A 114,342-nucleotide genomic window follows, 5' to 3' on the forward strand; every position below is an offset into this window, starting at 1 on the left:
ATCACCGCCCAGGCCTTGTCCGTCAGCTCACCACGACCCACCACAATCCATCATCTGCACACGATCATGGAAAAGATCCGCAGGACACGCCCTAGTCGTCCTTGTCGTCGAGGTGGTGTTCTGGTGCCGGGCTCGGTGAGTTCCACTCCTCCTGCTCGGACGCGAACGTCCGGAGAAGCCCAGCCACCGTCGCCAGATGGTCGGCGAGGGCGCGTTGCTCCCGGACGGACAGGCGGTTGGCGAGCAGCGCAGTCACAGCCGGTGGAATGGTCGTGGCACAGGCGGTCAGCTCCCGCACCAATTCCGCAGTCTTACGATTCATGATCACCTCACAGGATCTGCTTCCCAGGCTGGTCCACCTGTGGATGCAGGTATGTCACAGAGACGAAGTGGCGTCGCTTGCTTGATGCAAGCGCAACAAGTGCGAAGAAACCATGGCCAGCCGGGTCGTCACGGCGACCGAGTTCACTGTGGACATGCAACAGGTGGGTGGGTATCCGCGCAGTGGATATCACCGTGTATTCATAGCCGCTGTTGCATGCTCATCAGGGTTGTGCTCAGAGTCGTCTGCACGGCCAGGAAGTCAATCAGGACCTCGTTGCCTCTGGCGAACAGGGCGAAGACCTGGTCCACGCCGGCCAGGTTGTTGTATCCGGCGACCGATGCCGCGAAGAACGCTTGCGCTTCCTCCCAACGGTATTCGATCGCCTTCTGGGAGGCGTCGATGTTGTCGGTGATGGTCTGTCGTACGTTTTCAAGGTCGCGGCGGGTGTCGGCGCTGCTCACGATGCTTACTTTCGTTCTGGGAGAAGGGAGGAGCGGCCTGCCAGGGCAGGCCTTGGCGGACGATATCGGCGGGTGTCACGGTCGCCGATGAGCGCAGGGAGCCGGACGATCGGGCGGGTGGTCCTCCTGGGCGGTGTGGTGCAGGAGGTCGAGTTGCAGCCACAGCATCCGGTCCGCGGTCGTCTCGTTCCGGCTGCCGCAGCGGATCGCGTCCCGGTGGTCGGTGACGGCCCGCACGAGTGTCTGCAACGCAGTTCTCAGGTCGCCGATGACATGGGTTTCGTTGAGCAGGCGGACGCGGCGTGTGAGGCTGCTGCGGCGTTCACGCGCGAGGTTCAGGAAATGGATCGTGCGTGATTTCCATTCCTCGTACTCGACTGTCGCTCGCTGGCGGTCCTTGTACGTGCCCTCGACAGCGCACAGGTCGGCTTTGCGTTGCAGGAAGGAGACTTCGACTTGTTTGATCAGCAGTCCGAGCGCGCGGTGGGTCTGCCGGAGTCGCTCGTCGTCGGTGGTCATCGCCTGCCAGCGCGCCGGGTCCGGCCGGTTGATCTCGTGGCCGACCGCGGTGACGGCTGCACGGTCGTCGTCGACTGCGTAGGGGAGTTTCATGTCCCGGACCTCGCTGCAGCGTCTCGGTGGCCGGGGATGCGTGTCTGGTCAGGTTCCAGGCGATGATCGAGGTCCGCCAGTGTTCGGACGAGCCACTCCGTGGTGTACCAATGGCTGAGGGACAGCTCCGCCAGGCGCGTCAGCTGTGTGTCGTAGTAGGCGAGGTCGTGTGGTTGTTCGAGGAAGATGCTGAACGTGGGATGCTGAAGGTGGAGAACGGGCGGGTGTTCGTCGTGTTGGTACACGGTGAACGCGGTGGAGATGCCGGCCACGGGCGCGTCGGCGGGAATGAGGTGGATGCGGCAGCGGGGTGCTGAGGATAGGACGGCGAGATGTGCCAGTTGGTCGCGTGTGACCTCTGGGCTCCCAAGGTCGGTGAGAAGGGCCGCTTCGGGCACGTAGAACGTGAACGGGCCTCGTTGAAGGCTGGAGTGAGGCTGCCACCGGAGGCGGTCCTGGACGGCGGCGTCGAACTCTGACCCGTCCTGGTGCCCGTGGCGGCGAAGGACGAGGCGGATGTGTGCTTCGGTTTGGAGCTGCCGGGGAATGCCGCAGGGGTCGTAGGTGGTGCAGGACATGCTTTCGGTGTCGAGCAGGGAGACGGCAAGAAGGCCATCAGGAACCTCCTGCGGATGTGGCCGCACCTGATAGCCGTCGTCGGTGGCGCGGTCCAGCGCCAGCAGGCGGTCGAACTCCGCGGTCGTGGCCTTCGCTCGCGCGAGGTAGAGCGCGATCTTGCCGTCAGGTGCCTTCCACCTGCCGTGCTCCAAACGCGACACCGCCGAGTTGGGCCACTCCAGCATGCGGCCCATATCGTTTCCGAGGTACCCAGCACGCTCTCGGATGCGCCGCAACTCGGCGCCGATCTCCCTCCGCTTCACGCTGGAAAAGTATTCACCTTTGGACGTTTTCATCGAGTTCCTCGTTATCGCGCTGCGGACGCGGTGTTGAACCGGGCCAGTGCCGCGTGCTGCAGGTCAAGTCACTGTGGCGGCGACGTACTCACCTCGCCCACCTGTCGTTGGAAGACGGGAGGAGTACTGCGCGAAGTCTGGATCGGTGAGTTCGGAAGTGGGCATCAGCGGCCACGATCGTTCTCCCACAGCAGAGTGTGAAGTCGGGTAGATAGGTGCCATCGGCGCGCGAGCACCGGCTCGGCCAGCATCCGCGTCCGCGCCAGGACAGTGGAGCTGTCCTGGCCCTCCGGCATGATCCAGACTGGATGAAGGTCGTAGGTTCCAACCAGCTCCTGGACCTCGTCCAAGTCATCGATCTCTTGGACGACGAACTTCCAAACGGCCTTCCCCGTGCCAGCGAGGTCGCGCAACACCGCGGGACGGATGCGTTGACGGCGACGCAGCCTCGAATGCATGAGCTTCGGCGAGACGTTGAACCGTGTCACCGCCGAAGTGAGTAAGTTCGTAGGCGCGACGGTGCCGGAGGTCTCGATCTCGATATCGGCAGCGAGCGCACGCTCTCGGATCGGGCACAGCAGCCGCTCCAGAACACGCGCCTGCAGCAGCGGTTCGCCGCCCGTGACAACCAGGAGGTCGGCTGGATCGGCGGCAAGCCAGGACAGGATGTCCTCGATCGAGAGCATCCGCTGCTCGGCGGCGAGGTCGAAGCGGGTCGCGTCATGGGTTTGCGGGGTATCGCACCAGGTACACGACAGGTGACAGCCGAACAGGCGGATGAAGTGCGCGTAACGACCGGTGCTTGGCCCCTCACCTTGAAAGGTCGGGCCGAATGTTTCGTTGACCACGAGGTCGCGGTCGGCATCGGACGAAACGGGTAGTTTCACGGCACGTCCGCGGGGCCGAAGGTCGCGGTGTTGAGGTGCGTTTCACGTACGAACACCCTGCCGACGCTGGCTGCGGGAGCGCAAGGCAGCGCGACGAGCACGGACTGGCTCACTCGTCGCAGCAACACCGCGACCGCTTCGACAGTCGGCCAAGGCAAATCAGTGGCGAGCAGTTCCGTATCGTCGACCGTGTCGCAGCTATTTGCGCCGAAGCGGAAGACTTTGGACCCCATAGTGTCGAGGTACACAGCGAATGGGTCCCGGGCGCCGAGCATGGTGCCATGATCGAGGTGGGTGTCGATCCACTGCCGGATTCCGGTTTTGAGGACGCCAAACTCCACGACGGTGCCGTCGGTACTCAACGTTGGAGCGAACACGGACACCGTGACACGCCAGGAATGTCCATGCAGGCTGGTGCACTTGCCTCCCAAGTGCGGCAGTCGGTGCGCGGTTTCGAAGGTGTGCTCGATGCTGATCTGGTGAGCTGTCGGCGCGGCAGCTGCCATTGTGGGCTTCGCCTGGCCGACGATAGTCGGCCCGATTGCCTCCGTGTCGTACATCGTGAGTGCCGGATCCTTTCACCGCGAGTGCGCACAGCGCGCTCGTCTCGCCAAGCTGGGTGTGGTCTGCGGCGGAAGGTCGAGGGGCGGGAGGGCGCCTTCCGCCGTACACCACGGCTCAGTCAACGCCGGGTGGTTTGCGCTATCCAGAGCGCCAATGAGGCGTCGATGAGGCGTCGACACCGCGTCGATCACCTTGACCAGGGAAACCGTGCGACGCCAATGGGCCCAATTCGCCGGCACGTGTTCACCAGGGCGGGTTCTTGCGATGGCAACGTTCACAGGTCAGAACCGTCTGTCACGGACTTCGACGGTTGCCTCGCTCGTTCATGGATGTCGGCCTCCGCCTGATCGGAGCCACGGGCGGGCACGTTCGCCACCGGAATTCGCCCATCGACGGCTTCGCAGCCTCTACAGCAACGAGCATGATGATGTGACTGAGCGCCTCAGTTGGCCAGTTGGGTGCTGTAGTTGGCTGTAGAAGGGTCTGGATCAGGTGGGTGGGTTCGCCAGGTCATTTTGGCCTGGCGACTTAGGAGGATCCAGGTCATCTGGGTGGTTGGAGTTGTGGCTCAGGAGTGGCGGCTGGACGTTCTGCATGGTGTCCGGTGTTGTCACCGGCGGGCCGGTGAGAGCGGCAGCAGCCGTGCTGTCCGTGATCGGGCGCAGCGCGGTGAGGATGTCTTGAGGGGAGGTGAGTAACTGTGGATGATGGTCGAGGAGCAGTTGCTGCACGGCGGTGAGCTGGTGCACCGCGACAGTCCCCTCGACTTTCACGATGAGCAGCGCGCCGACTCGTATCACCGCGTTCTTGGTCGTCTCCAGTGATGCCAGGACTGGACCGAGGTTCTGCATCATCATCGCGGTGACGCTGGCGTCTTGGGCGAGAACCAGCCGCGCGTCCAGCGCGTGCGCTGCTGTGGCGGCGGCTTCTCGCGCGAGACCGGACGTGGCCGCAGCTCGTGTTCTAGCTCGCATCCGCCGGAACCATGAACCCAGCTGGGGATCGTCCCGATCGACGATCTCAGCATCAGCAGCGAAGATTAGTTCTTCCACCGCCGCCTGGACATGCCGGTGGGCGGACTCGTCATCCAGGTAGATCGTTACTGGGAACGTCACCGCGGTATCGACATGGCCCCGTCTATCCGGCACGGGAAGGACGCTGCGCTGGGCAGGTAGTTCACCGGTCAGGTTCTCCGAAATCGTCGCGGCCCCCGTTGCCCGGTCGTTCACCAGCTGGTAGCCAAATCCCCGCACCGTCTGTACCAGCATGGGCCGGCCCAGCTTCCGGCGCAGCCGAGCGACCACCACGTCTAACGCGTTGTCCTGGAGGGTGGCCAGCTCGTCCCAGGCGTGGGACACCAACTCTGTTCTTGACACCGGTTGCCCCGGCTGGGCGGCCAGCCGCTCGAGGACGCCGAACTCCGTTCTGGTCATCTTGAGCAGCACACCGCTCCGGCGTACCTCGCGACGTTCTTGGTTGATTTCGAGGTCTCCGACGCGCAAGACCGATGGCGTACTGCTCGCCGATCGCAGACGGAGTCCGCGCACCCTCGCGATCAGCTCTTCCATGGAGAAGGGCTTGATCAGGAAGTCGTCGACATCTTGCGATAGGTTCACGAACCGGTCTGCGTTTGCGTCCCTGCTGGTCAGGACCATCACCGGCACGGTCCACCCGTTCGAGCGTCGGGCTCGCACATAGTCGAGGACGTCGCCGCTGGGTAACGACTGCTCGAAGACGACGCTGTCGTATGTAGTTGCGGCGAGAGCGAGATCGGCACCCAAAAGGTCGGCCACGGTATCCACTGAGATGCCCGCGTCCCGCAGCGAACCACCAATCGCCAACCGAAGGTTTTCATCGTCCTCGACGACCAGCACATGCACTGACTGTCCTCCTTATCCAGGCGAACCAGTATGTCAGTTCGGGCCGCCGGTCACTCCGAAGGCGATGGCCGGCACGGGAGTCGATCCTAGGCGAGTTTTGCGCGTCTGGACTCTATTGCCCTTACGATAAATATCGAGGGCTCGCTGCACGGTGTGGTTCAGCTGATCACAAATTGGGGGCGGCGGGGAGGCGTCCGAGTACGGGCAGCGGCACGAAGTTCTCCGCATGGTTCACGCCGATGCGGCCTCCCCATAGACGTGCGAGTGTCTCGGCCATCGGCCCGAAGTGGTCGGTGATCGGCTGGGAGGCGTGCGCCGCGAGGGCGCGCTGTTTTTGTTCGTAGGTATCGGTGATGTCGATGATCGTGTGCGCGGGAACAGGGCCGTCGAGGGTGAGACTGTTGTAGGAATCGGCGGTGTAGACCCGGCGTGGATGCCCGGTGGCGATGACGACGTCGGGCAGGGCTGCGACGAGTGTGTCGGCGACCGCGCGGTGGTCGGGGTGGGCGTCGCGGAGCGGGTGGGTGATGACGACTTCGGGCCGGACGGCGAGCAGTAGTTTGCGCAGTGTCGTCGCAGTGGGCTGGTCGTACTGGTACAGCGTGGCACCCAGGATCCCCGCGCCTGCCGCGGCTTCGGTGTCCCGTCCTGGTTCGTTGTGGTGCGGGACTGCGATGGTGACGGTGGTCCCGGAGGCGGAGCAGCGTGCGAGGGTTCCGCCGGCCCAGAGTTCGGCATCGTCGGGGTGGGCCATCACGGTCAGCACGGACGCCGGCGGGGTGAACGGCACGCGGCTCACCAGAGTCCGAGTTTCTCGATGACGTCGGCGGGCTTGGGCAGTTCTCGGGTGGGATCGCCGGTTGGGTGGTGTGGGAGCGTGAGGTCGGTGCGCATCCGGATGAGCTCGCGCCAGGCGAGTACTTGGTCCCAGGTCTCCGCGACCTTGGCTTTCCTCGCGCCGGTCAGTCGTCCGGAGTCGGTGAGCTGGTCGAGGTGCAGCCCGCCTGCCAGGAGCGTGGCCGCGGTGCCTGCGCCGATCCCTTTCACGCCAGGGATGTTGTCGGCGGGGTCGCCTTTGAGGGCGCAGAAGTCGGGCCACTGCGCCGGGGTGACGTTGTAGCGTTCGGTGACCTCGGCGGGGCCGATGTGCCGTCGGCCGCGTTTCATCACGGTGTTGAGAGCGCGGACGCGTTCGTCGACGAGTTGGTAGAAGTCGCGGTCGCCGGACATGATCCAGACCCGGCGTCCGGGTTCGCGTTCGCGGGTGGTGGCGACGAGGGTGGCGATGACGTCGTCGGCTTCGGCGGTGTCGATCTCGATCCAGTGGATGCCGTAGCCGGTCAGGGCCTGCTGGACGTGTGGGATCGCGCGCAAGGGTTTGAGGGCGGCCTCGTCGAGGACACGGTTGGCCTTGTAGTCGGCGTCGCTGTCCTTGCGGTCGGCGGCGCCGTGCTCGCCGTCGAACACAACAAGGACCTCCGGTGGTTCCGCCATCTCCTCGCGGATCGCGACGCGGAGCAGGGCGAAGAACCCGAACTCGGCTGTGAGATCGCGGGTCTTGTCGCGGGAGAGGATCGCGGCGGGGAACCCGAACGCCGCGCGCCAGAGCAGGTTGTGACCGTCTACGAGGAGCAAAGGGACGCCAGCAGGCATCACCGCACCGCCTTTACGAATGTCTCGGCGACTGTGGTGGGCAGATAGTCCCGCGAGCGGTAGTACGCAGCCCTGGATAGGTGTGCGTAGCGTACTGGATCTGCGAGTAGCTGTTCAGCGGCGCGCCAGAGGCCGTGTTCGCCCCACGATCGGGGGACGATCACTCCGCCCGCGTCGCCACCGGTGCCGACCAGGGCGGGCAGGTTGCCCACGTCGAAGGCGACGACAGGGGTCCCGACACCCATGGCCTCGAGCGCGACCAGCCCGAAGGTCTCTCGCAGCGAGGGCACGATCACCACCGCGGCCTGCGCGAGCCAGGATGGCACCCGGCCCCAGTCGAGGCCACCGCCGTGGACGGTACCGAGGGTGAGGTGGGCCGCCGAATAGCGGCACCGGTCCAGTTCGGCCGCCTGGCCGCCGCCACTGGCCTCGAACCCGGCCTCGCCGACGATCACCTCGACCGTGCGGCCGACCAGCCGTCCGGCGTCCAGCAAAGCCCGGACGTTCTTTTCCGGCCCGAGCCGGGCCAGGATCCGGATCGGGCCATGCCGTCGCAGTGCCTCCCGTCGCGACTCGGGTGGCGGTGCCGGGTCGTGCAGCAGTGCGTTGGGCACGACCTGCCAACCGCCGGTGTCGTAGCCGCGACCGTGTGCCTGATCGAGAACCGTCCGAGACGGTGCGATGACCAGGTCGGCACGGTCCAGGGCGGGCTCGAGGTCCTTGTCGTGACCGACGACGTGCATGGCCAGGACCGTGCGCGCCCGGCTGATCGGTGCGGCTCTGCCGAAGCCCCATAAGCAGTCGGTGTAGACGGCGACATCGACCCGGTGCTCGCGGTACACCTCGCAGAGTTCGGCGGCGAGCAGCGCGTCCTGCCCGTGGGCGCTGATCGCGTCACGCAGCTCGTCGTCGTCGCAGGGGAAGGTGACGCCCACCGAGCCCACCCGCAGCACAGTGTCATCCCGGGTAGTGAGGGGGGCGGCGGTCAGGATGAGGCTGCGGTGGCCGAGCTGGCGCAGGCCGTGTGCGAGGGCGGCGGTGGCGCGTTCGATCCCGGCCGGCGCGTTCGGGGTGTAGGAGGCTAGGACGAACGCGACGGTCAGCGGGGGCGCGCTAGACATGGCGGGCGACCTCCTCCGGCGTCGGCAGTGTTGTGGTGGTGTGGTCGGCGGGTGGCTGTTCCCAGGGAAAGACGACCCAGTCGGAGACGGTCCAGATCGAGTAGTCCGGCAGCGTGGTCGCCCCGGTGTTGAGGCATAGGACCGTGGTCAGGATTTGGGCGTCCGGGCCGAGCAAGGGGGCGAGGTCGTCGCGGACGCGGCGAAGGGTGGCGCCGCTGCCACAGATGTCGTCCACCACCAGCACGCGGCCCTTGAGCTGTTGACCGTTGAGGCCGCGGAGCAGCGGGGCGAGATCGAGGGACACGTTGCCGGTGGCCTGCTGGTAGGCGTCGTCGCTGGTGTTGTGGCGGGCGCGGACGATGCGGGCGTTCAGCCTCAGCGTGGAGGCGATGAGGTGGGCGAGCGAGACACCACCGTTGGCGATGCCGATGACGCGCTCGACCGACGAGTGATCACGCAGGACCGCGTCAGTCAGAAGGGTGGCGGCGTCGTGGAGAACCTCCGGTGTCATGCGCCAGATCCGGTGGTGATCGAAGTCGCGCTGTGGTGTGGTCATTCGCGGGTCTATTCCTTACAGGGCAGGGGATATCGCGTCGGCGAGCCGAATGGGGTCGTGGGGGATACGGAGCTCTTGCAGGGCCTTTACGAGGTCGTACTCGGTGATTGCGGCGATGTCGGCCATCGCGGACAGCGCGGTGGCGTCGAGCTCTTCGACCAGGGCCCGTTCTGCCGGGGATTGCTGGGTCCGGACCTGCGCCCAGCGCCGGAGAGGCCGCAACCTGGGATCGGTGGTGTGCGCGAGGCCAAGGAGATCGACCGTGATGCGAGTGCCGTAGTGACCGCTGAACGCGAGGGTGGTCGCGCGGCGAAGTAGCTCGTCTGGCTGTTTTTTCAGCACGGCGCATACTTCGATCAACCGCTCGACGGATAGCCGGCGCGTCCCGAGTTCATAGCTGGCGAGCGTTTGCAGGGAAAGCTCATCGTCGCCTACGCACATCGCGGCACGCATCTGTTTGCGGGTCCAGCCGCGTTCTCTCCGCGCGGAACGCAGCAGTTCGCCCAAGGCGTGCGCGAACTGGTCGAGCTGATCGCTCGTTGGCGTGTTCATGTTCTGTCCTCCGTAACGTGGCGCGTGCTTGCGAGCTGGGCAGTTTTTCGACGTCCGTCCGCGGAGCTGTTCACGCTGAGCCGTCCCGGGCGGTCAAGGCGAGATCGCTGGCCATGTGCAGGGGGCGGAGGGAGCTGATGGCGTGTGCGCCCGGCTGGTTGCGCCAGATCTGGCCGTCGGCGCGGATCACCGTGAAGCCTCCGGCCGCCTCGCGAGTACGCAGACGTATGGGCACGGCCGCGGTGGTGCTCAGTTCGGCGAGGAGAGCGAGAGCTTCGTCATCGGTCAGCTGCTCGGTGACGGCCAGGGCGGCGCCTTCTCCGATGGGAAGCATCTGCAGGAAGGTCACCCCGCTCACCCCCAGCGCGGCGGCCAGGTCGACCATCGCTCGGATGCCAGCCCACGCCGTGGAGCGCAGGAGCACGGCCTGAATCTGTGTGGGGATGCCCTGGGCGACCGCCGAGTGGATTCCGGCGATGGCGTGATCGAAACTGCCCGCACCGCGCCACCGGTCGTGGCGTTCGGCGTCCGGGCCGTCCAGGCTCACCCGTATGGCGTCCACGCGGGCGGCCAGGGCTTCGGCGCGGCGGGCCAGGTGTGTTCCGTTGGTCGTCACGCTGACCGCGCAGCCGCCCGCGACGAGTACGTCGATCAACTCGGGCAAGTCGCGCAACAGCAGCGGTTCGCCACCGGAGATGTCCACACCCAGGACCGCGGACTCGGCGAGCAGGTTCGCGACGCGGAACCGATCGGGCCGGGCCAGTTCAGGCACGGATTTGTCGTCCAGGCAGTGAGGGCAGGCGAGGTTGCAGCGAACCAGGGGCGACCAGCAGACGCTAATCGGCACGTCCGCGTGCAGGGCCGCCGGGTGGACTTCCGGCCAGGAAGCGACGTCGGTATCGGACAACCGGACACGCCCGGAGCCGAGTGCGGTGCCAGCGCGGTGGGTCAGGCCGGTGAGCGGATCATGGACGACGCTCTCGGCGCCGTCTGTTCGCGCCGCGAAGGTGCGTGTCGTGGTGGTGCGTGGTGCCGTCATGCCGTGTCCTGCGGGGGCAGCATCGGCGAGACGAAGAGTTCCTCGAACGGCTTCGGGCCGACATACTGGCGGCAGGTACAAGCAACCCACTGGTTGCCGATGTAGATGCCACTTGTACTGCGCGCGTCCCTGTGCAGGATCTCGCCGCGGCACTCTTTGGACTCGGGGTCGTGGTGTTCAAGCCCGTGAGAACACCCGCAGACCGGTTTCGTTGTCGCGTCTGCGGGGGCGCGGCGGCGGGTCAGCCTGCCGACCAGCAGCCCGGCGCCGAAGAGGCAGTAGCCAAGCGTCAGTGAGATCGGGCCATTCATCGCAATACCTCGCAGAGGTGCAGGAGTTTGGTCATTCCGGCCTTGAATGAATGAGAGCGGCCAGTCGGGGCGGGACGCCGCATGAGGTCCCAGTAGCGGGCGAGGGTGCCGTGCCAGCTGGCGAGTTTGCGTTGCCACTGCTGCTCGGCGTCCGGTGGATCGAGGTGGAACCCGACGGCCTGCCGGAGCGGGATGACCAGCAGCCCGGACGCGATCAGGCACGCGCCGAGGTAGGTGTCTTCCATGCCCCAGCCGATCCGCCCGAACTCGGGGTCGAACCCTCCGACGTCGAGGACGGCGGCGCGGGGAACGGCGACAAGGGCGGTGACGACCATGCGGGGCAGGTCCCAGTCGACATAGCGCCGGCCGTAGCCGAGGTCAAGGAAATCGTGGGTGTGATCCAGTGGACGGCCGTCGAGGCGCTTGTCCAGCGTGATGCCGGTGTAGAGCAAGGGGCGGCCGACCGGCGGCCGCCAGACGACTCGGTGGTCCGCCGCGAGGTCCGGGTGATCGGCCAGCACTCTCCGTCCGCCCTGATGCAGGTCGTAGGGAAGGTTGTGGCGGAACCCGACGAGCACCGTGGTGTCGGTCGCGCGGGCGGCGATGTCGGTGATCACGTGCGGAGGCAGCACCATGTCGCCGTCGAGATAGAGGATGGTTTGCCCGCGGGCGAGCACGGTGCCGAGGTTGCGCGCGGTCGCCGCGCCCGCGCGTTCAGGGATCCGCAAGACGGTGGTGACGATCGGATGCACGGCTGCGATGGCGGCAGTGGTGTCGGTACTGGCGTCGTCGACGACGATAACCTCGAACCTGTACCGGTGGTGCTGCCCTTCCAAAGCGTTAAGCACGGCCGAAAGGCAGTAGCCGACGTTGTGGGCCGGGATGACGACCGAGAGGGTACGCACGGCGGCCAGTGGAAGGCCTGACGGCGTGGGCTCGTGCCAGCCGATCCCGGACACGGCTTCCCAGCTTCGGGTGCTGCTGGTGTGGAAGTTGTTGCGGTGCAGTAATTCCTGGTGCAATGTGGTCACGCCCACCCCCAGTCCCGGAGGTGGGGCACTGCGGCGCGCCATGCCCTCGGATCCGGGATGATTGTGATCTGCCGGAATTGGGCGGGATGGTCGAACACGCGTTGTAGAGCGTGCAGGTACAGCGGCTCGACCAGGATCAGCACGTGCCGCAGCGACGGTGCGTCGGCGAGTTCGGTGTCCAGTTGCGCGGCGACCGTCCGCTCGTGCAGACGCGTGGCTTCGGCCCGAGTCGTGAGCCGGTGGTCGTAGGTGCTCAGCAGCGCCTCAGGGCGCAGGAGGCCATGGGCGCCGGACAGGATGCGAATCCGAGCTCGGCGAGCGGCGTCCGCGGCGAAATGTTCTCGCGCGCTCGGGACGCACCCACCCTGGTAGAGGTCGAGCGCCGCGACCGGCGCGGCGGTGACGATCTTGCGCCGCGAGCAGTTGAGGATGATCAACCCGTGGTCGGGTGCGATGACGCGCGTGGGGGACGGCTGGAGGGTCATGGTTCGCGCACCACCCGCATGCCGATGCCGCGCGAGCGTAGTTCAGCGGGGGCGGCGTTGAGGAACGTGCATTGCGCGTACAACGGTGGCGAGGCGTAGGAACCACCCCGGATGACGACTCCGTCGCTCATCGCGGTGCTGGCGGTCCACTCCCACACATTGCCCGCGACATCGAGCATGCCCTCGGGTGTGGCTCCGGCGAGATGCGTGTCGACCGGGGTGACCGTGTCGTACAGGGAATCACGCAGGTTCGCGAACGCCGGTTGCCAAGGCACGTCACCCCACGGCCAGCGGCGGCGGCCGGATCCGGCCGCCATCCATTCCCATTCCACCGAGCGCGGCAGTCGACCGCCCAAGCGCTCGGCGATCCGGGTCGCGTCGGCGTGGTTGATCTCGGTGACGGGGTACCGTGGCCCGAGACCAGGCTGTTCGCTCGGCAGGTGCCCGCAGGTAAGCGGGGTGCGTGTCCACAACAGGGTGGGGACCGTGACGGGACGCCCGGCGTCCCCGTATGCGCAGACTCCGCCGGTGACTTCGAGCCACTCCAGGCTCATGCCTCAGCCGCCAATCAGGAACAGGTCTTCGACGTTGGCGTCTTCGCGGATGCGACTCTTGCGCTCGTTGGGCCGTAACCGAAGCTGCAAGAGTGCGTCGCTGATGGCGTAGAACGCCTCCTGTGCGTCGTCGCGAGTTCGGGCGAAGGCGACATAGTTGTCGGCGAAGCGGACGACTCGAAGGCCTGTCACTCTCTTGTCCACTTGGGACAGCCGGAGATTGATCAGCATGGGTGCCAGGCCGGAGCCCGCCGCGATCGGGCTCGGCATCGCAGCGAGTGCGCGACGTAAGCGGGTCAGGAAGGTGCCGTCGTGGATATGCTCGGCGTGCCAGTCGATGACCTCGTCGACCGTCGCGCCTTCGGAGACCGAAGCGACGTCGAGATCGGCGGCCCATCGCAAGCCTGCCTGATAATGCACGGAGGCTTGGCGCAAGGCGGTGATGCGATTGCGGCGCGGGCGGAATCCCGAGACCCAGCTGCGGAAGGCGCTAGCTTCCAGCACCGGCTCCAGCGCGTTGCGCAGCGCACGGTGCACCAGGCGATCCCGCACGGTGGGGATGAAGGTGTACATCTGTTTGCCGGTGTAGGTGGGCAGCTGTACCTCTCGGACCGGTCCGGGCCGCCAGGTGCCCTCGGCGAGTTCGAAGGCCAGTTGTGGCAGCAGCACGTGGGACTCGCTGCGAAGGCGTCCCCAGGTCATGCCGTCGGCGCCAGGGGCGGAGGCTCGCCGGCCGCACTGGCGCAACGCGCGGCGCAGACGCGGCTCGGACAGCAGGGGCATCAGCGAGTGCGATTGCGGTCCAGCGGTCGAGGGTGCTGGCGCGGTCGTGTCCGGGTGCGCTACCGTGCTGGGTGCTTGGGCGGCAGGAACGATCCCCTCGCCACGCTGTACCGGCTCGCTACCCGACACGCGCGAGCCGTGGTGCCGGGAACGACGGCCCCGCCCAGGCCCAACCGGTGAACTGGGCTCCGCCTCCGTCATTGTCGTCACCTCCTCACGCGCTGCCGTAGTTGGTGGGGTCGGGGATGTCGTTGCGCTGGAACGCTTCCTTGCGTTCGGTGCAGGTCCCACACGTCCCGCAGTGCGTCGTCCCGCCCCGGTAGCACGACCACGTTTTCTCGAACGGCACGCCGAACGCCGCACCGACGCGGACGATGTCGGTCTTGCTCTGGGTAAGAAACGGGGCAAGAAGTTCGAAATCGCCGACCAGAAGTCCCTCGTTGGCGGTGCGGGCAGACCGGGTGAACCGCTCAACGAACTCCGGTCGGCAGTCCGGATAGACGGCGTGATCACCCGCGTGCGCGCCGAACGCGACCACGTCGGCCTTACGGACAACGGCAAGCGAGACAGCGATGTCGAGCATGATCGCGTTGCGGTTCGGGACGATCGTCGCCCGCATCGACTCGTCGGTGTAATGCCCGTCGGGCACCGGCACATCAATGTCGGTCAGGGCAGAACCGGCCAGCAGACTGCCGAGCATCGCCAGGTCGACGATCTCATGTGGACAGTCCAGCAACCGAGCGATCTCAGCCGCATACTCCAGTTCGACCCGGTGCCGTTGACCGTAATCGAAAGACAATAGCGTCAGCTCGGCCCCGCGCGCGGCCAGCCAGTACGCCAGCACAGTGGAGTCCAGCCCGCCGGAGGCGACCACAATGGCGTGCCGCGGGTGCCGGTGAGCAGGCGAGTCGATCGGCACGCTCACCACGTCCCGCACGGCGAGGACATCGAGCGGGCCGCGCCGACCACTGCGGTCCACGGCGGAAGAGCCACGTGGGGTCGTGGCCGTTCAAGCCACCGCACGCCCTCGTCCATGTTGTCCAAAGCGGGAAGCACGATGGTGTCGCCGCGCCGTTTCCAACCGATCCGGAGGCGCACCAGCTCGTCCCAGGACGACCTCCGCATCGTCGTGCGTGGCTGGGTTAGAAAGATCCAGTTGCCGGGGTCGCCGGGGACCACGATGATGGGCGCGCGCAACATGTGCCGCGCAAGAGAATCGTTGACCTCCCCGGCGAACCCGGCGCGCATGATGAGCGCGTCGACGATGGTGCCGAGCTGGAGGCAGACGTCGCCGGAGACGCTGTCGATAGTGGTTGGCCACGCGAATAAGTCGCGGTAGTTCCGCACACGTTGGCCGGATTGCGGCTCAGCCTGGGCGGGTGGGGCGTCGATGATGATGGCGGTCATGATTCGGTCCTCCTTGAGTGAGTTGGGCGTTGGGCGCGGCCGAACGGGAGGCGTCGTGTAACCGCTCCCGCCCGGCCGCAGTCGGTGTCGCGGACGTGCTCAGCCGATAAGGCGCCACGGGAAAGCCAGCCTGACCCTGCGAGGTCTGGCTAGACGGCCCCCGCTCGGTGCGACGGTTGATCCGCGAGCAGGACGTCGCGCAGTGCCGCACGGAGCTGCCCGGCCTCGACGTTGGTCAACCGGGCGAGTCGCCCGCCGGGCAGCTCGATCTCGACGTCCGCGGAAGTCCGCCGCCGTAGGTGCAGCGCGGACCGCTGGCCGTCGCCGTCGCGGCAGTCGACCCTGCGGTGCTGCCAGCCCAGTCGACGAAGCAAGGCGGCGGCTGGCACGGTGGGACATGGCCGCCTCATGGGCCTTCGGCCTTCCTGACCAAGCCGAGACCGTGTGTCCCGGCGGTCGCGATCGCGTACCGCAGGACTCGGTTGGGCGGCTGACGCGGCGCGCGGCGGTGCGAACCTGCATAGGCGGACTCGGCTTGCTGTCGTCGCCGCCACGCCATCCGCAACAGGCAACAGACAAACGCCAACGCGGCGCTCGCCGTGATGCTCAAGGGGATCATGTGCCCTCACCCCTGGTGGCGGGGATCGCGGCGGGACCAGGTACCGGGGCCGTGGTCCCGCCGCGACATGACGACAGAGCAGGGCGCCCCTCGACGGTTGGGGGAAGACCGCCAAGGTTCTGCTCCGCCGTGCTCGCCGTGTCCGTTGTCGTGACGGCGCCAGCTATGGCTGGCGCGGGTGTGGCCGCCACCTCAGTGGCTTTCATGACGGCAGAGCGGAACTTCGCGGCGGCCCCACAGTCGAGGATTGCGCTCTCTCCTGGGGGAGCCACGACCACGACTTCCGAGTCGCGCACGGCAACACACAGCGTCCGTTCACGGCCGGTCACGTCACGGCACGCGATGGACCAAGATCTGGTGTTTGTCATGCGGCACCACCTCGTGCGGTGTCCCTACTCCATTCCCGTCGACACACCGGCTGCACGAACAAACACGGCACAGCGAGCTGAGTCTTTGGGTATCGTGACGCGCGTGGCGCCACGAATCGCTGGAAGAGCATAATTACTCCAATAGTCAGCGAGTCCCTAATTTATTTGTTGCGTCGGATTGCCATCCGCGCAGGTTGTCAAAGCGTTCTCGTGAGCCTCACGGTGTCCAGCTGGTAGGCGCTGATTAACTAAACGTCTGTAACAGGTCACGGTCCAGAGCGGCTATGCGGCGGCGATGGGGCGTTCATAGATCGTTGCCCGCGCTGACCTGCCCAGATTTCGAACCGCTGCTGTGTTAGGCGGGCAGAAAACCAGCACCGGTGCGCTTGTCGACCCGGTCAATGCGACCCCTGTAGGAGCCGCGGTTTATCAAAGCGCTGATAATAGATTTCGAGATAGAGACGTTCGTCGGACTCGATGTACAGCCGACCTTGCTGGTCAAGCTCAAGGCTCCAAATCGCCACGTCAGCTTGGGCCGGCGCGGCGAACCACGCGGCAGCGGCGGCGAACACGTCGGCATAGTCGACGCCGCTGACGGTGTGAAGCTGAGCCGTAGAGACGGCATCGTGCGGGTGGGGCATGGAACGACTCCTCCGTGCAGGCGGGTGGACGCCAGCGCTATACGCACGCCTGCGACCGATTCCGGGTCGTCAGACACAAGTTGCTGTGGGTGCGCCGCTGTTGAGTTGCCAAGCGAAACGCCCACATCCGCAGACGTCGCGCGTCCACCCCGTGCGGCTCGGGCTCCTCCGGATTGCAGGGAAGCTAGTGAACGCTCGATGATCAAGCAGCGGCCAGAGCGGCAAGGAGGCGGCTATAAGGCGGCAATGAGGCGCCACTAGGCTCTACCTGCGCAAACACCTCAATGCGGGTTCGTAGTCCGAACGGGTGCAGCTCATCGAGCGGGTGATCAGACTTGATGGATAGCTGGCTATCGTGACGGTGACCGACGGGTGAGGTGATGTTCATGGGGGACCGGCGAGATGCCTTCGCTCACCGGCGCGAGCAGATGGGCTACACCCAAGAAAGCTTCGGAAGAGCAGTCGGGGTGGAGTTCTCCACCGCAGGGCGTTGGGAACGAGGCGACTTGACCCCGCATCCGTACCGGCGGCCGCGCATTGCCCAGGTGCTCAAAGTGAGCCTGGACGAGTTGGAGGTCTTGCTCTCGCCGTCCCGGCAGGCTCCGTCATTAGAGCTGACGACGTCGCCCCGCTACGCCCAGTCGCTTGATGATGCGTTGAGTACCTTGGAAGCAGTAGCTCTCGTTGACAACGGGGCGGACACGAAGCCTGGTATGCGTGTCTTTGAGGGGCGGTTGCCCGCCCAGGCGGTCCGCGCTTGGCGTTTCGGTGCGGAGGATTTCGACGTGCCGACGACCGGAGCCTCGGCAAGCGTGCGCGACATCGACGAGATTAAAGCGACGACCACTGCGCTTGATCGGCTCGACCGCCAGTTTGGCGGCGACTACTGTCGCGGGCTGGCTGTGAAGTATCTGACGAGTCGTGTGTTGCCGACACTTCGGAGGCCTGCATCTGATTCGGTGCGGCGTGAACTATTCCAGGCTTCGGCAGTATTGGCCGAGGTTATCGGATACATGGCTTATGACGCTCAGCTTCACCGTCTTGCGCAGCACTATTTTATCCACTCCCTCCGGCTTGCCAAAGAAGCAGGCAACCCTGCGTACGGATCGTTCGTTTTCGCCACCATGAGCCATCAGGCGTTGTACCTTGATCGACCTGACCAGGCGTTGACACTTGCTCGGGCTGCACAGGAGACTGCTCCGTCCGGCTCCGTCGCGGCAGTGAAGACCGAAGCTGCCATGCTCGAAGCAACTGCATCCGCAGCCCTTGGTGATCACAGGGGTAGCACTGAGGCCTTACGTCGAGGTGAGAAGTCGTACGACCATCACGGTTCGGCAGATGAGACGCCCTACTGGATGGCGCACTGGGATGACGCGGTCCTTGCGAGCTTCGCCAGCTCGGCATGGCTCGATCTTGGAGACGTTCGCGCGGCGGAACCGTACCTGCAGGTCCTTGCGGACAAGACCCAGGGGCAGGTACGTCGCGAGGTTTTCGCGGCTGGGCAACGCGCCAAGGCTGCCCTGCTCGAACGGGATGTCGAGCGATGTGCTCACTATGGCACGATGGCGGCCGAAGCCGCTGCGGCCGCCAACTCGAAACGCTCGCATCACATCGTCCGCGACCTGCTCAGCCAGCTTGAAGGGCATCGGCAGCTGCGGCCTGTACGCGAGTTGACGGAGACGGTGGCCACGCTCCTACCAAGTGAGGCACCTTGACGCATGAGCAGCCCAACCACTGCGGTGATCGCACAGTCTTCCAGCACGATTTGAAGGACGAGGGCGATCCAGAGCCCGAGTTCAACCTGGGAATCGCCGAGCGGCTGCCGCGGAAGAACGTTGCAGCAGGCGTGCTCATCCGTGACGATTCGGGTCGTATCCTCTTCATATCGCCGACCTACAAGCCGTTTCTGGACATACCGGGAGGCTTGACCGAGGATGAAGAGTCGCCGTTAGCCGCTTGCTACCGCGAGGTTCGGGAGGAACTTGGGGTCGACTTGCAGATTGGCAGGCTGTTACTCGTTGACTGGATGCCGACTCATGGCGTGTGGCGTGACAGCGTCCAGTTCATCTTTGACGGCGGCGTCCTCAGTGTCGAGCAGATCGAGGCGATTCGACCGGCGGCCAACGAGGTCGGTCGTCTTGAGTTCCTCCACGTTGACGCTGCCAAACAACACCTTCGCCCGTCAATGGCTCGGCGGGTTAGCCTGGCGCATCGAGCACTTCTTGACGGTTCGACGTATTACGCCGAGTTCGGTCGAATCCCGTAGGCGTCGTCTGCCACTGTTGTGAGGCCACCACATCCCTAGTCGTGGGACCACCGGCAGGTGGAACAGGTTATCGTGCTGGCGATTGGTAAACGCCGCGTTCCTGAACGACCGGTAAGCGGCACGAGCGGATGTTGGAGGTGTAGTCAGTTCGGTGTGGTTTGTAGCGGTCTGCTCTGTTCGGTCGATACTGGTAGCTGAGGGTCCCGGGTCCAGGTGAGGGGTTTGGTGTGATCGAGTCGGTGGAGTTGGTGGTGGCGGCGCTGGCGGCTGGTGCTGCGGCGGGTGCGGGTGAGACGGCGTCCGCGGCAGTCAAGGACGCCTATACCGGGGTGAAGACGCTGGCTGCGCGTGCGCTGCGCCGGGCGAAGGCGGTGCCGGCGGAGGTTGTGGAGCTGGTGGAAGCCGACGCGGTCACGCTGACCGAGGACGGAGGCGACGGCGTGGGGCGGCGGGAGCTCACCGCTGCGCTGGCCGCGGCAAGTGCTGGGGAGGACGAGGAGCTGGTGGCGGCGGCGCTGAAGGTGCTGGAGCTGACCGATCCTGACAGGGCCCAGGCGGGTAAGTACCGGGTCTTGTTGCATGGCAACAAGGGTGTGCAGGTGGGTGACCACAACACCCAGACCAACACGTTCCACTGACCCGGCCCTCGATGCCCACCAACCAGTCGTCCCCGCGCCCGGAATCTCCTGATCCCGGGGCTTGGTGTCGCCCGTGCACGCGGTGAACAACAGCCGGGGCGTGCAGGCTGGCGACAACAACATCCAGCACAACTACACCACCGTCACGCAGGCTCCGTTGCCCGCGATCGAATCGGTGCCTGCGGTGCCGGGCTTGTCGTGGATTCCTCTCGACACGGCATTGTTCGTGGGCCGTTCCGAGGAGCTGGATCGGCTCGACGTGGTGCTGGGCGAGTCTGGGCGGGCGACGGTGGTCGCGGTGCACGGTTTGGGCGGGGTGGGCAAGAGCACGCTGGCGGCCCGGTTCGCGCATCTGCATGCTGGCCGTTTCGGCTTCCGGTGGTGGATTACCGCGGATTCTCCGGCCGCGATCGACACCGGTCTGGCTGAACTCGCCGAAACTCTCCAGCCCGCTACTAGTGCGCTGCCGGTGGAGCAGCGCAGTGCGTTGGGGGTGCGGTGGCTGGCGACGCATGAGGACTGGTTGCTGGTGCTGGACAACGTGACCAGTCCGCAGGATGTGGCGGGGTTGCTGGGGCGGGTGCGGACGGGCACGGTGGTGATCACCAGTCGTCAGCGCTCGGGGTGGCGGGCGGTGGAGACGGTGCCGCTGGACGTGCTCACCGAGGACGAGGCGGTGCGGTTGCTGACCCGGATCGTGCGGTCGGAGTGGCCGGACGCGGACCTGGCCGACGCCGGCCGGTTGTGTGGTGAGCTGGGGTGGTTGCCGCTGGCGGTCGAGCAGGCAGGCGCCTATCTAGTGCAGACCCGGACCAGCCCGGCCGCCTATCTTGAGTTGCTGGCACGGTTTCCGGTCCAGATGTTCACCGCGACGGCGGAGGGCGGTGACGCGCAGCGGACGATGGCGAGGGTCTGGCACGTCACCCTCGACCACCTGTCCGACACCCCAGCCGCGGGGCAGGTGCTGCGGCAGCTGGCCTGGTACGCCCCGGACGGCATCCCCCGGAACCTGCTGGCCGGTGCGGTGGCGGAACCGGAGCTGTCCGAGGCGCTGGGCCGGCTGGCCGCCTACAGCATGATCACCCTCACCGAGGACACTGTCGCCGTGCACCGCCTGGTTCAAGCGGTCACCCGCACACCCGACCCCACCGACCCACACCGCCAGCCCACCGACATCGCCACCGCCCGCGACAACACCACGACCCTTCTGTCGGACGCCCTCACCGAGCTGGATCCACACACTCCCGCAGACTGGCCTGCCTATCGGACGGTCCTGCCCCACGCACGGGCACTGCTGCAACACACCACACCCGACACCGACACCACACAGACCAGCCGCCTGCTCAACAATCTGGGCCGCTACCTCGCAGGGCAGGGCGGCGTCGGCACCGCCATCGGCTACCACAGCCGCGCCTACGACAGCTACCAACGCCTCAACGGCCCCGACCACCCCGACACACTGATCTCGCGCAACAACCTGGCGGGCGCCTACGAGTCGGCGGGTGATCTGGACCGGGCCGTTCCTCTGTACGAGGCCACCCTCGCCGACCGGGAGCGGGTGCTGGGTCCCGACCACCCCGGCACACTGCGCTCGCGCAACAACCTGGCCTACGCCTACCAGTCGGCGGGTGATCTGGACCGGGCGATCCCGCTGTACGAGGCCACTCTCGTCGACTGCGAGCGGGTGCTGGGCCCCGACCACCCCAACAGACTGACCTCCCGCAACAACCTGGCGGGCGCCTACAAGTCGGCGGGTGATCTGGACCGGGCGATCCCGCTGTACGAGGCCACTCTCGTCGACTGCGAGCGGGTGCTGGGCCCCGACCACCCCAACACACTGACCTCGCGCAACAACCTGGCGGGCGCCTACGAGTCGGCGGGTGATCTGGACCGGGCGATCCCGCTGTACGAGGCCACTCTCGTCGACTGCGAGCGGGTGCTGGGTCCCGACCACCCCGGCACACTGCGCTCGCGCAACAACCTGGCCTACGCCTACAAGTCGGCGGGTGATCTGGACCGGGCGATCCCGCTGTGCGAGGCCACTCTCGTCGACTGCGAGCGGGTGCTGGGCCCCGACCACCCCAACACACTGACCTCCCGCAACAACCTGGCGGGCGCCTACCAGTCGGCGGGTGATCTGGACCGGGCGATCCCGCTGCATGAGGCCACCCTCGCCGACCGGGAGCGGGTGCTGGGTCCCGACCACCCCGACACACTGAGCTCCCGCAACAACCTGGCCTACGCCTACCAGGCGGCGGGTGATCTGGACCGGGCGATCCCGCTGCATGAGGCCACCCTCATCGACAGCGAGCGGGTACTGGGCCCCGACCACCCCATAACCAGGACCATCCGCTCGAACCTCGACAGGGCGAAATCCACCTGAATCCGTTACCGTGCGGGTCGTTACGGACCCAAACGAACGGTGGCGTCCGCCATCCGCTCATCGGCATGACCGGACGTTCGATCGCCGTCGCCATGATCGGTCCGCACAGTGGGGCAGGAACATGTTCTCTCGTCGGATCGCCTGCTGTCGGCGGTCACACGACTGGCGACGTGGTCCCACAAACGGTGGCAAAGGACACCGCAGGGTCACAGCAGCAATTGAGCAGATAGTGGTGCCTGAGGCTGCTTAGTCCCAAACGATTTGGTGCTCGTGTAACCACGCTGGTGGGTCCATGGCGCCGCTTTGAGCTGCTTGGGCGATTCTGCGATCGCGGCTTCGCTGTTCGATCCACCGCGGCGTGCCGCGTCGGTGTGTCGTGCGGCTGCGGCGGCTTGCCCCAGCTCGAATGACTCTTTCGCGTCGCATGGCTTCGAAGGCTTCGAGTGCCGCCGCTGCCACTTGGTGACTGCCAAGTTGTTGGGCTAGAACAACTGCGTCTTCGAGGGCTAGCGCGGCGCCTTGCTCTGTAGCTGGTGGCACGGCGTGGGCTGCATCGCCGATAAGGATGACCTGGTCTGTGCGCCATGTCGGCATGGTGTCGAGGGTGCGTGTGTTGGAGGGCAGGATGACGGTCGCGGCTCGGATGATGTCCACGGCTGGCGTGCGGTCGCGCCGAAAGAGCTTCACGAGGCGTCTGCGCCAGGTTTCGATGTCGCGCGGTTCGTCCGCGGGGAGTGGTTCTGGTGAGGCGATGTTGGCGTACCAGTAGATGTCGCCGGCAGCGGTTGTGTAGCCGAATGTCGCTTTCTTTCCCCAGAAGATGTGAAAGGCGTCCGGCGACGGAGGAGCGGCGGTGCTTGCGGGGGCGTAGCCGTAGACGAGGTGAGTTCCGGCGTAGTGGGGTTCTGGCGTGGAGGGAAAGGCCAGCCGGCGGGTTGTGGAGTTGAGTCCGTCTGCGCCGATGAGCACGGTGCCGTCGGCGGTGGATCCGTCGTCGAATGTTGCTATGACGCTGCCGGAGCGGCTAGTTGTGGCTATCAGGCGCTTGTTCATGGTGACGAACGCTCCGCGGTCGGCGGCTGCGGTGCGCAAGACGCGGGCGAGGCGAGCGCGGGGCATGGTGCGGGGGACATCGTTGTGTCCGTTGCCGGTGAAGGAGACCGTGCCGAGGTGGCGGCCGGTGCCTGAGCTGAGTTCGGTGTTGGCGACGGGGTAGGAGATGTCGGTGACGATGTCGAGCGCGTCGATGGCGCGCAAAGCGTTGAGACCGTTGCGTGGGAGGCGTAGTGCGGCTCCGCTGTAGTCACCTCCGTCGTGCCGAGCTTCATAGACTTCGGCTGTGATGTTGGCTTTGCGCAGAGCTATGGCGGTTGCGGATCCCGCGATGCCGCCGCCGACGATGATCGCGTGATGGGTCACGCGGCCCTCCCTGAGATGGCTAGGTGTCTGGCAGCAAAGGCATGTGAAAGCGCTACGAGTTCGTCGACCTCGTCATGCGCTGAGTTGGTGTCCGGGACTGCGAGAGGGATGGCCCGCTGTTGCTCACCGTGGTCGTCAGGGGAGCCCTGGAGCGCTTCGGCGATAAGGTCTGACAGCGGTGTGTCGGCTGGGTGGTCTTCGCGGAGTTTCGCCACGCGTGGGCTGATTCGGACAAGCCCGTCTCGGCATTCGATCATCCGGCGGTAGTAGCGCCGATGTACGTCCCAGACGCGGAGCGAGTCCCACGGGGTGGTGGAGGCGCGGAGAAATTCGTCTTCAGGGAACGCGTGGTGTAGAGCCATCCACAACGGCCCGAGTGCGTGGTAAGCGCGACGTTGACGCCACCAGATACGTATGGCGGTCAGTCGCATGCGGGCCGCCGGATAAAGGAGGCCAACGACGATCGCGACGATGCCGGTGAACGACAGCGTCCCGTTCACGCCGATGATGTTCATGAACAGGGTTCCGGTGAGCCAGTACTCGACGTCTATCGCAGCGAATATTCCACTGGTCACCGCGACTAGGACGAAGCCGACGGCTGCGACGCGAAGTCCCATACTTAGCCGCCGTTCGGCCTGGCGGGCGTAGCGCAGTGCCGAGACCGCGCACGCCGCGAGCGCGCAGCCCATGAAGAGGTTGGCGGCGAAGTAGATGACCGACATGTGTGGAACTGACCGTGGCGCCGGTGCCGACGCGGCAGCACCGATCATGACGAGTTCGGCGGTGACGAGCACCATCAGGTTGCGGCGAGTGCGGCGTTTGGCTACCTGTCGCGGCAGCGTCGCAGCATCGAAGAAGAACAGTAGGGAGAGAACAGCGGCCGACGTGGGGGCGTGCCAGGCGACTGCGGACCACACCGGGCCCCCGCGCACCAGCGACGCGTCTCCGACGACGTCACGCAGGATGCGCCCGATGAGCGCGAAGGCAAGGAAGCTGACGATGCCTTGTAAGGGGAGGTTCCAGGGTTGCCGGCTGAGCTGATAGCCCTTCCAGACCAGGCCGCCGAGGAGGCAGCTGATCAGTGCGGCACTGATGAGCCAGCTCATAGCCAGCCGATCCGGGCGCCGAGAGCGGTGTCCATGCCGCGCGCGGCGCCGTCAGAGGGCCGAGGGGCCGCGATGTTCAGGATGGACGCCCACTCGAGGATGATCGTCGCGACTGCTTCGGCTTCCCGTTCGTGGTCGGTGTCGTAGGCAGTTCTCCGGAGCGCTCGTTTCACCGCGTCGTCGCCGATATCCGGGTACTGCTCGCTCAGGGATCGTGTGCCTGGCGTGCTGAGCCCGTCGGGAAGGATGTCGCTGTCGAGGGCGCCCTGGTGACCGCCGAGGATATGGCCGAGTTCGTGCAGGACGATGTGGTCCTGGTGCAGTTTGGACGTTTCCTTCTGGAAGAGGATGTAGTCCGTTTCAGGGGTGGAGATCCACATGCCGAAGGGACCCGGGACAGGGATGGGGTAGGCGATCAGCCGGATCGGTTTGCCGCGAATCTCGCCCATCTGACGGCATAGCTCGGTGACGTCCAGGGGTGGGCGAATGTCGAGCTTGCTCAGCATCTCACGGCATTGTCGGCGTATGCGCCGTTCTGACACCCGTACCCTCCCTTCGCGGCAGCGGCTTCGGGCAGCATCGCAGAGATCGTTATGGCCGGGCCGCTCTAAGCGTCCGTAAGCCCTCCATCGGGTGGCGTAGGCGTTTCAGCTCGTTCTTGTTGATAGACGAGTTCGAGCATGTCCTTCACCAGCTTTAGGCGTTCGGGCGACAGCTGACTTGCGCGCATCGCCAGCAGCTGAATCTCCTCGTCACCCGAAAGGCTGGCCATCCTTTGGCGCTCCGCTTTCAGCGCGTCCAGCTGCTGGTCGACTTGCTGCACCAGCTCGTCGTCGTCATCGAAGAAGTACGCGACCGGGACCTCGAAGAAGGAAGCCAACCCCTGCAGATAGCCCTTCGTCGGGTTGTCTTTCGTGCCGTTGCGGAGTCCCCAGATGTAGCTCTGAGATGCCGTCTTGACGTATCGGCCAGCGATAATGGCTGCGGCGACCTGCTCGTTGCTGTACTCCTTGCCGTCCGGTCGCTTTTTCGTCGCGAAGAGGTCGTTCAGCTTCGCGGCGAGCGTTCGCGTCGCTTGCCCTGCCACCCCAGGCCTCCAAGACAGCCGCTGTGTCTTCACTAGTGAGACACCCAATCGGGTGATCACTTTCTCGTCAGTTGAAATGAACTTTCTCCTGAGAATAGTCTCAAGCCTACGATGCCTCAACTGAGGAGAAAGTTCGCCACCCGGGTGGGCTAGCGGGCTTCGAGCCTCAAGGTCGGAGGAAGTTGATGGTGACCGCAATGGCGCCAGTGCAGGTGGCAGGTCCGGGCTCGCCCCGGCGCAGCGGGGCAAGAGCGGCTCGCGTCTAGCGCGGTCGATTGCTCTGCGGATGGGGAGACGCAGATGCGACAAATCAACAGCTTTGCCGAGGCGGTGCACCGGCTGCGCCGTGAGCGGGGAATGAGCTTGGGTGATGTGGCCGCGAAAGCCCGCTACAGCCCGAGCTACTTATCCAAGCTGCTCCACGGCCAGCGGCGCCTTCTGCCGGAGGTCGTGCGCCAGATCGACACGGTCCTCGACGCGAAGGGGCAACTCGAACGCCTCGCCGAACAACAACGCTCCGAAGGCTCGGCGGGCGGGGACAAGCCGATGCAACTGCCTGCCGACGTCCCAGGCTTCGTCGGACGCGCAGACGTCCTGCGGACGATGGACGACGCACTCGCGAGCCAGGCAAACGGTGGCGCCCACACGATCGTGATCGAAGGAGGCTTCTGGGTCGGGAAAACGGCCCTTGCCGTGCACTGGGTCACCCGAAACCTGGATCGGTTTCCCGGCGGCTGCCTCTTCGCCGATATGCGCGGTCTCGGCCCCGGTACACCCAGGACGCCGGAGGAGGTACTCGATGGCTTCTTGCGGGCATTGGGCGCCGGTCAGGCGGACCTGAACGGCGCACTCGAGGTCCGGGTCGCAAGGTTCCGATCGATCCTCGCCGAACGCCCCGCCGTAGTGGTCCTCGACAACATCGCAGACTACAGCCAGGTACGGCATCTGCTGCCCGGTGGCGGCAGCGTCGTCGTCGCTACCAGCCGCGAGCACCAAAGTAGCCTGCTGCTGCGGACCGGTGGCGTGTCGATCGACTTGCCCGCCTTGCCGCTCGACGACGCGCTGACCTTGCTCGCTAGCCGCGCCGGCCGTCATCGGCTAGCCGCTGACCCCACTGTCGCGGAAGCAGTCGTACGGCGCTGCGGCCGGCTGCCCATGGCGGTCCTGATCGTCGCGGAACACCTCCAACAGCGGCCTGACAGCACCCTGGGTAAGACCGCCGCCCAGCTGGCGACCGACCGCCACCGGCTGGACCTCTTCACCTCGCCGGACCCCACGGTCAACATCCATGGCGTGATCGACCTGTCCTACCTCGCCCTGCCACCGGCTGCGGCACGGCTGTTCCGTCTGCTGGGGATCAGCCCCGCGTACACCGTCAGCGCGGACTCCGCTGCCGTGCTCGCCGACATCGAACCCGACCTAGCGGAGTCACTTCTAACGGTCCTTCGGCAGGCCCACCTGGTAACGCCCATGCCGGACGGCCGCTACTGCATCGACTACCTCCTCCGGGCATACGCACACCAGCGCGCGCTGGTCGAGGAGCACCTCCGCGACGTCGAGAAGGCCCAAGACCGGGTTCTCAGGTGGTACACGGCACGAGCGCTTTCCGCCAACAACTCGCTCATCCCGAACTGGCGGGACTCGACGATCGACAGCCTGCTCGCGGACTTCGGCCAAGGCAGCCCTGGCTTCGATGAGGCGATGTCCTGGTGCCAGGCCGAGGTCGCGACCGCCCTGCAAATCGCGAAGAACACCCGCAGCCACCTCGCAAAGGACCTCCTATGGGTCCTGCCGACCGCGTTCCTCCCCTTCTTCGCCATCACTCGAAGCTGGACGGACTGGCTCGTGGCCGCCAACGACGGGCTCGACGCCGCGACCACAACGGAAAGCGCTCCAGGCACTGCTCGAAGCCTGCAAGTCCTCGGCTGGGCCGAGCGTGACCTCGGCCGGACATCTGAAGCCATCTCGCATCTCACACAAGCCCTCGAGCTCTACGCCGAACTCGGCGACGAGCTTCCCGCGGCATGGACCGCACACGGCTTGGCGCTCGCCCTCACCGATAGCCAGCGGCACGATGACGCGATCGCCCACTTCCAGGCGGCGGACGACCGGTTCCAGGCACTTGACCACGGCATCGGCGTCGTCATGAACCAGGCAGCATTCGCCCTAGCCATCCACGAGGCCGGTGATCGCGAGCGAGCCATCGACACCGCGCGCGAGGCACTGAGCCTCGCTCAGAAGCACGACTCCGACGGCATCCAAAGCCTCGCGCACCACAGCTTCGGCATCCTCCTGCAACGCCGAGGCGACCATAGAGCGGCCCTTACACACTTTGATGCCGCGGCCTCCCTTCGGCAGCGCCCGTGGCAACGATGGAACCTCGCCGACACACTGATCGCCCGAGCGGACTCCCTGCTCGCCCTGGGGTTTCGGCCGCAGGCCACAACCGCCTACGAAAAAGCTGCCGACATACTGGAAAGCCTCCGCGATTCGCGAGCGCACGAAATTCGTGCACGCGCCGCGTTGCGCGGAACACCTCAGTGGGCGGCCAAGGGCGCTCCCGCCGATCCAGTCCTGCGCTTGCCTGCGGGCACGGTAAAGCATTCACGACAATGCTGAACGCAACCGCGCGTTGCACGGGCTGCCCAGCCGATGGTCGAGAGGCGAACGAAGCGTTCCCGCCACCTTCCGCGACGATGAAGGTTATGACCGATACCCCGCGGCTCCCAGCCGCCACCAGCAGTCCACCCCGCCCGACGACGTCGGTGCGGCGTCTGCCGGAGCTGACCCGGTCGGCGATGTGGATCACCGCGCTGGTGATCGCGGTGCTGACCGCCGCGGCGGTGGTGGCGTTGTGGTGGCCGGCAACGGCTGGACTTATCGGCGCCGACCTGGTCAAAGCCCGGCTCGACGCGCTGAAGATCGGATTGAGCATCGGTGTCGGCAGCGGCGGCGTGGTCGCCCTGTACCTCGCGTGGCGACGGCAGCACTCCACCGAAGCTGCTCTCTCCCAGCAGGAGCGGACCGCCGACGACGCCCGCGCGGATGCCGTGGAGCGGCGGATCACCGAGCTCTACCTCAAAGCCGCAGAGCTGCTCGGCTCGGACAAGGCTCCGGTCCGCCTCAGCGGCCTCTATGCACTCGAACGCCTCGCCCACGACAACGAGTCCCAGCGGCAGACCATCGTCAATGTCCTCTGTGCCTACCTCCGCATGCCCTACGAAGCCTCCGAATCGCTACCAGACGACGCCGACGCCGAGCAGCGTGAACAGCACCGTGCCCTCATCCAGGAACGTGAAGTCCGGCTTACCGCACAACGCCTCCTCAGTGACCATCTCAAACCCGGCCGCGACATCGCCTACTGGGGCCGCCTTGACCTTGACCTCGCCGGTGCACACCTCATCAACTTCAACCTCGACGACGCGCTCATCGGAACCGGCATCTTCAGAAACGCGACCTTCGTCGGTCGCACCGACTTCACCAGGGCGGTCTTCGGCGGTCATACAGACCTCATGGGTGCCCGCTTCACCGGGAAAGCTCTCTTCGTCAGAACCACGTTCACCAAAGGAGCCTGGCTCAACAACGCAATTTTCAACGGTGCGGCCACGTTCGCCTCGGCCGCTTTCAAAGAACGCGCGGACTTTCGCGAGGCAACTTTCAGTCAATCCGCAAAATTCACCGAAATAGTCTTCGCTCAGATCGCTGCGTTCGGCAAAGCAACCTTCGGCGGCGAAACGTACTTCCACAGCACAACCTTTGCTCAGGACACAGCCTTCACCGGCGCGATCTTCGCCAACTCGACCTTCTTTGTCGAAACGGCCTTCAATGGACGCGCAGACTTCGGCAACACGCATTTCCGCAGTGATGCCTTCTTTACTCGCGCTGCCTTCGCCCGTGATGCGCTGTTCGGCGAGGCGACTTTCATCCGCGAGGCCAACTTCGCCAATGCGACCTTCCTCAGAGAGGCCAGCTTCATCAAAGCCGCCTTCATTAAAGACCCCATCGCCCTCGGCGCGAACTTCGCCCGACAGCCCGTCTTTACCGATGCAACACTCGTCGGAAAACCATACGCAGACGCAGAAAACACCTCCACCTAGAGTCCGCACCTCAGCCCGCTAGACTGAGAACGACGACCAAGCTGGCGCAGCTTGGGATTGGTCGTACCGCAGGGCATGTACGCACCTGGCAGGTAAGCTGATCGACGCCAGACGCTCCGTCGACGCCGGGTGAGTCCACGGCCACCAAGGTCAACTCTCGTTCCCGCCTCCGACGCGAACGTGGGCACAGTCGTGGGCGCAAGGCCCCTCTCGGCGGTCAGCTGGTACGACAGCGGTTACCAAATTCGCTGGTCATCAGCGCATCGCAGTAAACCTCACCAAGCGCAGATGTGCGCCCCTTGCACGGGTAAACGCCGAATGCTGACGCATCTTCGCCAAGTTCAAAGCTGTCGCACGCGGCTTTCATGACGGTGGATTCGGTGGCGTTCCCGCAGATGACCATGTCCTTCGACGCTGCTTGCGTCGTTGACTCCTCGGGCCTGGGCGTAGCCATGACTAATGAAAACCGCTTCCGTCTTGACAGGGTCAGGACAAGATCAACACAGAATCGGCACAACGCTGTGCTCGCCTGACGGGTTCCCGTCCGACTTGCGACGGTGGATAGTGAATGGCAGAACAGGGCAACCGTCGCAGATGGATTTCATCGATCTTATGGATCGCCAGATGCTTGTTGTCCGGCTATTCACTTCCATTACTCTTGAGGGTTGAGGACATGATTGAAATTTCGCGGACTCGTGCGGTTCGATTCGGTCTGGCTGGAGTGGTCGCAGCGCTCGCGGTCGCGGGGTCGAGTGTGACGGCAAACGCTGCCACGGCAAGGGAAACAGTGGATCGCGGTCCCGTTACCGTCAGCGAGGGATGTGGCTATCTCGGCTGGGGAAAGTACCGGCACTGCGATGGCGGTACCGGGTCCACTGTGATGCTGGACGTCGAGGATATCTTGGGCGGCCTCTTCCTCTACTGCGTCGGGCCCGGGACGACCAATCTCCAACCGGTTATCAGATGGCGGGTGACTGGCGCCTGGTGGAACGGAGGCATTCGCTGCATTCCGGGCTATTACGGCCACGCGTGATCGAGACTCGCCAGAGCCGTGATCGCCGACCCGGGACTTGCTGATCGGGCGGTTGCTCTGGCGCTCCGGGGAGGTCAGCGCCCCGGACGCGGCGTGGCGGGAATCCAAGCTCTCCGCCCCAGTTTGGCCCGTCACGCCGTTCCCCAACTAGCTGCCAAGCAGCAAACGCTCCGTCGGTTTCGTCGGGGGATCGACGGAAGCCGCCGGGGTGGCGCCCCCTCCCCTCAAGCGCCACCCCGGCAACCCCGCTGGCAGACCAAGTCAGCCGGTAGGACGTCACCCGCAACTCGCGTTGTCAAAGAGTAGGGACGAACGATGACGAGCCAGACAGCCACGGAGTCGCATCACACGGCGACAGGCGTTCTATCCGTTTGCCAGCACCATGGAGAGTGCGCCTGCCAGAAGGCATGGCCCGAACGGCACCACCATGGCACCGCCGTCATCGCGGCGTCGGACGCCGGGAACAGCGGCCATGACCAACGCGAGCAGCGAGGCGGTCAGCAGCGCTCCGGCGACCTGGGCCCAGCCGATCCAACCGGTCACCAGGCCGACCACCGCGGCGGCGCTGACGTCGCCGGCACCGACACCACCGCCGGTGGTCACGGCGAGGATCAGGAACAGCCCACCCGCCGCGACGAGCCCGGCAAGCGCTCGAACACCCGAGCCGGGGTCGTGACGGACCAAACACAGCACCGCGAAACCCGCAATAGCGCCTGCAAGCAGTGGCCACAGCAATGCCCGGGGCAGCCGGTGTTCGCACCAGTCGATTACCCCCAAGGGAACCGCCAGCACAGCCACGAACCCGTAGACGGCGAGTTCGCCGCGTGCTCCCACACACCAGCCCAGCAACCCCAGGACGGCCGCCGTGAGCACCGCGCCGAACCACCACGTCGTGGCCAGCGTCCGCTCATGTCGCAGGAACCGGCGCGTGAGCCCGCTCGCCGCCGCGCCGAGCACCACGCCGGTGGCCGCGCTGCCAACCCACCACCAGTTGCTCGCCGTCAGCTGCACGATCCCTCCCCTCACGGAATCACCTTGTACGCCATCCTGCCCGCCCGTTCTTCCGACCGACCGGCTCTCAAACCAACGGGTGAACTTCACGCGAGAGCTGCTGCCAAGAGCGCCATCACCACGAAAGTCGCTCTTGAGGTGAACCCGCTGCGGTGGAGCGTCACGGCGGTGTGGCTCGCCCACGCTGATCTGCGATCGTCGATGAAACGGGGGACCGTAATGACCCACTACCGCAGCACCCGCCTCGCCCTGGCCGTCCTCGCCGCCGCGGCCGGACTTGGCTTGAGTGCCTGCAGCTCGGGCAACAGCGCAACCCCCACTTCCACGACGCCGGCTCCGCCACCCGCTCCCAGCACCACAGCCACCTCGCCCGCCGACATCGCCAAACAGAAGGCCACTGCCGCCTACCTGGGCATGTGGAGCGACATGGCCGAGGCCGCGACGACCTCGGACTGGCAATCGCCGAAATTGGTCCAGAACGCGACAGCTGAAGCGCTGTCGAAGATCTCTCGTGGCTTGTATGCCGATCACTACAACGGACTCGTCACCAAGGGGAAACCGGAGAACGCCCCCACGGTCGAATCCGTTGAACCCGCCGACAATCCGACCATGGTGAACATTGTGGACTGCGGCGATGACAGCCGCTGGATCAAGTACCGCGCGGACAACGGCCAGCCGGCCAACGACAGCCCGGGAGGGCGTAGGCACATCAACGCTATGGCGAAGAAAGCGGTCGATGGCTCCTGGAAGATCACCGACTTCGCGATTCAGGACGTAGGAACATGTTAAGGAGAACGGGTACAACCACCGGCCTCGTTTTCGCATTGTTCCTGTGCGCGACAACACCGGCACTAGCCGGCGGCTGGGGCAGTGTCGACTGCAGTAGCGATCCCTCGCCTTACTGTGACCTCAACGCAGGGCGCGGCGGGCACCCCGCCCCGCGACCGGGCCCAGCCCCGAAACCTGTTGCGCCGAAATCGCAGGCTGGGGACCAGGGCACGGCCCCGCCACCGCCAGGCGATCGAATCGTCGGCGGCAACAGCAACCAAGCCGATTGCTCGTACGTACGCAGTAACTACCAGCCGCCAGCGAACGGTGTGCAGACGGTCCGCTTCCACCGACGCCTCTCGGATTCCGGTGGGGTGCAGTTCGTGTCGTTGGTTCGTCCGCGGCCCCAAGAAGTGGTGCTGGCGCAAGGTTCAGGGCCGGGCGGCGCGTGGTACGTCTATCGGTGTTCCGGTCAGGGGCAGCGGGACGCGCTCTACCGGGCGCCGGTGTGGATCCCCGATGGTCAGGCACCGGGTGCCGCGCCGCCGCCCTCGCCAGAAGAGTTGGCCGAGCAGGCGCGGTCGCAGCTGCGGTTGCCGAGTCCGGTGATTGGCTCAAGCCCGGCCGGAACCCAGCTGGTGCAGCTGCCGACGTGGCTCTGGCTGGATCGCGCGATGTGGTGGCCGCAGTCGGCGACAGCTTCGGTGCCCGGGGTGTCGGTCACCGCGACCGCGACCCCGACCACGGTGTCCTGGGCGATGGGTGACGGCAGCACCGTGTCCTGCGCGGGACCGGGCACTCCTTTTGCTGCTCAGGGGGATCCGCGGTCGGCGTCGCCCGATTGCGGCCACACCTACCAGCGTTCGTCGGCCGGTGCGCCGGGCGAGCGGTTTCCTGCCATGGCGACGGTGTCGTGGCGGATCACGTGGTCGGGGGCCGGGGCGTCGGGCACGTTCCCGGATATGACCACCAGCGGAGCGGCGTCCTTCCGGGTCGCCGAAGCTCAAGCCTTGGGCATCGGCTAACCCGGACACCTTTTCTAACTAAATCATCAGTTTTGCTTCCTTTCGTTTCCTGACCGTGTATTCACGGCGGCATTTGCTGGCCGGGTGAATACGTGGTGCGGGCGAGCTATGCCTGGAGGGGTTTCTCGTGACCAGTACTGACAGTCCCGCGCGCGGCCACAACGCGACCGGTGAAGCCCGGCCAGCGTCGTGGCTGGACTCCTCGGGTTCGCCGTCGAGGACGGCTGCGCGCCGAGGTCGGCGGCGCCGGTTGCCGCATCTGGTGGCCGGGGTGTTGCTGGTGGTGCTGTGTGTCGGTGGCGCGGTGTGGTGGACGACCAGCACCCAGGACCGGGTTCCGGTGCTGGCGCTGGCGAAGCCGGTCCCGCTCGGGCATGTGCTGACGCCCGCGGACCTGCGCAGCATTGACGTGTCCGCCGCGCCGGGCGTGGCGCTGATTCCGGCGGATCGGGCGGAGAGCGTGCTGGGGCAGCCGATGGCGACCGGCCTCGGCGCGGGAGCGCTGCTGACGCCGGACGCGGTGGGCGCCGCCGCGATCCCGGCGGTGGGCCGGGCGGTGGTCGCGGTCGTCGTGAAGCCGGGGCAGGCCCCGCCCGAGCTGGCCGCCGGAGCCCCGGTGACCGTCGTCGTCACCACCACGGCAGGAAGCTCGACCGGGCAATCGCCGGGGACGTCCTGGCGTGCCACGGTCGTCAGGGTCGCCCCTGTGGGCACGGATCAGACGACCGTGGTGTCGCTGGAGCTCGACACCGCCGGGGCGTCGCGGCTGGCGCAGGTCCCGGCCGGTCAGCTGGCGCTGGTGATGCAACCGGCGGGCGGTGAGCGGTGATGCTGATCGCCTTGTGCTCGCTGAAAGGCTCGCCGGGCGTGACCACTCTGGCCGTCGCGCTGGCCATGACGTGGCCGCAGGCTGCGAGCACTCGCCGTCTGGTCGCCGAGGTCGATCCGGCCGGGGGTGATCTGGCGATGCGGTTCGGACTGCCGGCCACCCCGGGGCTGGTGAGCCTTGCCGCCGCGGCGCGCCGCACCCGTGATCCCGCGGTGGTGTGGGACCACACCCAGGCCCTTCCCGGCGGCGCCCGCGCGCTGGTGGCTCCGCCGGGTGGCACGCACGCGCGCGCCGCGCTGTCGACCCTGGCCACGGCCCCGAACGGATCGCTGTTGCCCGTCGTGGCCCGCGACGCGGGAGTGGTGGTGATCGCCGATTGCGGGCGGGCGGATCCCGGATCACCTGCCGAGGCGATCGCGCGCCGCGCCGACGCTCTGGTGTTGGTGACTGGTACTCAGGGCGACGACCTCGCCCACGCCGCGGTGCGGCTGGGGGAACTGGCGCGCTGGACGCCACGTCCCGGCTTGCTGCTGACCGGAGATGGTCATCCGACCGTGGACGTCGAGCGTGAGCTAGGGGTACCCGCGATTGGGCGTCTCCCACACGACCCGATCGCTGCCGCCACGCTGACCGGTCACCGGCCACCGGCCCGCCGTCGCGGCAACAACGGTGGTCTTGCCCGCCACGCCGCCGCTCTCGCCCGCACCCTGGCCGAACCCGCCAGTCCCACCGCCTCCCCACCGGCGACCACGCCGGCCGGTGTCCCGGGTGTACCTGCCCAGCAGGTGCGCCGACCCGGTGGCGTGCTCATCACCCCGCCCGGCCTCGGGTCACACCCGGCGTCCTCGCCGCCGCGGGTGATTGATCCGCGGCACAACGGTCATCAGCCCAGCACCGCCGGAAAGGAGCCACTCGCATGACTCAGACCCATCACCCAGCTGCACCGTCCGCCGCGCCGGGCAACGGAGGCGATGCCGAGCAGCGGCTGCGCGCTCGGCTCCGGCAGGCGCTGACCACGGACCTGCCCGGCCGGGTCGAGAACGCGTCCCGCGCGAGCGGTGGTGCGTTGAGCGTGGCCCAGCGCCGCGAGATCGGCCGAGAGGTCCTCGACACAGCGGTCGCCGCACACAGCGAGGCCGAACTCCTCGCCGGACGCGCCCTGGTGGATTCAGCGACGGAGCAGCGGGTCGTCGACCAGGTTTTGGACGAGGTGTTCGGCTTGGGCGGTCTGCAGCCACTGCTGGCGGATCCGTCGGTAGAGACGATCGTGGTCAATCGCTTCGATCGCGTGTTCGTCCAGTACAACGACGGCCGCCGAGCTCAGGTAGCGCCGGTCGCGGCCTCGAACGAGGAACTCACCGACCTGATCCGCGCCCTCGCCGCCCGGGCGTCATCGGAGGAACGCCGGTTTGATCGCGGCAGCCCGGCGCTGAACCTCCAGCTCCCCGGCGGCGAGCGGCTCTTCGCGGTCCTCGGCCTCACGGCGGGTGGGGTAACGGCGTGCACGATCCGCCGGCACGGCTACCTCACCGCCACCCTCGCCCAGCTGCGCCGCCAAGGGACCCTTGACGTCGGCTTGGAGAGGTTCCTGCGCGCGGCGGTCCGGGCACGCAAGAACCTCCTGGTCACCGGGGGCACCGGAGCCGGGAAGACCACGCTGCTCCGGGGCTTGGCCGCGGAGATGGACCCGCTGGAGCGGATCGTCACCGTCGAGGACGCCTTCGAGCTCGGTCTCGACCGGGATCCCCAGCTGCACGCCGACGTCACCGCCCTGCAATCCCGCGAACCCAATATCGAAGGCGAGGGCGCCATCGACCAGGCGGAGCTGGTCCGCTGGGGGCTGCGGATGTCCCCGGACCGGGTCATCGTCGGCGAGATCCGCGGGTCTGAGGTCATTCCGATGTGCAACGCCATGAGCCAGGGCAACGACGGCTCCATGGCCACACTCCACGCCAGTAGTTCGAAGATCGCGTTCACCCGCCTCGCCTCCTACGCCGCCCAGGGACCGGAACGGCTCCCGTTGGAAGCCACCGCGCTGCTCGTTGCGAGCGCGGTGCATTTCGTGGTCCACCTCGACCGCGCCACCGACCGGACGACACGAGTGATCGCCTCGATCCGGGAGGTGATCGACGCCGAGGACGGGGCGGTGATCTCCAACGAGATCTACCGCCGCGGCCCGGACCGCCGCGCCGTCCCGGTGGCCGGTGCCTTGCGTGCCGACACCCTCGACGACCTCGTCGCCGCTGGCTTCGACCCCGACCTGCTGGCCCGCCCGGAGGGGTGGTGGACGCCATGAACATCGACACCACCACCATGACCGCCGCCGCGCTCGGCTTGGGTACCGCCGTCGGCCTGCTGCTGATCGCGGCCGCCTGGCGCCGGCCCTCGGCGATGCCGCCAACCTCGCGTCCTGGTGCGCTGCTGCGCGCCGTACGGGACCGTGCCGGAGACCGGAGGGTGTTGCTGCGCCTGGCCGTGGCGGTCGGCGTGGGCGCACTGACAGGCGCCACGACCGGGTGGGTGGTCGGTGCGGTGCTGGCAGCCGCCGGAACGTGGTTCCTGCCCCGACTGGTCGGCCCGGACCGCGCCCACACCCGACGGGTCGCCCGGATCGAGGCGATCGCGTCGTGGACGGAGATGCTGCGCGACGTCCTGTCCGCCGCGGCGGGGCTCGAGCAAGCCATCCTCGCCACCGCCGGCCTCGCGCCCGCGGCCATCCGCGGCGAGGTCGCCACCCTCACCGCGAGGCTGGAAAGCGGGCAGCGCCTGGCGCCGGCCCTGCGTGCTCTCGCACGCGAGCTGGACGACCCGACCGCGGACCTTGTCCTAGCCGCCCTCGTCCTCGCTGCCGAGCACCAGGCCCGCCAGCTCGGCGACCTGCTCGGCTCCCTGGCCACCACCGCCCGCGAGCAGGCCGCGATGCGCATGCGCGTGGAGACCGGCCGGGCCCGGACCCGGACGTCGGTGCGGGTCATCGTCGCCACCACCCTCGCCTTCGCCATCGGGGTCGTGGTGTTCAACCGCGCCTACCTCGACGTCTACAACACCGCCACCGGCCAGATCATCCTGCTGTTCATCGGGGCCTTGTTCGCCGCCGGGTTCACCTGGCTCGCCCGGTTCGCGACTGGCGGACCGCAGCAGCGCGTGCTCGCCCTGGACATCCCAGAGGCCGCCGACGCGCGACACAGCGGAACGACTGTCGGCGGAGGTGAGCGCTCATGATCCCGTCACTCGCCTTCGGCGCCGGTGCTGGCGCCGGGTTCTGGCTGCTCCTGGCCTGGGCCTTGCCGCCGCGCCCGGCGCTGAGTGACCAGCTCGCCAAGGTCAGCGCCGGGCGGCCGGCTACGCCGATCGTCCTCGCCGCCGAGGCCGCGTGGGTGCGCGGCTGGGGCCGTGTTTTCGTTCCTGGCCTGCGGATGCTCGGGCTTCCGGGCGCAAAGATCGAGGTCGATCTGCGAGTCACCGGCCGGGGCGTCGACACCCACCTGGCGTCGAAAGCCGTGCTCGCCGTGGCCGGTCTGCTGGCGCCGTGGCTGCTGCAGGCGCTGCTGGTTCTCGGCGGGCTGTCGCTGGGGGGCGAGGTGCCCCTGCTGGCCGGGCTCGGGCTCGCCGCGCTCGGGTTCGTGACTCCGGATCTCGAGGTGCGGGCCAAGGCGACCCGGCTGCGCCGCGAGTTCCGTGACGCGCTCTCGGCTTTCCTCGACCTCGTGTGGATCACGCTCGCCGGGGGAGCAGGGGTGGAGGCCGCGCTCGGTGACGCCGCGGCCGTCGGCACAGGGCCAGCGTTCGACAAGATCCGCCGCGCTCTGCACGCCGCCCAGCTGACCCGTACTACCCCGTGGAACACGCTGCGTCAGCTCGGCGAGGAACTCGACATCACCGAACTGGCCGAACTCGCCGCGTCGATCTCCTTAGCCGGCACTGAAGGCGCCCGCGTTCGTGCCTCATTGGCCGCCAAAGCCCAAGCGCTGCGCACCCATCAGGTCACCGACGCCGAGACCGACGCCCAGGCCGCCACGGAACGTATGGCGCTGCCCGTGACGGCGCTATTTCTCGGCTTTTTGGCCTTCATCGCCTACCCCGCTGTCATCCAGGTCCTCAACGGGCTTTAGGCCGCGTCATCGCTGAGGGAAAACCTCGCACGGAAACGAAAGAAGGAGCCATGAAGCAATACGTTCGTCCTGTATGGACAGTGATTGCGGCGAGGATCGCCGTGCTGCGAGCCGAACCCGAACGTGGCGAGATCACCACGACTGTCATCGTCACCGCGCTGATGGCCATCGCCGCGATCGCGATCATCGCGATCATCGTGGCGAAACTGACCGAGAAGGCCAACTCGATCAACCTCGGGATCGGCTGACCATGTCGCCCCGACACGCATCACCGCGGCGGACGCTGGCTCGCCGTGTCCGGCGCGCCCTGTCCGGGGATCGGGGCGAGGTCACCGTCGAGCTGGTCATCGCGACACCGTTGCTGCTGCTGGCGTTGCTGGCGATCATCCAGTTCGCCGTGTGGTCCCACGCGACCCACGTCGCCCAGACCGCCGCCTCGCAAGCCCTTGCCGCGGCCCGTGTCCAGCACGGCACCGCCGGCACCGGACACGCCGCGGGGCAGCGGCTGCTCGACGACCTCGCCGCCGGCCCACTACGCGACCCCCAGCTCACCGTGACCCGTGACACGACCTCGGTGGCGGTGAGTATCCGTGGCGAGGCCGCCACGGTCCTGCCCGGTGTGCAGCTGCACGTGCACGCCGAAACCGTCGGCGAGGTCGAACGCTTCGTGCCCGATACGGACACAACACCCTGACTTTTCCTTATCCAGAGCCAGCTTCTGATGTTAGTCGACAGGAGTTACCTGATGGGCAACCTCGGCCGTTCAGGCTTGGTGTCGCCGGTGCTCGATGGCGTGTTCCCGGACGGGCACGACACCGTGCTGCTGAATCCCGCTGTCACCGCGCGCCAGTGGCGGCGCTGGCAGATCCTCGCCACGGTGCGACCCGAAACCGTCCTGAAAGGACTCGTCAGCGCGATCGTCGTAGGACTCGCCCTGGTGGCAGGAAACGGATTCGCCGGGAAGTTCATCCTCGCCGCCGTGGTCTTGATCGTCGTGCTCGCCGGATGGCGTGCCGCGTGCACTGTCCGCGAATACCGAGGGCTGCACGAGGAAACTCCCCGGACCCGATTGCGCAGCGGCGAGGGTCGGCGCAGCAGGGATTTCGCCGACCTCGGGCCCGAGACCGCGAGGCTGGTGCGGGAACTGCTGGCCGGAGTCGACGAACTGCACCGCACACCGGCCCGCGCCTGGATCGACCCCGCACTGCCGGGTGAGGCGCACCGGGTGGTGTGGCAGGCCCTGTGCTGTCTTGACCGCAGCCGCGACGCGCGCGCACTCGCCGAGGAACTCGCTACCGATCCCGATGCCGGCGAGGATTTGGTGGCCGCGGCACGCGAGGCGGTCACCACGATCGACCACGGCCTGCGCGAGGTCGCCTGGCACCTGCACGGCTGCCTGCTGCTCACCCGAGCGTGGGAGGCGAAGCTGCGGCACACCGACCTGACTCACCGCACTGGCCATGTTCTGGCCGCTCTGCCCGGTCACGATCACCTTCGCCGACTGGCCCATGCCGCGGAAGCGTTGCCGCAGAACGTGTTCGCTCACGTCACCGCGGCCCGCGACCTTACCCAGGCCGGGGAATTCCCCTGGGAAAGGCCATCCGCGGAGTGGCCTCGGCTCACGCTCGTCCCACCTCACCGTGCGATCGCACCGCCCGGTGCCGGCGGCCCGGCAGGGGAGGGCTTGTCGTGACGCGGCAAAGGAGCTGGCAGGTGGGAGGGGCACGGGCATGGTGGCGTGCCGAGCGCGGCTCGGTGACCGCCGAGACCGTGCTGGTGACGCCGGTGTTGGTCATGCTGCTGGTGTTGCTGGCCGTGGTGGTGCACCGCGGTGTCGACGCGCGGCTGCGTCTCGACGACGCCGCCCATCAGGCCGCCCGAGCTGCCACCCTGCACCGCACCACCACGGCCGCCGCCATCGCCGCTCGCGACACCGCCGGCGCCGCGCTGGCCCAGGCGGGTGTGGTGTGCCGCGAGGTGACCACCACGCTGTCGGGCACGCTGGTTCCCGCCGGCGCGGTGACGGTGCACGTACGGTGCACCGTCGACTTTGGACAAGCCGCCCTGCTTGGCGTCCCCGGCGGGAAAACCCTGGAATCGTCCGCCAGCGAAGTCGTTGACACCTACCGGTCCCATGCCCGCCCCGGCGGTGCCTGATGGGGGCGTCAGTGCACGAGCGGGAGCCCCAGCGCGAGAGCGCGAAGCTGGGTGCCAGTCAGCGTCCGATGCTCGAGCAGCGTCTTGGCGATACGGCTGATGTCCGCCCAGTGCCGGTCGACGATGTCCTGCGCGATCTCGGCCCACAGATCGGGCTGATCGACGGCGAGTCCGTAGGCCTGGCGGGCTTGGGCGATCAGGGCGAGGTCGTCGTGCCCGCCGTGCAGGTAGGAGCCGAGGCGGACGTCGTCGTCGGTCACACCCTCGTGGCGCCGTTCGGCCGCGCTCGTCGCATCGAGGACATGGCGAGCCTGGGCGAGCGGGCCGGCGTGAGCGACGACCGCTTGCGCTCCCAGGTCGACAGGGCGGGGCCGGACCGCGGTGAAGCCCACGTGTCCGGCGCCATGGGGCCGCAGCGTCACGTAGCGCAGCGACCCGCCCTGCAACAGGTAGACGACCGCATGCCCGGCCTCGTGCCAGGCCGTCATCCGATCCTCGTCCACGACAGGCGATTCCGTCTTGGGCGCGGTCACACTGCTCATTCTGCTCACCCCTCTGCCTCGCCGCGCACACGCCTGCCCGGCCCGCCCGCACACCTGCGGTGGTGGCGGGCGGAGGAAGGCCGGGTGACCGCGTTCGTGCTCGCCCTTCTGCTTGGGCTGCTCGCGCTGACCGGGCTGAGCCTCGACGGCGGCCTCGCCCTGGCGAGCAAGGTCCGCGCCGGCGGTCAGGCCGAGTCCGCCGCCCGTGCCGGCGCCCAGGCGCTCGACCTCGCGGCGTATCGCGCCAACGGGGTTGTCCGCATCGATCCGGCACGGGCACGTGACCTCGCGCAGCAGTATCTGGCCAGCGTCGGCGCTACCGGCACCGTCGCGGTCACCGGGGACACGGTGACCGTCGAAGTCACCGCCGTCTACCGGACCCAGCTGCTGTCGCTGGCCGGGATCGACGACATCCACACCCACGGGCGGGGCGCCGCCCATCCGCAGCGCGGGGTCACCGGCATCGAGCCCTGAACCAGGCCCGCACGTACTGGAGGGAGAACACCGGCATGGTCACCAGCGAGGACGAGATCACTCGCCGCCTCGAGGAGCGGGATTCCGCGCGCAGCGCACGCCGTGCCCAGGCAGCCGCCACCGTGGGCGAGCTGGCCCGACGGCACGCCGAGTTGGCCGAGCGGCTCGCTGGCCTTGAACGCGAGCTCGGCGAGGTCCTCACCGCAGTCGGCGATGCCATCGACGTGCCCGAGCTCGCCGAGGTCACCGACATCCCCGCCGCCGACCTCACCCGCTGGCGAGACCAGGCAGCCAAGCCCGCCCGCGGCGGTAAACGCAAACGCCCTGGCACCACAAAGAGCAACGGCATCCCTGGCAAGGACACTCCTGCGGCCACCGCACCGCGCGCCGCCCGACCCACGGCACCGGAGTCCGCCGTCCACGGCGGAGTACCGGACGGCGCGGCGAGCAGCTGATGCTCGGCCGTGCATCGCTCCTCCGCGCCACACGGCTGCTGGGCCGGGTGACGCGAGGGCTGCTCGCCGCCGTCTTGCTGGCCGCGCTGGTGGCGGGCCTGCCGTGGGCGCTGGTCCATGGCGTGGGCTGGCCATTGCCGGATCACCTGCCGAGCCTGGACGAGATCGGCACAGCGCTGATGACACCCATGTCGGCACAGTTCCTGCTCGACGCCCTCGCCTGCCTGGCCTGGCTGCTGTGGCTGGTGTTCGTCCTCGACCTCGCCGCGTGCGCGGCCGACGTCGCCCGCGGCGGGCTACCGGACCTGAAACGGCAGACAGGCCCGGTGCGGCGCGTCGCGGCCGTGCTCGTGGGCGCCCTGCTCGTGGCTGTGCTGGGTCGCACCGCCACCGCGGCACCCCTCACGCCGGCCGACGACGCACGCCTCACCAGCCATGCCCTGGTAGCCGTGACCGGCCCCGCGTCGGCCACCCCTGGCACCCACCAGCATTCTCAACCGCCTGCCGGAGCGGGGACCGAGCGCGTCCGGCCACCGCAGAACGGCGTTCACGACTCATTGTGGCGGATCGCGCAGCGCTGCCTGGGCGACGGTGATCGCTGGCCGGAGATCTGGGCACTCAACCAGGGCAGCGCTCAGCCCGGCGGGCGGCTGCTGACCAACCCGAACCTGATCCACCCGGGCGATACCCTCCGCGTTCCCACGACCAGCCCGCCGCCTGCCCCACCCACACCGCCGGAGTCAGCAGCCCCGGCTCCCGCTCCCGAAATAGTGTCCCCAGCGCCGACCGCGGAGGCACCAGCTCCTTCCGGAGCCCCGGCCGCGACACCCGCCGCCGCCTCGGCGGGGGACCGGCCTGCCGGAGGTGCGGTGACCTGGGGTAGCGGTGAGGTGTTCGTCAGCCTGGGCCTGGCCGCCGCGGTCAGCGCCCTGCTCGTGCTCGCGCGACGGCGGCATCACGCCCGATACCGGCCCGGCAGCGGACGGCGCGACGACGACCTGCCGGTCGCCCCAGTGGTGTACCAGCTCCGCGTGGCCCACCTGCGTGCCCAGCACCACGACGAAGACCTCGACCTGAACGCTGAGACCGACGACCCGGCCACGCGCGAGCAACGTCATGAACCCGGTGGCGAGCCGGTTCCGCGAGCGGCCCGCGCATCTCGTGTCCGCGTGATCGGCACCGGTGACGGACCAGCGAAGCCGCCGTCCGTAGTCGAGGTCGCGTTCAAGGCCAGCGCGCGAGCCGCGCCCGACGAAGCCGCCATCCCAGGTGAGGGACCCCGGATTGCCCTGGATCTGGCCCGCGCGCACGGCCTCGGTGTGGTCGGACCCGGTAGCTACGCCGCCGCCCGCGCACTGCTGCTCACCCTCCTCACCACTATCCCCGAGAACGCACCGACGCCGACGGTGTACGTGCCCGCTGCAGACCTGGCCCGTCTGCTCGGCGTGCCGGGAGCGTCCGCCGACCTGCCCGCGGCGATCACGGTCGTGGCCGACCTGGACACCGCCTTGAACGCCCTCGAAGCTCCGGCGCACCCGCCCGCCGTCCTCGTCACGGCCCCTCCCAGCGAGCACGAACAGCACGCGCGGCTGCAGCACCTGCTCGACAACCACGGCCAGTACGGGCTTACCGCGCTGGTACTGGGGCAGTGGCGTGCCGGGGTGACTGCCTACGTCACCGCCGACGGGACCATCTCGGCCACCGACCCCGGCCTCGGCGAACCGCTACGCGGCACCCGCGCCTTCACCCTGCCCGAAACCGCGACCCGCGACCTGCTGGCCTTCCTGCGCACCGCCGCCCCGCACGACAGCACCGACAGCGGGACCGCCGCCTCCGACCCGCGCCGCGTCCCGCCTCGCCCGGTGGCAGCGCCACCGGACACGATTTCCCCGGCCCCGCAACAAACCTCCGGAGGCGACCTGCAACGCCTGGAAATCACCGCAGGAACACCTGCGCCGGAACCGCTCTCCATCCACGGCGACGAACCGCGCCTGCGAGCCGCGAACAGGGACCAGCAGACGCCTGCGCCTCTTGCGCTGACGGTCTTCGGGACCCCCGCCCTGCACTGGCGCACAGACCCTGCACGAGCCGTTACCGAGCAGCGTGACCTGTCCAGCGCGGTGAGCAGCCGCCCGCTAGAACTGCTGGTCTTCCTCGCGGTGCATCCCCGCGGGGTGTCCCGGGACGCGATCGTCGACGCCCTCTGGCCGAACGAACCGCCCCGCAACCCCGCCAGCGTGCTGCGCACCGTCCGCTCCCGAATCCGCCGCGCCCTCGACACCGCAACCCGTGGCACCGTCGGCGACCTGGTCCTGGTCGAGCACGGTCAGTACCGGCTCGACCCGGCCGTGGTGGAGGTGGACTACTGGTCCTTCGCCGACGCGGTGACCCGCCGCCGCACCGCCGGCACGACCGAGCGCCGTACTGACGCCTACGAGGCGATCGTGACGCACTACGGCGGAGCCCTGGCCGACGGCCTGGATTCCGACTGGCTCATCGCCGCCCGGGAAACGACCCGGCGCGACGCGCTCGACGCCGTGGCCGCACTCGCCCGCGCCCGCGTCGAGGCCGACCCCGACTACACCTTGGATCTGCTGGAAACCGCGCGGGCATTCGATCCGCACAACGAACTGATCTACCGCGACATCATGCGCCTGCAGCACACACTCGGCCGGCACGACGCCATCTCCCGCACCCTGGACCTCCTGCGAATCCGCCTCGCCGAAATCGACACCACGCCCACCGCGGACACCATCGACCTCGCCCAGCGGTTACGTGACCACGACACCGGGATATCAGTCGAGGACTTCTCCCGATCCACGGCGCCATGAATGAACACTCCACCGGTCCGCGAACACACCTTGCCCATTCGGGGATCGAGGCACGTTCCCCACAAAGGTATTTGTGCAGAACAGCGAAAAGCCTCGATTTCCCGCCATGATTCCGCCCGTGCCGATGCTAGCGTCGGCTGTGGCAGCACAACCATCGAGGCCAAGAAAAAGAACTTCGTGGGCACACATTCGCATTCCCCGCCACCGCTGGCATTGCCTCTCGCCGCGCGTTGTCGGCGACTCCCGCGCGCTACAAAGACACTCCGGCGGCACCGTGGCGACCCGCATATCCGGCGCGCGGACACCGCCTCGAATACCAGGCTCGAGCCGTCGGCCCGGTCACTCGATGCCGCCCCCGTCGCCTCCGGTCATGCGGAGCGTGGCTGCCAACCGTGGGCCCACCGACCCGGCCTATCGGCCTGGTCCTCCGGTATCCACCTAAGCCGGATCCCCTCGTGTCAGCCGTTCTCGCAGGTCACGCCCCCTCAAGGGGGATCCACCGGTATCCCAGACTCGCTTGACACCAAGCAGGTGAACACATCAGGCCCGGCGGCGATGTCACGCGGCTTCCTTAGTGTTTCGCCAGTGCTCACCATTGCACTTCACTTACCTTCATTCGCTCTTCCTTTCTCTTTCTGTTTATTGGAAAAGATTACATTTGTCCGCGGTTTCACCTGTGGCCGGCCTGCCCTTTCCTGGTTGACCCGAAGCCGTCTGACCTGCGCAAACATTTCCGTGAAATCGCGGTCATTCACGCGAAAATATAGGCAAAATTCCCCGAAATTGACCCCGGAAAACTATTGCGCGGGCGGGTGGGGTCGAGTTACGTTTGTTGTGTCACCGGGAAAACCGGAAACCGCGACAAAATACCGCACCGGGCACGAATTGCCCCGGAAAGCGGGAAACCCGGCAAACACGTGATTGGGGATTGCTATGTGCTACGCCGACACCACCGAAAACCCCAGCGAAGGGCACGCTGTGCTCGCGCTCACCACCATGGTGCGCCGCGCGTAATCACCCCCGCCACCCGTCCTCGGTCCCCGCCCCGCCCAGCACCGACAAACCCCTTTGCTGTGAAAGGAAACCAGCACGATGACCACGAACGCCACGACTCCGGCCACGGGTACCGCGCCCGCCGCCCCGGGCGCGGCACACCGGTTGCGCAACGGTGAACTCCGCCGCATGGTGGCCGAACTGCTTACCCAGCAACCCGCCAACGCCGGACTGACGGCGGGCGGCGCCGCCCGTCTGCTGAACCGATCATCCGGTGCGGTGGGCAACGCCCTGGAAACGCTGGTAGCGCGCGGCGAAGCGCACTACATGGGGCACCCGTCCCGCGCCTATCGCGCCAACGCCAACACCCCCGCCGCCGCCGCGACCGCCGTGATCAGCACGCGCACCACCGAACCCGCGACAAGCGACGCCGTCACGCCGCCCGCGCCCGTCACACCGAAACGCGCCCCCGGGCCGAAAAAGGCGGCCGCGCCCGCGCTGGTGACCGCACCGGTACGGCGCCCGAACGGGCAGCTCTACCACCCGCGCAAGCTTGCGGGCAGCTCGGATGTGACGGTGTTGCGGCAGTTGCGGCAGAACAAGATTCCCTCGCTGTTGTACGGGCCCCCGGGGACGGGCAAGACGTCGCTGGTCGAGGCCGCGTTCGGTGACGCGGTGACCCTTCCGGGGGACAGTGACACCACGGTGGACGACATTGTGGGCGGGTACGTGCCCGCACCGGGCGGGAGTTACGCGTTCGCGCACGGGCCGCTGGTGACCGCGATGCGTGAGGGGCGCGCGTTCTTCATCGACGACTTCACCCTCATCCCGGCGCCCGTCCTCGCGGTGGTGTACCCCGTCATGGACGGGCGCGGGCACATCACCATCAAGACCAACAACTGGGAACGTGTCGACGCCGCACCCGGGTTCTACGTCGTGGGCGGGCACAACCCCGGGGTACACGGCGCGGTACTCAGTCCCGCGTTGGCGTCGAGGTTCCGGATCAAAATCGAGGTGACCACCGACTACGACCTCGCCGCCCGCATCGGGGTCGACCCGAAAGTGGTGCGGGTCGCGAAAAACCTCGCCGGACGGCAGAAGAAGGGCGAGATCGGGTGGGCGCCCCAGATGCGCGAACTCCTCGCGGCCAAAGACACCGCCGCCGCGCTGGACCCCATGACCGCCGCCGGAAACCTGATCGCCGCCGCGCCGGAAGAAGACCAGGACATCGTCGCCGACGTGGTCCGCAACGTCTTCGGCGCCCACGTCGCCCCGCTCGCCGTCGGCGAACAGTTCTAGCCCCCGCCCCACCGGTTTCCGCCGCCCGCGACCATCCGGAAAGGACATAACGATGACCGCGCACATCGCCGCACCCGCCGCCGCACCGACCGCCGTGTTCCCCGCCAAACCGGGATGGCTGACCCTGTCGGCCCGGTTCGGGGACGAGGTCCCCGCCATCGCCGACCGCGACGACCTCGTGGTCACCGTCGCCCCCGGGGCGGGACACGACGCCCCCGCCTGTTTCTTCCCCGACCTCGCCGCCATCGAAGTCGACGGAACCCACCTCCCCAGCGGGGTCGACCCCGCCACCGTCGAACCGCACCGGGTCGGGGACCGCAAGCGCTACCGCACCCTGTGGGGACTGCTGACCCACGAATCCGCCCACGCGAAACACTCGGTGTGGCGCGAGCCTCCCGGGGCGCCACCGGGCGCGGCGGCCGCCGCGATCCTGCTGGAAGAGTCCCGCATCGAAGCCGCGCACCTGCGGCGCCGCCCGCAGGACCGGTTCTGGCTGCGTGGCAGCGCGACGAAGCTCATCCTCGCCGACACCCGGGCCAACGACCCCGCCGTCGCACCGACCATGACTAAACAGGATGCCGCGCAGTCCGCCGCGCTGTTGCTGGCACGCGTGGACGGCGGTGTCCTCAACGGTCGCGAAGTCGCCCGGGTCGAGCGCGTGGTGCGCGGCATTCTCGGCGACGACACGCTCGCCGACCTGCGCGCCATCTGGCGTACGGCGCACCGTGTCGCCGACGACGACGCCACCGCCATGATCGAACTCGGGCGCCGCTGGTGCGAAGCACTCGGCGACGACCCCGACCAGCCGCCGCCCGAGCGCGGCACCGACCCGGGCACACAGCCCGGTAGCGGGAACGGGACACCGTCGCCGTTGGCGCAAGCGATTACCGCCGCCGCCATCGCCATCGTCAACGCGGCTGCCGCCGACCCCGCGCCCACCGACCCCGTCACCGACGCCATGGAGGCACGTGCCGCCGCCGACGCCGCCCGCGCCCGCGCGGTCAGCGCGGCCACCAAAACCTTCGGCGGCGGGACCAACCCGTACGCCACCCACATCACGGGCACCCGCCCGCCGACCACAGCCGAACGCACCGCCACACGTCAACTGGCCCGCGCGCTGACCACCGCCGGAGTGCGCGACCGCACCACCACCACGACCACCTCGGCCATCCCACCCGGACGGCTGCGGGTGCGCGGGGCGATGACCGCCGCCGCACAACGCGCGGCGGGCGCCATCCCCACCGCCGAACCGTTCACCCTCACCACCAGAAAGACCGTGCCCGCACCACCACTACGGCTCGGCATCGCCTGTGACGTCACCGAATCCATGAAGCCGTACCTCGTACCGGTCGCCTCGGCCGCGTGGATTCTCGCCCACGCCGCACACCACACCGACGTGCCCGCCACCACCGCGACCGTGACCTTCGGCGCGGGCCTGGTCACCCCGATCACACACCCCGGCGCCACCCCCGCCCGGATCACCAGATTCGGTGCAAGCTCCGGCGGCCACGTCATCGGCAACGCCATCGAAGCCCTCGACGGCGCCCTCGACCTGTCCCGCCCGAACGCCGCCCGTCTCCTGGTCATCATCTCCGACGGAATCTTCGAAAAAGCGACCCGCAAACCCGGCCAGGGACTCCTCGATCGCTTACGTGCCACCGGATGCGCGGTCCTGTGGCTGCTACCCGACGACCACCCCTCCAACAGGCCGATGGACGGCGTCACGCTGCACACCCTCACCGACCCCGCCGCCACCGCCCGCGCCATCGGACACGCCGCCACCGCCGCGCTACGCGCCACCCGCTAACCACCCCACAGACCCCGGGCGGGGCGGAACCCATCCTCCTCCATTTCCCGCCCCGCCCGGGCCCACACACCACCAGGAGATGACCACTGATGACCGACTCCACCATCGCCACCGTGGGCGAGCTGATCGCCGCCCTCGGCCACTACGACCCGGCCGCCCCGGTACGAATCGCCACACCACCGCCCTGCGAGGAGCCGATCTTCGACTCGCTGGAGTACCCGCTCGCGCAGGTCCTGTTCGCTCAGGGCGACACCAGTCAGCCCGTGGCGTGGCTCTGCGTAGGCGGCGGGCACGTTCAGTACCTTCCCGATCCCGTCGTCGACGCGTTGGGGTGGCCGCGATGATCACTGACGCGACACACAGCGACGCACCCGCCTCGCTGAGCGACCGCGTGATCACTGTCGCCCGCCTTCACCGCGCCATCGCGCCGCGCGCGTTCGCCGATCGCCACGGTGCCCGGTCGTCGTGGAATCGCCGCGCGATCACCACAAGCCATATCGCGGCCGCGCTCGGCGTCGGTGTCGATACCGTGCTCGTGCGGGACGACCCGGACCGCCACTACGGCACCGGCGCCACCGGTCGGCGAGGCCGGCGACTCGCGCGGTGGGGACCCGCGGTGCCTCGCAGTCCGGGGCACGGGCCGAGCAGCAGCCAGGACCACATCACGAACCCGGACAGGTCGGGAATGAAATACCAGCGGCGGCCGTCGCTGGTGACCTCGATCAAATCCCCCGGGGTGAGGCTCGGCGCCCACCTCGACGTCGGGGCCAAGCACCGCTTCCACTACACCGCACCTTTCGAATTCCACGGCGACCCCGCCCACCACCCGCACTGTCTCTACTCCGCACACGCGTCGGAACTCCGCGCGGGACAACGAAAGGGGCCCTGTCATGACAACGATTGCAGTCGCGACGGCTGACAAACCCGTACGCATCAGCAAAGAAGACCGGGTGGCCCTCGCCGCGATCGACGTCGCGACCGCGCTACCGGGCAAGTGGACGGTCGGCCGTGGCCGAGACCGAGACCAGGTCGCCGACGTCGTGTGCTTGGCCACCGGGGTCAGTGTCGGCTTCAAGCCGGTACCAGGACCGGGCGCGTGGCGCTACCGGCTCGTTCCCGGGGATCTCCCGCGAGAGCTTGACGACGCCTGGCTCTGGTACCGCCGAGACCCGTTCCCCGTTGCCACGTTCGCCGTCGGTGCTCCGGCCACCGAGGTCGCGGCCCACATCCACCAGCGGCTGATCCCGGCCTTCCATCAGTGGCTCGACCGCGCCCAGACCGCCCTACGCGAACGCCTCCAAGCCCAAACGCGCCAGTGCAAAGCTCAGCGCGAGATCGCCGACCAGTTGGAAAGCGCGTTCCCGCAGGCACCTCAGCCCGCCCGCATCTACTTCATGAGCGGCGACCTCGTGAGCATCACGCTGACCATGGCGGTCGACGACGCGCTGACTCGCATTCCCGCACTCGCACAGGCACTGCGTGCCGAGGACGCCACCACCGCCGCACCGTCCACATCGACGGAAACCCAGGAGACGACATGACCACGATCAATGCCAACCTCACACGCCTGCGCCCACGCGATCCGCGCAAAGCTTCCCGCGTTGAGGTCTTCCTCGGCACGGGCCCAGGCACCCAGTACGTCGGCTACCTTGAATCCGCATACCCGGACAGGACACCCGACCCCGCGACCATCGCCCTGCTACCCGTCGGACAGCAATTCCTGACCGCTACCACCGAGACCGACTTCTATACCGCACTGGACACCCTGGCCGAAGCGTGGTCGATGTGCGGCTTCGGGCCAGCGGTGTCGGGCTGCGACCACGACCTCGCGACATGGAGAACGTGGCGGCCCACGAACCTCCACGTGGGAGGTGCGTACACCTTTGACGGCGGGCGTGTGCTGTACCTGCCCGAAGGCGTCTTCAGCATCGACGACACCGAGAATGACTGGCACAGCATCACTCTTGACCACGAGCAGCCTCCGGCTCGCGGAGATACCACGCTTGCCGGGCGCGCTCGCGAGGCCTTCGACCAGGCCCGACGGCAAAACCCGGGCCTTGACTTCGGCCGCGATCCCGCCTACCTCCAGCGCGCCGCCCTCCGCCGCACGCTGGGCCGTGACGTGGCCGAGGAGTTCGGTGTGGCGAGGACGGCGGTGACGGTCACCGACGATCGCGACCGTCAGCACGGCGGGTGGAACTGGTTTCGGGTGACCATCACCGACGGCGGCACCGAGTACCGGTTGACCTGTTTCCACGGCACGGTGGACGACCTGCGTGCCCTCGGGCTGTGCCCGGAGTGCGGCGGCGAGGTACCGCTACTCGCGGCCAACGACCCTGCCGCGCTGGGCCACTACCTCGACGCACGGGCCACGGGCACTCCCGTGCCGTGCCCGCCCGGACTGACCTCCGGCGTCGGCCACACACCCGGCTGCCCCGTCCGCGAGGACCTCTGACCCAGCCCACCAGCCCCAGAAGGGACTTCGTGATGGTCACGCGCACCGACTTCTACCTCGGCACCGGACCGACCGCGCAATGGCAGGGTTCCCTGCAGTTCGCCTGCCACCCCGACAACCTCCTCAAAGTGCCCTACGGCCGGGCCGCATTGGCGGCGGTCGAGCCCGTTGCCTACCAGCACGCCGTGACAGCCCTGCTGGTGAGCTGGGCGTGGAAAGGACTCGGTGTCGCGCACAGACCCCACAACGGATGGCCATGGGAGTGGGAATCCAGCCACCACAACGACTGGATCATCACCTACCTCGACGGCGCCGCGCACATGACCGGTGGCGGCGGCGACCGCTGGCACCGCCTCGACCCCGACGACCCGCGCCCACCGTTGCGGTGTGGACCGCCGGACTTCGCGACGTGGCTGCGCGACCCCCGTGCGGCACCAGCGGTCCCGCTCCCGGTGTACCGCCTGCCCGATACACCTGCCGCCGATGAACGCCCGTCCTCCGACGCAACCCCACGATCCCAGAGTCCAGAAAGGACAGAGCGGAAATGACCACCTTCCTGCCTATTCCCCATGACCTCTACCGTCACGCCGAGCCCGAGGTGGGCGAGATTCTGCCCGCCCTGACCGGACGGGATAAACGGTACCGCCCGGTCGAGCGATTCGATCCGGACTGGGGTTACATCCTGACCGGTCGCGCGTCGACTGTCGCGGTGGTGTCCGCGCTGTACTGCGGCGAGCTCGACGTGCCCGAGCGCGCGTGGCCCGAGGTACTGCGCCTGTACTGCCCGGCCGCGTGGCGGATGCTCACCGAGGCGGGGATCTCGTTCGAAGAGTGGAACAGCGGCCGCTGCGAGGCGGGGTTGTGCAGCCGTGTCGGGGTTACCGCCAACACCGAACTTGGGGGCTACGCCGTGTTCGCGGTGATGGACGTTCCCGCCGCAGTGGCCGATGTCGTCGGCACGCTGGGTGTGATTCCCACCTTCAGCTGACCAAACCATTTTCCCTTGCACTACAGAAAGGGCGACACATCATGCTCGACAGGAAGAAGCGACTCATGTGGACAGTGCTGGCCGTGATGCTACCCGGGCCGTGGACCCCGGTGATCGTGCTGGCTTACCGCCTCGGCAGCGGCACCGAATCCGATCAGGGCGCCACCCACTACGGCGACTCTCCGCCGTATCCGCCGCCCGATCCGTATGCCTGTGTCCCGGCACCCGCCGACCGGGCTCCCTATGCGCAGTCACGATAAGGAGGACCTGGCGATGTCGAGCAACACCGACTTCTACCTCGGACGCGGCGAGGACGCCGAGTGGATCGGCTCCCTGCAAGGGGAGTGCTACCCCGAGAACTTCCTCGCCGTCCCGCTCGTGAGGCTGGCGATCACTGCGACCAACGAGGCCGCCTTCCGCACGGCCGTGGCCGACGCTTTCGACGTGTGGGAGGAGGAACGTCTCGGTCGTGCGTATCGGCGCGAGGGCGGCTGGCCGTGGCCGTGGTACTCCAGCCACAACAGCAGCTGGATCATCACCTTCGACTCCGGCGACGGCGCGGTATTCGCCACCGTGGGCGGCGGTGTCCGCTGGCACCGCCTCGACCCGCTCAACCCCTGGTTTCCGGAAGAGGACGACTCGCTCGGCCCGCCCGATTTGTACGCGTGGCTGCGTGATCCGGCCGCGCCACCGTCGGTGCCGATGCCGTTGATGCGGGAGAAACCCGCCGACCTGCCCATCATTGGCGGTGGCACCCAATGAGTAGCACAACGCACGACTTCTACCTCGGACGTGGTCCGGATGCCGACTGGCTCGGATCCGTTCGCCTCGGTACCCGGAGTGGCCGCTGGCTCGACGAGATCCGGCGAGCCCGGTCCGCGGGCGGGTACATCACCCTTGTCGCGCTCTTCCTGCGCACCGCCGAGATCCACGAGGCCGGCGAGGTGACGCTCGGAAACGGTGAGTGGCCGTGGCCTTGGCCCACCAGCCACGGCACCGACTACGTGTACGCCTTCGACACTGACGCGGTGTGGACCGCGAGACGGGGTGACCGGTGGTCGCTGCGCGCCGACGAGTACATCCCACCCGGACCCGACGAGACACCATTGGAATTCCCGTACATGCGCGATATCTGTGGCTACACCGGGATCGACGTCGCCGACACCACCGCCCGCCGCTACGGCCCGCTGTTGGGCGACACCTACCGTCACGACCTGCCCCAGCTCGGACAGCGGATCCTGACCGATCTCACCGGACCACCCGGCCCGGGTGAACCCACCGCCCTCACCGAACTGCGGGCTCAGCTGCCGCCGCACCTGCGCTACGCCGTCACCGCCGACGAGACGGCGGTGGAGCTGGGGTTCGAGGTCTTCGGCTACCGCGACGGCGACCCCGCCGCCGCAGCCACCGCACAGGCGCTCACTCAGCTACCGGCCCTCTACGGCTGGACCGATCCCTCTGGCGGGCCGCCCCGCTTCAGCGTGCGCGTGCTCGTCGCCGACGACGACCGCCACGCCACGCACCCGGTGCTGACCGACCCCCGCGCCCGCGCCGTGTTCACCGCCAACTGATCACCGACAACCTTGAAACGAGGACACACCATGTCGTCACAGACCACGCCCGCCGACCCGGCCGCCGCGCCAGAGGCGGGTAAGCCACGCAGCGCCGCCGAGCATTACGCCGCCGCCGAGGCCCTGTTCGCGCGCGCCCGCGCGATGCATCCGAAACTCAGCTGGTATCCGGCTGACCAGAACGAGTACAAGCGCTGCTTCGACTGGGCACGCATGCACCTGCGCCTCGCCGAGGCCGTCACCGCAGGAGCTGGACTGGTCCTCGCGTACCGCCATCTTCTCGCGAACCCCGGTGCCCGTCTGCACGACACGCACGTCGGTGCCGAGGCGCGGTCGTGGGACGAGTACCTCGAAGGCCAGCATGACCCGACTGGGAGGCCCGCATGACCGCCCCGCTGTGGTTGCGGCCTCGTGGGCCGTTACAGCCGTCCTGCCCGCGTTGCCACGTCAAGATCGGCCACGTCCATCACGAGTGGTGTTCTGTGGCGCGCTGCCTGGCCACCGGAGGACAGCGCACGGGCCACGACGAAGCGTGCCCATGCACGGAGGACATCTGGTCCGGGCGATGGCCCGGAGCGGCCGAATGCTTCGAGTTCGGCTGGACCTACGGGGACGACGGGCTCCCCGACCTCAACCGCCTGATGGCCACCGCCACCTGGGATCCCGTCGCGCACCGCTGGATCCAGCCCCTCCATCAGAACACGACTGTCGAAGAAGAGTCACGATGACCGCACCCACCAACGCGCCGGTCCGGGCGGAGGAGTACCGAGCCAGCTTTCCCGCCGTGATCGAACCCGCCCGCCATCACGGGCTGTGGGTGCGTCCCCGGCTGCGCCGGGACGTCGCCGAAGCGGTGTGTCTTCCAGGCCGTCTCGGAGAAATCCGAGGGTGAGGTACAGGGCCCGTCCCGGTTTCAGCGGCGAGCGGGCCGCCACAAGCAGCGAGCGCTTGGAGGCGGCGGTTGCGCGACCTGGTGCCGCTCGCCCCAAGCGCACCTCCAGGCACGAACAAAGCCGGAGCCTTGAGACCCTGGCACCCGTACGTCCCGCAGCGAGGAGGACCGTAACCGTCATGTCGAACGCCGGAACACCCTCGCGCTCCGCGGCGCCCACTCTGTTCGACCTCGCGGCTCGCTCGCTCACCCATGCCGACGTGTTCGCCCCTTCAGACGATCAGCGCGCCGTCCTAGGCCAGGTGCGACAGCTCCTCGCCGACGAGGACAGACGGACGGCCGTGGTGATGGTCGCCGGAGCCGCAGGCACGGGCAAGAGCGCCCTCGCGCTGACTCTGCTCGGCGAGGCGGTGCGTGCCGGCTACCGGGTTCGGCACGCCACTGGCTCGCAGGCGTTCACCACCGCACTGCGGAAGACCGTCGGACATGGCTCCCGCGCCACCCAAAAGCTCTTCCAGTACTTCGGCACCGCCACCGACATCGAATCCGACGGGTTGGATGTGCTGGTGTGCGATGACGCGCACCAGCTGCGGGCTACCTCGAACACCCGCTACACGCCCGCCTCGCGTCGCAGCGATCGCACCCAAGCCGCGCAGCTGCTCGAGACCGCTCGCGTCGTGGTGTTCCTTCTCGACGAGGACCAGGCGATTCGCCCTGGCCAGATCGGCACCCGCGACTATCTCGTGACGGCCGCCCAGGCCAGCGGTGCCACCGTGCACTGCGCTGAGCTGACGAGCCAGCACCGCCACCGCAGCGCACACTACGACAGTTGGGTCCGTCGCCTGCTCGGTCTCGACGCCCCACCCCGGAAGCCGACCCCATGGAACCGGGAACAGCCCGTGCCGCGGTTCGAGCTGCGGGTGGTCGACAGCCCCGGCGAGCTGGAGCAGCTGCTGCGGGCGAAGAGCGAGCTCGGGGCGAGCGCCCGGATCACGGCAGGGTTGTGCTGGCCGTGGAGCGACGCGAGGCCTGGAAATCCGCTGGTCGAGGACATTGTGATCGGCGATTGGCAGCGCCCGTGGTGTGTGAAGGGCCAGCGCGTGGTCAACGGCCTTCCACCCTCGCCGCTGTGGGCGATCGATCCCGCGGGTGCCGGCCAGGTCGGCTGCGTCTATAGCGCGCAAGGCTTCGAGTACGACTATGGCGGCGTCATCCTCGGCCCCGATCTCGTGTGGCGCGAAGACCGGTGGGTTACCGATCTCGCCGCCATCCGCGACGACGCCCTCGACGGCGCGGCAGCGGCCGACGTCGACTTGTGGGTGCGTCGCACCTACCGCGTGCTGCTCACCCGCGCCACGGCGGGGACCGTGCTCTATTCCACCGACGCCGAAACCCGCGCCCTGCTGCACGACCTGATCGCCGCATAATCGGCACGGCCCGCCGCCATCAGGGCAGGGGACTGAACGACGTATCGTGCCCCAGCCTCCGCTGCCATGGCGGGCGGGGCACGATGGCTGCGCGAGGCAGGCAGGCTTGGGTCGGCGCGCCATTCCATGCTGAACGGTGCGGGTCCATCGCCAGCTCCAGCCGTGGCATCGGTGATCTACCCGCTAGCTGGCCCAGCGCACCCCGATTGGTTTAGGCGAAAAGCCGCGCGCGGGACCGATGATCCCAAGGGAATGGGGTGACGGTCCTGCGCGCGGCCCAGGCGGGCGGAGGTCAGGCTTTCAATGCGGGCTCGGTGGTGTCGCTGGTTGCCGAGACGTCGGTCTTGTCCGGGTTGATGGCGAATTGCTTCGGTGCTTCGCAGGTTTTGATCGCGTACTTGTCGGTGACGAGCTTCTCCAGGGCGTTATTGACCGCCCCGCCCGAACGCCCGAGGTCCTTGCCGATTTTGGCGGGCCCGAAGCTCTCGCCCGGGTGGTCGGTCAGGTATTCCTCGACCAGGGCCCGCAGACCGCCCTTGGGTAGACGGCCCCCGCCTATGGCGGCAGTGTTGGTGCCCGCAGGCGGTTCTGCTGCAGATGGCTCGGTTCCGGTTGCGCTGTCAGCCGGATCCTCCGATGTGGTGTCGGGCAACGGACTGGTGCCGTTCTCGACATCGGGGGCAGTGGTCGACTCTGCCTCGTCGTTGGTGGTGTCTGTGCGGGCGGACTCCGGGGCATCAGTGGCCGAATCGTTGGTGGTCACCTGCCCCGCCGTGGTATTCGCGGTGGTCGCGCCGTCGGCGCCGGAGTCGGACTCGTGTGTTGTCTCGGTGTCATCGGCGGTGTCGCTCGCCGTGGTGTCCGGTCGCATGTGCTCGGTGCCGGGTGCGTCGGTGTCACGGACCGACGGGGCGAGCGTCCACGTGTCGGGATTGCGCGGGCCGTCTCCGGCGGTGCGGATCGCGGTGCCGTCGTGGCCCCAACGGGCCAGGATCTTCGCGGCGGTCGAACGGCCGACTCCGGCGGCCATCGCCAGTGCGGCGGTCGTGGCCCCAGGGTTGGCGGCCAATGCGTCCCGCACCTTGTCTTCCGTGGTGGGCGCGTTCTGTGGACCGGGGGCGTCGGCCACGGCATGCTGGCGGTCGCCGTCGATGGCGATGGCGGTGTCGCGGGTCGGGGTGGTGCCGGGGTTGCGGTTCTTACGGGACATGACGAACTCCCTGCGTTGGTATGGAATGGGATGGTCATGCCCCAGCCGGGGCGTTGGGCCCGCCGGTGCGCATCCGGTGGTTCGGGCTACATGTCTATGGACGCTTCGTCACCACGCCATTGTCAAGCGATCCGTCAAACAAGACATGCGTCTCATGTGGACACGTCGTGTGTTTAGTGTTTGCGCCATACAACGGGCCACGTGTGGCCGTAGCCGGCAATCCACTGCGGGGCACGGCTCGTGCTTGCCGCGCCCCGCAGTGGGGTGTTGTCTCTCAGGGGCCTTACACGTGGTGGAGAGGTGCTTCCGCGGGTTCGGGCTGGGACAGCGTGCCCCAGAGTCCGATGGCGCCGACGCCTTCAGCGTAGACGGTACCGCTCTTGTGGACGGCCTGGATGACCACGAGGTACCGCAGCTGGTAGGGGTCGCTGGTGAACCGGTTGTAGTGGCTCGCGAGTGCGAACGCCGACTGGAAGACGTTCCGCGTCACGTCCATGGTCGGGACGTCGGCGGTGCCGTGATCGCTGTGGGGCAGCCCGGTGATCGTGATGCGGATCTGGCTTTGCGGACCGGATTCGTCCACCGTGACCGTGAACTCCGCGTCGGCGTGGATCATGTCGTCGTCCTGGACGGCGACGAGGTCCTCGCGAATGCGGGCGGCGATGTCCTGAAGCGGCAGCTCGGCGGTCCTGTCGTGGAGGTTGCCGATGATCGTCACGGGCGTGGGAGCTGGATCGGTCGCCGAGGTGCCGATGCTTTCAGTGGTGGTCATGTTGATGGTTCCCTTTCCCTTTGTTGGTAAGCGCCTGCGGTGCAGAGCGTCTGGTGTGGACAGTCGCGGAAGCTCCCCGCCACAGCGGCTGCGAAGGGGCGTTGGCGGTGTCCCGGGTCAGCGGCGTAGGACATTGACGCGGTCGCCGCCGATGAGGGGTTTGTCTTCCGGTCCGGCGAGGTGGTCGGCGATCCAGATGGGGCAGTGGTCGCCCCGGCTGGGGTAGTACTGGTTGCGCCAGTGGCCGCGCACGATCCAGCTGTGGCGGTATTCGCGGGTGCTCTTGCCGGAGGTGTCGCCGCTGTGGTCTGTGGGCGCGGTGCGGGCGCGCCGGAGGTCGACGAGCCGAACGTCCTGATTGAGGGTGGGGTCGTAGCGTTCGATGCGGCGGCGGGCGGCGCGGGGCGCGGTGGTGCGTTCGGACTGCACGAGGGTCTGGCCCATCAGCAGCCAGGTGGCGAGGATGGTGCGCTGCAGGGCGATCTGGGCGTCGATATCGGCGGCGGAAGTACCTTCGGTCAGGGCGCTGGGCCAGCCCTTCATATCGGTGAACGTCATGGGCGTGAGGCCGCACCATTCGTAGCCGTGCGAAGGGGAGAAACTCGGCGGAATCGGTGCGCGTTCGGCATTGCGCAGAAACGTGGCCAGGATGTGCTTGGCGCCGAGGTCGACGGCATCGTCGTGGCTGGCGGGCTTGTTGCCCGGTGCGGGTAGTGGCAGGTTCAGCGCGGCGGCTTTCCGCATCTGGGACAGGGCGTAGTCGCGGGGCAGGTGGGCGAGCCTGCGTCCGACGTCGACCGCAAGCGGTTCGGGGTCGGGGACGGTTCCCCAGCTCTGCACCCACACACCGCCGCGCCCTGGACCCCACGAGACCAGCGATACGGCGTCGTGCCGCGCTGAGGCGGTTCCCTCGACGGGCGGGTGCTCGTACACCATCAGCCCCACGGGGGCGGGCAGGTCTTCGGGGTGAAGGCGGTAGTCGGCCAGGGTGGTCGCGGCGTGGCTCGCGAGGTCGGTCAGGTTGGCGGAGACGTAGAACAGCTCGGCGGCGGGGATCTGGGCGCTGAGCGTGTCCGCGATCGTGGCGCCGACGTCGTCCAGAGGCGGGAACGCGGGTTCGCCCGCCGTGTCCTCGGGCCGAGGGCCGACGAAGAACCGGAACCAGTTGCCCGCGCCGTCCGAACCGGGATCCCGTGCCCATTCGGTCATCCGTGCCCGGATCTCGGGCACGTCGCGCGCCGTGACGGCCGCCACGGAGGTCACCGACCCAGCTCGACGGCGAGCTTCGCCAGCGCGGTCTCGACGTTCCGCCACATCCACGACGACGCGCCGGGATGATCGGTCATGTACGCCAGCATGTGCGGCACAGGGGCCGGGGTGTCGTCGCGTGTCAGCGCGGCAAGCGCGTCAGGATGGCGCTGACACAGGGCGCCGACCGCCTCCGGGGCCACGGGATACCACAGATCCCGGATCTCGTAGCGGCCATCGTCCCCAGGCTGGATCACACGCGGCTGGGGTTCCTCCGAGTCGCCCCATGGGTCATCGTGGACTTCCAGCATGTCCCCGTGCCAGGTGAAGCGGTATTGGGCGGTGCCGTAGAACGCTTCCAGATGGATCCCGATCCAGCGCGCGACAGCGGGGCGACACCGCAACCCGACCTCGACGTCGTTGTCCGGGTTGTGCAGGACGGGGAACCGGGTCTGGTCCTCGATGAGACCGGGTGGTGTCTCGTCAGCGGGGATAATGCCGGGGAATGCCGGTTTGTACGGCATCGCCACCCACACCTCGCCCTCCGGCAACACCGGAAGTACTGCGGTACAGCCGGAAACGGCAGCGCGTATTCCGTCCATAAGAGACACATCCCTTCGGCGACATGGTGCGCGGTCCGCGCTATGGCACGTCCAGGGACGCTCCGTCGCGTCGGGATGTCAAGCCGGATATAGGTTTTGACTCGATCCACGGCGCGATGCCACCGGATCGTTTGGTTCCCCTTGGCAGAGGACGCGCCTCGGCCAAAGTCGTACGGAGCCGGCCGGTGCCCGTGAACGGATTTCTCGTCCGCGCGATGTGGCACTGCCCGCCGCGGGCGACGATTTGGTCCCTGCTTTCCTGGCAGTGGAGCCTGCCCGATGCTGGCGAGGCGGCGAAGGGGAAGTGCGCGCTGCCCACGTGCTCGACGACGGACAAGCTGCAATTCGCCGATGGGACTGCCATCGCACCCTAGCTGCGGCCGTCGCTGCGGCGACCAAGGGCAAACTGGCAGACGGCTGGACGACGTGGAAGCGTATGGACGACAATCGCGCGCTATCTGAGTTGCGTGACGAACGCCACGCTTGTGCAGGTGGTACGTCCTGAATACGGGGCGCCGCTGTACGTTCCGCTCCTTATTTGAGGAGGTGTGCTGCGCTAGGTCCTGTTAGGCCAGATGGCGGATTTGTACTCCGCTGGAGCTTCCCCGAGTCGGCTCGTGAAGCCGTCGCTAGTTGATCATTCACCCAGTTGGCCCCTGTTGAGTATCTAACGTGTTGTGTTGAATTCACATGGAGTGCAACCACTCACCAGGGGAGGGTGAAGGTGGCGGTAATTTTCCGCGTCGGGGTAAGTCTGCCTTCGGTAAGTCGTCCTACTTCTGGTCGTCCGAGATGTAGTGACTAAGGAGTCCAACTGCTGTGCGCTTGTCAGATTGGAAGTTAGTTGCAGCCGTAGCGGTAACCACCTTGCTTAGCGTTCCGCAAGTCGCAACAGCGGATGCGAGTTCGAGCTCGGATTGGAAGCCGGGCGAGACTATCTCGGCTTCGCAGTCTCAGAAAATGATCGCTGAATTCGTAAACGGTATCGCTGATAGGCATGGTATTCAGATAAACCCTGCCGACTATGAAGTCTTCTCCCAGAAGGGAGAGGTCTCGATTCGTGCAAAGAAGCAATCTGAAGTCGCGGCGGCATACCGTTCCGGCGGGCCTGTTCCCGAAGCGGCATCAATGATCGCTGGCGACGGTGCGAGATCTGAAGCTGCCATGCTTGGCTTTAACGTTGCTCCGCCGTCGTCTGCCGAGGTTTCAAAGGCGAGAGATCGGGTTTCTCTGGGAATTCAGGCCGAGCCGAACTGGTTTCCAGTCGAGTGTTTCCGGCGCGTTGTTTGGGTGGAGCCGGATCCGGATGGAGTGGTAGGCGATACTGTAGTTGGTTGGCAGGACGCCTGCACGCAGTTGGGATGGTTGCCGCCGACGGCGGGCCGGGGAAACTGGATCTTCCGTATGTGGCAAACGTGCGCCACTCAGCAGAATCGTAAGATATTCACCCTGACAGGATGCGGGGTGCAGAACCTTATTACCTCGCCAGATGCCAGGTGGGTCGACTGGAGCCCGCGCTCCGAGTTGCCCGTCGGGTAGTGTAAGACAATTTCCTACGGAGTTGCGGTCGGGCCGATTACTGGCTCGTGGAGTTATCCGGCGTGCGATACGATCAAGGTTGATAAATGGAACCCACAGGTCTACTTGAAGGCGTGGTGGTCTGGTCGGGCGTGGGGCAAAACCCGAGCATCGGAATTGGTCTTCTCGTTCACGGCGCCAGAGGGTACAGGCGTGTCAGGCGATCCTCGTATCACAATGGGGTGGGCTCCTTGTACGCATACCGGTCTCGGGGATAAGTGTAACGATACCCAGTAGTATTTGGGTATTTCCTGCTTGCTAAGATGGAGTACTCGGCAAGTGAGGTGGTTGAGGTGAAGGAAGTAAGATCAGCTTTTTTCGGCTGGATGCTAGTCGGCCTTGTGGCGATTGGGACTGCCTCGTGTGCGTCCCATGGCGCCCCGCTTCCTTCACGGTCGCCTATCTCGCGAGCGGAGGCTGAAAATCTGCTTAATCAGGCCATCGACCTGGCACAAGGAAAAAACTATGACCGCTTGTGCCAGGTCGTAGCCGCAGCTGAGCAGAATTGCCGCGCTCAGCTTGAGAGCGCGGCTCGGTCGAACCAGCAGCCTGGCCTCGAGCGCCCGAAGGTGGTTGCATTCTGGCACTTTGACGAGGCGAGTGGCCCCACTGCAGTTTTGCGGCTAGAAGGCCGCCGCGCGGACGACGCAGCTTACGCAAGTGACTTCGCCGTTATCCGCACGGAAGGGGTGAAACTCGGCAGTCTGACTGCGCCGTACTGGATCGGAAGCAAATACGTCGGAAGTGGTCAGCCGGCCCCCGTGACCTCGACATCAAATTCAAGTGGCTGACCGAGTTCCACCTGGCTTTGATTAGCGCGCGGGTCGTGTGGCGCCCGCATAGTCGTCGCCGGGGTGGCGGTAGTTATCGATTTGCACTGGCTGGCCGAAGGTCGGGGCGTTCAGCATTTTCCCGTTCCCGATGTAGAGCCCTACGTGCCGAATTTTTGAGGGTGGGCCGTAGAAGACGAGGTCGCCCGGCAGCAGAGACCCGTCGGGCACTCGTGGTCCGGCGTGGTACTGGGTGTGCGCGGTGCGCGGGAGTGAGATCCCGGCGGCGTCGTAGGCGGCTTTGGTCAGGCCTGAGCAGTCGAATCCCGCGTCGCCGTTCTGTGGGCCATCGCCACCCCAGACGTACGGCAGCCCTCGTTGCCCGCACGCGTAGTTGATCGCGGTCATCGCGGTAGCGTTTGGTGCCTTGATGTTGTTGCAGTCACCGGTTCCGGTCATCGGTGGCGCAGGCTGGCAGCGTATCCCGGACACAGCGGCGGCGACGATCGCGCGCGCTTTGTCCTCGTGCTGGGCGTAGGCGTTGGGAAATCCTGAGCCTTGCACGGTTTGGGCGGCGTCGTTGACGCTCATGGTCTGCCAGTTCGGTGTGGCGGTGAGGTGTTCGAAGAACTTCGTCGCCGCGTAGGTCGGTGTGGTGATCTGCTGCGCGGTGCCCCAGCCCATCGAGGGGCGTTGCTGGAAAAGTCCGAGGGAGTCACGGTCGCCATAATTCAGGTTGCGGAGCTTCGATTCCTGTAGTGCGGCGGCGATCGCGACCACCCAGCCCGGTTCGGGAACACCCATCTGTTTGCCGACCGCGACGATGGTGGCGGCGTTGCTCATCTGCTCGGCGGTCAGGCCCGGCGCGGTGCCGGTCGCTGTCCCATCGGGCGTACAGATCAGCGAACTCGTGTCGCTGCCGCCGAACAGGGCGCTGCCGATGCCGGCGACGCCGGCGCCTACGAGCAGCGGGATGGCAAGGACGACTGCGGCAACGGCGACCCCTAGTTTGCTTCCCATTGGCTGGATCGCGCTCCTTTCACGGCGGCGGGCGGCGACGAGACTCGGTGTGTGGGTTGGCGCCGCCCGGGGTCAGTGCTCTCCGCGTGCGACGCGGTTCGGCGTGGCTCGCGGCGGGATCGGGCTCGGTGGTGGCAGGCGGTACGGCGATGCGGCCGCGGCGTCACCGGCCTCGCCCTCTGGGGCTTCGCCGCTAGGGCTGGCCGGCGGCGCCAGGCCGGGCCAGGCATCGGCGAGGTCGGCGAGGCTGTAGCGCGGACCTGCGCGGCCGGGGCGTGCTGAGGTCAGCGGCAGCCAGATCGCCTCGGCTGGGCTCGGATGCGGCGTGCCGGGGTCGAGCAGGTCGGCCGCCGAGGTGGCCACCGGCACTGAACGGGGGTCGTCGAGTCCGGCGTGCACGCGGGCCAGGGCGCTGTGGGCTCCGGCTTCGCGGCGGGTGGTGGGCAGCCACACCAGCACCGGGGTGGCGATGCCGGTGGACTCGGCCAGCCGTGCGTACCCGGCCAGCTTCCGGCCGACCTTGGTCAGGGATTCGGTGCCGGTGTCGAACTCGAGGAACCATTCCACCTCCCGGACAGCGGCATCGGAATGTGTGCGCCAGCGGCCGTATCCGTCGGGGATGACGAGGTCGCCGAAGTGACGGGCGCAGCGGGATTCCGACCACCACACCGCCAACGCATCACCCGCCCGGCTGTGGCGGGTGCGGGCGATCAGGGACGTGAAGAAGTCGTTCACGCCGACGGTGTGGGCGAGGCGTTGGTTGTGGGCGATGCTCATGGCGCGGTCGTGCCGGTAGCCGAGGTCCTTGACCTCCAGACCGTGCTCGGCGGCGAGCACGGTCGCCCCGGCGGGGCCGAGGACGTAGTGCATTGGGGCGGACCCGAGCTGCCTGAAGGGTTGAAACCGCGACACCGCCCGCCAGCGGTGGAGATCGAGCAGGCGCTGGCGGGTGGAGCGGCCGGAGGGGAACGCGGCGTCCTGGATCTGGAGGCTGGTCAGAACCCGGTGTTCATGTAGTAGTGCCAGCAGCCATTTGTCGCGGGCGGTGAGGCGGGAGGCGAGCATGGCCTGGTGCTCGACCGAGCTCGCGGCGCGGGCGGTGTGACGCCCGGGCAGATGACCCCGCAAGGTGTGCTGGCGAGTAGTGGTCGTGATCAACGAACGGCTCCCCTTGATTGTCAACAGGCTGTGGACAAGTGCTGTGGGCAAAGACCGACACTGGATCCGGCCACGAGCTGAGTAACGGCGGCTGTTTTCTTGTGGCGAGAGAGAAAACTCGTGTGGCGGGTGCCTAGGGGCGGGTGCGGCGCGGGTCGGTCCTGGGCGGCCGGACCGGGGGAACTGGGTGCCCGGTCGGCTTTGTGGCTGCCGTCGCTGGGTTTCCGGCGTGGGATGCTGGGCCACTGGTGGTGTTGTGCGCGCGGCGCTGGGCGCGGAGCGCGGCCCGGATTTCCCGGGCTCGTCCGGGGATCGGGGCGGGCAGCGGTGCGGTGGTCATGGTGAAGGGTTCGGTTTCCTCGCCGTGCACGACCAGGCGCGCGGCGGCGTGGTAGACGCCCAGGTGTGACAGGTCGTGTTCGGAGAGCCGGGGTGTGGTGTGGCGGGCGAGTTCGCGGGCGTCTTCGGGGGAGGAGGAGTAGATGATTTTGTTGCGGGCGTTGGTGGAGAGGCCTTCCTTCAGTTCTCTCGACAGCTGACCGAGGTGCTGGTGGGCGAGGATGAATCCGTTCCGGAACGCGCGGGACTCGGCCAGCATGTCTTCCATGGGGTAGGGGAGATGCAGGAAGTTGTGGCATTCGTCGATCACGGTGTGCGCGTCGGGACGCAGGCGCTGCGGGACGCGGGCGCGGGCGGTGGTGGCCTGCCAGGTGCGGGCCACGACCAGCGACCCAACCAGCCGTGTCGTTTCTTCCCCCAGGGAGCCTTTGGGGATGCGCACGAGGCAGATCCCGCCCTCGTCGAGCACCTGGGACATGTCCACTGTGGAGCGCCCGCCGGCGATGGCTTCCTTCACGAACGGGCGCAGCAGGAACGCGCGGAGTTTGTTCATCAGCGGCGAGATCACCTGAGAGCGACTGGATTCGGTGAGTTCGTCGTACCACTCCCAGAACCCGCGCAGCACGGGGTCGGTGAGGCCGGTGGTGATACGGGAGCGGAATGCTTCGCTGGTCAAGAGTTTCGGGAGGTCGGCCAGGGTCGGTACGGCCTCTTGGGCGCGCAGGGTGAGACAGGCGGCGCGCATGAGGTCGTCGGTGCGCGGCCCCCAGAACGCGCTATACACGCGGCGGAAGACGGAGACGAGGTTGTCGACCTCGCGGTCGGTTTCCCCACCTTCTAACGGGTTGAGGATGGGCGGGCGGTGCCGGGAGTCGGCGTCGAACAGCACCACCCGCTCGGCCGCGCTGCGGGGGAGCCGGTTGAGGATGTCGGTGACCAGGTCGCCTTTCGGGTCGATCAGGACGACGCCGCGCTGGTTGTCGATGTCGTCGAGGATGATCTGGCCGAGCAGGGTGGACTTACCGGAGCCGGTCGGCCCGACCAGGTGCAGGTGGTAGCGGGCGTCCGCGAGCCGCAGACCGACCGGGCGGGCGTGGCCGGTGTCGGACTGTCCCAGCGGCATCACCCCCGGCCCCGGGGCAGGGATGCCGGGTGGCGGGGCGACGGCTTTGGCTCCGGCGCGTTCGACGCCCGGGATCTCGGCGTCGGTCGGCAGATGCGCGAGCGCCGCGAGTTCCGGTACTGAGAGCAGGTCGCCGCGGCCGAGGCGCCGCTCGGCGAGCGCGCGGGCCGGGTGATGGAGGCGGGTGCGGGTGTAGTGGTTGTGGTCGGTGTAGGCGGCGAACGCGGCGGCCAGCGCGTGCGCCCGCCCACGCGCCACGTCGCGCGCCTGGCGCATCAGGTCGTCGGCCGCATTGGCGGGGAGATCGGTGGCTACGGCGTACCGGATCACTGTCTCGTACTGGGATCCTCGCTGTTTCCCGACGATCGCCTTGTTCTGTGCCGAATATTCGAGCGACAGCTGCGGATCCTGGCTGATCCGCCGCGAGTCCGAGGTCCGGCGAGGGCGGCTGGCGCTGACGCCTGGGGATAGCGCGTCGAGGATCCGGCCCCCGAGACGTCCAGAGGCACCATGGTGGACCCGACGGGCGGCGCGGCGAGCCTGGGCCACGCGGCGGCCGGTGACCGGGCGGGCGAGGATCTGCACGCAGGCCCGCTCGTCCCGGCCGAGCCCGACCGGCGCGCCCAAGAGCCCGCGGATCGGGTCGGCGTCGAACCCGGTGCGGATCGGGAGAGCCTCGGACCGGGCGAGGCGCAGCTGACCGCCGACGGTGATCCGCCGGCGCCCGGCCGCCACGGTCGGGAAGGGTGAGGTGGCCGGTGTGGTGCGGGTGTGGGCGCCGGGCCAGGCGGCCTCGACCGCGCGTTCCACCAGCGACGGTGGGATGACGCCGGGGACCCAGAACTGCACGGTGACGCCGTGCTCGCCGAACACGTACTCCATCGCCAGATGCGGCTGCCCGGCCCAGAACCGCCGCCAGGTGGGGCGTAAGAGTCCGACGAGGTTGGACCAAACCGCGGCCCCGCCGGCGGGATCGACGGTGGGCGGGGCGAGCACGGTGATCCGGCGAGCATCGGCCAGCAGCGCGGTGTGGCGGCGAGTACGCCACCAGTGCCGTACTACGACCGCGCCCGTCAGGGCCACGGCCAGGGCCGGGACGGCGACTGGCCCCCAGGTCAGCGCCCAGTCGCCTGCGGCGGTGAGCAGGCGACCGGTGACGCCGCCGGGGTCGCGCAGATAGTCAGTCACCCAGGTCTGCGTCATCGGTATTGCCGCAGCGTGCTCAGCCATGGTGGAACTCCCGCCAGCAAATCCTTTGAGGACAAGAGAAAAATCGCGAGTTACGCGGAGCCCGGGTCCCCCAGGGGCGAGTCGATCTGTCCCGCGTCGCTCGGTCTCTCCGGCGCCGTCGACCACTCGGTATCGCCACATGGCAGGTCTTTTGGCACACCTGGTCGAGTGACCGTGAACTCCCGTTGAGCCCGCTATAGTGCTCGAACGCGAGGTTGACGAGGGGCGTCCAGTGGACTCGATCGCTTTGTACTACCCGTATATCCACGTCCGCGACGACACGTGGCTGAAGTACGCGGCTCTGTACTGGCCCAAGCTGGCCAGGCTGCGGCCTCGCGACTATCCGACGTTCGACTCCCCGGTAGCGCGCGCCCTGCGGAACGACGCGAGATGGCTGACTGACATCGAGCCGCCACGATGGGCGGCCACTCAGGTCGCCCCTCCGTTTCTCGAGCTGATCAATACCCGTACGCAGGACCTGCGGGACAGTTTCGGGCTCCACCAGATCGGGCAGTGGGGGCACGGTGCCGACACCACCATCGGCTACCTCGATCACAGCAACGTCGCGGGGCCGCCGGTGTTCTATGGCTCGGCGGGCGGCGCGCCGCGATCGGGGCCAGGTGTGGGGCCGCGAAGGAGAGTGTCGGCACCCCGATTGGATCCCCGGTTGGGATACATCCACGCCGACAAGATTTTTCCTGGCATGGTCGAAGCCGCGACGAACGCCGGACTTGCGATCCTTCAGGAGGGACATGGGGGAACCTGGGTCGGGATGCACCCAGAGTTGGCATCCGTCTATACCTGCGCCTTGATCGAGCGCATCGCGATCGAGGACCACCTGCATCCGGTCACTGATCAAACCCTGCCCCACTCCGCAGAATCGGGCTGGACCCTCGACCGCCTGATGCAAACGCTTACAGACAAGGAAGGCGTCGGCGCAGTCGACACACAGACCCCACGTGACCTGCTGGACGCCTTCGTCTTCCTTGCGTTCGAGACCGTCGTTCCCGCTGACCTCCACCGTGTGCCGATCGACAAGATCATCGAAGTTCGCTCGCGGTTCGGCACGGAACTCGACGCGTTCCGCGTCTACGTGACTCAGCAGGTCGAGCGGCTCGCCGAACTCCAAGATATTCGCGACCTGCCCGTCTTCTACGAATACCTGCAGACCGAGGTGCAGCGCACTGTCAGCGGGCAGTTGGAGCAGTTGCGGGAGCGGCTGCGCAGCGTCGGTCTGGAGTCCGCGCGAGCACTGGTCAACGTCAAGTCGGTCGCCCTGCCCCCGCTGGCCGCGGCGGCGGCTGGCGCCGTCGGGCTCTCGCCGGCGATCACCGGGCCGGCGGCGCTGGCCGCCTGCGTGGTTACCGCGCCTACTCAGTGGCGTCGGCAACGTCGGGAAGCCATCCGGGAGTCGCCGGTTGGGTACCTGTTCCGAATCAATCAGGAACTCAATCCTGTCAAGCTGATCGAGCGGCTTCGGCGGGTGTGGCCAACGTGACCGGCGGCGTCGCGAACCTCGGGACCGGGCTTTGCTCATGACAGTTCCACCCACCCGGAGTTTGTTTCGGAATCCGGAAGAGTTGCGAGGAACTTCGGGTCTGTGGTGACCAGGAAGTTCTCCGTGGGCGAGGCCAGCGACTGGAACGCCACGCGCTGCGCCCCAGCGGCGAGCAGGCCCTGGCCGCGGTCGGCCGACAGCAAGAATCGCCTTTCTCCGGCGGAGAGGTCGAAGGCCTCGGCGATCTCGTCGATGGCTTGCGGTGCCGCGCGCAACAGCACCTGGGTGGCGGCGTTGCTGACAATGGCTTTGCCTAGATCGCTGCCGAGCAGGTCAGCGGCGTCCTGGGTCGCTGTGGTCAGCCCGCACCAGTGTTTGCGAGCTGCCTTGGCCAGGCGCAGCAAGAACAGTGCGGCGACATGCTGGCGCATGAGGATTCCTGCCTCATCGACCACGACCAGTCGAGGCCTGCGGTCGGCCGGGTTCGAGATGCGCAGCCAGACGGTGTCCAGCACGAGGAGGGTGCCGATCGCGCGCAGCTCGTCGGGCAGGTCGCGCAGGGAGAACACGACGAGGTTCCCGTCTGGGGTGGTCGTGGTGGGCCCGTCGAAAAGATCGGCGAAACTGCCGTCGACGAACGGATGCAGCCGGGCGGCGAGGTCAGCGGCCATCGTGTCTCCACCGTCGCCGGTGGCGGCGAGAGTGTCGCGCAGGTCGCGCAGCAGCGGCGCCGGACGGGTCCAGGTACGCGCGTCACTGGTGATGCCCGCGCGGTGGTAGGTGGCGGTGATCGCGGGGTCGAGGACTGAGCGTTCGGCTGCGGTGATGTCCGTGCCGAAGAGCACGGCCAGGACGGTGTGCAGGAACAGACTGCGCCGTTTCAATGCGTCTTGAGGTGCGGTGCGGCGTCCGTTCACGCCGAGGTGCACAGGTAGATCGAACGGGTTCAGCCGGACCCCGCCCGCGCCGAGGTGGACGTAGGTGCCGCCGACCTGGGCGGCCAGGCGAGCGTATTCGTCTTCGGGGTCGATGACGAACGCCTGCACCCCGTCCGCGGCCCGCCCGTTCTCGTTATCGCCGAGGGTGCGGTAGAGGCTGCGCAGGGTCTCGAGCTTGACGAAGTACGACTTTCCCGCGCCGCTGCGGCCGAGGACGACGGAGTTGTAGTTGTCGCAGGCGAACCGGTCCCAGTGCACCAGCCCCGAGGAGCCGACGTTGTAGCCGTAGAGCACCCCGGACGGGAGGGAGGTGGTCGGGTCGGTCGGGGGCAGATCCGGCGAGGTGAACGGATACGCCGCGCTGACCGCGGCGGTGTCGAACGTCCTCGTCAGGCCGAGCGGATCGAGACCGAGTGGCAGGGTGCTCACCCAGCCTTGCAGGGCACGGTAGGTGGCGGGTTTCGCGTCCAGCAACAGGGACGCGCACAGCGACCGCAGCGCGGAGACTTCCTCGGCGAGGGAGGTCTCGTCCGGGGCGTGCACGGTCAGGTAGAGCCCGAATTTGAAGAGTTTCCCGTCGCCGCGGGCGATGCTGCGCGAGAGGTCGGCGGCGTCCTCCGCGGCTGCGTCGAGGTCCGGTTCGTCGAGCCGGTCATGCCGCGCGTTGTGCCGCCTGCTGGATTCGAGTTTGGCGCGTTGCTTGCGCAGGCCGCTGGCAGCCGTGGCAGGGTCGACGGGCTGGACGTGTACCGACACGTCCAGCCGGGCGGGGTAGGTCAGCAGGGGCGCGAGCCAGCCGGGGTAGACCTCCTGCGGATAGCCCGTGACGCCGAAGCTCGCGACGAATTCGTTGCCGACCTCGAGGTGCCGAGCGGACACCGACAGCGCGTCCGGGGTGAATGCTCCCGCCGATCCGGACCGGGTGGCCGTGCTGTTGCTTTTGGTGCGTGCCATAGGGGCTACCTGCTTTCGATCTCGTCGTCGTAGTCCCAGTCGTCGTCCTCGGACAGCCACGGGCCCGACGGCTGCGAGCGACCGGAAGACGACGGCCCGGGTCGTTCCGGCTCATGACGAGTGGGCGATGCCGCTGCGGCGGACGCACCCGCTGGCCGGGCGGACTGAGGGGCCGTTGCGAATTCGGCATCGTTGTCGGCGGCATCGGTGCCGTAGAGGTCGGCGAAGGTGGAGGTGGCGGTGATGACCTCGTCGGCTCCGGCCAAAGCTGCGGATGGTGGGAGGAAGGTGTCGGGATTGCAGGCCCCCGCCAGCACGCCGGTCGCGGCGGCGGCGTCGAGCGGGGTGGCCACGATCCCGGCGGGGGTGAGCAGTTCGATGGCCTCGCCAAGACGCCGCACCAGGCGTTGCTCGGCCGCCTGCCTCGCCCCGGAATCCATCGGCAGTTCGCCGTCGCGGCGGCGGTGTCGCCACGGCAGCACGCTTGACGCGGCGACGGGGGCTGGGCCGGTGTGCAACGGTTCGCGCAGGACCAACAGCACCTGGCGGCGCAGCAGATCCGCGTGCGCGGTGAGCTCGGCGAGGTAGTCCGCGTGGTCGCGGGCGGCGGCCTCCAGGGCGGGGTGTGGCAGCCCGCCGGCGCGGTCCCGCAGTTCGGCGATCTGCGGGGCGAGGTCGAGGCGTTCGGCGCGGATGAGGATCTGTACCGGCGCGGTCAGGCTATGCAGGTAACGGGCGAAAGACGCAACGAGCGCCTCCTGCTCCCCGGGGGTGCGCAGCGAGAAGTTGACGGTGCTGCACACGGCGATGACCGCGAGTCCGTCGGCGCCGAGGTCGATGACCCCGGCTTGCGTGCCGGTGTCGGCCACGCCACGGGCGGGCAGTTCCAGCGGCGCCGGGGACACCGGCTCAGCGGTGGCCCGGCGACCTCGTGTGCGGGTGTCGGCGTGCTGCGCGGTCAGCCAGGCCGGTGCCGTGCGGACGCCTTCGGGAGCGGCGACCCGGTGCCGGGGCGACAGGTGCTGGCGGATGGCGGCGAGGGCGAGCTTGTCCAGGGGCTGGCCATCGCGCTGGCCGAGGGCCAGCACGGTGACCGTGATCCCGATCGGGATGGCGACGAGGAGGAACACGGGCAGCGGCACGAAGGCCCGAGTCACCGAGTACAGGCCGTAGAGCCCGAGGCTGGCGACGCCGAGGATCGTGAGTTGCCGGGCTGTTAAAGGGCCGAGTACCCGGTCCGGGCGGTCGACGTCGGCGGGCACACGCACGGGAGAAGTCATGGCGAGTCGGTCCTCACTTCGTCTTCGGGGCCCGCCGGGCGGGCAGGTCCAGGGGCAGGCGCAGTTGTGTACCGGGGCGCCGCTTCGGCGGCGCGGAAGCGCTTGCGCTGCTGGCAGGGGGCGGTGTCGGCTTGGGCTGGCGGCGGACTCCGAGGGGGAGCGGGTACTGGCCGGAGGCGAGTGGCCGGTTGCCGGTGTAGGCGTCGCGGACGGGGCGGCGGTGCGCGCGGGCGGTCTTGGTGATCTCTCCGGACTTGGAGATCAGCGCTTGCCCGGTCTGCGGTGCCCGGGTGGTGCGGGCGGGATCGGCCAGGTCATCGGCGAGTGTGCGCCGCGGCTGGCGCGGGGTCTGCGGTGACAGATGGATCGGCAGCATCCCGGTGCTCGGGGCGATCAGCGCGCCGCGCAGCTTCACCGGTGGCCGGGCCCGGCGGCTGACCTGTCCATCCGGGAGCAACAGCCCGGGCTGCGAAACCGGAGGCGGTGCTGGGTGCCCGGCGGCGAGGTCGTCGGCCAGGGTGCGGCGCGGCACCCTGGCGGGGTTCTGGCGCACGGTGATCGGCAACCCGAGCTGGTCGGACGGGAGCGCGTTGGGCAGATCCGTGAGCGGCATCGCTCGCGGGTTCGGGCTGGCGGTCACGGCGTCGCCGGTGCGGCGCACGGTGAACAGCGATGTCTGGCCCGGTCCCGAGGTGCGGTCGGCGGGCAGGCTGGGCCGGGGGTTCTCGTCGAAGCCCCGGCGCGGGGTGCGGAACGGCTTCGCCACCCGCCGCACCCGCAACGGCAGCAGGTACTGGCCCGAGCGCGTGGACGGCGGATCCGCCGGAACCCGATCACGAGGTTCCCGGACGCGCCTGCGGCCCTTGCCGCCGAACAGAGAGCCGGCGCCGCCGAGCAGCCCGAGGGTCTTGTAGGCGATCGCGCCGCGCACCAGCGACCCGAGCAGGGAGCGGCCGCCGCTGCCGCGCAGGGGTTGCAGGCACCAGAACGGGATCTTCACCAAGATCCACATCAGCGCGACGCAGAACAGCAGGTTGGTCAGCCCGTTCAGTGTCGGCCCGAACACGGTGAACCCGCCCGGGGTGAAGAACACCCGCAGCGACACACTCACCGCGCCGGCCTGGCCGATCGGGATGACCAGCAGCAGACCGTAGGCCTTCCACCAGAACACGGCCACGCCTTCGGTGTGTGGAAGGGCGTGCCACATCAGTACGAATGGTGCGGCGGCGATCAGCAGCATCGTTGCGAGGACCCGCACGATGAACGTCAGCAGCAGCACGACGAGCATCGCTGCGAGCGCGAGCCCGATGAACAGCAGCCAGCCTTGCCCGCCGTTGAGTGAACCGAGGATCATGTCGGTCATCGCCTTGGCGGCGGTGTTCGGGTTGACCGCGTCGGTCATCAACGTCGCGCTCACGGCGTTTGAGATCTCGATGCCCTGGGTCGCCAAGAACAGCGACAGCGTTCCGGCGAGGAACCCGACCGCGATACGGGGCGCGATCTCTTTGATCGTGTAGCGGGTCTGCAGGGTCTCGTAACCCATCAGGAGCAGGCCGGCGATCACGACGATGCTGCCGTAGAAGGCGACCATCAGGTGCCAGGAGTCGTTCCACGCCTGCCCGATGCCGGGCAGCAGGCTCGGGTGTGGTGTGGACAGCACCGTGTTGCCCAGCAGCTCGAGCAGCGGGTTCAGCGCGCCGATCACCAGGCCGCGAAAGAACGAGTCGATGGCCTCGGTGACACAGGCGACCGGATCGGTGAACCCGCACTCGCTCTCCTCGTCGCCGGGATCCCGCCGCGCTGGCTGCGGGATGCAGTTCGGGCCCTCGCACGGCTGGCTCGTCGGCGGCTGGGTGGGGAGATTGCCGCACTCGGGCAGCACCGAACCGGGGAAGCACGACACCGGCGGCGCCGACGGGCCGGGAAACAGCGGCGTGCTCGGCGGGCCCGTCGGAGGCGCGGGTCGCGAGGTTGAGGGCGTCGGTAGCAGGCAGGCGGGTTCGGCCGAACCCGGTGTGCAGCCGGGGTTGGGCGGTAGTGGTAACACCGGTGGTTGCGCGGGCGCCACAGGCGCTGCCGCGGCCACAGAGGCAGGAACAGCAGCGGGTGTGGCGGCGGCGGTCAGCGCGAGTCCGGCGACAGTCAACAGCAGCGGCACCAGCACTGCGAGGAGGCGAGCCCACCGGAGGTGGGGCAGCCAGCGGTCGCGTCCGCGACGGGACGGAGCCGGGCCTGTCGGCGGGCCGACCATGCGCCTGCCGCCACGTTCTGGCTCGCCGTCTGTGCCGTGATGGAGAGGAGTGGACTCAGAAGTTCGGGCGGCACGCACCGTCGGCGTCGTCGGGCGGCGCCGGGCAGGGCCGCGCGGACGGAAGGAAGGGGTGTCGCGAGGGGTGGTCATCGCTCACACCCCGCCCACGATGCCCTTGAGGATCTCGACCACGAGCGGGGCGAGCGCAGCGAGCCCGAAGCCGATTCCAGCGGCTTTGAACGCGCCCTTGGCCTTCTCGATCTCGCCGGGGTCACCCGAGGCCATCAGGTAGCGCAGGCCGCCGATGGTGATGAACACGACCGCGACGCCGGCCAGGATCCCCATGATCCAGTCGCGGATGTTGTTGAGGACCTGATCGACGGTCGCCGCGAGCGCGACGTAGTGGACCGTGTCCGCTCGCGCGGCCGAAGACGTCAGCAGCACCACAGCGGCGACCAGGCACCCGATCAGCACGACACGGCGATGGTGTTCTCGTCGCGCGGGCGTCGGGTGCGGACGGCGGTGATGCGATGGTGTCAGTCGCATGAGGGAGCCTCCTGAGTGAGCGCCGTGCGGCGGGCGGGGCCGGGCGAGTGGTGGTGGCGCGGGTGCGCCGTCGATCGGGTCCCGCGCGCGTTGACTCCGGATTCCGGGTCGCGTGAAGACACCGGGTGCACGAATTTCTTCGCCAGGTCCGGACTCAGATGTGTCACGCTGCGTAGCCGCAGGCGGTGGGTTCGGGATAGACGCAGGGCAGGGTGGCGGGGCGTGCCGGAGCGGTCGCGACGGTTGGCGCTCGGTGCGGCGCCGGAGGTGCCGTCGGCCGGTTCGGTGAGGAAGCGGGCCAGGCGCTGCTCGGCGCGATGACGGATCTTCTGGGTCGTCTTGTACCGCTCCCCGCGTGCTTGCGCCGCCTCCGCCAGGGCCAGTTCTCCGAAGTGGGTGGCCGAGATCAGTGCGGCCTCGTCGGTGGTGATGACGCCCGCTCGCACAGCGGCCACGAGCACGAGCTCGTGGTGTCCGCTCGTGCTGGGCGGCGGTGCGGAGCGGAAGCCGACGTCCTCGACTGTGGGGGGCGCGTCGCCTTCTTCCTCGTCCACTGGGGACGGAGCGTCGAGCGCCTCGCGCAGCGCGGCGTAACCGGCGCGGTAGGCCGCCCACCGCAGCCGCACGAGGATCGCCGGCCGGTCCAGTGCGACCTCGCCAAGCCCGGCGAGGAATCCGGTCAGGACGGCGGAATGGATGTCGTGTTTGTCCCCGCGGAACCGGTTGGTCAGCTGCGCGGCGACCGGTAGCAGCACCGGCATCGCCAGCCCGACGCACGCCATCGTCCAGGTGCCGCCCTCCGCGCGCGCCCGGGCGATCAGATAGGTCCACGCCGCGTCCCGGGTCGCCTGGGCGCAGTCCTGGCGCAGCAGCAGCGTGCCGAGCTCGTCCAGCGGCACCGGGCGTGCAGGCAGCCCGCGGACCGCCGCACCGTCCACGCACACGGGATGCGGGCCGGTCACCAGCCATCCGAAGGTCGCGATGACGGCGTCGAACACCCCGCCGTCGTGGGCGTATCCATCGTTGCGGCGAAGAGCGAAAAAGTCTGACTCGGGGCCGGTTTCCGATAACGGAAAATTCATGGCGGCAACTCCTGATAAGGGCGGAATCAGTGCGGCCACCAGAAAGCCAGCCGCGCCGCCTCAAAACAGCCTCAAGAACGCCTCTCGGCCGCATCAAAACCGCCTCAAAGGGCGCCTCAAGAGCAGCGTCGGGCGTGTTGCGCGCGATCTGGCAAGCAGGCGGGCGACGCATGATCAGCTGCCGCGAAGGAACGCGGCGCCTCACGAGTTGATCGTGCGATCCAGGCCTTGAGGTGCGCGCGAAAAGATGACGTGAGAAATATTTCACTGCCGACCCGGATGCCCTGGCGCCGCATGGAACCGGGCGTTTCCGCTCCCATGTGGCGCTCTTTGTTGCTCTGGCCAGGCGCGGATGCGTTGGTCGTTCTACATCTCGGAAAAGTCTTTTGATTTTTTTGGGATCGGGTGTCTCCAAATGGCCTTTTTTTCGGAGTTAGCCGGTGACCGCATCCCGTCGCCGGGCTCGCACCGGTGGCGCTCCCTTCAGGAGGCTTCTCATGACCCAGCGCGCGCAGTCCCCGGACAACAGCGCCGGTCGCCGGACACACTCGGATCGCCCGCCGCGCACTGGACGCGGTGGCGACCGCGCTCCCTACCCCGGAGCGAGTGTCCGCATCAACACAGCAAGCACCGGCGGGACCGACAGCACCTCGCGTCCCGCGCGCACGTCGGCCCGGTCGCGCAGGCGCCCGGCGTCCTCGTCGGCGGCACCGACTCCAGCGACGGTGTGGACGTGTGGACCGGACCCGATCGACGCCCACGCGGCCTGGCCGGTGCCGATCGTGGAGTCCATCACCGCGGCGTTCACCGACCCCGGAGCGCACGTCGTCCTGGTCGACCTCGACCCCGCACCGACCACAGGCACGCACTCCGGCCCGGACGGCTCGGCGACATCCGGCGAAGCGTCGGTGGCAGCGGCTCGGGAGGCAGTGTGCGCGCTCGATCGCACCGCCGACGTCGTCACCTTCCACAGTGGCGACGGCGGCTCCGACGCGCCGTCGCGACCGTTCTGGGCCAACCTCGTCACCGACGTGACCGACCCGTCCGCAGCATCGTCGGACCCGGTGCGCACCGGTGCCCCCGCCAGCGTGGAAGAACAGGAGTCCGCCCGTGGCGTGCGGGCGGATCTGGTGATCGTGTCCCTGCCCGCCCACGCCGCCGAGTCGATGTCACTGGACCGGCTCGCGCTACTCGCGGCGACCCGTCTGCGCCACGGCGGCATCCTCGCGGTGTACACGCACAGTGACTGGACACAGGGGCGGCTGGCCGACCCGACCGGCGCGATCGTGGCCGCCGCCCAGCACGCCGATCTGCTCTACCTGCAGCACATCGTCACCCTGCACACCCCCGTGGAGAAGGGACGCCTGCGGGCCACGCCGAGCGCGCTGGTGGCCGCCGAATACGACCGCGCCCGACATCGCGCGGCGGTGCGCGGCCTGCCCTCGCCGCACCTGCGCGCTCACGGCGATGTCCTCGCGTTCGCGCAACCGGCCGACCCCGGCGCACCGCCACCCGAGGCCGGTCCGGCGACGGCCGCGCCCGGCGCTGGAGGTGGCCAGTGATCCCGCCCTCGCCGCGCCCGACCGGGCCGTCCCCGGCCACGCCCATCCCTGCGAAAGGCAGCACCCTCATGTCCCACCAGTACCCCGCGGCATCGACCACCCACGGCAGCGACGACCGGACCATGCCGATCTCCCGCGCGCTCATCGACGCCGTCGACATCAGCCCCGCACATACCGATACCACGACCGGACACGACCCGACCGGGCCGACCATCGCGACCGGCGTGACTGACCTCGGCGAGTTGCCGTTGTCGGTGTGGGCGACCGCGCAGACGTCCCCGGCCTCGCAGCGCAAAGGCCGCTACGTGAGCGATTCCACCGCGCACCCGGCGAAGATGCTCCCGGCCGTCGCGGCTCATGCCATCCGCGCCTACACCCGACCCGGCGAGCTGGTGTTCGACCCGATGGCCGGATCCGGCACCACGCTGGTGGAGGCGATCGACGCCGGGCGCCGCGCGGTCGGCGTCGAGTACGAACCGCACTGGGTCACCGTGGCGCGGGCGAACCTCGACCTGGCCCGGGAACGCGGTCACGACCACGACGCCGAGATCGTGCACGGCGACGCCCGCCAGCTGCCGTTCCTGCTGCCCGAGAAATATCGGGGACAGGTCGCGCTGATCGTCACCTCCCCGCCCTACGGGCCGTCCACGCACGGGCAGGTCGTCACCAGCGGAACGGGCTCGCAGGACGGGAAGGTGCACAAGTACCACCACCGCTACGGCTCCACGCTGGATCGCGGGAACCTGGCCAACGTCGGCCACCACCGGCTGCTGGCCGGCTTCACCCGCATCCTCACCGGCTGCGCGGCCGTGCTGCGCCCCGGCGGGCACGTCGCGATCACCGTCCGTCCCTGGCGCGAGCACTCGGAACTGATCGACCTGCCCTCGCAGATCATCGCCTGCGGCCACGCCGCCGGGTTGGTCCCGGTCGAACGCTGCGTCGCCCTGCTCGCCCGCGTCGCCGACCGCGAACTGATCGCCCGAGGCAGCTTTTTTCAGCGCGACTTCATCCGCAAGCAGCGCGAGCAAGGCTTGCCGCTGCACCTGATCGCGCACGAAGACGTCGTCATCCTGGCCAAGCCCCTCGCGCCCAGCGGCACACCGGCCTCAGCCTCGTCGGGCGATGGTCTCGCCGCCACGGGTGACGGGGCTGCGGTTCGTTCGCGGTGGGTGTCGTGAGCACGCGGGTGCATTGCCGGGACTGCGGCTGGGACGCGAAGTTCCGGCATCCCTCTACAGCCCGGCGCGCCGCCACCCGACACCGCTGCCCGCCGCCGGGCAACGATTCGGACCGGCGGCCCGTCGCGCGGGAGACACGCCATGCCTGAGCGCCACACCAACACTGTGGATCCGCTGCGGTTCATCGGGACCGACGGCCCGGCGATCGGGTCGCTGTGCACCGGCGTGGCCGGTCTCGACCTCGGCGTCGCCGCCGTGCTCGGCGGCCGCATCGCCTCGTACTCCGAGGTCGACCCGCACGCGGCCGCGATCCTCTCCGCGCGCCTGCCCGGCGTGCCGAACCTGGGCGATCTGCGCGCTGTTGATTTCGCCTCCGTCGCACCGGTCGAGGTGCTCACGGCGGGCTTCCCCTGTCAGGACATTTCCGCCGCCGGTCGGCGCGCGGGCATCGAGAAAGGCGCTCGCAGTGGACTGTGGAGCAACATCCTGGACGCCATTCGCGTAGTACGACCCCGCCTCGTCGTCGTGGAGACGTCGCCGCCCTCCGCTGGAAAAACGGCGGCCTCGACCGTGTACTCGCAGGGCTGGCCGAAACGGGGTATGACACGGTCTGGCGTTGCGTACGAGCCAGCGACCTCGGCGCCGCCCACCGCCGCGAACGCGTGTTCCTGTGTGCCGTCCCCACCCCGGGGCGGGATGCGGATGATGCCCACCTCGCAGGCCCGCGACGGCGAACCCCGCGGCCCGGTCGATCCAGCACGGCGGCGCGCGGGCGGACATCAGGTCAACCTCAACGACGCCGTCGACTCGGTCGTCAGGCCGTCGCAATTGCTGCCGACTCCGACGGCGGCGGACTCGCGGTCGTCGGCGATCCAGACCGTGCAGAAGCCGGGCCGCCCGATCCCGGCTGGGTGCGTGACGCTGACCGACTCGGTGCGGCTGCTGCCGACCCCGACCGCCTCGGACGCGAAAGAACTGCACCCACGACACGCACGACGGCGGACCGTCTCTGCCCGACCGCGCCCTGAGCACACCGTCACCACCGCCGGACGGAGCGCTTTGCGCCGCGGCTCACAGTGCAGGGATCGACAGCTGCCTCTCCACCGGTGCGTGGGGCCTTACCGCCGATACCCAGCGGTCCCGAAGCGACCGCGCCAGTCCCCTAGGACCAGTCGCGCGCCAACACCGGCAGGTTCCGGCACCCGTGCGGGATCACTTGCGCCGTTCCGACACCCCGGCGACCCCAGTCCCGCAGGGTGCCCGTTGATCGCGGTAGCTGCCCCGCACGAGAACTCCATGACTGTCACCGAACCCACCTCACAGCGAGGAGGTTGCTGTGCACGATCTCGACCGACGTCCCTCCGCCACACCTGACTCGGCAACCATGACCGCGCCATCACCGGCGTGGTCGCGTGAACGGCTCGCCGCCCTCGGAGTGACCACTGACCTGATGACCGCCGCCCGCATGCTCGGCATCGGCCGGACAACCGCCTACAAACTCGCCCGCAACGGAACCCTCCCGGTGCCAGCGGTTCGCGTCGGCCGCAGCTACCGCATCGCTGTCGCACCGCTGATCGAGCTCCTCGGGCTCGACAAAGAGCCTCGTGCCTGACGCTTCCCCTCTGTACGCATTGGAGCGTCCATGGCCGGTGTCCGAACGCGACGACCCCACGGATTGCGGGAAAGGAAAAATCCGCGATGACGTTCAAAGGCAGCACATTCAAACGCTGTACCTGCACCGACCCCGGCACCAGGAAACAACTCGGGACTCAATGCCCGAAACTCAAGCGTGGCAACGGCATGTGGAGCTCCAACCACGGGACCTGGTCGTTTCAAGCTGAACTCCCCAAACGTTCCGACGGGACTCGCCGCACCCGCAGGCGGCACGGGTTCACCTCGCAGACCGCCGCGCAAGACCAGCTCGACCAGATCGCCGACCTCCTCACGCTCGGCGAACGACGCGGCGAGGCCGCGCTCGCCACGATCGGCGACCTCATCGACAACCGGCTGCGTACAGGAGAACCGTTTCCCACGCCCGAGGCGGTCGGCAAGCAGCTCGACGCAGGTAACGCCGGCCTCGACGCAATCCCGACCGTCGGTCAATGGCTGACCAGTTGGATCGCGACACGCAAAAAGATCCGGGAAGGAACCCGGTTGTCCTACCAGCGCCACATCGCCAACTGGCTGCTCCCGCATCTGGGCCACTACCGACTCGACGTGCTCACGGTCGAGCACATCTCCCGCATGTTCGATGCCATGGCCGAACGCAACGACACAATCACGGCCGCCAAGGGCAGCGACGACCCCGAGGTCCGGAAGAGCGCGCACGGCATGCGAGTCATGGGCGCGGCCACCATGCAGCGCTATCGCGCCACTCTGCGTGCCGCGCTGAACGCCGCCATCCGCGCCCAGAAGATCACCTTCAACCCGGCCTCCTACGTTGAGCTGCCCTCCGGGCGCCGCCCGAAGGCTCTGCTGTGGACCCCGGACCGGGTCGAGCGGTGGCAGCGCACCGGACAGAAGCCCTCGCGGGTCATGGTGTGGACACCTGAGCAGATCGGCCGATTCCTCGACCAGGCCGAGGGGCACCCCTACTACGCGCTGTTCCACCTCATCGCCTATCGGGGATTGCGACGCGGTGAAGCCTGCGGGCTACCGTGGTGGAACATCGACCTGACCAGCCGATCGATCACCATCTCCACCGCGATCGTGCAACTGGGATGGAGGGCCGAGTTCGGCGAACCCAAGAGCGAAGCCTCCGGCCGCGTCATCGCCCTCGACGAGGCCACCACACTGGTACTGCGAAGGCAGAAGAAACACCAGCACGAACTGCGGGTGGCAGCCGGGACTGACTGGGTCGAGCACGAGTTGGTGTGCACCGAACGCGACGGCAGCCCGCTGCATCCGGCCAAGCTCACCGACGCCTTCCACGGCATCGCCGACGCCGCCGAACTCCCACCCGTACGCCTGCACGACCTACGCCACGGCGCGGCCACCCTCATGATCGCCGCCGGAGCGGACCTCAAAGTCGTGCAAGAGTTGCTCGGCCACTCCTCCATCGCGGTCACCGCAGACACCTACGCCCACGTCCTGCCCGAGCTCGCCCGCGACACCGCCGAAGCCGTCGCCGCCATCGTCCCGCGCGACCAACGACACAACCGCCACACCGCCTGATCCGGCTACAGGAATACTTGAAACAAGAAGCCGGGCACGTCGTGCCCGGCTTCTTTTGCGCGGGTAAGGGTAGGCAGGCGGCGATGGCGACGCCGAAGGCTTGGATAGCGGTCACCGGCAGCGGTCACCCGTGCCTGCGGCCAGTCGGTGGCCTCCCCGCCTGCGCTGGCAACGCACCGCATCGCCGGTCTCTATCCTAGCTACACCAAACCGCCCCACTGCACATACGTCATTGTCGGCGCCGCCTGCATCCTGCGTCGGCTCAACGTCGACAACGAGGCCCTGGTCGAACTGGACGTACTCGTCGGGTTCAGCCAGGGCCTCGCGGCCGGAACGGCCTGTATCAGCAATCGCATCCGCGGGCACAGTTCTGTTCTGCATCGGCCGGCGAGCCCGCCCGAGTACCGCTACAGGCCCGCGACGCGCGCGCTGAGCTCGCTGTCTGCCCTTCGGCCGTAGGGGCGGTGGTCAAGAACTACCACCAGAGGGACTTCAATCCATGGTGGCAAGGTGATCTACCGTTGTAACGCCTCACGTCTCCAGATGGCCAACGGATGCCTGAGCATGCCAATATCTCGCCTATGTCAGTAATGTTGACCGCCATTCGACCATCTCCATGCCGGGCTCGGATCTTCTGCTGCCAGCGCTGCCGTCGATGTCGTACTCCGAGTTGGTCAATGAGATTAATAGAAACAAAGCAGAAAACTAGACCAAGTCGCATTACATGTACCGCAGACTTGAGTGCCATGTTCGACATTGTCGCTCAGGCTTAAAGCGGGCCGACGAGTCGGCGGGTCAACCGGAGACACAGTTACGAAGACGTATGCGATGCGCGTAGGTCTTTTCGTAGCCTCTTAATAATTCGTTGGCGTGTCGGCCCAATAGAGCCTCGCGGTATGCCTAATTCCACACTAATTTGGTCGTAGCTTTGTGGTGGATCGGCAAAGAGGCGATTCAATAGGTCTAAATGGTCGGTGGGTAATGCGCGGACGGCCTCACGTATGCTAGCCAGTTCCGCGCAGGCGACCAGTGCCTCTTCCGGGGTGAACCTCGGATCGCGAATATGGAGAACCTTTTGGCCTTCAAGGTCAATCTTGATTCGAGCCGACGGGCGGAAGTGTCTTAATGTTTCACGCTTGGCAACTGTCACAAGCCAGGGGCGAATCTTGCTAGGGTCACGCAATTTGTGAATGTTCTGAAAGGCTCGCAGCCATGTGACTTGACAGAGGTCTTCAGCAAGCGCTCCGGTCAGACCGCATGAGCGAATCGTCGTCAGCACGGCTGGCTGGAATATTTGGACCAAATCAGCCCACGCTCGTTCGTCACCGGACGCACACTTGGCGGCTAGGGCAATCATGGCGTCGGGCTGGGCATCGTGAGTCCGAGAGTTGGTACTACGGACGTTGTGCAGTGTGCGAGATCGTGGAACGAATCGCGAGGCAGTGGTTGTCACAGTAGATGGACGCTATCGACCTGCTGCCTGAGGGTGTTCACCGTAGTTAACGAACGGTGCCATGACTGTCCCCGTACTGACAAGGTGCACATATGTAACCGACTAGCAACTGGATCGAAACGTTGAGTTCACACTGATTCCAACTGTGCGGGCTGGGCGGCCCGACCGCCCCTTGGCTGCAGGTACTCGCTTCTGTTGGTCAATAGCGGTCAGATCGGTCCCCGGTACCTAACTAGTGCCTCATCAAGAAACGTTGACGTTGCCATCGTGTCGCGTGGACATCCTGGCTGGTGGATCGTGAGGCTGGCCGTGGCGGTGAGACCGGTGAAGTGTGAGCCGGGGGTGTTCACACGGTCGTTGGGGCAGGGGAGGCCCAGCGGCTGGTCAAGATCACAAGGTCGGCAAAGGACCGGGTGCGGCTGCGGTGCTCCGGGATCGTGCTGGCCCCGCTGCAGGGCCGGTCTGCGCGAGAGATCGCGGCGATGTTCGCCTCAACCGAAGGCTATGTGCGGGAGGTAGTCCACGCTTCAACGACTCCGGGTTCACGGCGTTGTCACCAAAATGGAGGGGCGGCCGAACTTGTAAGTTCGAGTCGGCCGGCCGTGACCAGATCTGCCGCATGAGGGTCTGCAAGCCAGCCGAGCTGGGGTTGCTCTTGACGACCTGGAGCCTGACCAAGCTGGTAACCTCGTCGCACGCGCATGGATCAGGGCGAGCGCCGAGGCCGTTCGGGAGTTCCTTCGCGAGGAGGTCGTGTCGTAGCAAGCGACAAAGAAATATACACCTGGAAAGCGATCAAAGGTCCGGACTTCGTGGCCAAGAAGACCTACACGCGCATCGAAGGCATCCGGCACATGTTCGCAGCGCTCGACCTCGCCACCGGGCAGATGTACTACCGGTTCCGCGACCGCAAGCGCTGGTCGCAGTTCCCGGACTTCTGCAAGCAGCTGCGCCGCCGCTTCTCTGCCGGGAAACTCTACCTGGTCTGCGAAACCTACGGTCACGGCAAAGCCGATGTCAGGGCCTGGTGCACCGACGAGGATATCGAGCAGGCCTACATGCCCACTCACGCCTCTTGGCTGAACTGGATCGAGTGCGAATTTCACCGCTGTCAGCTACTTTACCCTCGACGGCAGCGACTACCCCAGCCACGCCGCTCAGGAAGCCGCCATCGCTGGCTACCCCGCTGAGGTAACCGCTACTGCCACCCTAAACGCCACCTCGCCGTGAACTCCAAAATCCGCCGCCCCGACTACCTACCCACCGTTGCTTGATACGGGACTAGCTGCGGTGGTGGTACTTGCGATGATGGACACGGCTGCCAGCGAGGACCATCGCTTTCACGGGATCTGCGGCGACGTAATCAAAGTCGTTGGCTGAGCCGTCCTTGGCCGGGCCTACACGCAAGAACGGGCCCAGAATCGCGCCTTAAGGCCGTGCGTCCATTTCGACGATCGACAGGCGGGGCGATCATCGTCAGGGCCGCATGCTACACAAGATCTAGGCTCCCACAACCTAGCCCTTGGAAGCCTGCCGACCCGAGTGGATCGCGGAGCGAAAACCCGCCCGCTACGGGGTATTGTCACTACATGCTCATCTTAAGCAGGCTGACGAGAGGTGAATCCCAGCACATCACTGGAAGAAGTGACGACACCGCTAAGTCTGGCCACGCAGCTGCGATGGTGCTGGCCAGCACTCTGCGGCTCGAGGCCAACGCCCACCGGGCATTGGCCTCGACGGTGGGCTCGTCCGCGCCCCCAGGACGCGATCCGGTGTTGCTCGTCCCGGCACCGCGGTCGGTGTCAAGCTAGACGCCAACTCGGACCGTGAAGGGCTTGCGGCAGGCCTACCACTAGACCTGCGTCGATTCGCTACTAACGAGCTTCACCAGGTGCTGCGGGGCCCCCACAGTTGAGGCGGCATCGGAAACCTGGCGTCGGGGCGCAGCGCTGCTATCACTCAACGCCTGGTCAAGAATGACCGACCCAATGAGATGGACTTTCCTGTAGGCCTCCGCCGTCATGCGCATCTCTCCGGCTCGGACAAAGACAGCTTCGATCGATGCCGCGCTGACGGTAACCGCTACTCGGCGACCGCGACACCTGTTCAACTGTTTTATCGGACAGTTTCATCACTACCGACAAGCTGGTCACACCGTTACTGTCCACGTCGAGCGGCTTTGCAACAAATAGGGTACTAGCACTGCAAAGGAAGAATGGCCGATTCTCTTCTTGTGGTAAATAGGATAACACTGGCTCACCTTGTCAACTTATCTAACTATCACCCAGACGTGCGCACCTATTGTTGCCTACTGTGGCGCCGATTCCACTATACGCACGCCTGTCGCAGTCGCAGACTGGACTGCTATCCTGAGCCTGAGGTCGCCAAAAACCGAAACTCGAGCATTCTGACGTCGAACTATGTGACGAATATCTACTGTCTACTCAGTCGCCTTAGAGTGATGGTAGATTTCTCATCCGGTCTGATGGTTTCCTCTCGTGGAACTGCAGACCGGGTTGGTCGTCAGTAGACACTCTGTATTGCGAAGGCGGTCCTCGGTTGGCATCGAAATCGGACGTTGGAGATCGAGTCCGAATGTGCAGGCGTCGGCGCGGGTTGAGTCTGCGCACCACTGCACAGTTGGCGGGCTTGTCTCCTGCGTTCTTGTCTATGGTGGAGAATGGCAAGCGATCCTTAGAACGTGTTAGCCATATTTCCGCGCTCGCCGAAGTTCTCAAGGTTTCTGCTGAGGACTTAGTTGGTCCGGCTGTGATGATATCAGCGCAGGGAGGTCTCGCGGATCAAACGGACGCTGCGATTACCCAACTACGTTTAGCATTGGCGGAGGCATCGCTACACTTGCTGACGCCTACTGCTTGTGTCTCTAGTGTAGATGATCTATCTGCGCAGGTAGATCATCTCTTGCTATTGTGTACGCAGTGCCGGTTCTTTCAGGTCTTGCAGCGGCTGCCAGATATCCTGGCGTGTGCATACGCTCTATCGTCATCTCAAATTTGCCAGGATGAGATGATCTTTCGTCGTCTCATGTCGAGAATCTATCGAGATCTGTGTGCGCCGGTGTTGAAAGAGTTTGGGTACATGGATTTGCTCGCCCTTGTCCTTGAGCGGTCGCAGTCTTTGGCTGCCGAGTCGGATGATCCGTTCGAGATGGCGGTCAACGCGTGGCAACACTCCCAACTCTGCACTCGTCTGGGCCTGTACGAACGCTCGGCACAGGTGGCCGAATTGGCAGCGGACGAGCTCGCCTCGCGATCGTTGGACGCCAGGCGGGCGCGAGCGGTCTACGGCAGGCTTCATATTACTGCCGCGCTCGCCCATGCACGGTTAAGTCCGCAGCGCTCTCGATCATTCGACCACCTTGCCGAAGCGGATAGCGTTGCGACTCGGATGGGTGAATCCGCGATGTCAGGAGACTCTGTTCGACTCAGTCGAGCATCTTTGCATCTAAACAAGCTTGAACTGCTCAACGTGTTCGGCGACTTTGACTCGGCCCTTGCTGTACTGCGAAGCCTGGACGTCTGCGAATTCCGGGATGCTATCGACAGTTACGCTTTCAATTTGCTGGCGGGGTATTCATTTGCTCATTTGCCAGATGAAGGAGCTCGGGCGGCCCGTCACTTGTTGCAAGCCGAGAATATCTCCCCGCACAGTCTCGTGGCCGACCCATATGCGCGCAGTGCTGTCGCCACTCTCCTTAGTCGGCCGAGCTACGAGAGCGTAAAAGTCAACATGCGAGGCCTCTCCTATCGAATGGGGTTATTCTTGCGGTTATAAAAAAAGGATATATCATGACGCAAACCCGTCAGGAGCAGCTGGGCGACGGCTATCAAGTCGGCGTCGGTGCTATTCCGGCGCCCAATGCCTACAGTTATCTGTGACGGGAATCTGTATTCATGACGAAGGGGGCACGTCAGCATGTATGGACGTGCCCCGATCGGCCGATTTCCAAACGTGCTACCTGTAGCAGCTATTCCGCTGAAGAGTTGCTGAGCAGGCCCAGCTCGTCCGCCAGGTTGTCGACGAATCCACGGATCGTTGGGTGCTCGATGAACGACGAAGACGGAACCGGGCGTTTCAGATTACTGCAGAGTTTTGCGGTGATGTCGATGAGGATCAATGAATCCAGGCCGAGGTCAAACAGGTCCTTGTCTGGGGCAGGAAGTTCGCTGGTGCCGAGCACGTTGGCGATCTCGTTTTGAATGAATCCGACGACCAGATCTGCCTTGTCGCCGACAGCGGCGGCCTCCACCCAGTGTCGGAGCCCAGCTGCGTCTTCCTTGTCGGACTGCTGAGGGTCGTCGACCGCATCGACCCAGTAGCGTTGGCGTTCAAAGGGATACGTCGGGAGTGGTACGCGGCGACGCCGTTCTCCCGCGTAGAAGGCTGTCCAGTCGATCTCGATGCCGCGTGTCCACGCGCGACCGACGGACCGCAGTAGCGCGTCGGGCGCTAATCCACTATCTGGCTCCACCACAATGACCATGTGGTCGTGGAGGAGTTCGGAGAGCCGTTCGTCGTGGTCAGTTATCAGTCCATGAGGGCGGCTCCACGTAGCCGGATCGGTCGCTTCGCTTTCGTCCATCCAGCGGCCGGTCGCGGTAGACAGCAAGGGGATCGTGGGAGCAGACAACGAGAGGAGCCAATCCGATTTATGGGTGCCGGAGGCCTCGGCGATCGCGAGTGCTGTCTTGAATGGGAAGACCCCGGCCACGCACGCGGCCACAAGCTCGCCGGTGCCGTGACCGGCTACCGAGTCCGGCCGGACTCCCCACGACAGCCACATCGTCGCCAACGAGTACTGCGTCAGCATGGCCGCTACTAGGTCTGAACCGGAAAGCAACGACTCCACCTTCGAGGCAGGCAACTGCATGCAACGGTGAGCGGCTGTGCGGAAGCTAGCGAAGCGATGGTAGAGATCGAGTCCGCTGCCGCTGTCCTTGAGTTGGCCCGGGAAGACCAGCGTGAAACCCGAACGCTGAGACGAGATCTGTGCTGTGGACATCTGATCCTCGTTAGCGAGTGCGAGGGTCAGGGCGGCGTCCTTCGTGTCCCGGCACACCAGTGCCCGGCGATGAGCGTGTGCGCGCCTGCCGACGCCGAGGGTGTGTGCGACGTCAGCGAGGTTAAGTTGAGGGTGCTGGTTGAGATATCGGGCTAGGTCGTGTGTCAGGTGGTCGAGAGCCTTCGTCGTGTGGGCGGACAAGACCAACAGCTGGGCGTCCTGCGAAGATGTGGAAGGCTCGTGTGCCGGTGGCTCCTCCAATACAGCGTGCGCATTGGTGCCGCCGATGCCGAAAGCGCTAACCCCAGCCCGGCGTGGGCTATCGCCCTTAGGCCATTCCACCAGTTCGGTGTTGACGTAGAACGGGCTGCTGCGGAAGTCGATGTCCGGGTTAGATGTGTCGAAGTGCAGGCTTGGCACGATCGCTCGGTGCTGAAGCATCAGCGAGGTCTTGATCAACCCGGCCATCCCGGCAGCGGTGTCGAGGTGGCCAACGTTGGTCTTGACAGAGCCGATGGCGCAATAGCCAAGTTCCGGTGGTTTGCTGGCATCGGAATGGTCGGTGAAGGCCTTGGTAAGCGCGGCCACCTCGATTGGGTCGCCGAGAGGCGTTCCGGTGCCATGCGCCTCCACGTAGGAGATCGTGCTCGCGGGAGTTCCGGCGACTGCTTGTGCGTCGGCGATGGCAGCGGCCTGTCCTTGTACACTGGGCGCTGTGTAGCCGGTCTTGCCGGATCCGTCGTTGTTGATCGCGGTGCCCTTGATCACTGCGCGGATCGAGTCTCCATCACTGACCGCGTCCCGTAGCCGTTTCAGCACCACGATGCCAACACCGTTTCCGATGATCGTGCCCTGGGCCTTGGCGTCGAACGTCCGGCAGCGGCCGTCCGGTGAGAAGATCATCCCTTCCTGGAACTGGTAGCCCTCAGTCTGCGGAACTTTGATGTGGACGCTGCCGGCCAGTGCGGTCCGGCATTCCCCGCCTAACAAGCTTAGGCAAGCGAGGTGCACTGCCACCAGTGAGGTCGAGCAAGCTGTGTTGATGTTGACGCTCGGGCCGCGCAGGTTCAGTTTGTAAGAGACCCTCGTGGAGAGGAAGTCCTTATCATTGGCCAGCATGAGTCGGTAGTGTTCCACCGACGATGCGGCATGATAACGGTCTCGCAAATTCCTCAGCAGGTAGGTATTCATCCCTGCACCTGCGTACACGCCAATCTCGCCGGGATGTGCACCCGGGTCGTAACCAGCGTCCTCTAGTGCTTCCATCGAGCACTCGAGGAAGTGTCGCTGTTGCGGATCAAGAATCTCTGCTTCTTCGCTCGTCATGCCGAATAGGTCGGCATCGAACATCTCCACGTCCGGCAGGATCTGGCCGGCACGGACATAGTCCGGATCGGCAAGCTGCGCCGGAGTGACTCCTGCGGCACGCAACTCATCGTCGGTAAAGAACGTCGTCGAGTCGCGCCCGTCCTTAAGATTCTGCCAGAACTCTCCGACGTTACGTGAACCCGGAAACCGGCACGCCATGCCAATGATCGCGATATCCGAGTCCTTCGCAGTGTTATTGTGGTGGGTCAAAGCGTCCTCCATCAGAGTTTGATGCCTAGATCGGCCGCGGTCTCCTGCATGTCGAGGAAGCTGCGGGCCACGAACCGCGCTCCATCCGGTGTCGTGCCGAGTTGAGTGAAGAGGTCGATTAGTTCCATCTCATGCTGATCTCGGTCGCCTCGCTCGGCCGCAATCTCAAAGACGACCTTTTGTAGCCGCTCCTCGATACTGAGGATATCTGCCCCTCGTGGGAACTTGATACTAAAGGTCGACCGGTCGTAATTCTTGTTTCGCTTGACGGAGCGAAGCTGGGTTGAAGCGTTGAGCTTATAGAACATGCAGCCCCAATTCTTGAAGGAGTAGTAGTTCAGTAGTGGGAACAGGGTGCAATGGGTCTCCATGGGAGAAGAGTCGTATAAGCCCTTGGCCTTGAGTTCGTCGACGATCCGATCTGGATCGTAGTCATAGCGCATTTCGACAAATGGAAATACGATCTTTGGCAGCTCGTCGTCCTGGGCAAAGAGAATTTGCTCCACTTCACCGCGGAATAGTTCGTCGGTCATGCTGGCGCCAAAGCTGCGATAGAAGTCCTTTACTACCTTGCGAACATTGGACTCCATGGTAAGTATCTGCTGCGGGTCGGCGCAGAGAATAATGTAGGGGATGTTGTTTCGAAAGGCGTGCAGAATCGCCCTGATTACGAAGAATGACCGACAAGAGACGCAAGGGAGCTTCTCGTCGAGGTACTTGCCGGGTTTTTTCGGAGCAGGCCGATTGAATACATCCCGCATCATCATCTTAATGTTATCGTCATCGGCATCTAATACGAACGTCGCAGGAATCTTCTCCCTTGCGAGTTTTATGTTCTCGGCTGCGTGAGTGCTCTCGAATGGAACGTCAAATGTGTATGCGACGACACGCTTGCCGTATTCGTTGACGAACTTGTCCAGCATGTATGTACTGTCTTTGCCGCCGCTGTACATGAAGAGGCAGTCATGCGATCCGTTCGGATTGGGCTTGCTGTCCTTGAATTCCTGGTAGATCTCATTGGTGTAGTTGAAGTTTGAGAGCAGGCTGGCCGCGGTGTCCAGCCTGCACAGGTTGCATACTTGTTCGCGGTCCAGCATGATCCCTGGGTGCTCGCCACTTAGCGAGCATAGCTTGCAGTTGCGCACTATCTTCGACTCTCCTAGGCTACTCATTGATTGATGTGTCCTGAACTCGATTTTCCTGCTGCTTAGTTGCAGCATCGAGCCTTCTGCCCCTCGTTAAGAGCGAGCCTCGGCCTTGGCGGTGTGCAGAGTGATCACTAGCCTCTTCCTGTGGTGAACGGTTCAGAAATCGGGACATTGTTCGGATGGTCGGATACTGGAACATGTCAACCCGGGTAAGTGATTGGCTCACTGTTGCCTGCAACTGTTTGACGACTCGGATGAGCAACAGCGAATTGCCGCCAACCTGGAAAAAGTTGTCGTCCAAACCTACTGATCCCACGCCGAGCGTTGACCGCCAGATCTCGGCGATGACCCGCTCAGTCTGGGTGCCCGGAACAACGGGTGCCTCGCGGGAGGCTACTTTGATAGCCCGACCGGACAGAGTCTTGCGGTCCACCTTGCCGTTCCCGGTGAGTGGGATGTCGTCTACGGTGACGAACGTGGCCGGGATCATGTAATCCGGGAGCTTGACCCAGAGATGTTCGCGGAGATCCGCTGAAGACGGTTTATCGGTCCACGTCTCCGGTATCAGGTAGGCGACGAGTCGTTTGGCACCGACTGTGCTTTCGTGCAGTACGACGATTGCCTCGCGTACAGAAGGATGGCTACGCAACACATCCTCGACCTCGCCGAGTTCGATTCGATAACCATGTAGCTTGATTTGGTTGTCGATCCGTTCGAGGTACTCGAGGCGGCCATCTCCTAGCCTGCGTACGAGGTCGCCGGTCCGGTAGAGCGTCGTGCCAGGTGGGCCGAAGGGGTCAAGTACGAACTTCTCGGCGGTAAGCTCGGGGCGGTCAAGGTAGCCATCCGCCACGCCTTCACCGCCGATATACAACTCGCCAGGAACGCCCGGCGGGACCAGTTGCTTTCGCTTGTCCAGTACGTGGAACTGGGTATTGGCAATCGGTCTGCCGATGGTGATCTGCTCCGTCGTAACGCGGTCCACAGAAGACCAGATTGTCGTCTCCGTCGGTCCGTACAAGTTCCACACCTGCCCGGCTCGGCTGTTGAGCTCTCGGGCGAGGTCACGTGGCAGTGCCTCGCCGCCGGAGAGCACTTTGAGGCCGGCGTCGCCAGTCCAACCCGCTTCGATCAGCATCTTCCAAGTGGACGGTGTCGCCTGCACAACGGTTGCGCGGCTGGCCGCCAGCAACCGACGGAGTGCGAAGCCGTCGCTCGCAGTGGCCGTCGGCGCCAGCGCCACCTCGCCGCCGGTCACCAGCGGTAGGAACAGCTCCAGAGCGGCGATGTCAAAGCAGGTCGTTGTGACCGCGAGGAGCCTGTCGTGCTCGGTGAACCCGGGAGTATTGGCCATCGAGCACAGGAAGTTCGTCAGCCCTTTGTGCCTGACGCGCACTCCCTTGGGGCGTCCGGTCGAACCCGAGGTATAGATCACGTACGCGAGGCTGTCCGGTGTTGCCCGGTCGTAGGCGAGGTCGTCGCACGCTGTTTGGATCTCATCCCATTGACGGTCCACAAGAACGACTTCGGCAGTGCCTTCCGGAACAGAATCCGCCAGGCTGGCCTGCGTGAGCAACAGCGGAAGCCCGGTGTCCGCTAACATGTGACCGATGCGGTCCGATGGATAGATTGGGTCGAGCGGAACGTAGGCAGCGCCGGACTTCATCACGCCGAGCAGGCTGACTACCAGGTCACATGACCGTTCGAGATAGATGCCCACCAGCGACCCCAGACCAATCCCTTGGCGGCCGAGGAAGGCGGCAACCTGGGAGGATCGTCTATCCAGCTCACGATAAGTCATCGTCCGATCATTGAAGATCAAAGCGGTGGCCTCAGGCCGCTCCCGTGCCCGCGTCGTGAACAATTGGTGTGCACAGATGTCACGCGGGTAAGCGACCGCGGTGTCGTTCCAGCCGGCAAGTTGTCGGCGTTCATCCTCGGACAGCAGAGGGATCTGGGTTAGATCACGCTCCCTGGACTTAACCACTTCGTCCAGAAAGATCGTGAAATCTTGACGCATCCGTTCCGCTGCAAGCTTCGACAGAGAGTTGTTCGCGACCACCCAGCGCATCCCGCCGCCGTCGCGCTGAATCCGTACCAGCAACGCCGTGTCAGGTCGGCAAACACCTCGTGTGTCGAGGTTGGGGACCAACTCGATCGCAATCGGGAGTCCCTCGAAGGTCCGCGCATGTTCCCGCAGTTGCGGGTAGCGGCTCCACACATCGCGGCGGTACGTTCTGCGCCGCTCCGTCGCCTGGAGCCACCTGGCCAGCTTCTGGTGGAACTGTGTGAAGTTCTGTCCCTCTGCCGGCGCTGATACCCGAAGAGGAACAAAGTCGGCGAACAACGAGTCGAGGGAGTTGTCCGGGGCAGGGTCAGGCCGCCACCTCAATCCGACGTCGAACTGGTCCTCGCGTGCCACCCGCGCAAGGAAGGCAAGGAACGCCGTGAGCAACGATGTTCCGCTGTCAAGGCCGGTGCAGCGTGGCGTCGGGACGGCAAGTTCGTAGCGGGTTGTGGCCGCGCTGGCACGGGCATCCCAGTAGGGAACCTCGAGTGGTTGGAGACCGATGAGTCGGTCAACCCAGAACGCTTCGTGCCGTAGGATCGCCGATGCGGTCTCGGTGACGGCCTCGGCGTCTGTGGCAGCCAACTTGGAGAAGCGGCGGCCACAGAGGGCCGCGAGCTTGTCGCTCGTCAGTGGCTGGCCGGCCACTGACGTGAGCCGAGTCAGTCTAACGTCATGGTCGACGGTGGAGACCGTCAACCCGTCGTCAGCTGTTGTGAGCACGACCCCCGGTGCCTCGGACGATCGTGTGGCCAGGGGCTCGGATTCGCACACAACCACGAACTCGTTGTCGGTTGCCAAGGTAACTGTCCCGAACTCGTTGACATGGCCGCCGAAGTCGGTCGCGCGTACCGCAGCGCTGAGGTCTCTTGCGCCCAGGCTCCAATCGAATACACCTGCGTGTGCAGGGCGTTTGAACCTGCCGTGATAGGTCCGCCGAGTGAGGTCCTGGGGCACCCGCGTCTCACGGCCAGTAGCTAGCTCGTCGACCAGTTCCCCGAAGGTCGTATAAGCGGCTTCGTAGCACTTGGTGTTGAGTGTGTAGCTAGTATCGGTCTCGGCGATCACGACTTGGCGCTGCTTGAGTATGTCCCCGGTGTCCGACTCCCCAGTCATCACATGCCAGGTCACGCCATGTCGCTTTTCACGATTCAGGATCGCCCAGGTCGTCGCATGCACGCCAGCGTTCTCTGGGAGCAGCGCGTCATGGAAGTTGATCGCCAGCTTCTTTGGCAGTGCCAGCACCTCCTCTGGCAGCATCCGGAGGTTGGCGATACTGAACAGATAGTCGAACGTCGTTCGGCCAAGATGTTCGGCCAAGTCCACGTCGAAGTCGACCGCGGACAGCCCCTGATCCTCCGCCCACCGGCGGAGTTCTGGGTCAGGTGAGACGACGCCGTGCACTCTGTGCCCGAGCTCCAGCAGAAGCTCGCCGCACGCCACCATCAGTGAGTGCTCCCCGACCAGAAAACAGTCAAAGGAGTCTCCGTTGCCTAGCTGGTCCATTGTCACCTTCCCTTCAAGCAGACCTCATCGCGCCACCGTGTGGCGGATCATCGTTCCACCGGTACAGACCTCAGAAGGCGTCCAACGGATACCGGAGCCTCGATGACCAGACGGTCGGGCAGCTCGGTATCCAGGGAGAGGTGTCATGGGTCTGTCTTGCGTGTGGTCATCACAAGGTGGCCAATACCCGCGACCTTGGCGGGGCACAGGGTGGATAGGGAGTGGTAGATGTCGGAGCGCCCAAGCGCAATCGTCACCGGGGGTAGTCGCGGAATTGGCCGTGCTGTAGTCGTTCGCCTTGCCAAAGATGGTTTCGACGTAGCCTTCTGTTCACGGTCGGCCGGTGCCGACGTGGCGGAGACGTTGCGACTGGCACGATTGAGCGGCGCTAACTGTATTCATCAGGTTTGCGACGTGTCGGATGCGCAGGCGGTTCGCGCGTTCACGCGGCAGGCCGAAGAGGAGCATGGTCCGCCGAGCGCGATGGTCAGTGCAGCCGGAGTGGTTAGGGATGGACCGATGTTTCGGATGCCCATTGAAGACTGGAACGCGGTGGTGGACACTAACCTCACCGGTTCATATAATATTTGCCGCAGCGTGATCTTTGGTATGATGCGGCGTGGCGTCGGATCGGTCGTGAACATTTCTTCGGTAGTCGGTATTCACGGAAATGTGGCGCAGGCCAACTACGCGGCGTCAAAAGGCGGGGTCAATGGTATGACCAAGGCGCTGGCCAAAGAGGTCGCCGGCCACGGAGTGCGGGTCAACGCAGTCGCTCCCGGCTTCATCGAGACCGACATGACGGCCGGACTGACAGGCAAGGTTCGCGCCAAGGCCATAGAGTCGATTCCGGTACGCAGGTTCGGAACACCGGGCTCGGTGGCTGATCTTGTCTCTTTCCTAGTGTCCGATCAAGCGGAGTACATCGTCGGTCAGGTCATTCAAGTAGATGGCGGAATCGCTCTTTAACAGTGCTCTCAGTTAGTCATTGTTGAGCTACTGTTACCAAAGGGGTCTTTGGATGAATTATTTGTCCTGTGGCGATAGTGGAGAGGTCGATAAACAGGGTGTCCTTCGGCGCTACCGGGACCATCTGAGTAATGGAAAAGCGATAGTTGGACAGATTGTCGGTGGCGATGTCGAGGTGTTTGCCACTGGGGCATGGGTGTACACCACAACTGGCCGCCAGCTACTCAACTGCGGTGACAGAGCGCTGATCATGGGGGCAAAGCACCCCGCCGTGATCGAATCGGTAACCAGGCAACTCGACACGAACCCGCTGGCGACCTCATTGTTGCTGGAGCCGGAGGTTGCCTTGGCAGCTGAGGCGTTGGCCTCTGTCACGCCGCGTGGCCTCGAGAAGGTGCATTTCGTCGGTTCGGGAACCGAGGCGGTCGCAGCAGCGATCACGATGGCTCGAGCCAAGGGCAAGAGTCATCTGGTCAATGCAGGCAGTGCCCGCCGTTCCAGGCACCGACATGCGCTGCACGGATTCTCGTCAGTGCCCTTCGGCGATGCTGATGCCATGAAACAGGAACTAGCCCGCCATCGCGGTAGGGCGTGCGTGATTGTCGAATCGGTGCAGTGGTCGGCTGGTGTGGCTACACCCCCTGCTGGCTATTTGCGGGATGTACAGGGGCTCTGCCGGGAATACGACGCCTTCTTCGTACTTGACGATACAAGGACCGGGCTCGGTAGGCTGGGCTACTGGTGCGGCGCTGATCAAGAAGGTGTCCTTCCAGACGTTTTGCTGCTAGGCGATGCGCTCGGCGGTGGTGTGGTACCGGTCGCAGCCGCCGTGGCGACCAGTAGTGCGTTCCAGGTCTTCGACCGCGATCCTTACATGGCCTCATCGAATGTCTCGGGGTGCCCCTTGGCGATGGCCGCGGTGCGCGGCACTGTCGAGGCGATCGAGAAGGACGGTCTGGTCCAACGTGCTGCTTGCATCGGACCGCAGCTGCGCGAAGATCTGGAGCGCATCGCCAAGACCACTCTCGGCAACCAGGTTCGCGAGGTAGGGGGCGTCGGCCTGCTGATCGGGCTGGAATTCGTTGATCCCGGTCCCGCGGCGAACTTCGTGATGGAACTCGTGCCGGCAGGCGTGATCTCGGGCTACTCGCCGGCCTCACCTCACATGGTTCGGCTGACCCCTCCGGCCGTACTTACTGCGGACGAAAGGCATGTGCTGCTTCAGTCGTTTAAACGCGCTGCGCGCGCGGTACTGGAACGGCTGTGACATCCCTGCAAGGATGCGGACTGCTGATGCGAAATATGCGATTACAAGTAGTTTTACCCACCGACGATCCAGCGAATGCCTTCGAAAAACTCATGGACTATGACGCAATTCCCGCACTGGCGCCGAACGTATGTTCAGTGCGGGTGCATCCATGGCAATCTGAGAAGTATCTGAGAAAAGCCGACTGGGAGGTCAACTTCAACTTCGGCGTTTTGCGATGGACCGGTCGCGAGTCTGTTGACCGAGACGGCATGGCCGTCGAATTTGAGCAGATCGAGGGTGACCTTGAGATTCTACACGGGGCTTGGAGGCTCAATCCGACAGTGGCGGGATGTGAATTTATCTTCACAGCTACGTATGACTTCGGAATCGAGTCGATCGCCAAGATCATCGATCCGGTTGCTGAACGCGTGATCACTCGCTCGATCTGCGAGGTTCTCGCCGCGTTTTTTGGTGAAACTCAAGTGCGGCACTGCAATAGTAGCTGAGAGCCTTGCTTTACCTCGCTGGAGACCGGAAAGCCGGTCTCTTGACCTTAACACTGTAAGGAGTCACCTGTGTCCATCATGCGAGACCGCCTGTCTGAGCTGCTGGCCGAGCGATTCGGTGTGCCGCCTGAGGAAATTCATGACGAAGTCACACTAACGGAGCTGGATCTGGACTCGCTGGCACTGGTTGAGTTCGGACTGGCGATCGAGCAAGTGTTCGGCATCAAGGTCGCCGAGGATGATATGTCCACCAGCGACACGGTCGATGACGTGCTGCGTATGCTCGAATCCAAGGGCTGTCCCGCGTGAACGGACGGTTTGAGGTCGCGGTGACTGGCATCGGCATGGTCACCCCGGCTGGAATCGGCGTTGCCGAAAGCTGGCGAAGGATCTGTCTTGGTGAGTCCACGGCGAGACCTGATCCTGACTTGTCCGGGATGCCTGTGGACTTCACCTGCCGCGTGCCAGGCTTCAATGCCGATGATCAACTCGGTCGCCGGACCGCGTGGCGGCAGGAGAGGTTTGTGCATCTGGCACGGGTGGCGGCCCGCGAGGCGGTAGCCGATGCCGGCCTCGACCCGGCGCACTGGAACAGCGCAAGGGTAGGCGTCGTCATGGGCAATTCGCTCGGCGGTTCCAGCACCTACGAGCAGCAGTTGAACACACTTCGTGCTAAAGGGCCACACGGTGTATCCCCGCTGATGATTCCCATGATTGGGGTAGGATCAGTGACGGGCGAGATCGCAATCGACTGCTCGGCAACGGGGCCAAATCTGACAACCGTCACGGCTTGTGCGTCTGCAGCTACTGCAATCGGTACTGCAAGGGAGCTGCTGCGCTCCGGAATGTGCGATGTGGTGATTACCGGTGGGACGGAATCGGCCCTTTCCCCAACGCTCATGGCTGGATTCACGCAACTGGGTGCACTTTCTCGACGAGTTGACGATCCAGCCGCCGCATCAAGGCCGTTTGATGCGGACAGGGACGGCTTTGTTGCCTCAGAGGGCGCCGGGGTACTGGTGTTGGAACGGGCTGCGGATGCGCTCGTGAGGAAAGCAACCATCCGCGCGATGATCAGTGGGTATGGTGCGTCCGCGGACGCACATCACATGACCGCCCCTCGCCCCGATGGCGCCTGTGTCGAGCAGGCGACACGTGCGGCACTCGCTGACGCCGGTGTGCTCCCGGACGAAGTAGACCATGTCAATGCGCACGGTACTTCCACACCACTCAACGACGTTACGGAAGCCAGGCTCATCCGTCGAGTATTCGGTGACAGGCCCGTGATCACTTCGGTCAAAGGGGCCATTGGGCACTCGCTGGCCGCGGCTGGCGGAATCGAGGCCATCTGTACCGTGCTGGCCATTCAACATGGCGTGGTGCCTCCGACCGCAAACCTGGTTACCCAGGACCCCGAGATCGAGTTGGACATCGTGGCAAAGGTACCTCGTGAAATGCCGATCCGGGTCGCGGTCAGCAATTCGATCGGTTTCGGTGGGGCAAACGCCGTGCTAGTACTCACTGCCGCATGACTCAGTTCAATTTTAACGTCGGATAGTTGATGAGGCATTCATGCTGTTGAAGAACAGGCGTATCCTGATTACCGGGGTGCTGACCACGAACTCTATCGCGTTTACTGCTGCCCGGCTGGCTCAGGAACAGGGGGCCGAGGTATTGTTGACCGGCTACGGCCGAGGGCTGGCGATTACGAAGGCGGTTGCCAAAAGACTGCCCGCCGAGTGTGATGTGCTGTCCATGGACGTTACGGAACCAACCGACCTGAACACTGTGGCCGATGAACTCGGGGCGCGGTGGGGGCGGGTGGACGGCGTACTGCATTCCGTCGCATTCGCGCCAGCCGGGACGCTCGGCGGTGGGTTTCTCACTGCGCCGTGGCCGGAAGTCGCCACGGCGATGCACGTGTCGACCTACTCGTTCGCGGCGTTCGGCCGGGTCTTCGGCCCGCTACTTGCCAAGTCTGACTCTGGGGCGTTGGTGGGGCTGGACTTTGACGCCGCGCAAGTCTGGCCGGGTTATGACTGGATGGGGGTGGCCAAGGCTGGCCTGGAAAGCTGTTGTCGGTATCTTGCGCACGCGCTCGGGCCGGACGGCACCAGGGTAAACCTGGTAGCTGCTGGCCCGTTGAAGACCATGGCGGCGAGCGCCGTGCCCGGCTTTGAAGCCTATGACAACTCCTGGGCAGAGCGAGCACCGCTGGGCTGGGAGCTCACCGATCCCGAACCCGTCGGTCGAGTGGTGTGCGCCCTGCTGTCCGACTGGATGCCGTCGGTCACCGGTGAAATCGTGCATGTCGACGGTGGTGCGCACGCGATCGGGATGTCCACTGCAGGAGGGAAACCGTGAGAATCTTCACCAGTGCTGACGAACTGCTCTCCTCTGTGGGGGAAAGGCTGGGTCATAGTGCCTGGCGCTTGGTTGAACAGGACCGAATCAACGGTTTCGCCGAGGTTACTGAGGATCGCCAGTGGATTCATGTCGATGCGGCACGGGCCGGTGATGGGCCGTACGGAAAACCGGTCGCACACGGCTATCTGACACTTGCGTTGTCCACCGTTATGCTCGCCGAAGTCTTCCGCGTTGACGGGGTCGGCATGATGATCAATAAGGGCTTAGATCGGGTGAGGTTCCATCGGCCCGTGCCTGCTGGCGCCAGAATTCGGATAGTGGCCGATCTGGCGTCGGCCAAGCAGCGCCCCCGCGGTTTCACTGAGGCGGCGATTGACATTACAGCGGAAATTGAAGGCGACAAGCACCCAGTATTTGGCGCGCGGAGCCTGCAGCTATTTCACACTACTATCGATGCTGGAGCCGACAATGAATGATAAACTCAAGGATTCAATTAACAAACGTATCCTGGAAATGAAGCGCCGAGTGGAGGCGGATTCTGAGCGAGATTTTAGCTTCTATAACAGGCCCATTGAGGATGTTTCCGGTGGATCGAAGGTAGTCATTGCCGGTCAAGAAATGGGAATGTTCGCCTCCTACAGCTACCTGGGGCTTATTGGTCATCCTCGAATTGCAAAAGCGGCAAAGCGAGCGGTAGATGAATTTGGAACCGGTACACATGGAGTGCGACTCCTTGCGGGGACGCTGCCCGTTCATCGGGAACTCGAGAATACTATTGCCGAGTTCAAGAATGCGGAGGCGGCTATTACCTTCTCTTCGGGATATGTCACTAACTTGACGGTCATTTCGACCTTGCTTGGCCGCGGTGATTTTGTGATATCCGACAAGCTGAACCATGCGTCGATCGTCGACGGGTGTACGATCTCGAATGCCAAGTTTCTGCGGTTCCGCCACAATGATATGGCGGATCTTGAGCGGCGGCTCGAAAGTCTTCCCCTTAGCGCTGGCAAGTTGGTGGTGGTCGATGCGGTATTCAGCATGGATGGTGACATCATCGATTTGCCTCGCGTTTCGGAACTGTGCAAGAAGCATGGCGCGTGGCTGATGGTCGACGAGGCGCACTCCGTAGGGGTTCTTGGTGAGACAGGGCGGGGCGTTGAGGAGCATTTCGGCCTGTCGGACGCTGTAGATATCAAAATGGGTACCTTGTCCAAAGCGATCCCAGCAAGCGGTGGGTATATTGCCGGGTCGAAAGATCTCATCAACTATTTGCGCTATTCGGCGAGGGCCTATATCTTTTCGGCGGCACTGACACCGCCGCAGGCAGCCGCCGCCAATGAGGCGTTCAAGGTAATCGTGGATGAGCCGTGGCGAGTTGACCGGCTGCGTCAGAACTTCCGCTTGTTTCGCGACGGTATCCGAGATGCCGGCCTCGATACTTTGTCGGCTACGGCCGGTATCGTTCCGGTAATCTGCGGCACGGACGACCAGGCGTACCAGGTGACGCGCTTGTGTCAGAGGGCAGGTGTATTTGTGCTTCCGGTTCTCTTTCCAGCGGTGCCTCCTGGACTATCGCGTCTGCGGGCGACCGTCATGGCAACTCATAAGGAGCAGTCAATTAAAGAAGCAATTAATGTCATCGCCGAGTCGTCAGGTAAAGTTCTTTCGAGTCCGCTTGGGTCGGTTTGAACTGAAACTTGAGGTGCGATTGAAGAACTGAGCATCAATGTCAATTCGAGACTCTAATGTGGAACATCGAAAATCAGTTGTGGTAACCGGTGCATCCTCGGGAATAGGTCGCGCCTGCGTGCAGCATCTGGTGAGCCGCGGCTTCCATGTCTGGGCTGGAGTGCGTACCGAGGAAAGTGCTGCAGACCTTCGTCGAAGTCACGCGCGCTTGGTTGACGTACTTTGTTTCGACGTGACGGACGACTCAGCTGTCACTGAGGCCGGGAGGACTGTGTGTGCGGCAGGACCGATCCACGGACTGGTCAACAACGCGGGCAGTGCGTTGCCAGGTCCGCTCGAGCTCATGTCGGCCGCCACGTTCCGCCAGCAGCTGGACGTGAATCTGGTGAGCCAGCTGACGGTGACAAAAGCCATGATTCCTGGCTTAAAGCAGGCTAGTGATACTGGCGCACGAACTCGTGTGGTCAATATCGGCTCGATCGGCGGCCGAGTTGCCGGCGCGATGATGGGTTCATACCACGCGTCAAAGTTTGGCCTCGTCGGCCTAACAGATGCGCTACGTCTCGAGCTTGCCCATTGGGGGATCGGCGTCGTGCTGATCGAGCCGGGCAGTGTGGCGACACCGATCTGGCAGAAGGGCGTAGAGGCAGGCGACGAGCTCGTCAGAAACCTGCCTGTCGATGAGCGCCACTACGCCAGGCAGATGAAGGTGCTTCGCTCGAACGCGATGAGGACGGCGGATCGAGGAGTCTCGCCCGAAAGCGTTGCAATAGCGATTCTTAAGGCACTCACGGTCCGCAATCCACGTCCTCGCCAAGCCATCGGGCGTGACGCGGCTCTCGCGGCTCTTGCCCTGCGCGTGCTTCCTCACCAGGTACTGTATCGGCTGGTTGCTGCCACCGAGGCGGTGTTGTAGCGTGGTAAAGGCTCTGGACCGAGGAAAGTCAAGTGAGTCTCGAAGTGGCTTCTCGGTAATCATGGGAGCACAAGGTGAAGTCTGGCTAGTTCATTACGTAGCTTGAGGAAACGGCTGCGACCGAACGATGAGCTGGAGGGCTCAAGGTCCTCAGACTTCTGGAATCTCATGAGTGCCGATACGTGCACGCAGCCATTCGTACGGAATCTCGCAGGCACTCTCGGGCGGCACCTTGCTGCGTCAGAGACTCTCGCTGGACACAGCATCAGGGTACTTGGTCAGACGATTACCTATCTTGGGCGTCGGCAGTACTGTGCGATACTCGGCAGCGCCCAGCGCAGGCTGGGAACAGGAAAGGAACAGCACTGCAACTAAGATCAGCCGGGAAGAGGAAGGCTTCTGCCTCAGCCCTGACTACAGAATGTGGTTGCACCATACCTGATCGGCCAGGATCATAAAGAAGTCCTCCTTGTGTCTGAAGGCGGCGGTGGGGGTGAGTTTGCTGCGGCGCGTGCCTCGCCGTCGGCGATGTCCTGGAGTGAGTGTTCGCAAGGTACGGCGGCGGGGTCGATGTAGCCTGGCGAATCCGGCAGCATCGGAACCTGCGTCTTGTGCGGGCATGGCTTTCACGCCCGAGGCTGTGTCTACGGTCGTGAACAGTGAAGGCCTACGTTCTCGTATCGTTCGTGGAGTGACTTGCCGCGGAATGATCGGTGTTCCTGTCGAACCAGCGGGCTTCGCACAGTACGACGGTGCGAGTGCGGCAATCTGCTTGCGGGCGCGCAAGTCCTGTCCAGACTTCGCAAATTGCGGGGTGTGTACGACTCGACATGAGCACGTCCGTAGCTCGCTCGATCAGGATCCGCTGGTCTGATTTGTTGATTTTGTTTGGTGGGCTCACGAGGGTTATCGGCGTCGTGTCCAGTGTGTCCACTGTGTGCTGATCGCCGGGGCGATGTGGCGATGGCACGGCGTTGTGACTGACGAATCGGGGCCAGTTACTGGGGAGGCGAGGATGATTTTCGGGCCGAAACTGGTGATAGCGGGGCGAGGGTGAGCCTGGCCGCGGACCGGGAAGAGCAGAAGTGGGCCAGAGCGGAGTCGCTGAGGCCCGCGAAGACTGATGAGCCGGATAGACGAGCTCAGCTGGCTGCATTTGCGCTCGGCCCCGGACTCTCAACTCCACATCGTCGCGTATCCGCTCGTCTGCGGGGGTGCGGCACGGCACGAATCGAGTTTGGTTACCTATGGAAGGCTGCCGCACAGATACTCTAACGCGCTCTACTACGCGCTGGCGCCCCGTCGGATGGAACCTGTGGACGAGGATGTCCGCCGTGCTCCTGCTGCCTGCAGCCGTCGCGCTCAGTTTGGCGGGGGTTCGAGTGCAGACGGAGCTGGCGCGGGCCGACAAGCTCAGCGCGATGCGTGACCAGCTGCCTGTGCTGAAGGAAATGGCCGACCTGGCGAGACTTGTCAGCGAGGAGGCCGCCGCACCTGTAAACAGCTCGGAGAACAGAAGCATATCCACACAGGTGGACGCAAAGGCAGCGGAGGTTACTGCTCGGGCGGACTTCGCTAGCGCGCGTGCAGACCTGGCCGTCCGCGACGCACTGGACCAGCTTAACGCGCTTCGGAGTGTTCAGGTACGCGGCAGAGACGTACTGGTCGAGACCTCGCGCTACTGCGGCATTGTTTCCTCGCTGAGCCGCGTTCTGCCTCAAATCGTCAATGCCGCCGGTGATAGCGGTCTCGATGCCTACGCCGATGCCGCCGCGAGCCTGCTTAAGCTGCGGTGTGACCTGGCGCGTGAGCAGGCTCTGCTCCGTGCCGCCACGCAGGGGGTTCCCTCCAAGGCCACGCTGATAGCCGCCGCAAGCCTGGTGGCGGCCACCAGTGACGAGGGTGTGCGCACTGTCTCGGCCACGAAGAGCCCGCAGATTCCCGAGGTCACATCGGCGGCCGCTGACCGGCGAACAGCACTGGAGAGGAGGCTAAGTGGTGAGGCTATAGACCTGGCAAGCATGATCGGGCAGACCACGATGGAACTGACTGCGCTCGGGAGCACCGTACGAGGCGTCGTAGACTCGTTGTCGGCTAGCGTTACAGACCTGACGAATCAGACCCGTTCGGACGCGCTCCGGGACGTCGCAGTGGTGCTCGGAGCACTGCTTGGTGCTCTCACCTTTGCCTTGTATATGGCGCGCTCCTTGGTAGGACCGATCAAGCAGTTGCACACCGCTGCGCTCGAGGTAGCCCATCATCGGCTGCCGGTCACTGTCGAACGGGTGCGTTCGGGCGAGACCGTGGACTGGCGGTCCGTCGAGCCGGCACCGCGTCGGTCCGGCGGAGAGATCGGTCAGCTGGCGCGCGCCTTCGAGATGGTGCAGAGGCAGGCCGTGCGGCTCGCTGGACAGCAGGCAGATCTGCGAAAACATGTTAGCGATATGTTCATGGCGGTATCCCGCCGCAGTCAGTCTCTTCTGGATAGACAACTGTCGGTGATCGAGGAGCTGGAGGTGGACGAACAAGACCCGCGGCGGTTGGAACTGTTGTTCCACGTCGACCACATCGCGACACGGTTGCGGCGCAACGGCGAGAACCTTCAGATTCTCGCCGGGGGCAAGCCGGTCCGCCACGACAGGGATCCCGTGAGCGCCGCCGGGCTGATGCGCGCGGCTGCCTCCGCGGTGAAGGACTACCAACGGATTGCGTTCGGTAATGCCCCTAGCGGGGCGGTGTGCGCCGCAGCCGCCGCTGACGTCGTGCACATCCTCGCTGAGTTGGTCGAGAATGCCACCCGGTTCTCCGCGCCCGAGAAGAAGGTGCTGCTCACCGCAGAGCGCGCGGCTGATGGTGGACTGCTGATCGAGGTCGTCGACCACGGAGTGGGAATGACGACGGAGGACGTTCTGGCGGCGAATGCCCGATTGGCCGCCGCTAGTGCCACAGACCCAGAGACCACCAGGCGAATGGGATTCTTCGTGGTCGGGCGGCTGGCAAGGCCACTAGGCGTCACAGTCCGGCTGCGCCAGAACGTGGAGCCGCTCCACGTTGCTGGCATGACCGTCAGTGTCCACATCCCGTCGGAAATCGTTGTCGTTCGAGGCCTCTTCTCGCGATCTGAGGTCCCGGCAGCGGGGACGCCGGCCCAGCCGCACCTCGACGGCATCCATATGCCTGTCGCCGCAAACGACATCGAGATGGCCTGGCCACGTGACGACCCGGATGCCCATGATACCTATTCGGTTCGGCCAGGGCTGGGTGCCTACACGCCAGCCAAGACGCCGATCTTCGATCAGGTCCTATCTGGATGGCTCGTCGAGAAGAACGCCGCGGGCGGGGCGGATGGCATGGAGCAAGCTGATCAAGATAAACCGGCTGGCCCCAAGAACTGGACGGTGCCAGCAGACGCGACGCAGAAGGCTGCGCAGAAGGTGCTCCAACCGCCGACCGACACCCTAAGCACCGAGGTTGGTCTGCCGATACGTAAACCGGGCGCGCACCTCGCGCCCGGAACCGCCGCGCCACCCGCCACGGCGCGCTCGTCCGCCGGCTTCCGTGATCCGGCAGTGATCCGGAGCGGCCTCGCCCGCCACAGCCAGGGACTACAGGCGGCGCGGCGCCGCACTGCCGAGCCGCCTTCGGAGAGCGGTCGGGGTTGACGACGTGACTACGGCTCCGCGTGACAGGAGTCGGCAGGTACTCGCTTCGCACAACACTAGTACAGGAGGGGAATATGGAACCCGAGCAGCCCGCGTTGCCGAAGCCGTCGCTGGATTGGCTGGTGTCCAAGTTCACCGAGGAGGTCACGGGCGTGACCCACGCTGTACTGGTCTCTGCGGACGGACTTCTGATGGCAGCTGACAACCAGCTGCCTAGGGATCGTGCGGATCAACTGTCTGCTATCGCCTCTGGCCTGGCCAGTCTCGCAACCGGTACGGCCGCCCTGTTCGCCGCCGGGCGGGCGGTGCAGTCGGTCATCGAACTGGAGCAGGGATATCTGCTCCTGATGAGTGTTGGTGATGGCTCCAACTTTGCCGCACTCGCTGAGGCAGCCTGCGACATCGGGCTGGTTGGCTACGAGATGACCCTCCTGGTGGATCGAGTCGGGAAGATGGTCGACGCACCGGTTCGGCGGGACACAGTGCCCGAGGTCGGGTCGTGAACGCTGCCGGTGATTTCGATGACATGACTATCGTCATCCCATCGTTGGCGCGGCCGTACGCTTGGACTGAGGGCCGCACCCGTCCAACAGCCAATCTGGCGGTCGAAGCGCTCGTCCGAACCACCAGCGCAGGAAGCGCTGTGCCCTATAACAGTGCCGATCCACGATCGGTCGTGGCGAGGCTGTGTCTGCATGCTCAGTCCATGGCCGAGATCTCTGCTCTGTTGTCGGTACCGATCGGCGTAGCCAGGGTACTGGTCAGCGATCTGCTCAGTTCGGGGCTGGTGCACGTCTTCGACACCCTCACCGAGGATACCGACTCAGGTGCCCGAATAGGACTACTGGAAAGAGTCCTCGACGGTCTGCGGAAACTCTGACCAAAGTGTAAGCCCAACATACGCGTCGCTGGAGTGCGCAAGGAGCGGAACGATATGGAACACCAGGTGGAGCACTTCGCGATGGGCGGGTGGCTGCTGGCTCTTGCTTACGTAACCTCAGCGGTGGGTTGCACAGTAGGTTTGGCTTGCACTGTCCAGGCTCGCCTCGCGCGTACCATGCGGAAGCGTCTGCTGTGGTTGGGGCTGGCGGCGTTGTCCATCGGCGGGGTAGGCATCTGGGTCATGCACTTCATCGCGATGCTCGGATTCGCGACACCCGGTATGCCGGTTCGTTACGACATTTCGCGCACTGCTCTGTCAGCAACTCTCGCCGTGGTCTCTGTGTTCGTCGGGCTGGTGGTGCTGGGCACGCGACGAAACGTCGAGTGGTGGCGGTGGTTGACCGCAGGCATAGTCACTGGCCTCGCGGTCAATGTCATGCACTACACCGGTATGTGGGCGGTCCAGGTTCAGGGAATCATCGTGTACGAGCTGCCCCTGGTAGCGGTGTCGATCGTCATCGCGGTGCAGTCGGCGACAGCCGCGTTGTGGTTCACGTCAAAGCTCTACCTGATCATCCATCGACTGCTGGCTGGCCCGGTCATGGCGGTTGCGGTCACCGGAATGCACTACACCGGTATGGCAGCGGTGCGAGTGCACCTAACCGCGTCAGCTCCTTACCCGGCCGGTGTCGAAGTCTTTTCGTTCCTGTTCCCCGTGTTCGTCCTGGCAGGGTTTGCCTTGGCGGTGCCGATCTGCGCCGTACTGGTGGCGGGAACGTCGGTCAATGTGAGTGCCAAGCCTCGACATGAGATTCGTCGATCGGATTCGCTCGATCGGAGAGATAGGCCTTCGGTCAATGTGGATGCGAAGTCACGACTGGGTGGGAAATCGCTACGATAACGCGGAATGATAGCGACCTAAAAGGACGCCCGCTGCCTGTCCGAACGCTGGCGAAGAGCGCTAAGGTAGTGATTGAGCGCCGCGGAAGGCTCGGCAGATTAGCCGCCTCGCTGCTGCGATGAGCGAAGAATCAGTGCCTGGGCGGTAGGGTGTCCCAGTGCGGCCAACGGACCAGCACGACGGCGCGCAGGCTGGAGGCGTGCGGACGGCCTCTGTGGGGCGTTGAGAGCCAGCGGCTATCGGGTGACTTCGATATCCACCTGCCCCCACGTGTAGGAAACCGCGGACAGCCCTTCGGTGGCGGCGTTCTCCTGCTATCTGGGCGCAACCAGCGCAGCACCGCTGCGTCTACGGCCGATGACAGCGTGAGGCGTGGTGTGGTTAGGAGGTGTTCACGATCCTGCACACTACCCAACCACACCACACCACGATGTTGCTGCTGATCGAGTGCCACGTTCGGCTCAGTTGAGAGCCGAAGGGGTCGCACCTGCCCGTATCTGGTGCGTGACGTTAAAATTGAACGACATCGCCCAGGGAATTCATTCCGCAGCGGGCGGCGTCGATGTCGCGTGACAGCTGTCCTCCGAAATACTTGAGCGTGAAACGGGCGACAACGACCGGAAGTGAGATTGCGTCATGGATAGTCCGGGCGTACCTGTGTTGCCGCCGGGCATTATGGACTGAATTCGTGGAAAAGGATTACGCAGATGTTCGCCAATGGATCATTGATGCGCGAACCCGAATTGCCTGAATCGACACCGGCAGTCCTGATCAACGCAGAGCGCGCTCGCTGCGGATTTCGCCCCTGGTGAGCGACCGGACAAGATTGGAAGTGAGCGGGATGCGTCGGCGGCAGGTGATACAGGGGGCGATGGCTATGATCGGAGGGCCGATGCTTGACGGTTGCAACCGCCCGCTGTCCGGGTTCGCGCCGCGGCTGGTAGCGGAATGAGTGGTCAGGGCGCCCCGGTGGGTCATGCCTGCGGAAGGGCAGCCGCATGCGCGCACCTGGATGGCGTTCGGGGCAGGCGATGTGATCTGGACAGCGGCGCTGCTACCGCAGGCTCGGAACGACCTGGCCGGTGTCGCCACCACGATCTCACGGTTCGAGCCGGTGTCTATGCTGGTGCGACCCGATGAGGTCAACGTGGCACGCGAATTGCTCGGGCCGGCGAACGTGGAATTGATATCCTCCTCGATCGACGATCTGTGGATCCGCGACACCGGTCCGGCCTTCGTCAAGGGAGAGCCCGGCCTGGCCGGGGTGAATTTCAATTTCAACGGCTGGGGTGGCAAGCAAGTCCATGACCGCGACGCGAAGGTCTCCGGATTCGTCACCGGCCAAGCCGGGGCTCCATCCGTGTGTACCGACCTAGTCTTGGAGGGAGGAGCGCTCGAGGTTGACGGGGAAGGCACTGTGGTCATCACCGAGAGTTGCGTGCTCAACGCCAACCGCAATCCCGGCAAGTCCAAGGGCGATGTCGAGGCTGAACTCGACAGGCTGCTGGGCGTCCGGAAGATCATATGGTTGCCGTGGATCACCGGGCGCGACATCACCGACGGGCACACCGACGGCTATGCCCGGTTCACCCGCCCCGGAACCGTGGTTGCTGGGCTCGACACCGACCCCCAGTCGTTGGATCACGAGGTCACCGTGCGGCATCTGGAGATCCTGCGTTCGGCAACCGCTGCCCAGAACCGACCACTGGGGGGTGGAGGTGCTCGAAGGGCCGGCCACGGTGCGGGCCAAGGGAGTTGGTGATGACTTCGCCGCCGGGTACATCAACTTTTACCTCTGCAACGGTGGACTCATCGCCCCGGAATTCGGTGACCCGCGCGCAGACGACGCCACACGCTCGACGCTGGTACGTCTATTTCCGGAGCGGTAAGTCGTGCAGATCAACATCGACGCAATAGCCGCGGGAGGCGGCGGGATTCACTGTGTCACCCAACAGGAACCCGCTCGTTGACCGGCGCTCACGATGAAGCAACGCCATTCGGGGCGGATGGGATTGACCTCGGCACGGGCACGCGCGCGGCGTTGGCGGCTAGCGAGATTTCGCCTTCGTGGCTGCGGAGTGGGCATGTGGGTAAGGACCGTCGCACGCTTGAGCTGGTCCCTCGTCGGGACGGCGCGTTAGCCCGAGAAGCCCGCAGCGGGGGTGCGGTGTCCTGGATTGGTATTGAGGACACGGGGAGCCGCCGAGGTAGTCCGACATACGCTGGTCGTCTTGGCTATCCTGGCGATTGAGCCACAGCAACGTCGGCGCGGCCATGTACAGGAGGTTCCTGGTAGGGAACACCACGATACTGGCGAGGATGCAGGCGCGGCGGCGAGCCCGGTCGATGTGCAGCTGCGTGGCACTCGTGGGCTGCAAACGGCGACTCGAAGGTACTTTTCCTCGCGTACCAGGAAGAACACGGCTTAAGTAGCGCGAACCCATCTCGTCGAGGTGTGCTGTGCGCTGGTGGAGGCGGTCATTGGGCCGCGGACGTGCGAGATATGCCGAGTTCGCTCCACTCGCGACTGATCGCCTGAGTGAGCCGGAGCACGTCGTCCGGTTGATGCGCCGGGGAGGGGTTGATGCGCAGCCGCTCGGTACCGGTGGGAACGCTGGGGAAGTCTATCGGCTGCAGGTACATCTGGTGCAGATGCAGCAGCCGATTGGCCAGTTGCTTGCATCTGTGCGCGTTGCCTACCAGGACCGGGACGATGTGGCTCTGCTCGGACACGACCGGTATGCCCGAACAGCGAAGCAGGCGTTTGAGCATGGCGGCTCGGCGGTGCAGCAACTGTCGCTCAGTGTCGGATTGCCGTAGGTGCCGTACGCTGGTCAGGGCGGCGGCGGCCAGGGGTGGTGGCAGCGCGGTCGTGAAGTTGAAGGAAGGGGCGACGCACCGGATGGCATCCACGATCGACTCGGGGCCGACGACGTAGCCGCCCGCGGCGCCGTAGCCCTTGGCGAAGGTGCCCATTAGCAACGTCACATCTGCGGCGCAGCCGCGTTCGGCCGCCAGGCCTGCGCCGCCCGGTCCGTACATGCCGACCGCGTGCGTTTCGTCGAGGTAGACCAGCGCACCGTGGTTCCTGGCAACCGCACACAGATCGGCCACACGGGCGAGGTCACCGTCCATCGAGTAGATCGACTCGAACGCCACCACCTTCGGCCGATCGCGATCCAAACCGGACAGCAGCCGGTCGAGATGCTCGACGTCGTTGTGCCGGAACACGCAGCGTTCCGCTGTGGTGGACCGCATGGCGTAGATCATCGACGCATAACTGGCCTCGTCAGACACAAAGACGCAGTCAGGTAGCAACTTTCCCAAGACACTTAGCGCGGCATCATTGGCCGCGTAGCCGGTGACGAAGGTAAGGCCCTGTTCCTTCCGGTGAAGTTCGGCGATCTCCCGTTCCAGAAGCACATGGAAGTGATTCGTGCCTGCGATATTGCGGGAACCGCCCGCCGCCACGCCCGAGTTTTCCAACGACGCACGCATCGCCGCGAGCACCTTCGGGTGCTGTCCCATACCCAGATGGTCACTACTGCACCACACGGTAATATTTCGGACACGGCCATCGGGATGGTGGTACAGCGCCTGAGGAAAGCAGCCGGCGATACGCTCGATGTCCACGAGTATCCGGTACCTTCCTTCGCGCTTGGTCGTCTCAATAAACTCGGCAAAAAAAGCCGAATAGTTGAACATGACGTGCCTCCGCCCATGCCCGGCCGGTAGCGTTCCCGGCATCCCGCCTCGCGACAATAAGGCGGGAGCGCCGCTTTGCTGTTCGTGCTCGTGAACAGTGCTGCGGGCTTGGGGTATCCCAGAGTCGACACCGATCTGGCCGTGATTGCGGTGTTGCGGAGGGTGTGCTGCAGGTCAACCCGCAGCACACAAGAACGTGGGACAGCTCCGGCCACTCAAATCAGTTTCTCTCCACATTTCACCCAGGCCGGCGGAGGTGCGGCTCCTGAGGTGCACCCGGCTAGAGGGCAGCGGGCAACAAGGGAGCCTGCAGTTGGTCGGAGTGACTGCTCGAAACTGTCGGTGCTGAGCATTCCGATCGAGGAATGCCGCGTTATGATGTAAAAGTGAGCTATTTGTCATTCACGGCGGCGAGTTCTGCCTCGGTGGCGTAGGCATGCCGGTAACACAGCTTGTGTTGAACGTCGACCAGAATTAGGCCACCGGTCTGGAGTCCCAGCAGGTCCCGGTCGCGGCAACCGATCGGCGTAGCCATGCGTGAACCACGCCTTCGCTGTCAGGTGCGCCGTGGACTCGTCGCTGCGGTCGGAGCGCAGGATCATCCCACGGCGGGTCGACTCGGCGTTGCTGTCGTGGAGACAGCGCCGTAGTCGCGACACGCTTTACATTCGCGTAGTAGCCTGCTCTCGACACACCCAGCTGCCGCGCGATACTCGGACCGGGACCACTTGCTCGCCAACGAAATGGTGGTGTCGGTGAGCTCCTTGTCGTACCGGCGTGCTCGACTGTCAGAGCGAACCGGGCCCGGCCTTCTGCGTACACAGCCGCGCTACCAGGAACGCGTTGTCCTTTTCCGGGCCGGCCACGTGCCTGTGCAGGCGTAGCAACTTCGCCCGCTTGGCCGCCTCCTGAGGGAAGTCGCCGCTGACATCGACCACGGCGGTCCGGCATCGTTCGTCTTTCACCCACTCTCTACAAGCCTGGGTCGATTCCCAGCTCGCGGGAGGCGTCGGAGACCGTACGACTGGAGTCGATCTCGCGGCGAGCAGCCTCGACCTTGTGCTCGGCTACGCCCGTCGAAGTACAGGCCATCGCCGTCTGGATCTAGTGTTGCTTGCTGCGGCATCAACTGTATTGACGCATCGTCTGAAATCACGGTGAACCTTTCGGCTATCGTATACCGTGGTATGGTTTCGGCCCACACGGTCCAGTTCTGCGCTGCCATCGGACGATAGCTTATTCGCCTGTTCATGTGCGCGCTTGTATGACCGAGTTCCCGAAGCGTCACACCATGAACCTGGGTGCCGCCGCGCCTTGGTAACGGGAATCACCGTAGCGGCATATCTCAGGAGAGTGTTTATGCTGGTGAACACTCTCACCTGCCTCGTGCTCCATCCTGATGTGAATCCTTCGCCTGCGTCGAAACTATCGCATACGGTCATTTGCCGTAAGTTATTCGGCTGAAAGCTGGCAGGACTACACCTTTCGGTGGAACCGTGCCAGTCATGGTGACGTTGATGGGCAGTTGTGCCCGATGTCACCCAGGTGGACCGTGTTTGTCACCCAAGCCGGGATACCGTCGGCGCCGAATACTCGAGGAGTCTGCCCATCGTCAACAATGTTCATTCCGAATTCTTGGGGCAAAGAGACTCAAGGTGCTGGGAGGTGGATGCGTGGGACGTGGGGTGAGCTGCGAGGATATGCCGACATGTCAAACTGGGCTGGCTATGTGCATGCACTGCGATCGTGATCGCAGTGTCGTTCTGTGATCAGATGCAACGGCGCGGTGAACCCGTTCGCACTATTCGCTTCGGAATGGAGTCTACTTATGATGGAAATTGTGCCGTCACCGTCACGACGCAACCTCGCCAGTGAGACCTGCAGTGATACTGGCCAACGAGTCCGATTCTATCGAAAGATCAGAGGCCTGAGCGTACGTACCGCCGCGAGGTTGGCGGGGCTCTCGCCTGCGTTCTTGTCGACGATCGAAAATGGCCATCGGAACCTTGACCGGATCTCACACGTTGTCGCTGTCGCTGATGTGCTTGACGTTTCACCGGCTGACCTGGTCGGTGTGGATTTTCTGGCACAAAAACGGAAACAGGGCGGGACTTCTCTCGATGCCGCAGCGACCCGGCTCCGATTGACGCTCGCTGTGGCATCATTGCCTACCCAGTCGGATTCGGCGAGCACGATGGAGGTTGGCGCGCTCGCCGATTGCGTAGGGCGTCTCCAGAGTCTCTTCCTGGAATGTCGTTATGGTGAGGTGCTGCACCAGCTACCCGATCTTATCGACAGCATCCACAGGATGCTGGCAACCGGGAAAAGACCTCAGGAGAACACGCTCCGCCGGCTTCTTATCGCAACCTATCAAAACTTGTGCATGCAGGTCCTCAGAGAATTAGGGTATATCGACCTGATGCAGCTGGTCGTCGAAAGGGCCAATGCGCTGGCGTGCGAATCTGATGACCTCGTCATTCAAGCAGTGTCGTCATGGCAACAAGCCCAACTTTGCACACGCCTCGGGCTCTGCGAACAGGCTGCAGACGTCGCGCTCGGTGCCGCGGACCAGCTATCATCGACGACCCTGGGGACACGTCGTATGAAAGTCATGTACGGCAGGCTGCACATCACAGCGGCTCTCGCGCATGCGCGTCTCCGCCCCCAAGTCGAAGCCTCCGCCTTTGATCACCTCGCCGAAGCGCGGAACATGCTCGATTGGCTGCAGCCGCAGCCCGAGGCCTACCCCCGCCTCACATATGCCTCGTTCCTTTTGAAC

The 114,342-nt window shown here is 65.8% G+C and carries 108 protein-coding genes and 2 pseudogenes (1 of these 110 only partly in view); 62 read left to right on the top strand and 48 right to left on the bottom strand.

The features are described from left to right. Positions 1-91 precede the first annotated feature (91 nt). From ACIBTM_RS39145 to ACIBTM_RS39250, 22 genes are all read right to left on the bottom strand, one after another. Positions 92-322 carry a hypothetical protein gene (locus tag ACIBTM_RS39145; RefSeq protein ID WP_395882189.1) on the bottom strand — a complete coding sequence of 77 codons (231 nt, stop codon included), beginning with the start codon at positions 320-322 and terminating at the stop codon, positions 92-94. Positions 323-522: 200 nt separating this feature from the next. Further along, positions 523-786, bottom strand: coding sequence for a hypothetical protein (locus ACIBTM_RS39150; protein ID WP_395882190.1), 264 nt, complete (start codon positions 784-786; stop codon positions 523-525). Positions 787-861: 75 nt separating this feature from the next. Continuing rightward, the gene (locus tag ACIBTM_RS39155) at positions 862-1,398 is read right to left on the bottom strand and encodes a hypothetical protein (RefSeq protein ID WP_395882191.1); all 537 of its coding nucleotides are present in this window, start codon (positions 1,396-1,398) and stop codon (positions 862-864) included. Beyond that, on the bottom strand, positions 1,395-2,312 hold the full coding sequence (locus tag ACIBTM_RS39160; protein WP_395882192.1) for a helix-turn-helix domain-containing protein: 918 nt from the start codon (positions 2,310-2,312) through the stop codon (positions 1,395-1,397). Before ACIBTM_RS39160 ends, ACIBTM_RS39155 begins: the two co-directional genes overlap by 4 nt. A 164-nt stretch (positions 2,313-2,476) precedes the next feature. Beyond that, on the bottom strand, positions 2,477-3,199 hold the full coding sequence (locus ACIBTM_RS39165) for a 7-carboxy-7-deazaguanine synthase QueE (RefSeq protein WP_395882193.1): 723 nt from the start codon (positions 3,197-3,199) through the stop codon (positions 2,477-2,479). Then, positions 3,196-3,759: a 6-pyruvoyl trahydropterin synthase family protein gene (locus ACIBTM_RS39170; protein ID WP_395882194.1), complete on the bottom strand. Its 564-nt coding sequence runs from the start codon at positions 3,757-3,759 to the stop codon at positions 3,196-3,198. The genes ACIBTM_RS39165 and ACIBTM_RS39170 overlap by 4 nt, the downstream gene beginning before the upstream one ends. 492 nt (positions 3,760-4,251) lie before the next feature. Next, a complete protein-coding gene (locus ACIBTM_RS39175) occupies positions 4,252-5,643 on the bottom strand; it encodes a winged helix-turn-helix domain-containing protein (RefSeq protein WP_395882195.1) in 1,392 nt (463 codons plus the stop codon). 166 nt (positions 5,644-5,809) lie between these two features. Beyond that, entirely contained in the window at positions 5,810-6,433 is a 624-nt protein-coding gene (locus tag ACIBTM_RS39180; protein WP_395882196.1) for a PIG-L deacetylase family protein, read from the bottom strand. Between the two features lie 5 nt (positions 6,434-6,438). Continuing rightward, positions 6,439-7,296, bottom strand: coding sequence for a 5'-3' exonuclease H3TH domain-containing protein (locus tag ACIBTM_RS39185; protein WP_395882197.1), 858 nt, complete (start codon positions 7,294-7,296; stop codon positions 6,439-6,441). After that, the gene (locus tag ACIBTM_RS39190; RefSeq protein ID WP_395882198.1) at positions 7,296-8,417 is read right to left on the bottom strand and encodes a glycosyltransferase family 4 protein; all 1,122 of its coding nucleotides are present in this window, start codon (positions 8,415-8,417) and stop codon (positions 7,296-7,298) included. The genes ACIBTM_RS39185 and ACIBTM_RS39190 overlap by 1 nt, the downstream gene beginning before the upstream one ends. Then, a complete protein-coding gene (locus ACIBTM_RS39195; RefSeq protein WP_395882199.1) occupies positions 8,410-8,973 on the bottom strand; it encodes a phosphoribosyltransferase in 564 nt (187 codons plus the stop codon). The genes ACIBTM_RS39190 and ACIBTM_RS39195 overlap by 8 nt, the downstream gene beginning before the upstream one ends. Positions 8,974-8,988: 15 nt before the next feature. After that, positions 8,989-9,525, bottom strand: coding sequence for a helix-turn-helix domain-containing protein (locus tag ACIBTM_RS39200; protein ID WP_395882200.1), 537 nt, complete (start codon positions 9,523-9,525; stop codon positions 8,989-8,991). Positions 9,526-9,595: 70 nt separating this feature from the next. Further along, positions 9,596-10,564: a radical SAM protein gene (locus ACIBTM_RS39205; protein ID WP_395882201.1), complete on the bottom strand. Its 969-nt coding sequence runs from the start codon at positions 10,562-10,564 to the stop codon at positions 9,596-9,598. Next, positions 10,561-10,875, bottom strand: a complete 315-nt coding sequence (locus ACIBTM_RS39210; protein ID WP_395882202.1) for a hypothetical protein — start codon at positions 10,873-10,875, stop codon at positions 10,561-10,563. The genes ACIBTM_RS39205 and ACIBTM_RS39210 overlap by 4 nt, the downstream gene beginning before the upstream one ends. Next, entirely contained in the window at positions 10,872-11,906 is a 1,035-nt protein-coding gene (locus tag ACIBTM_RS39215) for a glycosyltransferase family 2 protein (protein ID WP_395882203.1), read from the bottom strand. Before ACIBTM_RS39215 ends, ACIBTM_RS39210 begins: the two co-directional genes overlap by 4 nt. Continuing rightward, positions 11,903-12,391, bottom strand: coding sequence for a DUF6884 domain-containing protein (locus ACIBTM_RS39220; RefSeq protein WP_395882204.1), 489 nt, complete (start codon positions 12,389-12,391; stop codon positions 11,903-11,905). The genes ACIBTM_RS39215 and ACIBTM_RS39220 overlap by 4 nt, the downstream gene beginning before the upstream one ends. Continuing rightward, positions 12,388-12,945: a formylglycine-generating enzyme family protein gene (locus tag ACIBTM_RS39225; RefSeq protein WP_395882205.1), complete on the bottom strand. Its 558-nt coding sequence runs from the start codon at positions 12,943-12,945 to the stop codon at positions 12,388-12,390. Before ACIBTM_RS39225 ends, ACIBTM_RS39220 begins: the two co-directional genes overlap by 4 nt. 3 nt (positions 12,946-12,948) lie before the next feature. Then, a complete protein-coding gene (locus ACIBTM_RS39230) occupies positions 12,949-13,614 on the bottom strand; it encodes a reverse transcriptase domain-containing protein (protein ID WP_395882206.1) in 666 nt (221 codons plus the stop codon). A 328-nt stretch (positions 13,615-13,942) separates the two neighbouring features. Further along, a complete protein-coding gene (gene queC / locus ACIBTM_RS39235) occupies positions 13,943-14,647 on the bottom strand; it encodes a 7-cyano-7-deazaguanine synthase QueC (RefSeq protein ID WP_395882207.1) in 705 nt (234 codons plus the stop codon). 2 nt (positions 14,648-14,649) lie between these two features. Next, positions 14,650-15,135, bottom strand: coding sequence for a hypothetical protein (locus tag ACIBTM_RS39240; RefSeq protein ID WP_395882208.1), 486 nt, complete (start codon positions 15,133-15,135; stop codon positions 14,650-14,652). 149 nt (positions 15,136-15,284) lie between these two features. Further along, positions 15,285-15,524 (bottom strand): hypothetical protein, encoded by a 240-nt coding sequence (locus ACIBTM_RS39245; RefSeq protein ID WP_257489633.1) that lies wholly within the window; start codon positions 15,522-15,524, stop codon positions 15,285-15,287. Between the two features lie 996 nt (positions 15,525-16,520). Continuing rightward, positions 16,521-16,763: a hypothetical protein gene (locus tag ACIBTM_RS39250; RefSeq protein WP_395882209.1), complete on the bottom strand. Its 243-nt coding sequence runs from the start codon at positions 16,761-16,763 to the stop codon at positions 16,521-16,523. A gap of 386 nt (positions 16,764-17,149) precedes the next feature. Between ACIBTM_RS39250 and ACIBTM_RS39255 the strand changes: the two genes are divergently transcribed. The 4 genes from ACIBTM_RS39255 to ACIBTM_RS39270 all read left to right on the top strand — a co-directional run bounded on the left by ACIBTM_RS39255 (position 17,150) and on the right by ACIBTM_RS39270 (position 22,050). After that, entirely contained in the window at positions 17,150-18,478 is a 1,329-nt protein-coding gene (locus ACIBTM_RS39255) for a helix-turn-helix domain-containing protein (protein ID WP_395882210.1), read from the top strand. Continuing rightward, a complete protein-coding gene (locus tag ACIBTM_RS39260; protein ID WP_395882211.1) occupies positions 18,475-19,029 on the top strand; it encodes an NUDIX domain-containing protein in 555 nt (184 codons plus the stop codon). Before ACIBTM_RS39255 ends, ACIBTM_RS39260 begins: the two co-directional genes overlap by 4 nt. 227 nt (positions 19,030-19,256) lie before the next feature. Further along, positions 19,257-19,667 (top strand): hypothetical protein, encoded by a 411-nt coding sequence (locus ACIBTM_RS39265; RefSeq protein ID WP_395882212.1) that lies wholly within the window; start codon positions 19,257-19,259, stop codon positions 19,665-19,667. 73 nt (positions 19,668-19,740) lie between these two features. Further along, positions 19,741-22,050, top strand: coding sequence for a tetratricopeptide repeat protein (locus tag ACIBTM_RS39270; RefSeq protein ID WP_395882213.1), 2,310 nt, complete (start codon positions 19,741-19,743; stop codon positions 22,048-22,050). 246 nt (positions 22,051-22,296) lie between these two features. Here the strand turns inward: ACIBTM_RS39270 and ACIBTM_RS39275 are convergent, their stop codons facing one another. From ACIBTM_RS39275 to ACIBTM_RS39290, 4 genes are all read right to left on the bottom strand, one after another. Then, complete coding sequence (locus ACIBTM_RS39275; RefSeq protein ID WP_395882214.1) at positions 22,297-23,469, bottom strand: FAD-dependent monooxygenase; 1,173 nt, start codon at positions 23,467-23,469, stop codon at positions 22,297-22,299. Then, the gene (locus ACIBTM_RS39280) at positions 23,466-24,575 is read right to left on the bottom strand and encodes an MAB_1171c family putative transporter (RefSeq protein WP_395882215.1); all 1,110 of its coding nucleotides are present in this window, start codon (positions 24,573-24,575) and stop codon (positions 23,466-23,468) included. The genes ACIBTM_RS39275 and ACIBTM_RS39280 overlap by 4 nt, the downstream gene beginning before the upstream one ends. Beyond that, positions 24,572-25,117 carry a hypothetical protein gene (locus tag ACIBTM_RS39285; protein ID WP_395882216.1) on the bottom strand — a complete coding sequence of 182 codons (546 nt, stop codon included), beginning with the start codon at positions 25,115-25,117 and terminating at the stop codon, positions 24,572-24,574. The genes ACIBTM_RS39280 and ACIBTM_RS39285 overlap by 4 nt, the downstream gene beginning before the upstream one ends. Positions 25,118-25,182: 65 nt before the next feature. Then, entirely contained in the window at positions 25,183-25,662 is a 480-nt protein-coding gene (locus tag ACIBTM_RS39290; protein ID WP_395882217.1) for an XRE family transcriptional regulator, read from the bottom strand. A gap of 300 nt (positions 25,663-25,962) precedes the next feature. Here ACIBTM_RS39290 and ACIBTM_RS39295 point away from each other — a divergent pair, with 300 nt between their 5' ends. From ACIBTM_RS39295 to ACIBTM_RS39305, 3 genes are all read left to right on the top strand, one after another. Beyond that, the gene (locus ACIBTM_RS39295; RefSeq protein ID WP_395882218.1) at positions 25,963-28,281 is read left to right on the top strand and encodes a helix-turn-helix domain-containing protein; all 2,319 of its coding nucleotides are present in this window, start codon (positions 25,963-25,965) and stop codon (positions 28,279-28,281) included. 86 nt (positions 28,282-28,367) lie between these two features. Next, positions 28,368-29,759, top strand: coding sequence for a pentapeptide repeat-containing protein (locus tag ACIBTM_RS39300; RefSeq protein WP_395882219.1), 1,392 nt, complete (start codon positions 28,368-28,370; stop codon positions 29,757-29,759). A 673-nt stretch (positions 29,760-30,432) separates the two neighbouring features. Continuing rightward, a complete protein-coding gene (locus ACIBTM_RS39305; protein ID WP_395882373.1) occupies positions 30,433-30,792 on the top strand; it encodes a DUF6355 family natural product biosynthesis protein in 360 nt (119 codons plus the stop codon). Between the two features lie 363 nt (positions 30,793-31,155). On the opposite strand, the gene ACIBTM_RS39310 is transcribed toward ACIBTM_RS39305, so the two are convergent. Then, positions 31,156-31,818, bottom strand: a complete 663-nt coding sequence (locus ACIBTM_RS39310) for a prepilin peptidase (RefSeq protein ID WP_395882220.1) — start codon at positions 31,816-31,818, stop codon at positions 31,156-31,158. Positions 31,819-31,827: 9 nt separating this feature from the next. Between ACIBTM_RS39310 and ACIBTM_RS39315 the strand changes: the two genes are divergently transcribed. The 11 genes from ACIBTM_RS39315 (at position 31,828) to ACIBTM_RS39365 (ending at position 40,694) form a co-directional block, all read left to right on the top strand. Further along, the gene (locus ACIBTM_RS39315; RefSeq protein WP_395882221.1) at positions 31,828-32,592 is read left to right on the top strand and encodes a hypothetical protein; all 765 of its coding nucleotides are present in this window, start codon (positions 31,828-31,830) and stop codon (positions 32,590-32,592) included. Between the two features lie 362 nt (positions 32,593-32,954). Continuing rightward, a complete protein-coding gene (locus ACIBTM_RS39320; protein WP_395882222.1) occupies positions 32,955-33,596 on the top strand; it encodes a hypothetical protein in 642 nt (213 codons plus the stop codon). Positions 33,597-33,723: 127 nt separating this feature from the next. Continuing rightward, positions 33,724-34,425, top strand: a complete 702-nt coding sequence (locus ACIBTM_RS39325; protein ID WP_395882223.1) for an SAF domain-containing protein — start codon at positions 33,724-33,726, stop codon at positions 34,423-34,425. Continuing rightward, a complete protein-coding gene (locus ACIBTM_RS39330; protein WP_395882224.1) occupies positions 34,425-35,345 on the top strand; it encodes a carbon monoxide dehydrogenase maturation protein in 921 nt (306 codons plus the stop codon). Before ACIBTM_RS39325 ends, ACIBTM_RS39330 begins: the two co-directional genes overlap by 1 nt. Continuing rightward, entirely contained in the window at positions 35,342-36,721 is a 1,380-nt protein-coding gene (locus ACIBTM_RS39335; protein WP_395882225.1) for a CpaF family protein, read from the top strand. The genes ACIBTM_RS39330 and ACIBTM_RS39335 overlap by 4 nt, the downstream gene beginning before the upstream one ends. Beyond that, positions 36,718-37,647: a type II secretion system F family protein gene (locus ACIBTM_RS39340; protein WP_395882226.1), complete on the top strand. Its 930-nt coding sequence runs from the start codon at positions 36,718-36,720 to the stop codon at positions 37,645-37,647. The genes ACIBTM_RS39335 and ACIBTM_RS39340 overlap by 4 nt, the downstream gene beginning before the upstream one ends. After that, complete coding sequence (locus ACIBTM_RS39345; protein ID WP_395882227.1) at positions 37,644-38,537, top strand: type II secretion system F family protein; 894 nt, start codon at positions 37,644-37,646, stop codon at positions 38,535-38,537. The genes ACIBTM_RS39340 and ACIBTM_RS39345 overlap by 4 nt, the downstream gene beginning before the upstream one ends. Before the next feature lie 50 nt (positions 38,538-38,587). Continuing rightward, positions 38,588-38,785, top strand: a complete 198-nt coding sequence (locus ACIBTM_RS39350) for a hypothetical protein (protein WP_395882228.1) — start codon at positions 38,588-38,590, stop codon at positions 38,783-38,785. Positions 38,786-38,787: 2 nt separating this feature from the next. Beyond that, positions 38,788-39,231: a TadE/TadG family type IV pilus assembly protein gene (locus ACIBTM_RS39355; RefSeq protein WP_395882229.1), complete on the top strand. Its 444-nt coding sequence runs from the start codon at positions 38,788-38,790 to the stop codon at positions 39,229-39,231. Positions 39,232-39,282: 51 nt separating this feature from the next. Continuing rightward, positions 39,283-40,230 (top strand): hypothetical protein, encoded by a 948-nt coding sequence (locus ACIBTM_RS39360; RefSeq protein ID WP_395882230.1) that lies wholly within the window; start codon positions 39,283-39,285, stop codon positions 40,228-40,230. A 20-nt stretch (positions 40,231-40,250) separates the two neighbouring features. Beyond that, positions 40,251-40,694 (top strand): TadE/TadG family type IV pilus assembly protein, encoded by a 444-nt coding sequence (locus ACIBTM_RS39365; RefSeq protein ID WP_395882231.1) that lies wholly within the window; start codon positions 40,251-40,253, stop codon positions 40,692-40,694. A gap of 8 nt (positions 40,695-40,702) precedes the next feature. Here ACIBTM_RS39365 and ACIBTM_RS39370 read toward each other — a convergent pair whose 3' ends face one another. Then, on the bottom strand, positions 40,703-41,236 hold the full coding sequence (locus ACIBTM_RS39370; RefSeq protein ID WP_395882232.1) for a hypothetical protein: 534 nt from the start codon (positions 41,234-41,236) through the stop codon (positions 40,703-40,705). 84 nt (positions 41,237-41,320) lie between these two features. Here ACIBTM_RS39370 and ACIBTM_RS39375 point away from each other — a divergent pair, with 84 nt between their 5' ends. The 18 genes from ACIBTM_RS39375 (at position 41,321) to ACIBTM_RS39460 (ending at position 56,428) form a co-directional block, all read left to right on the top strand. After that, on the top strand, positions 41,321-41,710 hold the full coding sequence (locus ACIBTM_RS39375; protein ID WP_395882233.1) for a hypothetical protein: 390 nt from the start codon (positions 41,321-41,323) through the stop codon (positions 41,708-41,710). A 35-nt stretch (positions 41,711-41,745) separates the two neighbouring features. Beyond that, the gene (locus ACIBTM_RS39380) at positions 41,746-42,165 is read left to right on the top strand and encodes a hypothetical protein (protein WP_395882234.1); all 420 of its coding nucleotides are present in this window, start codon (positions 41,746-41,748) and stop codon (positions 42,163-42,165) included. After that, positions 42,165-44,996 carry a BTAD domain-containing putative transcriptional regulator gene (locus tag ACIBTM_RS39385; protein ID WP_395882235.1) on the top strand — a complete coding sequence of 944 codons (2,832 nt, stop codon included), beginning with the start codon at positions 42,165-42,167 and terminating at the stop codon, positions 44,994-44,996. The genes ACIBTM_RS39380 and ACIBTM_RS39385 overlap by 1 nt, the downstream gene beginning before the upstream one ends. Before the next feature lie 1,092 nt (positions 44,997-46,088). Then, positions 46,089-47,288, top strand: a complete 1,200-nt coding sequence (locus ACIBTM_RS39390) for an AAA family ATPase (protein WP_395882236.1) — start codon at positions 46,089-46,091, stop codon at positions 47,286-47,288. A gap of 52 nt (positions 47,289-47,340) precedes the next feature. Then, a complete protein-coding gene (locus ACIBTM_RS39395; RefSeq protein ID WP_395882237.1) occupies positions 47,341-49,095 on the top strand; it encodes a hypothetical protein in 1,755 nt (584 codons plus the stop codon). Between the two features lie 89 nt (positions 49,096-49,184). Continuing rightward, positions 49,185-49,439 carry a hypothetical protein gene (locus ACIBTM_RS39400; RefSeq protein ID WP_395882238.1) on the top strand — a complete coding sequence of 85 codons (255 nt, stop codon included), beginning with the start codon at positions 49,185-49,187 and terminating at the stop codon, positions 49,437-49,439. Continuing rightward, complete coding sequence (locus ACIBTM_RS39405; protein WP_395882239.1) at positions 49,436-50,014, top strand: hypothetical protein; 579 nt, start codon at positions 49,436-49,438, stop codon at positions 50,012-50,014. The genes ACIBTM_RS39400 and ACIBTM_RS39405 overlap by 4 nt, the downstream gene beginning before the upstream one ends. Then, on the top strand, positions 49,986-50,636 hold the full coding sequence (locus ACIBTM_RS39410; RefSeq protein WP_395882240.1) for a hypothetical protein: 651 nt from the start codon (positions 49,986-49,988) through the stop codon (positions 50,634-50,636). The genes ACIBTM_RS39405 and ACIBTM_RS39410 overlap by 29 nt, the downstream gene beginning before the upstream one ends. After that, positions 50,633-51,550, top strand: coding sequence for a hypothetical protein (locus ACIBTM_RS39415; protein ID WP_395882241.1), 918 nt, complete (start codon positions 50,633-50,635; stop codon positions 51,548-51,550). The genes ACIBTM_RS39410 and ACIBTM_RS39415 overlap by 4 nt, the downstream gene beginning before the upstream one ends. A gap of 32 nt (positions 51,551-51,582) precedes the next feature. Continuing rightward, positions 51,583-52,098, top strand: coding sequence for a hypothetical protein (locus ACIBTM_RS39420; protein WP_395882242.1), 516 nt, complete (start codon positions 51,583-51,585; stop codon positions 52,096-52,098). Then, positions 52,095-52,538, top strand: coding sequence for a hypothetical protein (locus ACIBTM_RS39425; protein WP_395882243.1), 444 nt, complete (start codon positions 52,095-52,097; stop codon positions 52,536-52,538). The genes ACIBTM_RS39420 and ACIBTM_RS39425 overlap by 4 nt, the downstream gene beginning before the upstream one ends. A 65-nt stretch (positions 52,539-52,603) precedes the next feature. After that, on the top strand, positions 52,604-52,798 hold the full coding sequence (locus ACIBTM_RS39430; protein ID WP_395882244.1) for a hypothetical protein: 195 nt from the start codon (positions 52,604-52,606) through the stop codon (positions 52,796-52,798). A gap of 13 nt (positions 52,799-52,811) precedes the next feature. Continuing rightward, on the top strand, positions 52,812-53,300 hold the full coding sequence (locus tag ACIBTM_RS39435) for a hypothetical protein (RefSeq protein ID WP_395882245.1): 489 nt from the start codon (positions 52,812-52,814) through the stop codon (positions 53,298-53,300). Then, entirely contained in the window at positions 53,297-54,109 is an 813-nt protein-coding gene (locus tag ACIBTM_RS39440) for a hypothetical protein (protein WP_395882246.1), read from the top strand. Before ACIBTM_RS39435 ends, ACIBTM_RS39440 begins: the two co-directional genes overlap by 4 nt. Positions 54,110-54,139: 30 nt before the next feature. Beyond that, positions 54,140-54,496 carry a hypothetical protein gene (locus tag ACIBTM_RS39445; protein ID WP_395882247.1) on the top strand — a complete coding sequence of 119 codons (357 nt, stop codon included), beginning with the start codon at positions 54,140-54,142 and terminating at the stop codon, positions 54,494-54,496. Next, positions 54,493-54,837 carry a hypothetical protein gene (locus ACIBTM_RS39450; protein WP_395882248.1) on the top strand — a complete coding sequence of 115 codons (345 nt, stop codon included), beginning with the start codon at positions 54,493-54,495 and terminating at the stop codon, positions 54,835-54,837. The genes ACIBTM_RS39445 and ACIBTM_RS39450 overlap by 4 nt, the downstream gene beginning before the upstream one ends. Then, a complete protein-coding gene (locus tag ACIBTM_RS39455) occupies positions 54,834-55,001 on the top strand; it encodes a hypothetical protein (protein WP_395882249.1) in 168 nt (55 codons plus the stop codon). Before ACIBTM_RS39450 ends, ACIBTM_RS39455 begins: the two co-directional genes overlap by 4 nt. A 179-nt stretch (positions 55,002-55,180) precedes the next feature. Continuing rightward, positions 55,181-56,428, top strand: a complete 1,248-nt coding sequence (locus ACIBTM_RS39460) for a DNA/RNA helicase domain-containing protein (RefSeq protein ID WP_395882250.1) — start codon at positions 55,181-55,183, stop codon at positions 56,426-56,428. Between the two features lie 292 nt (positions 56,429-56,720). On the opposite strand, the gene ACIBTM_RS39465 is transcribed toward ACIBTM_RS39460, so the two are convergent. The 4 genes from ACIBTM_RS39465 to ACIBTM_RS39480 all read right to left on the bottom strand — a co-directional run bounded on the left by ACIBTM_RS39465 (position 56,721) and on the right by ACIBTM_RS39480 (position 60,182). After that, a complete protein-coding gene (locus ACIBTM_RS39465) occupies positions 56,721-57,638 on the bottom strand; it encodes a hypothetical protein (RefSeq protein ID WP_395882251.1) in 918 nt (305 codons plus the stop codon). A gap of 283 nt (positions 57,639-57,921) precedes the next feature. Beyond that, positions 57,922-58,410, bottom strand: coding sequence for a hypothetical protein (locus ACIBTM_RS39470; RefSeq protein WP_395882252.1), 489 nt, complete (start codon positions 58,408-58,410; stop codon positions 57,922-57,924). Positions 58,411-58,527: 117 nt separating this feature from the next. After that, the gene (locus ACIBTM_RS39475; protein ID WP_395882253.1) at positions 58,528-59,673 is read right to left on the bottom strand and encodes a hypothetical protein; all 1,146 of its coding nucleotides are present in this window, start codon (positions 59,671-59,673) and stop codon (positions 58,528-58,530) included. Then, positions 59,670-60,182, bottom strand: coding sequence for a hypothetical protein (locus ACIBTM_RS39480; protein ID WP_395882254.1), 513 nt, complete (start codon positions 60,180-60,182; stop codon positions 59,670-59,672). Before ACIBTM_RS39480 ends, ACIBTM_RS39475 begins: the two co-directional genes overlap by 4 nt. A 1,038-nt stretch (positions 60,183-61,220) precedes the next feature. Here ACIBTM_RS39480 and ACIBTM_RS39485 point away from each other — a divergent pair. Next, positions 61,221-61,799, top strand: a complete 579-nt coding sequence (locus ACIBTM_RS39485) for a hypothetical protein (protein WP_395882255.1) — start codon at positions 61,221-61,223, stop codon at positions 61,797-61,799. An 851-nt stretch (positions 61,800-62,650) separates the two neighbouring features. On the opposite strand, the gene ACIBTM_RS39490 is transcribed toward ACIBTM_RS39485, so the two are convergent. The 3 genes from ACIBTM_RS39490 to ACIBTM_RS39500 form a co-directional block, all read right to left on the bottom strand. Further along, positions 62,651-63,628: a C40 family peptidase gene (locus ACIBTM_RS39490; protein WP_395882256.1), complete on the bottom strand. Its 978-nt coding sequence runs from the start codon at positions 63,626-63,628 to the stop codon at positions 62,651-62,653. A 72-nt stretch (positions 63,629-63,700) separates the two neighbouring features. After that, positions 63,701-64,786 carry a replication-relaxation family protein gene (locus tag ACIBTM_RS39495; RefSeq protein WP_395882257.1) on the bottom strand — a complete coding sequence of 362 codons (1,086 nt, stop codon included), beginning with the start codon at positions 64,784-64,786 and terminating at the stop codon, positions 63,701-63,703. A 133-nt stretch (positions 64,787-64,919) separates the two neighbouring features. Continuing rightward, complete coding sequence (locus tag ACIBTM_RS39500) at positions 64,920-67,478, bottom strand: type IV secretory system conjugative DNA transfer family protein (RefSeq protein ID WP_395882258.1); 2,559 nt, start codon at positions 67,476-67,478, stop codon at positions 64,920-64,922. Positions 67,479-67,710: 232 nt separating this feature from the next. On the opposite strand from ACIBTM_RS39500, the gene ACIBTM_RS39505 reads away from it, so the two are divergent. Beyond that, complete coding sequence (locus ACIBTM_RS39505) at positions 67,711-68,976, top strand: DUF6236 family protein (RefSeq protein ID WP_395882259.1); 1,266 nt, start codon at positions 67,711-67,713, stop codon at positions 68,974-68,976. A 35-nt stretch (positions 68,977-69,011) separates the two neighbouring features. Here ACIBTM_RS39505 and ACIBTM_RS39510 read toward each other — a convergent pair whose 3' ends face one another. The 6 genes from ACIBTM_RS39510 to ACIBTM_RS39535 form a co-directional block, all read right to left on the bottom strand. Further along, positions 69,012-70,868, bottom strand: a complete 1,857-nt coding sequence (locus ACIBTM_RS39510; protein ID WP_395882260.1) for a VirB4 family type IV secretion system protein — start codon at positions 70,866-70,868, stop codon at positions 69,012-69,014. A gap of 5 nt (positions 70,869-70,873) precedes the next feature. After that, positions 70,874-72,148 carry a PrgI family protein gene (locus ACIBTM_RS39515; protein ID WP_395882261.1) on the bottom strand — a complete coding sequence of 425 codons (1,275 nt, stop codon included), beginning with the start codon at positions 72,146-72,148 and terminating at the stop codon, positions 70,874-70,876. 13 nt (positions 72,149-72,161) lie between these two features. Further along, positions 72,162-74,051, bottom strand: coding sequence for a hypothetical protein (locus ACIBTM_RS39520; RefSeq protein ID WP_395882262.1), 1,890 nt, complete (start codon positions 74,049-74,051; stop codon positions 72,162-72,164). A 501-nt stretch (positions 74,052-74,552) separates the two neighbouring features. Next, positions 74,553-74,945 carry a pilin gene (locus tag ACIBTM_RS39525; RefSeq protein WP_395882263.1) on the bottom strand — a complete coding sequence of 131 codons (393 nt, stop codon included), beginning with the start codon at positions 74,943-74,945 and terminating at the stop codon, positions 74,553-74,555. Then, positions 74,936-76,027, bottom strand: a complete 1,092-nt coding sequence (locus tag ACIBTM_RS39530; protein WP_395882264.1) for a sigma-70 family RNA polymerase sigma factor — start codon at positions 76,025-76,027, stop codon at positions 74,936-74,938. Before ACIBTM_RS39530 ends, ACIBTM_RS39525 begins: the two co-directional genes overlap by 10 nt. Before the next feature lie 592 nt (positions 76,028-76,619). Next, positions 76,620-76,820 (bottom strand): hypothetical protein, encoded by a 201-nt coding sequence (locus tag ACIBTM_RS39535; protein ID WP_395882265.1) that lies wholly within the window; start codon positions 76,818-76,820, stop codon positions 76,620-76,622. Here ACIBTM_RS39535 and ACIBTM_RS39540 point away from each other — a divergent pair. Both ACIBTM_RS39540 and ACIBTM_RS39545 read left to right on the top strand, forming a co-directional pair. Continuing rightward, positions 76,810-77,589 (top strand): hypothetical protein, encoded by a 780-nt coding sequence (locus ACIBTM_RS39540; RefSeq protein ID WP_395882266.1) that lies wholly within the window; start codon positions 76,810-76,812, stop codon positions 77,587-77,589. The two genes, ACIBTM_RS39535 and ACIBTM_RS39540, sit on opposite strands and share 11 nt — an antisense overlap. Before the next feature lie 68 nt (positions 77,590-77,657). Next, positions 77,658-78,767 (top strand): TRM11 family SAM-dependent methyltransferase, encoded by a 1,110-nt coding sequence (locus ACIBTM_RS39545; protein WP_395882267.1) that lies wholly within the window; start codon positions 77,658-77,660, stop codon positions 78,765-78,767. 54 nt (positions 78,768-78,821) lie between these two features. Here ACIBTM_RS39545 and ACIBTM_RS39550 read toward each other — a convergent pair whose 3' ends face one another. Next, positions 78,822-79,067, bottom strand: a complete 246-nt coding sequence (locus tag ACIBTM_RS39550) for a hypothetical protein (protein WP_395882381.1) — start codon at positions 79,065-79,067, stop codon at positions 78,822-78,824. Here ACIBTM_RS39550 and ACIBTM_RS39555 point away from each other — a divergent pair. From ACIBTM_RS39555 to ACIBTM_RS39570, 4 genes and pseudogenes are all read left to right on the top strand, one after another. Continuing rightward, positions 79,023-79,238 (top strand): annotated as a pseudogene (locus ACIBTM_RS39555) (DNA cytosine methyltransferase); the annotation flags it as partial. The gene ACIBTM_RS39550 and the pseudogene ACIBTM_RS39555 sit on opposite strands and share 45 nt — an antisense overlap. A gap of 2 nt (positions 79,239-79,240) precedes the next feature. Continuing rightward, positions 79,241-79,795, top strand: coding sequence for a DNA cytosine methyltransferase (locus tag ACIBTM_RS39560; protein ID WP_395882374.1), 555 nt, complete (start codon positions 79,241-79,243; stop codon positions 79,793-79,795). Positions 79,796-80,103: 308 nt separating this feature from the next. Continuing rightward, a complete protein-coding gene (locus ACIBTM_RS39565; RefSeq protein ID WP_395882268.1) occupies positions 80,104-80,379 on the top strand; it encodes a helix-turn-helix domain-containing protein in 276 nt (91 codons plus the stop codon). A gap of 86 nt (positions 80,380-80,465) precedes the next feature. Next, complete coding sequence (locus tag ACIBTM_RS39570; RefSeq protein WP_395882269.1) at positions 80,466-81,941, top strand: tyrosine-type recombinase/integrase; 1,476 nt, start codon at positions 80,466-80,468, stop codon at positions 81,939-81,941. 811 nt (positions 81,942-82,752) lie between these two features. Here the strand turns inward: ACIBTM_RS39570 and ACIBTM_RS39575 are convergent. Then, positions 82,753-83,298 carry an RNA polymerase sigma factor gene (locus ACIBTM_RS39575; RefSeq protein WP_395882270.1) on the bottom strand — a complete coding sequence of 182 codons (546 nt, stop codon included), beginning with the start codon at positions 83,296-83,298 and terminating at the stop codon, positions 82,753-82,755. A gap of 797 nt (positions 83,299-84,095) precedes the next feature. Between ACIBTM_RS39575 and ACIBTM_RS39580 the strand changes: the two genes are divergently transcribed. Together ACIBTM_RS39580 and ACIBTM_RS39585 are read left to right on the top strand one after the other, a co-directional pair. Then, the gene (locus tag ACIBTM_RS39580; protein WP_395882271.1) at positions 84,096-84,584 is read left to right on the top strand and encodes a transposase; all 489 of its coding nucleotides are present in this window, start codon (positions 84,096-84,098) and stop codon (positions 84,582-84,584) included. A 1,369-nt stretch (positions 84,585-85,953) separates the two neighbouring features. Next, positions 85,954-87,189: a helix-turn-helix domain-containing protein gene (locus ACIBTM_RS39585; protein WP_395882272.1), complete on the top strand. Its 1,236-nt coding sequence runs from the start codon at positions 85,954-85,956 to the stop codon at positions 87,187-87,189. 193 nt (positions 87,190-87,382) lie between these two features. Here the strand turns inward: ACIBTM_RS39585 and ACIBTM_RS39590 are convergent, their stop codons facing one another. The 3 genes from ACIBTM_RS39590 to ACIBTM_RS39600 all read right to left on the bottom strand — a co-directional run bounded on the left by ACIBTM_RS39590 (position 87,383) and on the right by ACIBTM_RS39600 (position 94,717). Beyond that, the gene (locus tag ACIBTM_RS39590) at positions 87,383-90,007 is read right to left on the bottom strand and encodes a type I polyketide synthase (protein WP_395882273.1); all 2,625 of its coding nucleotides are present in this window, start codon (positions 90,005-90,007) and stop codon (positions 87,383-87,385) included. Continuing rightward, a complete protein-coding gene (locus ACIBTM_RS39595) occupies positions 90,007-91,092 on the bottom strand; it encodes an OzmP (RefSeq protein ID WP_395882274.1) in 1,086 nt (361 codons plus the stop codon). The genes ACIBTM_RS39590 and ACIBTM_RS39595 overlap by 1 nt, the downstream gene beginning before the upstream one ends. Before the next feature lie 67 nt (positions 91,093-91,159). Further along, positions 91,160-94,717 carry an amino acid adenylation domain-containing protein gene (locus ACIBTM_RS39600; RefSeq protein ID WP_395882275.1) on the bottom strand — a complete coding sequence of 1,186 codons (3,558 nt, stop codon included), beginning with the start codon at positions 94,715-94,717 and terminating at the stop codon, positions 91,160-91,162. A 228-nt stretch (positions 94,718-94,945) separates the two neighbouring features. Here ACIBTM_RS39600 and fabG point away from each other — a divergent pair, with 228 nt between their 5' ends. The 15 genes and pseudogenes from fabG (at position 94,946) to ACIBTM_RS39675 (ending at position 109,828) form a co-directional block, all read left to right on the top strand. Beyond that, complete coding sequence (gene fabG, locus ACIBTM_RS39605; protein WP_395882276.1) at positions 94,946-95,686, top strand: 3-oxoacyl-ACP reductase FabG; 741 nt, start codon at positions 94,946-94,948, stop codon at positions 95,684-95,686. Positions 95,687-95,738: 52 nt separating this feature from the next. Beyond that, positions 95,739-96,953, top strand: a complete 1,215-nt coding sequence (locus ACIBTM_RS39610) for an aminotransferase class III-fold pyridoxal phosphate-dependent enzyme (protein WP_395882277.1) — start codon at positions 95,739-95,741, stop codon at positions 96,951-96,953. Then, positions 96,950-97,441, top strand: coding sequence for a type II toxin-antitoxin system RatA family toxin (locus tag ACIBTM_RS39615; protein ID WP_395882278.1), 492 nt, complete (start codon positions 96,950-96,952; stop codon positions 97,439-97,441). Before ACIBTM_RS39610 ends, ACIBTM_RS39615 begins: the two co-directional genes overlap by 4 nt. Positions 97,442-97,519: 78 nt before the next feature. Then, positions 97,520-97,750 (top strand): acyl carrier protein, encoded by a 231-nt coding sequence (locus ACIBTM_RS39620; RefSeq protein ID WP_395882375.1) that lies wholly within the window; start codon positions 97,520-97,522, stop codon positions 97,748-97,750. Further along, positions 97,747-98,973, top strand: coding sequence for a beta-ketoacyl-[acyl-carrier-protein] synthase family protein (locus tag ACIBTM_RS39625; protein ID WP_395882279.1), 1,227 nt, complete (start codon positions 97,747-97,749; stop codon positions 98,971-98,973). The genes ACIBTM_RS39620 and ACIBTM_RS39625 overlap by 4 nt, the downstream gene beginning before the upstream one ends. Before the next feature lie 40 nt (positions 98,974-99,013). After that, positions 99,014-99,805: an enoyl-ACP reductase FabI gene (gene fabI, locus ACIBTM_RS39630; protein WP_395882280.1), complete on the top strand. Its 792-nt coding sequence runs from the start codon at positions 99,014-99,016 to the stop codon at positions 99,803-99,805. Continuing rightward, complete coding sequence (locus tag ACIBTM_RS39635) at positions 99,802-100,284, top strand: MaoC family dehydratase (protein WP_395882281.1); 483 nt, start codon at positions 99,802-99,804, stop codon at positions 100,282-100,284. The genes fabI and ACIBTM_RS39635 overlap by 4 nt, the downstream gene beginning before the upstream one ends. Beyond that, positions 100,262-101,497, top strand: a complete 1,236-nt coding sequence (locus ACIBTM_RS39640; protein WP_395882282.1) for an aminotransferase class I/II-fold pyridoxal phosphate-dependent enzyme — start codon at positions 100,262-100,264, stop codon at positions 101,495-101,497. The genes ACIBTM_RS39635 and ACIBTM_RS39640 overlap by 23 nt, the downstream gene beginning before the upstream one ends. Positions 101,498-101,534: 37 nt before the next feature. Continuing rightward, a complete protein-coding gene (locus tag ACIBTM_RS39645) occupies positions 101,535-102,413 on the top strand; it encodes an SDR family NAD(P)-dependent oxidoreductase (protein ID WP_395882283.1) in 879 nt (292 codons plus the stop codon). Positions 102,414-103,747: 1,334 nt separating this feature from the next. After that, a complete protein-coding gene (locus ACIBTM_RS39650; RefSeq protein ID WP_395882284.1) occupies positions 103,748-106,075 on the top strand; it encodes an ATP-binding protein in 2,328 nt (775 codons plus the stop codon). A gap of 74 nt (positions 106,076-106,149) precedes the next feature. Beyond that, positions 106,150-106,578, top strand: coding sequence for a roadblock/LC7 domain-containing protein (locus tag ACIBTM_RS39655; RefSeq protein ID WP_395882285.1), 429 nt, complete (start codon positions 106,150-106,152; stop codon positions 106,576-106,578). 23 nt (positions 106,579-106,601) lie between these two features. Then, on the top strand, positions 106,602-106,955 hold the full coding sequence (locus tag ACIBTM_RS39660) for a DUF742 domain-containing protein (RefSeq protein WP_395882376.1): 354 nt from the start codon (positions 106,602-106,604) through the stop codon (positions 106,953-106,955). 54 nt (positions 106,956-107,009) lie between these two features. Further along, positions 107,010-107,858 (top strand): MHYT domain-containing protein, encoded by an 849-nt coding sequence (locus ACIBTM_RS39665; protein ID WP_395882286.1) that lies wholly within the window; start codon positions 107,010-107,012, stop codon positions 107,856-107,858. Between the two features lie 976 nt (positions 107,859-108,834). After that, a complete protein-coding gene (locus tag ACIBTM_RS39670) occupies positions 108,835-109,620 on the top strand; it encodes an agmatine/peptidylarginine deiminase (RefSeq protein WP_395882287.1) in 786 nt (261 codons plus the stop codon). Continuing rightward, a pseudogene (locus tag ACIBTM_RS39675) lies at positions 109,598-109,828 on the top strand (agmatine deiminase family protein). Before ACIBTM_RS39670 ends, ACIBTM_RS39675 begins: the two are co-directional and overlap by 23 nt. A 508-nt stretch (positions 109,829-110,336) precedes the next feature. On the opposite strand, the gene hemA reads toward ACIBTM_RS39675, so the two are convergent. Then, positions 110,337-111,563, bottom strand: a complete 1,227-nt coding sequence (hemA, locus tag ACIBTM_RS39680) for a 5-aminolevulinate synthase (protein WP_395882288.1) — start codon at positions 111,561-111,563, stop codon at positions 110,337-110,339. 788 nt (positions 111,564-112,351) lie between these two features. Further along, a complete protein-coding gene (locus ACIBTM_RS39685) occupies positions 112,352-112,528 on the bottom strand; it encodes a hypothetical protein (protein ID WP_395882289.1) in 177 nt (58 codons plus the stop codon). Positions 112,529-113,394: 866 nt separating this feature from the next. On the opposite strand from ACIBTM_RS39685, the gene ACIBTM_RS39690 reads away from it, so the two are divergent. Continuing rightward, a protein-coding gene (locus ACIBTM_RS39690; RefSeq protein ID WP_395882377.1) for a helix-turn-helix domain-containing protein crosses the window boundary here: on the top strand, positions 113,395-114,342 show its 5' portion. Its footprint extends 327 nt past the window's final position; 948 of the gene's 1,275 nt are visible here — the first part of the coding sequence; its start codon is at positions 113,395-113,397; the stop codon falls past the right edge of the window.

The organism is Amycolatopsis sp. NPDC049868 (genome assembly GCF_044461365.1).
In the GTDB taxonomy this organism is placed as follows: domain Bacteria; phylum Actinomycetota; class Actinomycetes; order Mycobacteriales; family Pseudonocardiaceae; genus Amycolatopsis.

Excerpts from the sequence above, each read along its gene's own strand:
- ACIBTM_RS39370 (WP_395882232.1), bottom strand. The coding sequence starts at position 41,236 with ATGAGCAGTGTGACCGCGCCCAAGACGGAATCGCCTGTCGTGGACGAG.
- ACIBTM_RS39220 (WP_395882204.1), bottom strand. The coding sequence starts at position 12,391 with ATGACCCTCCAGCCGTCCCCCACGCGCGTCATCGCACCCGACCACGGG.
- ACIBTM_RS39360 (WP_395882230.1), top strand. The coding sequence starts at position 39,283 with ATGGGCAACCTCGGCCGTTCAGGCTTGGTGTCGCCGGTGCTCGATGGC.
- fabI (WP_395882280.1), top strand. The coding sequence starts at position 99,014 with ATGCTGTTGAAGAACAGGCGTATCCTGATTACCGGGGTGCTGACCACG.
- ACIBTM_RS39665 (WP_395882286.1), top strand. The coding sequence starts at position 107,010 with ATGGAACACCAGGTGGAGCACTTCGCGATGGGCGGGTGGCTGCTGGCT.
- ACIBTM_RS39465 (WP_395882251.1), bottom strand. The coding sequence starts at position 57,638 with ATGTCCCGTAAGAACCGCAACCCCGGCACCACCCCGACCCGCGACACC.
- ACIBTM_RS39445 (WP_395882247.1), top strand. The coding sequence starts at position 54,140 with ATGTCGTCACAGACCACGCCCGCCGACCCGGCCGCCGCGCCAGAGGCG.
- ACIBTM_RS39510 (WP_395882260.1), bottom strand. The coding sequence starts at position 70,868 with ATGGCACGCACCAAAAGCAACAGCACGGCCACCCGGTCCGGATCGGCG.
- ACIBTM_RS39355 (WP_395882229.1), top strand. The coding sequence starts at position 38,788 with ATGTCGCCCCGACACGCATCACCGCGGCGGACGCTGGCTCGCCGTGTC.
- ACIBTM_RS39455 (WP_395882249.1), top strand. The coding sequence starts at position 54,834 with ATGACCGCACCCACCAACGCGCCGGTCCGGGCGGAGGAGTACCGAGCC.
- ACIBTM_RS39570 (WP_395882269.1), top strand. The coding sequence starts at position 80,466 with ATGACGTTCAAAGGCAGCACATTCAAACGCTGTACCTGCACCGACCCC.
- ACIBTM_RS39485 (WP_395882255.1), top strand. The coding sequence starts at position 61,221 with ATGATCGCTGAATTCGTAAACGGTATCGCTGATAGGCATGGTATTCAG.
- ACIBTM_RS39205 (WP_395882201.1), bottom strand. The coding sequence starts at position 10,564 with ATGACGGCACCACGCACCACCACGACACGCACCTTCGCGGCGCGAACA.
- ACIBTM_RS39470 (WP_395882252.1), bottom strand. The coding sequence starts at position 58,410 with ATGACCACCACTGAAAGCATCGGCACCTCGGCGACCGATCCAGCTCCC.
- ACIBTM_RS39255 (WP_395882210.1), top strand. The coding sequence starts at position 17,150 with ATGGGGGACCGGCGAGATGCCTTCGCTCACCGGCGCGAGCAGATGGGC.
- ACIBTM_RS39280 (WP_395882215.1), bottom strand. The coding sequence starts at position 24,575 with ATGAGCTGGCTCATCAGTGCCGCACTGATCAGCTGCCTCCTCGGCGGC.
- ACIBTM_RS39620 (WP_395882375.1), top strand. The coding sequence starts at position 97,520 with ATGCGAGACCGCCTGTCTGAGCTGCTGGCCGAGCGATTCGGTGTGCCG.
- ACIBTM_RS39670 (WP_395882287.1), top strand. The coding sequence starts at position 108,835 with ATGCCTGCGGAAGGGCAGCCGCATGCGCGCACCTGGATGGCGTTCGGG.
- ACIBTM_RS39545 (WP_395882267.1), top strand. The coding sequence starts at position 77,658 with ATGTCCCACCAGTACCCCGCGGCATCGACCACCCACGGCAGCGACGAC.
- ACIBTM_RS39525 (WP_395882263.1), bottom strand. The coding sequence starts at position 74,945 with ATGCGACTGACACCATCGCATCACCGCCGTCCGCACCCGACGCCCGCG.
- ACIBTM_RS39160 (WP_395882192.1), bottom strand. The coding sequence starts at position 2,312 with ATGAAAACGTCCAAAGGTGAATACTTTTCCAGCGTGAAGCGGAGGGAG.
- ACIBTM_RS39195 (WP_395882199.1), bottom strand. The coding sequence starts at position 8,973 with ATGACCACACCACAGCGCGACTTCGATCACCACCGGATCTGGCGCATG.
- ACIBTM_RS39575 (WP_395882270.1), bottom strand. The coding sequence starts at position 83,298 with ATGATTGCCCTAGCCGCCAAGTGTGCGTCCGGTGACGAACGAGCGTGG.
- ACIBTM_RS39600 (WP_395882275.1), bottom strand. The coding sequence starts at position 94,717 with ATGGACCAGCTAGGCAACGGAGACTCCTTTGACTGTTTTCTGGTCGGG.
- ACIBTM_RS39170 (WP_395882194.1), bottom strand. The coding sequence starts at position 3,759 with ATGTACGACACGGAGGCAATCGGGCCGACTATCGTCGGCCAGGCGAAG.
- ACIBTM_RS39200 (WP_395882200.1), bottom strand. The coding sequence starts at position 9,525 with ATGAACACGCCAACGAGCGATCAGCTCGACCAGTTCGCGCACGCCTTG.
- ACIBTM_RS39225 (WP_395882205.1), bottom strand. The coding sequence starts at position 12,945 with ATGAGCCTGGAGTGGCTCGAAGTCACCGGCGGAGTCTGCGCATACGGG.
- ACIBTM_RS39640 (WP_395882282.1), top strand. The coding sequence starts at position 100,262 with ATGCTGGAGCCGACAATGAATGATAAACTCAAGGATTCAATTAACAAA.
- ACIBTM_RS39390 (WP_395882236.1), top strand. The coding sequence starts at position 46,089 with ATGACCACGAACGCCACGACTCCGGCCACGGGTACCGCGCCCGCCGCC.
- ACIBTM_RS39530 (WP_395882264.1), bottom strand. The coding sequence starts at position 76,027 with ATGAATTTTCCGTTATCGGAAACCGGCCCCGAGTCAGACTTTTTCGCT.
- ACIBTM_RS39400 (WP_395882238.1), top strand. The coding sequence starts at position 49,185 with ATGACCGACTCCACCATCGCCACCGTGGGCGAGCTGATCGCCGCCCTC.
- ACIBTM_RS39580 (WP_395882271.1), top strand. The coding sequence starts at position 84,096 with ATGGATCAGGGCGAGCGCCGAGGCCGTTCGGGAGTTCCTTCGCGAGGA.
- ACIBTM_RS39655 (WP_395882285.1), top strand. The coding sequence starts at position 106,150 with ATGGAACCCGAGCAGCCCGCGTTGCCGAAGCCGTCGCTGGATTGGCTG.
- ACIBTM_RS39250 (WP_395882209.1), bottom strand. The coding sequence starts at position 16,763 with ATGCCCCACCCGCACGATGCCGTCTCTACGGCTCAGCTTCACACCGTC.
- ACIBTM_RS39415 (WP_395882241.1), top strand. The coding sequence starts at position 50,633 with ATGACCACGATCAATGCCAACCTCACACGCCTGCGCCCACGCGATCCG.
- ACIBTM_RS39435 (WP_395882245.1), top strand. The coding sequence starts at position 52,812 with ATGTCGAGCAACACCGACTTCTACCTCGGACGCGGCGAGGACGCCGAG.
- ACIBTM_RS39645 (WP_395882283.1), top strand. The coding sequence starts at position 101,535 with ATGTCAATTCGAGACTCTAATGTGGAACATCGAAAATCAGTTGTGGTA.
- ACIBTM_RS39480 (WP_395882254.1), bottom strand. The coding sequence starts at position 60,182 with ATGCCGTACAAACCGGCATTCCCCGGCATTATCCCCGCTGACGAGACA.
- ACIBTM_RS39305 (WP_395882373.1), top strand. The coding sequence starts at position 30,433 with ATGATTGAAATTTCGCGGACTCGTGCGGTTCGATTCGGTCTGGCTGGA.
- ACIBTM_RS39425 (WP_395882243.1), top strand. The coding sequence starts at position 52,095 with ATGACCACCTTCCTGCCTATTCCCCATGACCTCTACCGTCACGCCGAG.
- ACIBTM_RS39145 (WP_395882189.1), bottom strand. The coding sequence starts at position 322 with ATGAATCGTAAGACTGCGGAATTGGTGCGGGAGCTGACCGCCTGTGCC.
- ACIBTM_RS39595 (WP_395882274.1), bottom strand. The coding sequence starts at position 91,092 with ATGCTGGACCGCGAACAAGTATGCAACCTGTGCAGGCTGGACACCGCG.
- ACIBTM_RS39460 (WP_395882250.1), top strand. The coding sequence starts at position 55,181 with ATGTCGAACGCCGGAACACCCTCGCGCTCCGCGGCGCCCACTCTGTTC.
- ACIBTM_RS39515 (WP_395882261.1), bottom strand. The coding sequence starts at position 72,148 with ATGACTTCTCCCGTGCGTGTGCCCGCCGACGTCGACCGCCCGGACCGG.
- ACIBTM_RS39610 (WP_395882277.1), top strand. The coding sequence starts at position 95,739 with ATGAATTATTTGTCCTGTGGCGATAGTGGAGAGGTCGATAAACAGGGT.
- ACIBTM_RS39450 (WP_395882248.1), top strand. The coding sequence starts at position 54,493 with ATGACCGCCCCGCTGTGGTTGCGGCCTCGTGGGCCGTTACAGCCGTCC.
- ACIBTM_RS39535 (WP_395882265.1), bottom strand. The coding sequence starts at position 76,820 with ATGGACTCCACGATCGGCACCGGCCAGGCCGCGTGGGCGTCGATCGGG.
- ACIBTM_RS39490 (WP_395882256.1), bottom strand. The coding sequence starts at position 63,628 with ATGGGAAGCAAACTAGGGGTCGCCGTTGCCGCAGTCGTCCTTGCCATC.
- ACIBTM_RS39440 (WP_395882246.1), top strand. The coding sequence starts at position 53,297 with ATGAGTAGCACAACGCACGACTTCTACCTCGGACGTGGTCCGGATGCC.
- fabG (WP_395882276.1), top strand. The coding sequence starts at position 94,946 with ATGTCGGAGCGCCCAAGCGCAATCGTCACCGGGGGTAGTCGCGGAATT.
- ACIBTM_RS39380 (WP_395882234.1), top strand. The coding sequence starts at position 41,746 with ATGGTCACCAGCGAGGACGAGATCACTCGCCGCCTCGAGGAGCGGGAT.
- ACIBTM_RS39430 (WP_395882244.1), top strand. The coding sequence starts at position 52,604 with ATGTGGACAGTGCTGGCCGTGATGCTACCCGGGCCGTGGACCCCGGTG.
- ACIBTM_RS39340 (WP_395882226.1), top strand. The coding sequence starts at position 36,718 with ATGAACATCGACACCACCACCATGACCGCCGCCGCGCTCGGCTTGGGT.
- ACIBTM_RS39300 (WP_395882219.1), top strand. The coding sequence starts at position 28,368 with ATGACCGATACCCCGCGGCTCCCAGCCGCCACCAGCAGTCCACCCCGC.
- ACIBTM_RS39155 (WP_395882191.1), bottom strand. The coding sequence starts at position 1,398 with ATGAAACTCCCCTACGCAGTCGACGACGACCGTGCAGCCGTCACCGCG.
- ACIBTM_RS39210 (WP_395882202.1), bottom strand. The coding sequence starts at position 10,875 with ATGAATGGCCCGATCTCACTGACGCTTGGCTACTGCCTCTTCGGCGCC.
- ACIBTM_RS39330 (WP_395882224.1), top strand. The coding sequence starts at position 34,425 with ATGCTGATCGCCTTGTGCTCGCTGAAAGGCTCGCCGGGCGTGACCACT.
- ACIBTM_RS39345 (WP_395882227.1), top strand. The coding sequence starts at position 37,644 with ATGATCCCGTCACTCGCCTTCGGCGCCGGTGCTGGCGCCGGGTTCTGG.
- ACIBTM_RS39410 (WP_395882240.1), top strand. The coding sequence starts at position 49,986 with ATGACAACGATTGCAGTCGCGACGGCTGACAAACCCGTACGCATCAGC.
- ACIBTM_RS39335 (WP_395882225.1), top strand. The coding sequence starts at position 35,342 with ATGACTCAGACCCATCACCCAGCTGCACCGTCCGCCGCGCCGGGCAAC.
- ACIBTM_RS39385 (WP_395882235.1), top strand. The coding sequence starts at position 42,165 with ATGCTCGGCCGTGCATCGCTCCTCCGCGCCACACGGCTGCTGGGCCGG.
- ACIBTM_RS39420 (WP_395882242.1), top strand. The coding sequence starts at position 51,583 with ATGGTCACGCGCACCGACTTCTACCTCGGCACCGGACCGACCGCGCAA.
- ACIBTM_RS39500 (WP_395882258.1), bottom strand. The coding sequence starts at position 67,478 with ATGGCTGAGCACGCTGCGGCAATACCGATGACGCAGACCTGGGTGACT.
- hemA (WP_395882288.1), bottom strand. The coding sequence starts at position 111,563 with ATGTTCAACTATTCGGCTTTTTTTGCCGAGTTTATTGAGACGACCAAG.
- ACIBTM_RS39660 (WP_395882376.1), top strand. The coding sequence starts at position 106,602 with ATGACTATCGTCATCCCATCGTTGGCGCGGCCGTACGCTTGGACTGAG.
- ACIBTM_RS39185 (WP_395882197.1), bottom strand. The coding sequence starts at position 7,296 with ATGCCTGCTGGCGTCCCTTTGCTCCTCGTAGACGGTCACAACCTGCTC.
- ACIBTM_RS39240 (WP_395882208.1), bottom strand. The coding sequence starts at position 15,135 with ATGACCGCCATCATCATCGACGCCCCACCCGCCCAGGCTGAGCCGCAA.
- ACIBTM_RS39350 (WP_395882228.1), top strand. The coding sequence starts at position 38,588 with ATGAAGCAATACGTTCGTCCTGTATGGACAGTGATTGCGGCGAGGATC.
- ACIBTM_RS39395 (WP_395882237.1), top strand. The coding sequence starts at position 47,341 with ATGACCGCGCACATCGCCGCACCCGCCGCCGCACCGACCGCCGTGTTC.
- ACIBTM_RS39190 (WP_395882198.1), bottom strand. The coding sequence starts at position 8,417 with ATGTCTAGCGCGCCCCCGCTGACCGTCGCGTTCGTCCTAGCCTCCTAC.
- ACIBTM_RS39405 (WP_395882239.1), top strand. The coding sequence starts at position 49,436 with ATGATCACTGACGCGACACACAGCGACGCACCCGCCTCGCTGAGCGAC.
- ACIBTM_RS39590 (WP_395882273.1), bottom strand. The coding sequence starts at position 90,007 with ATGGAGGACGCTTTGACCCACCACAATAACACTGCGAAGGACTCGGAT.
- ACIBTM_RS39295 (WP_395882218.1), top strand. The coding sequence starts at position 25,963 with ATGCGACAAATCAACAGCTTTGCCGAGGCGGTGCACCGGCTGCGCCGT.